The sequence below is a fragment of the Granulicella cerasi genome (assembly GCF_025685575.1).
Classification (GTDB): Bacteria; Acidobacteriota; Terriglobia; order Terriglobales; family Acidobacteriaceae; genus Granulicella; species Granulicella cerasi.
On sequence record NZ_JAGSYD010000001.1, the window covers coordinates 980,418 to 1,095,760 of the forward strand.

The 115,343-nt window shown below is 61.4% G+C and carries 97 protein-coding genes and 2 tRNA genes (2 of these 99 cut by a window edge); 58 read left to right on the forward strand and 41 right to left on the reverse strand.

The window, feature by feature from the left end; translation table 11 throughout:
* On the reverse strand, window positions 1–56 hold the beginning of the coding sequence (locus tag OHL11_RS03985; protein WP_263370179.1) for a tetratricopeptide repeat protein. Its footprint begins 2,317 nt before the window's first position; the window shows 56 of its 2,373 coding nt (coding positions 1–56); the start codon lies at window positions 54–56; its stop codon lies off the left edge, out of view.
* 218 nt (window positions 57–274) lie between these two features.
* Here OHL11_RS03985 and OHL11_RS03990 point away from each other — a divergent pair, with 218 nt between their 5' ends.
* From OHL11_RS03990 to OHL11_RS04005, 4 genes are all read left to right on the forward strand, one after another.
* On the forward strand, window positions 275–3,970 hold the full coding sequence (locus tag OHL11_RS03990; protein ID WP_263370180.1) for an FG-GAP-like repeat-containing protein: 3,696 nt from the start codon (window positions 275–277) through the stop codon (window positions 3,968–3,970).
* Between the two features lie 223 nt (window positions 3,971–4,193).
* Complete coding sequence (locus OHL11_RS03995) at window positions 4,194–7,676, forward strand: Ig-like domain repeat protein (protein ID WP_263370181.1); 3,483 nt, start codon at window positions 4,194–4,196, stop codon at window positions 7,674–7,676.
* Between the two features lie 431 nt (window positions 7,677–8,107).
* Window positions 8,108–9,403 carry an NAD(P)/FAD-dependent oxidoreductase gene (locus tag OHL11_RS04000; protein ID WP_263370182.1) on the forward strand — a complete coding sequence of 432 codons (1,296 nt, stop codon included), beginning with the start codon at window positions 8,108–8,110 and terminating at the stop codon, window positions 9,401–9,403.
* A 107-nt stretch (window positions 9,404–9,510) separates the two neighbouring features.
* Window positions 9,511–10,452, forward strand: coding sequence for a 3-hydroxyacyl-CoA dehydrogenase NAD-binding domain-containing protein (locus tag OHL11_RS04005; RefSeq protein ID WP_263370183.1), 942 nt, complete (start codon window positions 9,511–9,513; stop codon window positions 10,450–10,452).
* 52 nt (window positions 10,453–10,504) lie between these two features.
* On the opposite strand, the gene OHL11_RS04010 is transcribed toward OHL11_RS04005, so the two are convergent.
* From OHL11_RS04010 to OHL11_RS04030, 5 genes are all read right to left on the reverse strand, one after another.
* Window positions 10,505–12,514 carry an FUSC family protein gene (locus OHL11_RS04010; RefSeq protein ID WP_263370184.1) on the reverse strand — a complete coding sequence of 670 codons (2,010 nt, stop codon included), beginning with the start codon at window positions 12,512–12,514 and terminating at the stop codon, window positions 10,505–10,507.
* A gap of 59 nt (window positions 12,515–12,573) precedes the next feature.
* The gene (locus tag OHL11_RS04015) at window positions 12,574–13,800 is read right to left on the reverse strand and encodes an efflux RND transporter periplasmic adaptor subunit (protein WP_263370185.1); all 1,227 of its coding nucleotides are present in this window, start codon (window positions 13,798–13,800) and stop codon (window positions 12,574–12,576) included.
* Window positions 13,779–13,934: a YtcA family lipoprotein gene (locus OHL11_RS04020; protein ID WP_263370477.1), complete on the reverse strand. Its 156-nt coding sequence runs from the start codon at window positions 13,932–13,934 to the stop codon at window positions 13,779–13,781. The genes OHL11_RS04015 and OHL11_RS04020 overlap by 22 nt, the downstream gene beginning before the upstream one ends.
* Window positions 13,935–14,044: 110 nt before the next feature.
* A complete protein-coding gene (locus OHL11_RS04025; RefSeq protein WP_263370186.1) occupies window positions 14,045–15,466 on the reverse strand; it encodes a TolC family protein in 1,422 nt (473 codons plus the stop codon).
* A gap of 182 nt (window positions 15,467–15,648) precedes the next feature.
* Window positions 15,649–16,542: a DUF5050 domain-containing protein gene (locus OHL11_RS04030; protein ID WP_263370187.1), complete on the reverse strand. Its 894-nt coding sequence runs from the start codon at window positions 16,540–16,542 to the stop codon at window positions 15,649–15,651.
* A gap of 375 nt (window positions 16,543–16,917) precedes the next feature.
* On the opposite strand from OHL11_RS04030, the gene OHL11_RS04035 reads away from it, so the two are divergent.
* The gene (locus OHL11_RS04035) at window positions 16,918–17,565 is read left to right on the forward strand and encodes an HD domain-containing protein (protein ID WP_263370188.1); all 648 of its coding nucleotides are present in this window, start codon (window positions 16,918–16,920) and stop codon (window positions 17,563–17,565) included.
* 111 nt (window positions 17,566–17,676) lie between these two features.
* Window positions 17,677–18,678: a quinone oxidoreductase family protein gene (locus OHL11_RS04040; RefSeq protein WP_263370189.1), complete on the forward strand. Its 1,002-nt coding sequence runs from the start codon at window positions 17,677–17,679 to the stop codon at window positions 18,676–18,678.
* Between the two features lie 168 nt (window positions 18,679–18,846).
* On the opposite strand, the gene OHL11_RS04045 is transcribed toward OHL11_RS04040, so the two are convergent.
* Both OHL11_RS04045 and OHL11_RS04050 read right to left on the reverse strand, forming a co-directional pair.
* Window positions 18,847–19,677, reverse strand: coding sequence for an enoyl-CoA hydratase/isomerase family protein (locus tag OHL11_RS04045; RefSeq protein WP_263370190.1), 831 nt, complete (start codon window positions 19,675–19,677; stop codon window positions 18,847–18,849).
* Window positions 19,678–19,982: 305 nt separating this feature from the next.
* Window positions 19,983–20,069 (reverse strand) — tRNA-Leu (locus OHL11_RS04050).
* Window positions 20,070–20,295: 226 nt separating this feature from the next.
* Here OHL11_RS04050 and OHL11_RS04055 point away from each other — a divergent pair.
* Window positions 20,296–20,532, forward strand: a complete 237-nt coding sequence (locus OHL11_RS04055; RefSeq protein WP_263370191.1) for a hypothetical protein — start codon at window positions 20,296–20,298, stop codon at window positions 20,530–20,532.
* Window positions 20,533–20,609: 77 nt separating this feature from the next.
* Here the strand turns inward: OHL11_RS04055 and OHL11_RS04060 are convergent, their stop codons facing one another.
* A complete protein-coding gene (locus tag OHL11_RS04060; RefSeq protein WP_263370192.1) occupies window positions 20,610–22,211 on the reverse strand; it encodes a D-alanyl-D-alanine carboxypeptidase/D-alanyl-D-alanine-endopeptidase in 1,602 nt (533 codons plus the stop codon).
* Between the two features lie 210 nt (window positions 22,212–22,421).
* On the opposite strand from OHL11_RS04060, the gene folP reads away from it, so the two are divergent.
* Window positions 22,422–23,288 (forward strand): dihydropteroate synthase, encoded by an 867-nt coding sequence (gene folP / locus OHL11_RS04065; RefSeq protein ID WP_263370193.1) that lies wholly within the window; start codon window positions 22,422–22,424, stop codon window positions 23,286–23,288.
* A gap of 57 nt (window positions 23,289–23,345) precedes the next feature.
* On the opposite strand, the gene frr is transcribed toward folP, so the two are convergent.
* The gene (gene frr, locus OHL11_RS04070; protein WP_263370194.1) at window positions 23,346–23,930 is read right to left on the reverse strand and encodes a ribosome recycling factor; all 585 of its coding nucleotides are present in this window, start codon (window positions 23,928–23,930) and stop codon (window positions 23,346–23,348) included.
* Window positions 23,931–24,279: 349 nt separating this feature from the next.
* Here frr and OHL11_RS04075 point away from each other — a divergent pair, with 349 nt between their 5' ends.
* The 3 genes from OHL11_RS04075 to bamA all read left to right on the forward strand — a co-directional run bounded on the left by OHL11_RS04075 (window position 24,280) and on the right by bamA (window position 29,215).
* A complete protein-coding gene (locus OHL11_RS04075) occupies window positions 24,280–24,471 on the forward strand; it encodes a PExPT-CTERM protein (protein ID WP_263370195.1) in 192 nt (63 codons plus the stop codon).
* Window positions 24,472–24,598: 127 nt separating this feature from the next.
* Window positions 24,599–26,134 (forward strand): exosortase J, encoded by a 1,536-nt coding sequence (gene xrtJ / locus OHL11_RS04080; RefSeq protein WP_263370196.1) that lies wholly within the window; start codon window positions 24,599–24,601, stop codon window positions 26,132–26,134.
* Window positions 26,135–26,254: 120 nt separating this feature from the next.
* Window positions 26,255–29,215: an outer membrane protein assembly factor BamA gene (gene bamA / locus OHL11_RS04085; RefSeq protein WP_263370197.1), complete on the forward strand. Its 2,961-nt coding sequence runs from the start codon at window positions 26,255–26,257 to the stop codon at window positions 29,213–29,215.
* 62 nt (window positions 29,216–29,277) lie between these two features.
* On the opposite strand, the gene OHL11_RS04090 is transcribed toward bamA, so the two are convergent.
* Window positions 29,278–30,201, reverse strand: coding sequence for a hypothetical protein (locus OHL11_RS04090; protein ID WP_263370198.1), 924 nt, complete (start codon window positions 30,199–30,201; stop codon window positions 29,278–29,280).
* A 260-nt stretch (window positions 30,202–30,461) separates the two neighbouring features.
* Here OHL11_RS04090 and OHL11_RS04095 point away from each other — a divergent pair, with 260 nt between their 5' ends.
* The 4 genes from OHL11_RS04095 (at window position 30,462) to rplT (ending at window position 32,406) form a co-directional block, all read left to right on the forward strand.
* On the forward strand, window positions 30,462–30,776 hold the full coding sequence (locus OHL11_RS04095; RefSeq protein WP_263370199.1) for a hypothetical protein: 315 nt from the start codon (window positions 30,462–30,464) through the stop codon (window positions 30,774–30,776).
* The gene (locus OHL11_RS04100) at window positions 30,773–31,579 is read left to right on the forward strand and encodes a septal ring lytic transglycosylase RlpA family protein (RefSeq protein WP_263370200.1); all 807 of its coding nucleotides are present in this window, start codon (window positions 30,773–30,775) and stop codon (window positions 31,577–31,579) included. Before OHL11_RS04095 ends, OHL11_RS04100 begins: the two co-directional genes overlap by 4 nt.
* 92 nt (window positions 31,580–31,671) lie before the next feature.
* Complete coding sequence (rpmI, locus tag OHL11_RS04105; RefSeq protein WP_263370201.1) at window positions 31,672–31,869, forward strand: 50S ribosomal protein L35; 198 nt, start codon at window positions 31,672–31,674, stop codon at window positions 31,867–31,869.
* A gap of 168 nt (window positions 31,870–32,037) precedes the next feature.
* Window positions 32,038–32,406 carry a 50S ribosomal protein L20 gene (gene rplT / locus OHL11_RS04110; RefSeq protein ID WP_263370202.1) on the forward strand — a complete coding sequence of 123 codons (369 nt, stop codon included), beginning with the start codon at window positions 32,038–32,040 and terminating at the stop codon, window positions 32,404–32,406.
* 284 nt (window positions 32,407–32,690) lie between these two features.
* Here rplT and OHL11_RS04115 read toward each other — a convergent pair whose 3' ends face one another.
* Complete coding sequence (locus OHL11_RS04115; RefSeq protein ID WP_263370203.1) at window positions 32,691–34,520, reverse strand: GGDEF domain-containing protein; 1,830 nt, start codon at window positions 34,518–34,520, stop codon at window positions 32,691–32,693.
* A 227-nt stretch (window positions 34,521–34,747) separates the two neighbouring features.
* On the opposite strand from OHL11_RS04115, the gene OHL11_RS04120 reads away from it, so the two are divergent.
* From OHL11_RS04120 to OHL11_RS04140, 5 genes are all read left to right on the forward strand, one after another.
* Entirely contained in the window at window positions 34,748–35,728 is a 981-nt protein-coding gene (locus OHL11_RS04120; RefSeq protein ID WP_263370204.1) for a polysaccharide deacetylase family protein, read from the forward strand.
* Between the two features lie 149 nt (window positions 35,729–35,877).
* Window positions 35,878–36,822: a polysaccharide deacetylase family protein gene (locus tag OHL11_RS04125; protein ID WP_263370205.1), complete on the forward strand. Its 945-nt coding sequence runs from the start codon at window positions 35,878–35,880 to the stop codon at window positions 36,820–36,822.
* A 111-nt stretch (window positions 36,823–36,933) separates the two neighbouring features.
* Window positions 36,934–38,313 (forward strand): FAD-binding oxidoreductase, encoded by a 1,380-nt coding sequence (locus OHL11_RS04130; RefSeq protein ID WP_263370206.1) that lies wholly within the window; start codon window positions 36,934–36,936, stop codon window positions 38,311–38,313.
* Window positions 38,310–39,146, forward strand: a complete 837-nt coding sequence (locus OHL11_RS04135) for an SDR family oxidoreductase (RefSeq protein WP_317890618.1) — start codon at window positions 38,310–38,312, stop codon at window positions 39,144–39,146. The genes OHL11_RS04130 and OHL11_RS04135 overlap by 4 nt, the downstream gene beginning before the upstream one ends.
* A gap of 309 nt (window positions 39,147–39,455) precedes the next feature.
* On the forward strand, window positions 39,456–42,956 hold the full coding sequence (locus OHL11_RS04140) for a TonB-dependent receptor (protein ID WP_263370207.1): 3,501 nt from the start codon (window positions 39,456–39,458) through the stop codon (window positions 42,954–42,956).
* Window positions 42,957–43,051: 95 nt separating this feature from the next.
* Here OHL11_RS04140 and OHL11_RS04145 read toward each other — a convergent pair whose 3' ends face one another.
* From OHL11_RS04145 to OHL11_RS04165, 5 genes are all read right to left on the reverse strand, one after another.
* On the reverse strand, window positions 43,052–44,083 hold the full coding sequence (locus tag OHL11_RS04145; RefSeq protein ID WP_317890619.1) for a transglutaminase family protein: 1,032 nt from the start codon (window positions 44,081–44,083) through the stop codon (window positions 43,052–43,054).
* A 62-nt stretch (window positions 44,084–44,145) separates the two neighbouring features.
* Window positions 44,146–45,132, reverse strand: a complete 987-nt coding sequence (locus OHL11_RS04150; RefSeq protein ID WP_263370208.1) for an alpha-E domain-containing protein — start codon at window positions 45,130–45,132, stop codon at window positions 44,146–44,148.
* Window positions 45,133–45,272: 140 nt separating this feature from the next.
* On the reverse strand, window positions 45,273–46,277 hold the full coding sequence (locus OHL11_RS04155) for a nucleoside hydrolase (RefSeq protein WP_263370209.1): 1,005 nt from the start codon (window positions 46,275–46,277) through the stop codon (window positions 45,273–45,275).
* 400 nt (window positions 46,278–46,677) lie between these two features.
* A complete protein-coding gene (locus OHL11_RS04160) occupies window positions 46,678–48,180 on the reverse strand; it encodes a hypothetical protein (RefSeq protein WP_263370210.1) in 1,503 nt (500 codons plus the stop codon).
* A gap of 205 nt (window positions 48,181–48,385) precedes the next feature.
* The gene (locus OHL11_RS04165) at window positions 48,386–49,861 is read right to left on the reverse strand and encodes a circularly permuted type 2 ATP-grasp protein (RefSeq protein ID WP_263370211.1); all 1,476 of its coding nucleotides are present in this window, start codon (window positions 49,859–49,861) and stop codon (window positions 48,386–48,388) included.
* Window positions 49,862–50,006: 145 nt separating this feature from the next.
* Between OHL11_RS04165 and OHL11_RS04170 the strand changes: the two genes are divergently transcribed.
* The 7 genes from OHL11_RS04170 to ahcY all read left to right on the forward strand — a co-directional run bounded on the left by OHL11_RS04170 (window position 50,007) and on the right by ahcY (window position 59,726).
* Window positions 50,007–51,149: an acyltransferase family protein gene (locus OHL11_RS04170; RefSeq protein WP_263370212.1), complete on the forward strand. Its 1,143-nt coding sequence runs from the start codon at window positions 50,007–50,009 to the stop codon at window positions 51,147–51,149.
* Between the two features lie 184 nt (window positions 51,150–51,333).
* Window positions 51,334–53,157, forward strand: coding sequence for a translational GTPase TypA (gene typA, locus OHL11_RS04175; RefSeq protein WP_263370213.1), 1,824 nt, complete (start codon window positions 51,334–51,336; stop codon window positions 53,155–53,157).
* 190 nt (window positions 53,158–53,347) lie between these two features.
* Window positions 53,348–55,822 (forward strand): TonB-dependent receptor, encoded by a 2,475-nt coding sequence (locus OHL11_RS04180; RefSeq protein ID WP_263370480.1) that lies wholly within the window; start codon window positions 53,348–53,350, stop codon window positions 55,820–55,822.
* A gap of 48 nt (window positions 55,823–55,870) precedes the next feature.
* A complete protein-coding gene (locus tag OHL11_RS04185; RefSeq protein WP_263370214.1) occupies window positions 55,871–57,307 on the forward strand; it encodes a sodium:solute symporter family protein in 1,437 nt (478 codons plus the stop codon).
* A 161-nt stretch (window positions 57,308–57,468) separates the two neighbouring features.
* Window positions 57,469–57,843 (forward strand): hypothetical protein, encoded by a 375-nt coding sequence (locus OHL11_RS04190; protein WP_263370215.1) that lies wholly within the window; start codon window positions 57,469–57,471, stop codon window positions 57,841–57,843.
* Entirely contained in the window at window positions 57,844–58,245 is a 402-nt protein-coding gene (locus OHL11_RS04195) for a DUF1440 domain-containing protein (RefSeq protein ID WP_263370216.1), read from the forward strand.
* 53 nt (window positions 58,246–58,298) lie between these two features.
* A complete protein-coding gene (ahcY, locus tag OHL11_RS04200; protein ID WP_263370217.1) occupies window positions 58,299–59,726 on the forward strand; it encodes an adenosylhomocysteinase in 1,428 nt (475 codons plus the stop codon).
* A 226-nt stretch (window positions 59,727–59,952) separates the two neighbouring features.
* On the opposite strand, the gene OHL11_RS04205 is transcribed toward ahcY, so the two are convergent.
* The 4 genes from OHL11_RS04205 to OHL11_RS04220 form a co-directional block, all read right to left on the reverse strand.
* Window positions 59,953–60,693: a DUF4397 domain-containing protein gene (locus tag OHL11_RS04205; protein ID WP_263370218.1), complete on the reverse strand. Its 741-nt coding sequence runs from the start codon at window positions 60,691–60,693 to the stop codon at window positions 59,953–59,955.
* A 426-nt stretch (window positions 60,694–61,119) separates the two neighbouring features.
* Window positions 61,120–61,392, reverse strand: coding sequence for a ComEA family DNA-binding protein (locus OHL11_RS04210; protein WP_263370219.1), 273 nt, complete (start codon window positions 61,390–61,392; stop codon window positions 61,120–61,122).
* Between the two features lie 5 nt (window positions 61,393–61,397).
* Entirely contained in the window at window positions 61,398–62,108 is a 711-nt protein-coding gene (locus tag OHL11_RS04215; protein WP_263370220.1) for an ABC transporter ATP-binding protein, read from the reverse strand.
* Window positions 62,109–62,295: 187 nt separating this feature from the next.
* The gene (locus tag OHL11_RS04220) at window positions 62,296–62,718 is read right to left on the reverse strand and encodes a hypothetical protein (RefSeq protein WP_263370221.1); all 423 of its coding nucleotides are present in this window, start codon (window positions 62,716–62,718) and stop codon (window positions 62,296–62,298) included.
* An 88-nt stretch (window positions 62,719–62,806) separates the two neighbouring features.
* Here OHL11_RS04220 and acpS point away from each other — a divergent pair, with 88 nt between their 5' ends.
* The 3 genes from acpS to OHL11_RS04235 all read left to right on the forward strand — a co-directional run bounded on the left by acpS (window position 62,807) and on the right by OHL11_RS04235 (window position 65,857).
* Entirely contained in the window at window positions 62,807–63,199 is a 393-nt protein-coding gene (acpS, locus tag OHL11_RS04225) for a holo-ACP synthase (RefSeq protein WP_263370222.1), read from the forward strand.
* Window positions 63,200–63,435: 236 nt separating this feature from the next.
* Window positions 63,436–64,521 (forward strand): MlaD family protein, encoded by a 1,086-nt coding sequence (locus OHL11_RS04230; RefSeq protein WP_263370223.1) that lies wholly within the window; start codon window positions 63,436–63,438, stop codon window positions 64,519–64,521.
* 160 nt (window positions 64,522–64,681) lie between these two features.
* Window positions 64,682–65,857, forward strand: coding sequence for a diflavin oxidoreductase (locus OHL11_RS04235; RefSeq protein WP_263370224.1), 1,176 nt, complete (start codon window positions 64,682–64,684; stop codon window positions 65,855–65,857).
* Between the two features lie 519 nt (window positions 65,858–66,376).
* Here OHL11_RS04235 and OHL11_RS04240 read toward each other — a convergent pair.
* Entirely contained in the window at window positions 66,377–66,811 is a 435-nt protein-coding gene (locus tag OHL11_RS04240) for a DUF6526 family protein (RefSeq protein ID WP_263370225.1), read from the reverse strand.
* Window positions 66,812–66,960: 149 nt separating this feature from the next.
* Window positions 66,961–67,476 (reverse strand): hypothetical protein, encoded by a 516-nt coding sequence (locus tag OHL11_RS04245; protein ID WP_263370226.1) that lies wholly within the window; start codon window positions 67,474–67,476, stop codon window positions 66,961–66,963.
* Between the two features lie 174 nt (window positions 67,477–67,650).
* On the opposite strand from OHL11_RS04245, the gene OHL11_RS04250 reads away from it, so the two are divergent.
* The 6 genes from OHL11_RS04250 to OHL11_RS04275 all read left to right on the forward strand — a co-directional run bounded on the left by OHL11_RS04250 (window position 67,651) and on the right by OHL11_RS04275 (window position 75,523).
* Window positions 67,651–68,511: a deoxyribonuclease IV gene (locus OHL11_RS04250; RefSeq protein ID WP_263370227.1), complete on the forward strand. Its 861-nt coding sequence runs from the start codon at window positions 67,651–67,653 to the stop codon at window positions 68,509–68,511.
* 256 nt (window positions 68,512–68,767) lie between these two features.
* Window positions 68,768–70,756 (forward strand): CocE/NonD family hydrolase, encoded by a 1,989-nt coding sequence (locus tag OHL11_RS04255; RefSeq protein WP_263370228.1) that lies wholly within the window; start codon window positions 68,768–68,770, stop codon window positions 70,754–70,756.
* A 126-nt stretch (window positions 70,757–70,882) separates the two neighbouring features.
* Entirely contained in the window at window positions 70,883–71,692 is an 810-nt protein-coding gene (locus OHL11_RS04260) for a hypothetical protein (RefSeq protein ID WP_263370229.1), read from the forward strand.
* Window positions 71,693–71,732: 40 nt separating this feature from the next.
* Complete coding sequence (leuS, locus tag OHL11_RS04265; RefSeq protein ID WP_263370230.1) at window positions 71,733–74,309, forward strand: leucine--tRNA ligase; 2,577 nt, start codon at window positions 71,733–71,735, stop codon at window positions 74,307–74,309.
* Between the two features lie 39 nt (window positions 74,310–74,348).
* Entirely contained in the window at window positions 74,349–75,254 is a 906-nt protein-coding gene (locus tag OHL11_RS04270) for a hypothetical protein (RefSeq protein WP_263370231.1), read from the forward strand.
* Between the two features lie 98 nt (window positions 75,255–75,352).
* Window positions 75,353–75,523 carry a hypothetical protein gene (locus OHL11_RS04275; RefSeq protein WP_263370232.1) on the forward strand — a complete coding sequence of 57 codons (171 nt, stop codon included), beginning with the start codon at window positions 75,353–75,355 and terminating at the stop codon, window positions 75,521–75,523.
* On the opposite strand, the gene OHL11_RS04280 is transcribed toward OHL11_RS04275, so the two are convergent.
* Complete coding sequence (locus OHL11_RS04280; protein WP_263370233.1) at window positions 75,520–76,095, reverse strand: hypothetical protein; 576 nt, start codon at window positions 76,093–76,095, stop codon at window positions 75,520–75,522. The genes OHL11_RS04275 and OHL11_RS04280 overlap by 4 nt on opposite strands.
* A 97-nt stretch (window positions 76,096–76,192) precedes the next feature.
* Between OHL11_RS04280 and guaA the strand changes: the two genes are divergently transcribed.
* Entirely contained in the window at window positions 76,193–77,764 is a 1,572-nt protein-coding gene (guaA, locus tag OHL11_RS04285; RefSeq protein ID WP_263370234.1) for a glutamine-hydrolyzing GMP synthase, read from the forward strand.
* A gap of 179 nt (window positions 77,765–77,943) precedes the next feature.
* Here the strand turns inward: guaA and OHL11_RS04290 are convergent, their stop codons facing one another.
* Entirely contained in the window at window positions 77,944–79,257 is a 1,314-nt protein-coding gene (locus OHL11_RS04290) for a POTRA domain-containing protein (protein ID WP_263370235.1), read from the reverse strand.
* A gap of 267 nt (window positions 79,258–79,524) precedes the next feature.
* Between OHL11_RS04290 and OHL11_RS04295 the strand changes: the two genes are divergently transcribed.
* The 6 genes from OHL11_RS04295 to OHL11_RS04320 all read left to right on the forward strand — a co-directional run bounded on the left by OHL11_RS04295 (window position 79,525) and on the right by OHL11_RS04320 (window position 88,246).
* Window positions 79,525–80,133 carry an anthranilate synthase component II gene (locus OHL11_RS04295; RefSeq protein ID WP_263370236.1) on the forward strand — a complete coding sequence of 203 codons (609 nt, stop codon included), beginning with the start codon at window positions 79,525–79,527 and terminating at the stop codon, window positions 80,131–80,133.
* Between the two features lie 5 nt (window positions 80,134–80,138).
* Complete coding sequence (locus OHL11_RS04300; protein ID WP_263370237.1) at window positions 80,139–81,008, forward strand: nuclease; 870 nt, start codon at window positions 80,139–80,141, stop codon at window positions 81,006–81,008.
* Between the two features lie 303 nt (window positions 81,009–81,311).
* Window positions 81,312–83,312, forward strand: coding sequence for a hypothetical protein (locus OHL11_RS04305; protein ID WP_263370238.1), 2,001 nt, complete (start codon window positions 81,312–81,314; stop codon window positions 83,310–83,312).
* 154 nt (window positions 83,313–83,466) lie between these two features.
* The gene (locus OHL11_RS04310) at window positions 83,467–84,948 is read left to right on the forward strand and encodes a hypothetical protein (RefSeq protein ID WP_263370239.1); all 1,482 of its coding nucleotides are present in this window, start codon (window positions 83,467–83,469) and stop codon (window positions 84,946–84,948) included.
* A gap of 177 nt (window positions 84,949–85,125) precedes the next feature.
* Window positions 85,126–87,075 (forward strand): glutamine--fructose-6-phosphate transaminase (isomerizing), encoded by a 1,950-nt coding sequence (gene glmS, locus OHL11_RS04315; protein ID WP_263370240.1) that lies wholly within the window; start codon window positions 85,126–85,128, stop codon window positions 87,073–87,075.
* Between the two features lie 523 nt (window positions 87,076–87,598).
* Entirely contained in the window at window positions 87,599–88,246 is a 648-nt protein-coding gene (locus OHL11_RS04320; protein ID WP_263370241.1) for a hypothetical protein, read from the forward strand.
* Window positions 88,247–88,435: 189 nt separating this feature from the next.
* On the opposite strand, the gene OHL11_RS04325 is transcribed toward OHL11_RS04320, so the two are convergent.
* Window positions 88,436–88,933, reverse strand: coding sequence for a phage tail protein (locus OHL11_RS04325; RefSeq protein ID WP_263370242.1), 498 nt, complete (start codon window positions 88,931–88,933; stop codon window positions 88,436–88,438).
* Window positions 88,934–89,117: 184 nt separating this feature from the next.
* Between OHL11_RS04325 and OHL11_RS04330 the strand changes: the two genes are divergently transcribed.
* Together OHL11_RS04330 and OHL11_RS04335 are read left to right on the forward strand one after the other, a co-directional pair.
* Window positions 89,118–91,334 (forward strand): hypothetical protein, encoded by a 2,217-nt coding sequence (locus tag OHL11_RS04330; RefSeq protein ID WP_263370243.1) that lies wholly within the window; start codon window positions 89,118–89,120, stop codon window positions 91,332–91,334.
* Window positions 91,335–91,545: 211 nt separating this feature from the next.
* Window positions 91,546–92,499: a putative phage abortive infection protein gene (locus OHL11_RS04335; RefSeq protein ID WP_263370244.1), complete on the forward strand. Its 954-nt coding sequence runs from the start codon at window positions 91,546–91,548 to the stop codon at window positions 92,497–92,499.
* A 371-nt stretch (window positions 92,500–92,870) separates the two neighbouring features.
* Here the strand turns inward: OHL11_RS04335 and OHL11_RS04340 are convergent, their stop codons facing one another.
* Entirely contained in the window at window positions 92,871–94,343 is a 1,473-nt protein-coding gene (locus tag OHL11_RS04340) for a tetratricopeptide repeat protein (protein ID WP_263370245.1), read from the reverse strand.
* A 106-nt stretch (window positions 94,344–94,449) separates the two neighbouring features.
* On the opposite strand from OHL11_RS04340, the gene OHL11_RS04345 reads away from it, so the two are divergent.
* Genes OHL11_RS04345 through OHL11_RS04355 form a run of 3 tightly spaced genes read left to right on the forward strand, consistent with a single transcriptional unit; the run spans window position 94,450 to window position 95,516 of the window.
* Window positions 94,450–94,728, forward strand: coding sequence for a BrnT family toxin (locus tag OHL11_RS04345; RefSeq protein ID WP_263370246.1), 279 nt, complete (start codon window positions 94,450–94,452; stop codon window positions 94,726–94,728).
* Window positions 94,715–94,954: a hypothetical protein gene (locus OHL11_RS04350; protein WP_263370247.1), complete on the forward strand. Its 240-nt coding sequence runs from the start codon at window positions 94,715–94,717 to the stop codon at window positions 94,952–94,954. Before OHL11_RS04345 ends, OHL11_RS04350 begins: the two co-directional genes overlap by 14 nt.
* A 7-nt stretch (window positions 94,955–94,961) precedes the next feature.
* Window positions 94,962–95,516 (forward strand): hypothetical protein, encoded by a 555-nt coding sequence (locus OHL11_RS04355; RefSeq protein WP_263370248.1) that lies wholly within the window; start codon window positions 94,962–94,964, stop codon window positions 95,514–95,516.
* A 29-nt stretch (window positions 95,517–95,545) separates the two neighbouring features.
* Here the strand turns inward: OHL11_RS04355 and OHL11_RS04360 are convergent, their stop codons facing one another.
* Together OHL11_RS04360 and OHL11_RS04365 are read right to left on the reverse strand one after the other, a co-directional pair.
* Window positions 95,546–96,580, reverse strand: coding sequence for a YihY/virulence factor BrkB family protein (locus OHL11_RS04360; protein ID WP_263370249.1), 1,035 nt, complete (start codon window positions 96,578–96,580; stop codon window positions 95,546–95,548).
* A 5-nt stretch (window positions 96,581–96,585) separates the two neighbouring features.
* Window positions 96,586–97,248: a hypothetical protein gene (locus OHL11_RS04365; RefSeq protein WP_263370250.1), complete on the reverse strand. Its 663-nt coding sequence runs from the start codon at window positions 97,246–97,248 to the stop codon at window positions 96,586–96,588.
* 143 nt (window positions 97,249–97,391) lie between these two features.
* Here OHL11_RS04365 and OHL11_RS04370 point away from each other — a divergent pair, with 143 nt between their 5' ends.
* The 4 genes from OHL11_RS04370 (at window position 97,392) to OHL11_RS04385 (ending at window position 101,748) form a co-directional block, all read left to right on the forward strand.
* Entirely contained in the window at window positions 97,392–98,150 is a 759-nt protein-coding gene (locus tag OHL11_RS04370) for a polysaccharide deacetylase family protein (RefSeq protein WP_263370251.1), read from the forward strand.
* 93 nt (window positions 98,151–98,243) lie between these two features.
* A complete protein-coding gene (locus tag OHL11_RS04375; RefSeq protein ID WP_263370252.1) occupies window positions 98,244–99,914 on the forward strand; it encodes a DUF3500 domain-containing protein in 1,671 nt (556 codons plus the stop codon).
* Complete coding sequence (locus OHL11_RS04380; protein WP_263370253.1) at window positions 99,898–100,485, forward strand: hypothetical protein; 588 nt, start codon at window positions 99,898–99,900, stop codon at window positions 100,483–100,485. Before OHL11_RS04375 ends, OHL11_RS04380 begins: the two co-directional genes overlap by 17 nt.
* A 6-nt stretch (window positions 100,486–100,491) precedes the next feature.
* Complete coding sequence (locus OHL11_RS04385; protein WP_263370254.1) at window positions 100,492–101,748, forward strand: HupE/UreJ family protein; 1,257 nt, start codon at window positions 100,492–100,494, stop codon at window positions 101,746–101,748.
* A 66-nt stretch (window positions 101,749–101,814) separates the two neighbouring features.
* On the opposite strand, the gene OHL11_RS04390 is transcribed toward OHL11_RS04385, so the two are convergent.
* Window positions 101,815–101,891: transfer RNA gene (locus tag OHL11_RS04390), tRNA-Arg, on the reverse strand.
* Window positions 101,892–101,980: 89 nt separating this feature from the next.
* Between OHL11_RS04390 and OHL11_RS04395 the strand changes: the two genes are divergently transcribed.
* The gene (locus OHL11_RS04395) at window positions 101,981–102,577 is read left to right on the forward strand and encodes a DUF2911 domain-containing protein (RefSeq protein ID WP_263370255.1); all 597 of its coding nucleotides are present in this window, start codon (window positions 101,981–101,983) and stop codon (window positions 102,575–102,577) included.
* Window positions 102,578–102,649: 72 nt separating this feature from the next.
* Here the strand turns inward: OHL11_RS04395 and gcvPB are convergent, their stop codons facing one another.
* Window positions 102,650–104,194, reverse strand: a complete 1,545-nt coding sequence (gcvPB, locus tag OHL11_RS04400) for an aminomethyl-transferring glycine dehydrogenase subunit GcvPB (protein WP_263370256.1) — start codon at window positions 104,192–104,194, stop codon at window positions 102,650–102,652.
* Window positions 104,195–104,541: 347 nt separating this feature from the next.
* Here gcvPB and OHL11_RS04405 point away from each other — a divergent pair, with 347 nt between their 5' ends.
* Window positions 104,542–105,858 (forward strand): protein kinase family protein, encoded by a 1,317-nt coding sequence (locus tag OHL11_RS04405; protein WP_263370257.1) that lies wholly within the window; start codon window positions 104,542–104,544, stop codon window positions 105,856–105,858.
* A 165-nt stretch (window positions 105,859–106,023) separates the two neighbouring features.
* Here OHL11_RS04405 and OHL11_RS04410 read toward each other — a convergent pair whose 3' ends face one another.
* From OHL11_RS04410 to gcvH, 6 genes are all read right to left on the reverse strand, one after another.
* Window positions 106,024–106,239, reverse strand: a complete 216-nt coding sequence (locus tag OHL11_RS04410) for a hypothetical protein (RefSeq protein WP_263370258.1) — start codon at window positions 106,237–106,239, stop codon at window positions 106,024–106,026.
* Complete coding sequence (locus OHL11_RS04415; protein WP_263370259.1) at window positions 106,236–106,463, reverse strand: hypothetical protein; 228 nt, start codon at window positions 106,461–106,463, stop codon at window positions 106,236–106,238. Before OHL11_RS04415 ends, OHL11_RS04410 begins: the two co-directional genes overlap by 4 nt.
* Window positions 106,464–106,808 (reverse strand): hypothetical protein, encoded by a 345-nt coding sequence (locus OHL11_RS04420; RefSeq protein ID WP_263370260.1) that lies wholly within the window; start codon window positions 106,806–106,808, stop codon window positions 106,464–106,466. It abuts the gene before it with no gap.
* Window positions 106,809–107,315 carry a hypothetical protein gene (locus tag OHL11_RS04425; protein ID WP_263370261.1) on the reverse strand — a complete coding sequence of 169 codons (507 nt, stop codon included), beginning with the start codon at window positions 107,313–107,315 and terminating at the stop codon, window positions 106,809–106,811.
* A 3-nt stretch (window positions 107,316–107,318) separates the two neighbouring features.
* The gene (gene gcvPA / locus OHL11_RS04430) at window positions 107,319–108,674 is read right to left on the reverse strand and encodes an aminomethyl-transferring glycine dehydrogenase subunit GcvPA (RefSeq protein ID WP_263370262.1); all 1,356 of its coding nucleotides are present in this window, start codon (window positions 108,672–108,674) and stop codon (window positions 107,319–107,321) included.
* Between the two features lie 100 nt (window positions 108,675–108,774).
* Window positions 108,775–109,164, reverse strand: a complete 390-nt coding sequence (gcvH, locus tag OHL11_RS04435) for a glycine cleavage system protein GcvH (RefSeq protein ID WP_263370263.1) — start codon at window positions 109,162–109,164, stop codon at window positions 108,775–108,777.
* A gap of 135 nt (window positions 109,165–109,299) precedes the next feature.
* On the opposite strand from gcvH, the gene OHL11_RS04440 reads away from it, so the two are divergent.
* Genes OHL11_RS04440 through OHL11_RS04450 form a run of 3 tightly spaced genes read left to right on the forward strand, consistent with a single transcriptional unit; the run spans window position 109,300 to window position 111,391 of the window.
* Complete coding sequence (locus tag OHL11_RS04440; protein WP_263370264.1) at window positions 109,300–110,271, forward strand: VOC family protein; 972 nt, start codon at window positions 109,300–109,302, stop codon at window positions 110,269–110,271.
* Window positions 110,268–110,903 carry an alpha/beta hydrolase gene (locus OHL11_RS04445; RefSeq protein ID WP_263370265.1) on the forward strand — a complete coding sequence of 212 codons (636 nt, stop codon included), beginning with the start codon at window positions 110,268–110,270 and terminating at the stop codon, window positions 110,901–110,903. Before OHL11_RS04440 ends, OHL11_RS04445 begins: the two co-directional genes overlap by 4 nt.
* A 5-nt stretch (window positions 110,904–110,908) precedes the next feature.
* Entirely contained in the window at window positions 110,909–111,391 is a 483-nt protein-coding gene (locus OHL11_RS04450) for a MarR family winged helix-turn-helix transcriptional regulator (protein WP_263370266.1), read from the forward strand.
* Between the two features lie 356 nt (window positions 111,392–111,747).
* Here OHL11_RS04450 and OHL11_RS04455 read toward each other — a convergent pair whose 3' ends face one another.
* Complete coding sequence (locus OHL11_RS04455; RefSeq protein WP_263370267.1) at window positions 111,748–111,975, reverse strand: Sec-independent protein translocase subunit TatA/TatB; 228 nt, start codon at window positions 111,973–111,975, stop codon at window positions 111,748–111,750.
* Between the two features lie 161 nt (window positions 111,976–112,136).
* Between OHL11_RS04455 and OHL11_RS04460 the strand changes: the two genes are divergently transcribed.
* The gene (locus OHL11_RS04460) at window positions 112,137–112,940 is read left to right on the forward strand and encodes a hypothetical protein (protein WP_263370268.1); all 804 of its coding nucleotides are present in this window, start codon (window positions 112,137–112,139) and stop codon (window positions 112,938–112,940) included.
* 128 nt (window positions 112,941–113,068) lie between these two features.
* On the opposite strand, the gene glgC is transcribed toward OHL11_RS04460, so the two are convergent.
* The 3 genes from glgC to OHL11_RS04475 all read right to left on the reverse strand — a co-directional run.
* Window positions 113,069–114,325, reverse strand: coding sequence for a glucose-1-phosphate adenylyltransferase (gene glgC, locus OHL11_RS04465; RefSeq protein WP_263370269.1), 1,257 nt, complete (start codon window positions 114,323–114,325; stop codon window positions 113,069–113,071).
* A 207-nt stretch (window positions 114,326–114,532) separates the two neighbouring features.
* Window positions 114,533–114,832, reverse strand: a complete 300-nt coding sequence (locus tag OHL11_RS04470) for a hypothetical protein (protein WP_317890620.1) — start codon at window positions 114,830–114,832, stop codon at window positions 114,533–114,535.
* A 227-nt stretch (window positions 114,833–115,059) separates the two neighbouring features.
* Window positions 115,060–115,343, reverse strand: partial view of a DMT family transporter gene (locus tag OHL11_RS04475; RefSeq protein ID WP_263370270.1) — the end only. Its footprint extends 592 nt past the window's final position; the window shows 284 of its 876 coding nt (coding positions 593–876); its start codon lies beyond the right edge, outside the window — the gene reads right to left on this strand; the stop codon is at window positions 115,060–115,062.

A 115,343-nucleotide genomic window follows, 5' to 3' on the forward strand; every position in this document is an offset into this window, starting at 1 on the left:
TCGAACCCGCCGAATGTGTAAACAGCCTCGAATTGTTTGTCAGGCGAGACTTCCATGAGGCTTCTTCCAAGTATATCGAGTTGACGATCGGAGGCCGCTTCGGCCCGACGCGAACCCTGAGCCTTCGAGTCAACTATTGCAAAAGAAGCGCTTATCGACCAAGACAGGCCAACTTAGATCATTTGAGATCTGGTTAGTTGACCGTGAAGAGACGAGCCGTTGAGATGTGGCTAACGCTTTTCAAATTTCCTGTCTTTGTAGATGAAGGAGTCCCATGGGAATCCCGGGGTCGATGTATCTGCGGCGCGCTTTGCTCGCCCTCTTGATGGTGAGGATGGGCCAGTCGGTGTGCGTCGCGCAGGGGCAGAGGTCTGCTCACACTCCTCCCGCGACGTCTCATGCGTCGGAGAATGTCTCCGGAGACCCCTTCGCGCGGGTCATCGGTTCGCACCTGGTGGACTGGATGAAACCGGGCGTCGCAGGGAAATCTCCTGCCGGGACTTTGGGCGTGAGGAAGGAGATTGGCCCGGCCTTGCCGTCCGGCCTGCGGGTGAATGCGCCGTCGTTTGTGGCGGCCCCGTTTGCTTCTCTGCCAGCAACCTCATCCAATGGCACCGCAGGGCTGGTCGCGGCTGATCTCAGAAAGAGCGGGAAGCTCGACGCCGTCGTCGCCCGAGGCGACGGCACGCTGGACATCTTCCTCAACCCCGGTTCGTTCGCTTCGCTGCCGACGCTGGCCAGCACGCAGGACACCAGCGCGTTGCAGTACTCGCCCGCGATTCAGGAGCTCTACGCCGCCGACCTGAACGGAGATTCGTATCCCGACCTCGTCGCTATGGACCTTCAAAACTCGGCTGTGCTCGTCTGGATCGGCAACGGCGACGGCACCTTCAAGAGCGCGGTCAGCTATCCGGTCTCGATGGCCTCGGGTGCGAACTGGCTGAACAGCAACGGCGGCATCTGCATTATCGGCGACTTCAATAAGGATGGCCTGCCGGACCTAGCGCTGATTGCCAAGAATCAGTTGCAGCCCGGTCAGACGACGACCCTGCTCAGCGAGCAGACCTTCATCAACGTCGGCGGCGGCAAGTTCACCCCTGGCAAAGAGGTTGACGTCACCTTCAACGATATTTACCAGCTCCAGTATGGAGGCGGTGATCTCCTCACGACCGACGGCAAGACCGTCAGCGGCATCGTTTTTCCGATCGCGGACTCGGGCGCGTCGAATCCTGCCAAAGCCGGCTCCAGCCTGCTCGTGATGACCAGCAATGGCGACGGAAGTTTTACGGCGCCGATTGAGCCTACAGCCGCGCTCTTCTCGAACGCCGTTCTGGAGATTCTCCACGCGACGAACCTCACCGCCAACTTCAAGAACTTCCCGCTCAAGTACGGCAGCATCCTCGGCACGGGCATGGCGTCGACGGATATTCTTTCGGTTGTCAATGGAGCGCTCTACGACAGCCCGTATACGGCTGGCTCGGGGAGCCCGACCAGCGCCAGGCTACTCGTCGGCGCGTATCAGGGGGCAGGCTTCCAGACTTCGCCGACCGGGCCGAACACGACCTTCCCGATTTCCAACGATACGAACCTGCAGATAGCGGACTTCGACGGCGACGGTTACCTCGATGCCATAGTGACGATGCCGGGCAGCGCCTATGTGTTTCCCAACGGCGGAGCCGCCGCGTTTGCCACGCCGCCGTCGCAGATCGTCACCCCCGGTGGCACTGCTTTTGTCGCGGGAGACTTCGATGGCTCCGGCTATGCGTCGCTGCTCTGGGGCGACAACACGCTGCCGCAGTTGGCGTACTACCAAAACCTTGGTGTGAAGAATGTTGCGCAGGCAGGGGAGTTCTATGCCGCGCCTACGCTGGCGGGTACAGCGCTCAACAACGGTGCTACCTATAACGTCTTTGGTGGAAACATTCACACCTTTGAAGCGGTCGACCTCAACGGCGACGGGCTGCTGGACGTCCTCGCTTCTGACGCTTCCAGCGAATATCTGGTCGGTCCGAACCAGGTTACGCCCATCGTCGTGGGTTTCAACACAGGTGCCGCACCGAGTGTGAGCCAGAAGAGCGGCTTCAAATATGTCACCGCACTTTCGAGCGCGACGCTTTCTTCGCTCTTTGCCAACCAATATGTAGTTCATCCCACGCTGATCAGGAGCGGCAAAAACGTACGCATCGTTTTGAGTGACGGCGCTGCCACCTCCAACGCTATTTATGTGGCAACTCTCGATCCCACCGGCACCGCCGGTTCGCCGATAAAGCTCACCTTTGCCGCTGATCAGCCAGGCTGCAATATGAACTTCGCCGACAGCGGCGACCTGAACGGCGACGGCATTCCCGATATCGTTGTCGCCTACGGCGGCGACTTCGTCTGCGTCAACAACACGCCGGGAAGTGGCGTGCTTCCTGGTGGGTTCTTCACCTTCTTCGGCAACGCTGACGGCACTTTTCAGTCCGGTCAATTCACCGCTCTGGGCACGGAGATCTACAAGATCAAGCTGATGGACCTTACTGGCACCGGCAAGCTCGACGCCGTGGCTATTGACGCGCATTCTGCTAACTCTGCCTTCGGCCATCCCGGAGTCACCACTTACAACGTCTACCTGCTTACGGGTAACGGTGTCGGCGGTTTCACCTCTGCAATCAACATTGCGCCGAACTACATCGCCACCGACGCAATCGCCGGTGACTTTAACGGCGACGGCATCCCCGACCTTACGCTGACGACCGAAGGCTACTACGACGCTGCAGGTGGTGGAGTGATTGCTGGCACTTCGGGGGTGCTGCAGTTCGCTGGTAAAGGCAGCTATAGCTTTGCTCCGCCATTGCTGGTCGACGAAGGCCACTTTCCTGCAACGGCCACCTATGCGGACATGAACGCGGACGGCACCAGGGACCTCGTGGTTTCGGAGTTCACCAGCGGGCCCGGCGGTGCGGTGACCGCTCCGCAATTGGAGATCTATCCCAACGTCGGCGGTGGTGTGCTGGCGCCCGGATACACCGAGGCGATGGTGCCGTTTGATTTTCAGGACACGGGCGCAGCGCAGTTCATCGCCTCGCCTCTCTTCGTGGGCAACTGGGGCAGTGGAGGCAACGCCGATCTGCTTGTCCAGGGCACCTTCACCTCGGCGGTCTTTCTCAATCGAGGCGCGCCCGCGCTATCGCTATCGGCGAGCACCGCGACTGCAAATCAAAACGCGGCAGTGAGCTTTATCGCGACGCTTTCGCAGGGTGGCGCGACGCTCACCTCTGCCACGGGCGTGGTCACATTCTCTGCAGGCGGCACCACGCTTGGCTCCACTACGATCACTGCCGGTGTGGCGACTCTTACGACGAACGCACTGCCAGTCGGTGCGAACGTGGTCACGGCTTCGTACACCGGAGACGCTGACGCTGTTTCTCCGACGGCGTCTACCAACGTCACGGTCAACGCCGTCACACCTGCGTTCACGATGACCGCAGAGACGGGCAGCGTCTCGCTCCCTCAGGGTGCGTCCACCTCCATCGTGCTCACGCTTGTGGCGAACCCCACCTTCAGTGGGCCGATCACGCTGACCTGCTCCGGTGCTCCGGCAGAGTCCACGTGCATGGTGAGTCCGTCCAGCGTGAGCCTCACGCCCGGACAGAGCGCGAGCGCATCGGTCGTCATTGCGACCACTGCAAAGAACAACCACTATCACGCGAGCAATCGAACCAATTGGAAGGATCTCCCCGCTGGCGTGAGCCTTGCGGGCGTTCTTCTTCTCCTGCTGCCACGCAAGCGTAGACGTCGCTCGCTCGGTGTTCTTTGCATGGCCGTCCTGGCTGTCACATCGCTTGTGCTGATCGCAGGCTGCGACAACGGCGGCGATGCGTATCCGGGCACACCGGTGGGCACGACGACGTTGACCATCTCGGCCACATCGGGAAGCCTCACGCAATCGCAGACCATCGCCATGACCGTCACTTCCTCCGGCCAGTAACGAATGCCGCGCCAACGCTCAGGATTCGCGCGTAACGCGCCTCAACGCTCTTTCAACACCAAGGGGATTTTCATGCGAGCTTCATCCATCCTTCGATGTGCGTTCACGCTGTTGTTTGGCGGCTCTTCCGCCCTTGTCGTTGTTTGGCGGCTCTTCCGCCCTTGTCGCGAATGCTCAGGTCGCCCATACTCCCGTCGTTGCTTCGCCGCGAGTGAACGCCAGCATGATTGACGCAAGCAACCGCGCTTCGTTGAAGGGCTCTCTCCATCCGCTGGCGACGCACGCTGCTGATCGCGGCATCGCACCGGACTCTCTTGAGTTGGGTAGAACGATCCTCCTTCTACAACGAAGCGCCGCGCAGCAGAAGGCGCTCGACCAACTGGCACAGGATCAGCAGAACCCGCAGTCGCCGCGTTATCACAAGTGGATTACGCCTGAGCAGTTCGGCGTGCAGTACGGCGTTGCCACGCAGGACATCGATGCAGTCGACAAATGGCTGCAGAGCTTTGGACTTCAAGTGGAGCCCACGATGCCAGGGCATAACATTGTGGCCTTCACCGGTACGCATGCTCAGCTCAAGGCTGCTTTCAACACAGAGCTTCACCGCTATGACGTAAACGGAACGCAGTACTACGCAAACGCCACCAGGCCGAGCATTCCTGCCGCCCTTGCGCCTGTGATCGCCGGGTTCGCATCGCTGAACAACTTCCCCAAGCCGGGGCAACATACCAAGACACAAAGCCTGCATCATGCAGGTGGCGCGTGGTCGCCGCAGGCAGGCACTCATGCTGCGTTCTCGCGCTACCAGCCTAACGACACGACGAGTCTCGGTGGTCAAAACTTTTACGCTCTCGCTCCGTACGACCTCGCCACTATCTATAACCTTCGTCCGCTTTGGGATGCAGGTATCGATGGCACCGGCCAGTCCATTGCGATCATCGGGGACGCTGATATCGACACCGCCGACGTCGACTACTTCCGCAAAGCATTCGGCCTACCCGCTACGAAACTCAACGTTATCCACTATGGCCCTGACCCCGGCGGCGGCGATGGCTCGGGTGTCGAAGAAGCAAGTCTTGATGTTGAATGGGCAGGCGCTGTCGCAAAGAATGCGACGATCGATCTCGTGATCTCGCCGAATACGGCCACCTCCGCCGGTATCGACTCGGCTGCGATCTACGTGATCGAGAACAACCTGACCTCCATCCTGAACGCAAGCTTCGGCGAGTGCGAAATCGGACTCGGCACCGCGGGCAATGAGTTCTATTCCGAGATTTGGGAGCAAGCCGCAGCGCAGGGCATCACTGTAACCGTTGCTGCCGGAGACTCCGGTTCGGCGACCTGCGATCAAGGCAGCTCTGCAGCGTTCAACGGACTTACCGTCAGCGGCATCGCGTCGACTCCGTATAACGTTGCAGTCGGCGGCACCGACCTTTACGGCACATATCTCGACCCCAGCAGATACTGGACGACGAGCAACGATCCCACGACGCTTCAATCCGCGCGATCCTACGTGCCGGAGCTTCCCTGGAACAACAGTTGCGGTAGCCCGCAGGTGCTTGCCTACATGCAGTCGCTGGGAGCTACCGACACCACCACGGAAGCGCTCTGCAACGACTACAACGTGCAGGGAGTGTTGACGACGGCCGGCGGTTCCGGCGGTGTGAGCAGTTGCGCCTCTGCAGATCCCAACACCGGCCAGTGTCTTGGTGGTTATGCAAAACCCGCGTGGCAGAGCCAGCTGCAAGGGGTTCCTGCAGATGGCGCGCGTGACCTGCCCGATATTTCCCTCATGTCCGGGAGCGGTTCCTGGGGCTCGCTCTATCTCTTCTGCGCATCGCTTGGTGGAGGAAGCTGCGATGTGAACAGTAACATCTCGGGTGCTGGCGGCACCTCTTTTGCAAGCCCCATCTTCGCCGGACTGATGGCGCTCGTGCAGCAGAAAACTTCTTCGGCACAAGGCAATCCCAACTACATCCTCTACAAGCTCGCGCAGACGCAGCTCGCTGGCGGCAATGCTTCCGCTTGCGCCACGTCAAACCTCCTCACAGGCAATAGCTGCGTCTTCTATGACATAACGGCTGGAACCAATGCGGTGCCGTGCTTCTCTGGTACGCTCGACTGCACGCTGTCCAACTCTGCAGATCTCTATGGCGTGCTGCCTGGCTATGCCGCGAACGCGGGATATGACCTTGCCACCGGCATTGGCTCTATCAACTTCACCAACATGGTGAACGCCTGGCAGAGCGCAGCTTCATCCTTCACCGCATCTTCAACGGCCCTGACTTCGACCAACACGACGATCAACTATGGCTCGCCGCTGAGCTTGAATGTAGCGGTCGGCGCTGTGAGCCCAGCGACAGGAACGCCGACAGGCGATATCTCTGTCGTAAGCAACAGTAGCGTGCTGAATAGCAACGCCATCGCTGGCGAAACGCTGGTCAATGGTGCGTCGAGCATCACAGCAACGCTGCTGCCCGGTGGTACGTATCAACTCTCCGCACACTACACGGGCGACATGACCTTCGCGCCGAGTGAGTCGGCTCCGCTCACCGTGCACATCATGCCGTATCCCATCACGAACCTCGCGCTCGACGCATCTACTGCGAGCATAGTGCCCAACCAAAACGTCACGCTCTCGATCACCGTTCCCGGCCTTAGTGGCGGCGTCACGCCTACGGGAACCGTAACCTTCACCAACGCGACTTCGAACGCCGTACTCGGCACGGCGACGTTGAGTTCTGTTGCAGGCGCGACGAATGCGACAGGATACCTCACCGTTTCTTCTTCGCAACTGCAACCCGGTGCGAACTCGCTCACGGCCACCTTCTCAGGCGACCTCGACTACAGCCGTGTTACGACGGCTGCTACAACGGTTGTGCTTGGCAATCCGTTTGCGGCTTCCATCAATCCATCTGCGCTCACGCTTTCGGCGAACACTGCCGGTACTGCAACGGTAACGCTCACGCCGCTCGGCTCTCTCGCACTCAACCCTGCAAACATCAGCCTCAAATGCCCTGCAACGCTACCTGCTGGGTTGAACTGCGTCTTCAGCACGCCGGTTGCGGGAGCGAATGGCACGGTGCTCTCTACGTTGTCGTTGCAGACAGCATCCCCACTCATCACCATCCATCCGCTTTCCGCTAAAGCCGTGCCAACCCACAACGCAAATTGGCTTCTCCATGGCTCGGTTCTGAGCATGGCGGGACTCATGTTGTTTGGCGTACGTCGTCGTCGACTTAGCTTGAGTGTTGCAACGGCCATACTGCTGAGCTCTGCGGCATTTCTCGTTGGCTGCAGCAATAACAGCAACTCACAGAACAGTCCGACGGCGCCCTTGTCCGCAACCGTCACTACGCTCTCGGCCTCTTCGGCGACAGCGGCGTTGAAGTCGCCGATCACGTTCACTGCAAGCGTGGCACCTGCTTCCGGTAGCGGGTCACCTTCCGGCGCTGTCACCTTCACGTCAGCGTCTGGCACAGTCGGCACGGCGGCTGTCAACGCGGGCACGGCAAGCCTGACGCTGAGCTCTCTGCCTGCGGGGACGCAGAGCCTCACGGCGACCTATAGCGGTGATGCTGTCTTCGCTTCGTCCACTTCAGCCGCACGCGCGGTTGACATCACGTTCGCCACAACTCTCACGATCACCGCTTCTGATACCTACGGAGATACGACAACCGCGAACCTCGATTTGAATGTGAACTAGTCTCGTTTCTCAGGAATCCCTGCAAGGTAGCTGTCACGAAGAGGCTTCTTGCAGGGATATTTTTTCACGCGCTCTGGCGCGAAGGCGTGCCTAACCCCATGAGGGCGCTTGCCTGAACTCTTGCACGAGTCTTCATTCATGAAGGATGGCTGACCGTAAGGCGGTTCGCAAATTGCGCGCATGTTTGCAAGAAGCAGGAAGGCGAGGCGCCGGACATATCCATAGCGACGATAGCGGCACCAAGGAACTTTACCGTGGACTGCATGGGCAGAACGTTTCCCTGTTCTTCGCTTCGTAGCAAAGAGTCGCGAATCCACAAACACGCTCGGTTCTGCAAAGAGCTCATTCACCTCGCCGGTCTACGCTGATGCAAAGAAGCGACGCCTTTCACGTTCTGCAAAGGCACATCTTGAAGAAGCGGAGCAGCTTCCATGAAGCCAGGCCAGAAGAGTGTTGTGATTGTCGGCGCGGGGTTTGCGGGACTCAACTGTGCGCAGAGACTTGCAGCGAATCCTGAGATCCACATCACGCTGCTGGACCGCAACAACTACCAGCAGTTTCAGCCGTTGCTCTATCAGGTGGCGAGCGGGATGTTGTCTGCGGACAACGCGGCCTTCAACTTGAGGACGGTTCTCGCGGAGCACGATAACGTCGACATCGTGATGGCCGAGGTCAGCTCGGTCGACTTGGCGAATCGTACAGCGTACTCCGCCGAAGGCAAAACTTATACGGGCGACTTCCTCGTGCTGGCTGCGGGCGCAGAGCCCAACTTCTTTGGCATTCCCGGCGTTCAGGAGCATGCCTTCCCGTTGTATTCGCTGCTCGACGCCGAGCGGCTGCGCTCCAGAATTCTTGCATTGCTCGAAGCCGCAGATCGCGAGAGTGCGAAGCGGAATGTGCCACTGGAGTTTGTTGTGATTGGAGGCGGCCCCACGGGTGTTGAGATTGCAGGAGCTATCGGCGATGTTTTCCAGCGCACTTCGAGCCAAGCTTTTAAGCACCTGGATTTGAAGTCTGCCTCCATCACGCTTGTGGACATGGCGAAGACCGTACTGACTCCATTCGGCACTCACTCGAAAGAGTACGCAGAGGAGGCGTTGAAGAGTCGAAGCGTGAAGCTGATGCTTGGTGTCACGGTAAGCGAGGTCACGCGCGAGGGTGTGAAGTTTGCCGATGGAACACATCTTCCTGCGCAGCTCGTTGTCTGGGCTGGCGGCCTCAAGGCATCAGGGCTCTCCACCTCTGTGGGCATCAAGACTGGCCGCGGCGGCCGGATTGATGTGCAGTCCGACCTGAGTGTCGCTGGCTTTCCCGGCGTCTATGCGCTTGGCGACTTCGCCAACTTCAAGTCTGCAGACGGAACGGCCCTCCCTCAACTTGCTTCCGTTGCACAGCAGGCTGGGCGCCACTGCGCAAAGAACATTGCTGCCGTGGTTGGGGGCGACGAGACCCATCCGTTCGAATACTTCGACAAAGGCATCATGGCGATGGTTGGTCGCAATGCTGCCGTGGCAGAGGTTGGCGTGGGCCGTCATGCGATCACCGGCATCCTTGCATTCGCAGCATGGCTTGGAGTCCACGCGGCGTTGCTAACGACAGTTCGTGCTCAGGTTGAGACATTCCTCGAATGGGCGTGGGAGTACTTCGGCGATGTTCACGTGGATGCTCTGCTGGATCGCCCCGGCCTCAATTGGTCGCACGGCAAGACGCCGACGAACTCGAAGTAGCTTTTGCCGACAAGACTCATTGCGTCGCGATAGATCGACGCTCGGTTTGTTGGTTCGCCAAAGAAATGGGCACTTGCCCTCTCACCGAGATCAAACAGGAGAAATCAATGTCAGCGCAAACACCAGTCCGTAGCATCGTGGTTGTGGGTACGGGCGTCATCGGAGCAAGCTGGGCGGCCTTTTATCTCTCGCGCGGATTCGACGTGATCGCAACCGATCCTGCGCCGGGCGCGGAAGATCGCCTGCGTCAGTACGTTGATGAAGCTTGGACGCTGCTCGCGAGTCACGGTACCGCTTCTGATGCCTCGAAGGATCGTCTCTCGTTCAACGCTTCGATGCAGGACGCGGTGAGCAAGGCGGACTTCGTACAGGAGAACGGCCCTGAGCGTCCTGACTTGAAGACGAAGCTCTTCGCCGATATGGACGAGGCTGCGGCACCGCATGTGCTGCTGGCTTCGAGCTCCTCGGGGCTCACGATGGACGTCATCCAATCGCAGTGCAAGCACCCTGAGCGCTGCGTGATCGGGCATCCATTCAATCCGCCACACATCATTCCCCTAGTCGAAGTCGTTGGCGGCGCAAAGACTTCGGAGGAGACGATCCAGCGAGCGCTCGACTTCTATGCTTCGGTTGGCAAGAAGGCTGTTCGTCTCAACAAGGCTTTGCCAGGGCATGTAGCCAATCGCTTCCAGGCCGCACTCTACAAAGAGGTGCTCTACCTTGTACAGGCCGGCGTGCTGAGTGTGGAGGATGCGGATATCGCTATCGCATACGGTCCAGGCTTGCGTTGGGGCGTGATGGGCCCGAGCCTTCAGTGGCACCTCGGCGGTGGCCCTGGTGGTATTCAACACTTCATGGAACATCTGATGCCGCCGCTTACTGGCTTGATGGGCGCGCTCGCTGCGCCGCAGGTGACGGATGAGCTGAAGCAGACCGTGATCAATGGCGTGATGAAGGAGACGAAGGGGCTCACGGTCGACCAACTCACGGGCAAAGAGAATGAAGTGCTGTTGGGGCTTCTTGCTTTGCGTGAGAAGGCTGGATTCTAATCCGTTGCTTTTCAAAGAAGTCGCCTTCCGGCGGCTTCTTTTCTTTTGTCGTCTAGTGGCTTTCCGATTTCAATACAGAGGCCCAATGCTTGACCTCGCTGTATCGTGCCAACGTGTTATGGACGTATTGATTGCTCGGTAGGCCGGCGACTTCCTGCGTTGCCTCTGAGTTGCGTGGCGTGGTCTTACTTCCGGTCAGGACGTTCTCCATCTCGAATGCCAGGTCTAAGAGCTGGTGCGCAATCACACTACGCAACCGCATCGAGGCCGGGTCTTTGCCGAGATCGCTGAGGGCGTCCTCGTGAAGCAGCACAGCCTGGTCCCACAGAAGTCCAATGAGCTCTGTCGCGAAGCTGAGGATCGTGTTTCCGGTGCTTACCATGGCGCGGTGCCCGGGCCCGAACTCGTACAGGGTCGCGTCTTGTAGGCTACGCAGACTGCCGATTTTCACGCGAAGCTGTGTCTGAAGGTTCGTCGATTCGGCTTCGATTGCAGGGGCGTCGCCGGGCGCGTCAACGAGCGTAACGATCTGCGCTGCGTCTCGGAGGATGGAAGCGAGTACCTGCCGCATGACGGTGACGGTTCGTACAGGCCATATCTGGTCCATTACAAACCACATCACGAAGGTTGCGAGGAGGATTCCCGCGAGTCGATCGCGTGCTGGATTCAATTGTGCAGGCGCGACGAATCCGCCCAGAGTTGTGACGTAGAACGCAAATGCTACTTGGAGTCCGATGTAACTGAAGCGCTCTCCAGCGCTACCCCAGGCTGAGATGAAACTGACGAGACCAACGAGGATGACCAGCGACGTGATCGAGTCCGTAAGAGGGAAGAGGAGGATGACCGCTCCCATGCCGAGCAGCAGGCCTCCGATGACTCCGCCGATAAGGCGGAACGTCAGTTTCTGCTTCATCGCCCCTGTTTGGCCGAGGCCCGTGACGATCACCGTGATGACGGCCGTGTTGATCCCCGGCCAGTTGATGGCGTGATACGCAATGAAGCAAAGCGTCGCACATAAGCTGATCTTCATTGCGAAGAAGACGTTCTCTGGTTTCGTTAGTTCTCCGGGGAGAATGAGCGGTGTCTTCGCATTCGGCACTGAAGCTTGCGAGGGCACCTCTCCTTGAACTTCGTTGCTCTGCACAGCACGCAGCAGTGTCTCTACTTCACGCAGATGTTCTATCGGATGACCAAACGTCTCACTCTCGTTGAGGGTTTCGTGCTTCCTGATGGAGAGATCGTTCGCGAATGCTGAGAAGCGATGCGCGAGGCTGCTGCACTGCTCGCGGATCTCGTCGCTCTGTTGCTCGCTGTCGAATGCAAAGGCGGCTGCATGTTCCAGTAGATCGAGAAGCGCCAGTACATGCCGAAGCGGGCTCACGCTGAACTCCGCGCTGGTAGCATGATGCTTGCTCATCTCGCGATAGAGCTCAAGCATCTCTGCGTTACCCTGCGTGGCGAGCAAAGAAACCTGTACCGCTGTCTCCGCTCTGTGTTCTATCGAATCATTCTTTGCGATGGCATCGAAGCAATCCGCCAGTGCTATGTATCGTGTGCGGATCAGTTCACTCAGGCGCTGCGCTGCGGTGCGGCTGGCGAAGATGTACTCCACCGCAATCGATGTTCCGATCGCGATGCCGAATGTGCCGACAAGCCACATCGTGTTCTTCACGAGGCGGTCCGCAGGCACGTGGTTGTCCCAGAAGCTGATGCCGAGAAAGAAGACTTGGCCGATCCCCGAGCCAATTGCCGGAATGCTTGTCGCAACAGAGATCATCGCGGCTACAAAGACCACGACCATCAGGCTCAGCACGCGGACCATCGGATCGTTATCCGTGAGAATGACGGTGAGCAGCACCGAGCCGAGCGTGACGACGATAGCGATCATCAGCGCGAAGCCGATGCGCAGCATCTGCGTCGGGCTCTTGAAGCCCAGCGTCAGAATGACGTACACCGCATAGGAGGCGAATGGCGCCTGCAGCACCATCATGATGACCAGCGCCACAACGGAGGCGAGCGCGACACGCAGAGAGTAGCTCAGTCTTTCCGGACGTGGAAACATGTCCTGCTTCCACGCATCGAACCATGACTTTCTGTGTCCCAGATTGCGGATCATCATCGCTACCTCACAATCGTTACGGCAGTAGCTCCGATGCGAAATAAGCTGGGATCGGGATCCTTCACCAGAACGCGGACGGGGAATCGCGTGGAGAGGTGCACCCAATTCAAAGTTCGTTCAATGTTCGGTAGCCCGTCGGCGACATTGCCGTCTTCAGGGAAGACGCCATAGCCTGCGCTCTCGACAACGCCGTCGAAGTGACGTTCAGGGTGCCCCATGAGGTACACGTCGACCCGGTCACCCGCGTGGATGTACCGCATCTTGCCTTCGCGATAGTTGGCGATCACCCACCAGCGTCGGTCATCGATCAGCGTGAACATCGGTGTACCGGGATGTGCGTAAGCGCCTTCCGAGATGTTCAACTCGGTAACGTAGCCATCGAATGGAGCCACGACGCGGCACCGTTGCAAGTCGAGACGAGCTTTGTCTACTCGCGCGGCCAAGGCCGCTCGCTGCGATTCAAGAATGTCCAACGTGTCAACAACGTGCATAGCCTGCCCGAGTTTGGCTTTCGAGACGATGGTCTCATCGCCAGCCTGTGACTCACGCAGCTCCGCTTGTGTTTCCGTTGCCTGTGCTTCAAGCAACGCGGCTTCGGCTTGATCGTATTGCCCTTGTGCTTCGTGCATCGCAGTCGTTGCCTGATCGACTTGGTCCACAGTCACGTACTGCTTCGCAAGCAACGGTTCGAGCCGATGGAGGTCGCTTATCGAATAAGTCAGCCGTGCCTTCGTTGCATCGGCTGTTGCCCGAGCGCGCGCCACGCCCGCGCGTGCCAGGTCGACACCGCTTCCTGCAGTCTTTACTCCTGTCATGGAGGTGCGAACGGCTGCATGCGCTGCATCCACGGCGTTGTTTTCGGCCGCGATCTTTCTACGTGTATCTATGATCCGCTGCTCAAGATTGTCTTGATCCGCAACGGCCTGTTGCAGCGCGTATGCGTAATCGCGAGGGTCAATCTCGAAGAGCAAATCGCCTTTGTGCACGCGCGCATTGTCGTGCGCAGGCAGAGAGATGACACGCCCTCCTACCTCGGGAGCCATGGCGATGAAGTTAGCGCGCACGCTGGCGTCGTCAGTGCGCGGATGAGTTCCGCTGTCGAAGATGACCACCAGCAATGCAATCGCGGCAAGGCCCATGACTGTATTGCGGATGGTGCGTCCGCCTCTCGCTTTTTGTAGATCGTTATCTATCGTCATGGACGCTCCTAGCGATAAAAAATCAGCCACACTGCGCAGGCCGTAAGAACAACCACGGAGGGATAGAAGAGCCACAAAGGGGCGACATGGTCTTCGAGTTGACGTCGCAGCAGGGACGTTCGTGCAAACGCTGCGGCGAAGATTCCCGCGATGAGGCAGATCATCCAGACAGGGAAGAAGGAGCCCACAATCGAGATGGAAGGGGCGTGGCTGCAGCCAGAGAGCATCAACGCGAGCATCATCGTCGCGGTGGATTGAAGCATCCTGTGTTTCACTATTCCCTCTCCTCGCTCGTTGTCGTTGCAGAAGGTAGAGTTCGCAACAGGTTACCGGTGACCTTTTCGAGATCAACCGCCTCGGTAAAGAGCCGAGACCTCGCCGCCACAGAAGAAAGGCGTGCTTGCGCCAGTTGCTTCTCTGCAGTGACTACATCGACAAGATTCTTCACGCCATTCTGGTAGGCATCGAGCGAGGCCGAGTAGGACATATTCGCTGCCTTGAGCAGAGCCACGGCGGCTTCTTCCTGACGAAGCGCGGTGCGGAAGCCAATGTAGCTGTTCCAAACTTCGCGCCGTATACGGTCTTTTCGTTCTCGAAGTTCATCGAGTGATAAGCGCTTTGCTGACTCGGCTGCCGCGACACGATTCTTGCGCACGCCTCCGTCGAAGATGGTCCACCTTGCCTGAACAGCCGCAGACCATGTCGGCACGCTTGCATGCCCAAGCATGCCGTAGTCGACTGTTGGCCACACGGAGGTCTGGGCACCTTTAGCAGCGAGGCTAATCTCGGGACGATACGCAGATTTCGCAACGCGTAGCTCCGCATCGGCTCGCTTCACCTCGTCCATCTGCGCGATCAGGTCTGGCCGGTCGGCTAAGGAGCGCTGAATCAACTCGTCGATGGAGAGCGCAAGAGCGGAGGGCAACGCTGCCTGCATGTTCGTATCGGTCTTCAGCTCTGGCGAAGGCTCTACACCGATGGCCTCGGAGAGCGTAACGCGCGCAATCTTCGCTGCGCCATCGGCAGCTTCTAAATCGAAGGCTGCCTGGGCGCGTTCTGCGCTGGCGTTCAATAGATCAGGAAGCGTAGCGCGACCATTGTCGAGCCTTGCACGCGCCGCAGCCTCTGTTGTCTGTGCAGTCTTCAACGTCTCCTGCGCAGAGGCGAGGCGTTCGTCTGCGGTCATCACAGCATAGAATCCAGTGGCGACGATGGCGGCTACTTGTTGGTTTGCTTGGATGAAGTGCGCTCCTGCAGAGAGCGCCGCTGCTCGTGCCGCATCTACGCGGCCATGCCGCCCACCGAAGTCGACCAGAAGGTATTGAAGCGAGACAGATGGCTCTACGACTGGAACTTCAACGACAGTGTAGCCACGCGGGGCGAGTGGTTTGGGGAAGGGACTGATAGCGCGTTGATCTGCGAAGAGGGCGACAGCCGCCAGTTGAGGAAAGTACTCCGCCTTCTCGATACCGAGAGCCTTCGCTCGCTGCCGCGCAGCTTCCCACGCGATGCGTGCGCTCGGATTGTTGAGCTCTCCGATATCGATCAACTCGGCGAGCGTATAGGCGTGCGCAGCGTCGAGAGAGGCGATCTTATCGCTGGGGATATGGTTGGCTGCGCAGGTGGATGCCGCTTTGTCGGTGGATGCGATTGCTGCGCATTGTGCATGAGCGTGACCCAATGCTGTGGCGGCCACAATCGCGGCAAGGCATCTCCGCAGTCCTCTCTTGTGTGCGCGCAACGAAGCGACCCCGTCACAACCGCACAGATGCATGACGCCGGAGCTTTTCCCAACGCGCGGTTCGTCGTGAATGGCGCTCATGGGCAGGGTCTCCGTGTCGTGAGCGAGAGTCGATGGTGGGCGGAAGGGCGCAGAGGCTATGCCATCTCCTGAAACGCGATACCGGTGAGTGGTTGCTTCAACTCTGCAATCACCTCAGCGGTGGTGAAGTCCGGTCCATTGAATCGCTTGATGAAGCCGCCAAGGTCGCTCGTGAAAATCGCATTGTGCGAGGCTGCACGGGCAATTCCGATGCCTTCTGCGAGTCCGACTGCCAGCACTTCGTGACCGCCAAGCTGTGGCAAAAGCTTCGCGCGGTTGAGCGAGTTGCCCGTTGGCGGATCGCCGCGGTCGGTCCAGTACAGATACTCGCTGGTGTCGTCGAGTTCGAGGTCAATCGGTTCAGGCAGTTGATCGAAAAGAAGTTCTACATCGCTGCGCTTCGCAGGCTCTTCACCCTGCGGAAGTTCGAGACCTGCTCTGAAGATTCGTCCCTTGCCACCGTTCGGCGGGCCCTTCTGCGTCCAGTAGATGTGCTTCGACTTGGTGTCGATAGCAACGCCGACGCAGTGGCGCGTTTCATCGAGACGATCGGCGTCCGACGAGCCGGTCTTCACAAGGACTTCGATATGGCTGCCATCGAGGTTGGCGCGCATGACGCGCATGCCTTCGCGATCGGACCAATACATTTTGTCGTTCGGAAGATCCAGGACAAGTTGCTTCGGCGTGTAGGTTTGACCTGGCTTGATCAACGTCTCTATGTTCGAGTCGTCCAGACGCATCCGCTGAATGTAGCCATCGTTCTCAGCGAAGTTGGCGCCCATGTTCGTCCAGTAGACAAAGCCATTCTTCGCGTCGACAGCGATGCCGTCGGGTGTGTCGTGTGCATCGGCGAGAAGATCTTGTACATCGCTTCCATCGCTCTGCATCGTGATTAATTTGGGCGGTCTTGCCACGAGGATGAACAGCTTGCCGATACTCTGGGTCTTCATCGAGGGATCCTTTCACTTCTGAAACGATGCGTTTATGTGTCTCGGTTGAGACCAGAATGTATGGAGAGAGTAAGGAGGCGGAAGGCGATGGTTCTTGCCGAAATTGCGCTCAATTTGCGATTCGCGCTCTGTCTTTCCGGCTGAGTCTGCGAGTCTCATCGGCGCCCCGTCGCACTCGGTCAAGGCAGATGCCCGCTCGGCGTTACACCAAGTCGTCATGAAGCCAGGCCATCGTCAGATTTGCGAAAAACTTCGCGTTTCTTCAAGAAGCCACGCTGAGAGACATGCAACCGTTTCATTGCGGAGCAACAGCAGGCTGGGTTGAGACCAGTGCTACTGAGCTCATCGAAGCTGGCAATGAGAACGGAGAGACAAATGAACACGTTGGATCATGTCCTGCAATCAGTAGCCATCCCCGACAGCAAACTGGCGAAAGATATCTCCGAGTACATCCGCGATCAAGAGACCGAGTTGCTTTTCAACCATTCGAGCCGCGTCTACTACTTCGGGGCGTTGGCGGGGGTGCGGCGCGGTCTTCATTTCGACCGCGAACTTCTGTACGCAGGCGCGATGTTTCATGACCTCGGCCTCATGCCGGATCACTGGAGCGATACGGAACGCTTCGAAGTGGATGGCGCAAACGCCGCGCGCGACTTCCTGAAATCCTACGGTGTTGATGAGTCCGATCTGACGAAGGTGTGGACCGCCATCGCGCTTCACACCACGCCGGGGATTCCGCAGCACATGCATCCCGTCGTAGCACTGGTCACGGCGGGAGTCGAGATGGACGTACTCGGCTTAACCTATGCGCAATATCCCGATGCCGAGCGGGATGCCGTAGTTGAGCTCTTCCCACGAACGTCCGCATTCAAGGAGGACATCCTCCAGGCGTTCTATGACGGAATCAAGCATAGGCCGGACACGACCTTCGGCAACGTGAAGGCAGACGTTCTTGCCGATAAGGACGCGACCTTCAAGCGCGGTAATTTCTGTTCTGTAATTCGTAGTTCTCCGTGGCGCTGATTCCGCGGCTTCGTCACAGAGCATATGCACTGCAAGCATGCTGAGCGTTCGGGATTCTCTCGTCCTTATGCAGTTCACTGAACATGTCGGCGCGAAGGAGACGGCACTAAGATGAAAGCGATTCAATATCAGGCGTACGGTGATTACTCCACGAATCAATTCATAGAGATGGACCCTCCTCACTTCGATGGCGAGGGCGTCTTGGTGCGCATGGAGTTTGCTGGTGTCAATCCACTCGACAATACTTTTCGTAGTGGGCATTTTCCCGCATCGACGCCGCAAAACCTTCCGCGCATCGGCGGACAGACGGGAGTTGGTGTGGTCGCCCGATCTTCCTATCCGACGTTTCCAGTGGGCACTAGAGTCTTCGTAATGGGCCTTGGGATGGGAGTGATCGCAGATGGCACATGGCGCGAGTTCCTCGTCGCTGCAGAGAGCAGTCTGATCCCCATTCCGGATCACGTCTCTTCGGAATCCGCTGCGGCATTCCTCGCTGGGGGAGGCTACGTCACCGGCTATCTCGCGCTCATGGAGTTAGCGCGCCTGCGCCCAGGACAAAGTGTTCTGGCTCCAGGAGTCGGTGGGGCTGTCGGCATGGAGACCGTCCAGATTGCGGAGCAACTCGGTGTTTCCATCGCGATCTCGACTGCGAGTACTAAGGAGAAAGCGGAGCTGGCAAGATCTGAGGGGTATCAAAACGTCATCGATCTCTCCTCGCAAAATCTCACCGAAGAGATGTATCGACTGACCGATGGCAAGGGGGTGGATGTCATCGTGGATGGCGTGGCGGGAGACCTCTACCCACAGTTGCTGAAGGGGCTGGCCTTTGGCGGTTCATACATCGTCGTTGGTTACTCCGGCGGCCGTGATGTTCAACAAGCTGTGACCGATGTCATCTGGAAGGCAGCTTCCATTCGAGGCTTCAACCCTCGTGCCATTTCGGCCTCTGCATTCAAGTCCGCGATGTCAGCTTGCATCGAACTTCTCGCCGCAGGGAAGCTGCGTCCTACCGTCTCAAGCATCTTTCCGCTCGAAGAGGCTGCAGATGCCGTCAGGTTCTTGATCGAAGAGCGTCCCTTCGGCCGTGTCCTGCTTAGCATCAGTGGTCAGTAGTCATCCCGCGCAAACACATGGAGCGAGTCACAAAGAAGCGGGCCATCAAGCAGCGCGTGCGCCGCAGTCGGCGTGTTCTGGCAGCGCCAGTTGCGTAGTGATGACGGCGTATGAAGCAAGGAAGCGCGTATAACTTCTGCGCGCTTCCTTGCATGGATCGATCGAAAATCAATCCTCGCCGAGAACCTCACCCAGCCGAAGTTCGGCCGCTCGCGAGCTCCCAAAACCTTTCGCGATGGCCTTCTTGATCACGACCTGAGACTCTGGATCCTTGATCCCGGCTGAGAAGGCATCCGAGTCCTCTCGAAAATTATCGGTGGGACGAAGCGTTAAGTGATTCACTCTTGCCTTGATCTGTCGAAGGCCGTGTGTCGGAAACCTGGCGATGCGGTAGGCCATCTTCGAAACGAAATCAGCAATCTCCGCCTGAGGGATCGCACGATTGATCCACCCGTAAAGCTCGGCGATGTCTGCGTTGTGGTCTTCAGCCGCTAAGAGGACTTCAAGCGCACGCCCTCGCGACATGAGGCTTGTGAGGTATTGGATAGCACCGCCTCCTGGGAGCGCGCCCATGCCGCCCTCATTCTGGTTGAAGATCGCAGTCTCCTTCGCCGCGAATCGCATATCGCAGGACATAACGAACTCACTGCCCGCTCCACGAACGCGACCTTCGATCTGCGCAATCGTTACGGCCTTCGTCTGACTCAGCCGACGGAAGAGCAGTGCAATGGATGCTTCTCCGGTCAGCGCCGCTGCCGCCTGGCGATACTCCGTGACCTTATCGAGATCAACATGCGAGATGAAGAACTCCGGATCAGCGCTCGAGAAGACCACGACCTTATGAGGCGTGCCGGTATCGAGTGTCTGGATGAGTTCTACGAGGTCGCTGACCAGTTCGGGGCCTAGTTGGTTCAGAGGCGGAGCGCTGATCTTTACAAAAAGCACTCCGTCGTCCGCGCTCAGTGTCAGCGTTCCGTGTGTCGAAGTCGTCGTATTCATGATGCCTCCAAGAGATAGCTGCACGCCGTGCGAGGGGCATGGAGAAGATGTGCTCGGCGTACTCGCTAGGAGGTTAGCGAAATCGCCTCGAACGGTATTGGCAATTCCGATCAAGTTTCTCGATTTCTCGTTCTAATCCGATGGCCCGTAGACAGCATCGAGAATCGTGACGTCTGCACCTCGGTGGACGGCGCGGAGGTACTTGCCTGTGCCTGCTGAGGGCGGACGGATTTGTAGAGGGAGACTTAACACAAAATGGGGGACTCCTCGTAGGAGACCCCCATTTTGCATTTGCTTCTAAAAGTTGGTGCCGAAGAAAGGACTCGAACCTTCACACCCTTGCGAGTACATGGACCTGAACCATGCGCGTCTGCCAATTCCGCCACTTCGGCTCACTACTCAGCCGGCGCGGGCGCCACTGCTCTCGTGAGTTCTTAGTGTCTCAAGCATTACGTCCTCTGTCAATTTTCCGCGCGGCGTAAGACTGCCAGGAGTACACTCCTCTTGCATCCGTTCGCACTTGGGCCCTCCCCCGCTGTCTCCGCTCAGGCTCGTGTCTGTCCGGGCGTCATCTCACGTCGTCTGCATTCGTGTGTCTGCAAGGAGTAAGTTTCCACCGTGACCAGTTCCCCCACGCCTCAAATTCCTGAAGAGCTTGCGCTCGAAATCCGTCGCCTCGCGCATGAACTTTCGAACGCGCTCGAGATCATCGTGCAAACCGGCTACCTGCTCGGTATGGCTGAGTTGAAGCCGCCGGCTGACGAGTGGCTTCGCATGTTGGAGAGCGGCACCAACAAGGCGCTCGACACCAATCTTCAGCTCCGCGAATACATCAAGCGCAACACCCCTCACTAGAACGCGCGCGCAGTCCGGATGCCCATATCTGCACTGTTGCAGATTGGGCACCCGGACGCCGAAGTCTCCCCGGCTTCCTACTGCGCCGCGATCGCCTCGACGATCGCATCCATCACCTCGCGGTCGCCCGAGCTTCCCGGTGTGTGATCTTCGGTAAAGATCGCAAACGCCAGCGGATCCTTTCCCGGCATCTCGATATACCCTGCCAGCCCACGCGACTCGCCCAGCGTTCCTGTCTTCGCAAAGACGTGTCCCTTCGCCGCAGAGCTCTTGAAGCGCGAGCCGAGTGTGCCGTCGAAGCCCGCGATCGGCAGCGCCATCTTCCACTGCGGGAACCATGCTTGCTGCCGCGCAAACAGCAGCAGCGCGACCGTCGAGCGCGGCGTCACCAGGTCTTTGGCGCTCATGCCCGAGCCGTCGTAGAACATGAAGTCATCGCTCTTCAGCCCTGCCGTGTTCACCAGAAAGCTACGCTCGACCTGCAGTGCGCGCTTGAGCGATGGATCGCAGGTCTTCTCAACGCCGGTGTTGCGCAGCATCATCTCGGCGTGCAGGTTCTGCGACTCCTTCAGCGTGTAGACCGCGTCCTCGGCCAGCGTGGGCGAACGAAGCTCCGCGACCATCGTCTGCGGAGTCGGTTGACTCGCCGCAGCAGGAGCGACATGCGGCTCTGCCGGGCATGTCGCGGGGAGTGGAAGCACCTTGCGCACCTCCGCCGAGAAGGACGCCTCCTGTGTCTCGGGCAGCGCTGAAAGTTCCGTTGAGTTCTGCGGTCCAAAGCCGCCCTGCTGCATCGCCTGCCGAAACGCTGACATCGCGTACGCGTTCGGCTGCTCAATCGCGAGATGCTCGTGGTCCATGCCAAGCTTGCCGTTGAGCACCCCGCTCACGCGGAGCTTACCCGGCTGATCGCCGCGCGTCACGAACACCTGATTCGACGGATACGTCGGACCTACGTTCAGCAAGCTCGCATCAACGACGAAGTATGGCACTTGAGGATCGACCGCGACGTCCGCCCTGCGCGGACCAGCATCTCCGGGCGCAGGGTCGGTGATCAGCACGTCCACCATGTTGTCGTGGACGACCAGCGCGCTCGCCGGAGCACCGTAGCCCCAGAGCAGATCGTCCACGGACCAGCCTTCGCCATAGGGCGTGTCTTCAAAGCGCGTGACGTCGAGGCCAATGCTGCCGTCGATGCGCCGGATGCCATGCGACTTCACCTGCGCGACCAGCGTGTCGAAGTCGGCAAGCCCCGGCCCCTTGGTTGGCTTCGCGCCCTTTGGCAGGCTCGACGGCGCTACATAGGGAATCGGCTCACGCCCCGCGAAGTTCGCATCGCCACCGCCGATCAACATCAGCTTGCCATGCAGCGTGCCCTCGGCATCGATCGGGCCATACGCCATGATCTTGGTGCTGAACCGCTTCTCTGGGCCTAGCAGCGCGAACGCCGTCGCCGAGGTGTAGAGCTTCGTCACCGAAGCCGGGCGAAAGTGCTTACCCGCATCGTGCATGTAGACCGGCGTGCCATCGAGCTTCGTTACCGCGACGCCAATGTGCGCGCTCTCTGCGCGAGGATCGTTCAGCAGCGCATCAATCTGCGCTGCGATCGGAGACTGCGCTTTCGCGGCGGCAGTACCTACGGTGAAAGCGAGGAGCGCAAAGGCGGGCAGTCGGCGCATCGAGAACATGCGAACAGGGTACACGCGCACGCGTCGCGGCGGGGCTAGCCCCGAGCGTTCCCTCTCTCGATTCTGAGCCAAGGGTTTGCAGGGTGCCAGGGGAATCACAGCATAGGTTGATTCCAAGGACGCGTCCTGCAAAAGCCCCTCTGCAAAAGCAGATGTGGGACACCCGATCTTCAGCTCGCGCGGCGGATATCATCGAATCCGATGGCCTTCCTTCCGCGCCCGCGCTTTCTCTGGCAAACCCGCACTCGCTCGCTGGAGTTGGGGCAGCGCACGCTCGTCATGGGTATCGTGAACCTGACGCCCGACAGCTTTTCCGGCGACGGTCTCTCGCAGCAGGGAATCGACGAAGCGCTTGCGCACGCCGCCGCACAGCTGGATGCTGGTGCCGACATCCTCGACCTCGGCGCGGAGTCCACGCGCCCCAATGCCGCGGCCATCAGCCCTGAGGAAGAGCAGCAGCGCCTGCTTCCCGCGCTCGAAGCCATCCTCCGCGAACGCGCCGACGCGGTTGTCTCCATCGACACGTATCACGCGTCCACCGCACGCGCGGCCGCGGCGCTCGGTGCAGAGATCATCAACGACGTCAGCGGCCTGAGCTGGGACGAAGCGATGCCAGCCGCCGTCGCCGCTTCCGGCTGTGGGCTCGTGCTGATGCACACGCGCGGCCGGCCGACTGAGTGGGGTTCTCTGCCTCCGCTGTCGTGCGAGCAGGTCCTGCCGCTGGTCGTAGACGGCCTCACCATGCAGCTCGCCATCGCGCGCGCTGCCGGCATCGCGCAGCAGCAGATCGTGCTCGACCCAGGCTTCGGCTTCGGCAAGCGAGGCGCGGAAAACTTCACGCTGCTCGCAGGCCTTCACGAGCTGCAAGGTTTCGATCTGCCGCTGCTGATCGGCCTTTCGCGCAAAGGATTCCTCGGCGGTGCGAATGCTGCCGAACGACTGCCTGCAACGATCGCGGCAAACGTCGCCAGCATCCTCAACGGTGCGCACCTTATCCGCGTGCACGACGTTCGCGAGGCGAGGGAAGCGGCGAACATCGCCGATGCTCTTCTCGCGAAAGGCTCGTAGCCACCGACGAAAACGGCGAGCCCGCAGGCCCGCCGTTTCTTGGAAGCGATGACGAGATCAGATCGTCATGACTTCCTTTTCCTTGGCCTTGAAGTTCTCCTCAAGACGCTTGATCTCCGCGTCCGTCAAAGCCTGAATCTCGTCATTCGCCTTCTTCTCGTCGTCGGACGAGATCAGCTTGTCCTTGGCCGCCTTCTTCACCTGGTCATTGCCATCGCGGCGGATGTTGCGGATCGAGGTCTTGTGGTCCTCGAGGACGCCCGCAAGCTGCTTGACCGCTTCCTTGCGGCGCTCCTCGGTCATCGGAGGAACCGGCACACGCACGATCTTGCCGTCATTCATGGGATTGAAGCCCTGGTTCGATCCGCGGATCGCCTTCTCAATCGCGCCCAGGATGCTCTTGTCCCACGGCTCGACCGTCAGCGAGGTCGCATCGGGGGCCTTCAGGGTGCCCACCTGCGAAAGCGGCACTTCCGAGCCGTACTGCTCTACGCGAATGCTGTCCAGCATGTGCACCGAAGCGCGGCCGGTGCGAACACTCGACAGATGAGTGCGGAAGTCCTCCACAGTCTTGTTCATGCGGGACTTAAGGTTTTCCCCGACGCTCTTCAGCGCTTCGATATTTGCCATCGCCGATGCCATTGCTCGTTCTCTCCTCTGCAGCCAAGAGCTGCCAACGCCTGATTGTACAAAGGAACGGGCCGAGGGCTGAAATCGCGCGGCGAGAAGTTATATTTAGGGGCAGATATCGAGGGACGATGTAGTTTCCTACTCCCTTTGTAACTATTACTTTCGTCCTCATGAACAGGAAGTGGCGGTATGCCCCGGTTTTTCGTGGACTTACGGCCGGAATACCCCTAGCATAGGAACTGCATCAAACGTAGTATTGCTCCCTGCGGTAGCCCGATAGATAGTTATTCATGTAAGACATGGGTTCGCAGCTCGCAAAATCCACTCCTGGCCACACGGTTTAGGCCCCGAAGGATTTCATATGAAGAAGGCAATTCTTTACACCTCCACTCTGATCGCTCTTGTCGCGCTGGCACACCCGGCGTTGGCGCAGTCTGGTTGTTCAGACTCGCCTGAAAATCCAACGCTGATCCTTGCCGGTCTGGCAGGCGGCGTTTATGGGTTGAACACCCTGCGTATGCGCATCCGCGCACGTCGCGCCCCGAAGAACTAAGTACGTAAGGACACGATCGCCTGCTTCGGTCGAGCTTATTGACGGACGTATAGTGACCCCATCAGAAGGCGTGTCCAGCAGTTTCTTAAAGCCCCGTACCGCGGTTGCATTGGCTTGCCTTTGCTCCGTGGCGGGGCTTTTTACGATTTACCCCACGGCCCGCCAACTGCTGCTGCTTTGGGGAAATGACGATCTGAAGAGCATGGGCGCTGTCGTGCCCCTGATTTCGATGGCGCTCATTCTTCGCGTCTGGCGCCGGCTCGGTTGGGAAACGGAAGGCTCCTGGTGGGGCTTTGCGATGCTCGCCGTCACGGTCGCGCTGGTCTATATCCAGTCGCAGACGCTCTTCGTGGTCATGGTGAACAAGCACTGGCTGGTGCAGTTGCCGCCGTTCCCGGTGGTGGCAATTGCCTATACAGCCAGCATGGTGCTGCTTTTCGGCGGTTGGCGCCTGCTGCGTGAGGCGTGGTTCCCGGTGCTTTTCATGGGGGCCGTGATCCCTATTCCGCAGAGCTTCACGAACCTCGTCGACCTTCCGCTGCAGCATGCGTCCGCCACGGTGGCGCGCGGCTTCGCCCACCTGCTCGGCGAGCAGCTTACGCAGGACCGTCTGCGCCTCATGTTCACGCCGGAGTATGGCATGTTCATCGCGCCGGGCTGCAACGGCATTCGCGGCGCGATCACGCTGGGCATGGCCGCGCTCGTCGTCGGCTATCTGTATCGCTTCCGCTGGTGGGTTTTCGCGCCGGTCGTCGCGGGCGCCGTGCTGCTCGGCTATCTCTTCAACTTCCTGCGACTCTGCCTGCTCGTCGTGTACTACAAGCTGACGCTGCAGCTTCCGTGGTTCCAGGTGCGCGCCAAGCAGGGCGACTACGTCATTGGCGGCGTGCTCTTCGTCTGCGCGCTCCTTATCTTCTTCGCTCTGGCGAACAAGCTGCGCCGCGATCCCGCCGATACGCTGCCGCCCATCGCTGATCAGCCGGTTCGGCGCCCGACGCATGCTCGCGCGTACCTCGCGCGCGTTGCGGTGGTGCTGGTGCTGGCAGCGATCTTCGCGGGCGACACGGTCCACGTGATCCGCGCCGAGAAACTGAATACCATGCAGGTGGACGCCGCTCCGCTCCCCGACCAGCTCGGCAACTGGCACAAAGTGCGTCAGTGGGACGATCGCCTTGTCACCGGCTGGATCGTTTACACCTGGGCGGAGTACCAATCGCCCGATCTGGCACAAAAAGTTGCGCTCGGTGTTTCGCCGCGTCTCAGCCAGCATGACGCTGAGATTTGCCACCTCGCGCGGGGTGAAGATCCTACCTGGCACGGCCACCGCGACATCCCCACGCCGCAGGGCGTGGTCGCGGTCAGCGAGGCCATGTACAACAACGGCGCGCTGCAGTGGCTGGAGGCCGCCTCGGTCTGCCAGAACGGCCGTTGTGAGCAGTATTCCGGGGAAAATCAGCATGTGACCATGGTGGTGGCGCCCCCCGAAGGGCGGCTCCCGATGCAGTCTTCGCGCGGCCCCGTGCCGGTGCTGCTGCGGGTGGAAACTACCGATAGCATGACGCCTGTCGAGCAGATGCGGCCTCGTCTGGACGCCGCTCTGACGGCCTTTCTGGGCCAGGCGAAGTTGGGTGACACGGCGATGCCGTATGGTCATCGGCAGTAATAACGCAGGTTCAGTTTCCCGCTGTCGCGTCTGGTCGCCTATAATCAAGACTCCACTCGTGGGCAGGTTTTAGCGACTGTTGGCGGCGGGTTTCATCTTGTTTCATCGAGCAGTGAGGGTGTGGTCATCTTTTCCGGAAAGCCTGTGAGCGCGAGCGCTCCGAACCGTACTTCTGAAGCTGTGCGCACGCGCTCCAGCCGCATCCTCTCGACGCTGCTTGCGCCGTGTCTGGCGTTCGCCGTTATGGCAAATGCCCCGGCAGCGTCCGAAGCTCAGGTCCGCGCGACTCCGCAGTTCACCGCGGCCAGCGCACCGCAGATTCTTTGCCCCACGCAGGTCGTGGGCAATCGCCGTATCCCTCGTGAATCCGTGCTTGCGCGTCTATTCTCGCGTCCCGGCGATCAGTACGATCCCGCGATGGTGGAGCGTGACTTCAACTCGCTCTGGAACACCGGCTACTTCGAAGATGTGCGCATCGAGCGCGTAGACGATCCCAACTGCGTGCAGATGATCGTTTACGTCCGCGAAAAGCCCACCATCCGCGAGATCAACTACAAGGGCCTCAACGCCGTCAGCGTTTCCGACGTGCTCGAGCGCTTCAAGAAGGCCAAGGTTGGCCTTTCGGTGGAGAGCCAGTATGACCCTACGCGTGTGAAGCGCGCTGAAGTCGTGCTGAAGGAACTGCTCGGCGAACACGGCCATCAGTTCGCCATCATCCGCACCGAAATCAAGACCATTCCGCCCGCTGCCGTGGCCCTCACCTTCAACGTGAAGGAAGGCCCGACGGTCAAGGTCGGCAAGATCCAGTTCACGGGCAACGATCACGTTCCCGCTCGCGATCTGCGCGCATCGATGCGTAACCTGAAGCCCATCGGTGTACCGCACTCCATCTTCCTCGAAGACATTCTGCCGCGCACGTATGACGCGTCGAAGCTCGACGAAGATGCCGAGCGCGTCCGCCAGGCGTACCGCGATCGCGGCTACGCGAAGGCGACCTACGGCGAGCCGGAAACGAACGTACGCAACGCGGGCGGCATCAACCCGCTCACGCTGCGCCCGTCCACCGGCAAGCGCGTCGATATCCTGATCCCGATCGAAGAAGGCGAGCGTTACCGCCTCGGCGGCATCACCTTCACCGGCAACAAGACGCTGAACAACGCCAAGGCCCTGCGCTCGCAGTTTGCCATCAAGGACGGCGACTGGTTCAACGCGACCGCATTCGGCAAGGGCCTGCAGGCTCTGCAGAAGGCTTACGGTTCCTACGGCTTCATCAACTTCGTCGGTACGCCGACTCCGCGCTTCGATGAAGCCAAGCACCTCGTCTATCTCGACATCGATATCGACGAAGGCAAGCAGTTCTACATCTCGCGCATCGAGTTCTCCGGCAACACGCTGACGCGTGACCGCGTGATCCGTCGCGAACTGATGGTGGAGGAAGGTCAGAAGTACAGCTCGCAGCTTGTCGAGTACTCGCTGCAGCGCCTCAACCAGCTCTCGTACTTCGAAAACCTCAAGGTGGATGAAGACGTCGAAACGCGCCAGAACGCAGACGCGGGCACGGTGGACCTCCTCATCAAGCTGAAGGAGAAGGGCAAGAACTCCATCGGCCTCAACGGTGGTCTCTCGGGCCAGTCTGGTTCGTTCATCGGTCTCAACTACGAGACGAACAACTTCCTCGGCTTCGGCGAAACGCTGTCGGTCAACGCCAACATCGGCGACATGTCGCGCAACCTCTCGTTCGGCTTCACGGAGCCTTACCTGCGCAACAAGCCGGTCTCGCTCGGCGTGCAGGTCTTCACGACCAAGCTCGACTACAACCCGGCGAAGAGCTACGCGATTGCCAACGGCCAGAGCGCGAACCTGACCAATCAGCAGAACTCGCTGCTCACCAACTACAACCAGTCGTCGACCGGTTTCACCATCTCCACCTCGTCGGCACTGCGTCGCTTCCTGCGCCTTTCGGGTGTATCGCGCCTCGGTCTGTCGTACTCGCTCTCGCGCTCCGGCGTGACGGCGTTCAACGACAACACGCGCAATGTGTTCTCGACCCTGGCGTTCCGTTCGGGCGTCGCTGGTCAGAACTCGCTCGACGGTATCGTGAGCTCGATCATCTCGCCGAGCTTCTCGTTCTCGACGCTGGATCGCGGCGTCGGTCCGCACTCGGGTCGTGACTTCAACATGGTCATCCAGTTCGCTGGACTCGGCGGCAACACGAAGTACGTTGCTCCCACGATCTCGTTCCGCCAGTTCTACCCGATGAAGGGGCTGCGCATTAACAAGGAAGGCCACAACGTCCTCGCCATGCGCGCGCAGTACTCCAGCGTGTACGGTTATGGCGGCCAGGTCGCTCCTCCGTTTGCCCGCATCTATGGTGGTGGCGAAAACGACGTCCGCGGCTTCGATATCCGTTCGTCGTCACCTTACACCTTCGTTCCGGTCCGCCAGCTCTATAACCTGACGAACCCCGACGGTTCGCTGGTGCCGCGCGATCCCACGAACCCCTCGCTGGGGAATGTGCAGATCCCGCTGCCGCTCTTCAACCTGTCGTCGGTGGGTGCTGATACCAGCTTCACCGGTAACGTGGAGTACCGCATTCCGATCATGAATCAGGTCACCTTCGCCCTGTTCACGGACTTCGGTATGGCCTTCGATACGTCCAACGCCCAGCTTCGTCAAAGCGTTCTCGGTCTGTCGCAGCTGAACGCTCCGCTCTACGGTTGCCCGCAGGTCGTCAACGGCAACTGCTTCGGCGGCAAGCAGGTGAACTTCCCGCTCGAGCTGCCGGTGGTGCCGGGTACGAACTTCGTTCCGCGTATGTCGAACGGTGCGGAAATTCAGTTCGTGCTGCCGGTCGTCAACGCTCCGCTGCGTATCTACTACGCGTACAACCCGCTCCGTCTCTACAAGGACGTGGCTCCGCAACTGCCGGTTTCCACCTCGGAGTTCCGCAGCTTCTTCCCGTCGAACGGTGCAGGCAACTACACCTACGCGGAGGCGGTACGACTCTACGGCGGACAGAACACCTACCAGTTCCGCGAACCGCGTAAGACCTTCCGCCTGACGGTATCCACCACCTTCTAGTCGGAGTCCAAGCATGAGAAAGCCCGCCAATCGGCGGGCTTTCTTGCGTTATAGGAGGGACGCTAGTTGCGCGGATCGTTATCCTTGAACGGCTCATACGACTTGTGCTTCAAGTGCGCCACCATCAGGATGTCCGGACGGAACTCGTTGAAGATGTTGGTCAGCATCGCGCCACCCAGCGAGGAGCCGAAGCTCGACGCGAAGTTGTCCCAGCCGCGGTTTACCGACGGATAGTAAATCTGTGTCATCGCCGCCGTGCCCAAATAGCCTGCGAGCTCGGCCGTGTTGACGGTCGTGCTCGTCGTGTCGCGTCGCGCTATCAGCACGCGGCTGGCCGCATACAGCGTGCGCTGCACCACGTTGTAGCGCGGTCCCTTCACGTAGTAGCGAAGGTCCTGGTGCAGCAACGGAGCGAAGACCATATCCGTCAGCACGCCCTGCGAGGTGGAGCGCAGCGCGGCGGCGCCCAGGCGCTCGCCGTAGGCACCCTTGTCCGTGCCGTAGTTCGGCGAGCTGTTGATCAGGTGACTCCAGCCGGAAGAGATGAACCAGCCGGCGATGGTGCCCGGTGAGTAAAGATCGCGCGCACCGGTGATTACCTTCTCATGCACCGTCTGCGGGTGCGTCACATAGCCGGCGGGGATGTACTTTTCGTACTGGCTTACTGCAGGACGGCCCGGATGGTTGATCGCGCGACCGGCGGCTGCGGGCACGGCGGGAATGCGCGGGTCCTGCTTCTTCTCCTTCAGGATCTGCGCGGAAGGCGCCTCGGGCAGTTCGGCCTCGGCGGTGTTCTCCGCCACGGTCGACGAGCTGTATGCGGCAAACGGGCTGCTTTCATGCGCCAGTTCCGCAAAGCTCGCGGTGGCGGGCAGTGCGGTTGCGACCAACATCGGCTCGGCTACCGTGTGCAACGCCTGCGCCTTGGTGCAGGCTGCGACTCCGAGCAGCATTCCGGCGACTGCCGCCGGTCGAGAAATCTTCATCCACTTCTTCATTTGAATCCTTGTCCTTTCGCTCCGCGCTCTGCGGTGGGCTGCGCGAGCGAAGTACTTTTTCATGCTGTCTCCAAAGGGACGCAAGAACCGGCGATGCGGTTGTATTTCTTGCAGTTTCATCAACAGCTTTCTCGCGCGGCAGCTTTCCATTTCCGGCTTCAGCGTTACCACTTCGGCAACAGACGCCCGAAAGCCGTTGACCCTGCCGCGCCGCGCCGCGATGCTCAAAGCTGGAGAACCTGCGCGCCATGCCGAACGATCCGTACGCGAAAGACTGGGAAGCACGCCTGCGCGATGCCGCCACGCGCATCGAGGCGGAACTGCGTCAGGCCGCAAACACGATCGACACCGAGGTTGTGCCCGAGGTGCGCCGCCATAGCTCCAACGCGCTGCGTTCACTGGCGGCCAAGCTCGACCAGCTCGCTGCGCATATGGACGACGCCCGTCGCGGCACTCCGTCGACCCCGCCGCGCGCCTCTGAGGCATCGTCATCCGCCCCGCGTCCCGACTCGCCCTATCCGCGCTCGGCCTACGATGATCCCACGGACGGCCGATCCGAATGAGCTTCCGTCTTCACCTTCGAGTGGCGTTGCTCGCACTGCTTTGCGTCGGACTGGCTGGTTGCCACCATCACGCCAAGTACGCCAGCAACCAGGCGCCGGATCGTCCGGACTGGTCTTCGGGCTACCCGCCGAAGCATCGTAAGCCCGCGCCGAGCAGCGGCGATCGTGCCTCCGCGACCCCGCGTCCGACTGCGCCTCGGCCGTCCGCTCCGGCGCCTGACACCTCGAACCTCACCCTCACCGGCAAGCCCATCATGACCGAAACCGGCATGGCGAGCTGGTACGGACCCTCGTTCCACAACCGCAAAGCCGCAGACGGCAGCACCTACGACCAGAATGGCCTCACCGCGGCGCACCGTACGCTGCCGCTGGGCTCGCTGGCCCGCGTGACGAACCTGGCCACCAATGAAAGCGTCATCGTCCGCATTACGGACCGCGGCCCCTTCGTGCGCGGCCGCCTCATGGACCTCTCCGAAGGCGCGGCCAAGCGGATCGACCTCTACCGCATGGGCGTCGCCAAGGTGAAGGTCGAGGCCTACTCGCCTTCGTCCGCGACGGTTGAAAAGCCCGGTCTGTGGGCGGTGCAGGCAGGCGCGTTCTCCACGCAGCGCGACGCGAATGACCTCCGCGACGCGCTCGCCAAGCGCTACGCCACGGCGAGGATTCAGGAGTTCCAGGGGCCGACAGGCTACTGGGTCCGCATCGACCCGCCCGGCCGCGTGAAAGAGCAGGCGCAGGCCATCCGGGAGTGGATCGGCAAGCCTGACGATCAGGCCGATGCGTTCCTCGTGCGCCTGGACTAAGAGAAAATCCACAGTTCTGCTATACTGAATCCTGCAACAAACCCCTCGGTCGCTCTTCAAGCATCACAGAAGGCACCGCAGAAAGCATACCCATGCCAAAGTTGAAGACCCACTCGGGCGCGGCGAAGCGCTTCAAGAAGACTGCATCCGGCAAGTTCAAGCGCGGCCAGTCCAAGATGCGCCACATCCTTACGTCGAAGTCGGTGAAGACGAAGCGTCATCTTCGTCAGATCACCCTCGTCTCCGTAGCGGATACGCCGAAGGTCGCCCGCATGCTTCCTTACGCTTAAAGCGTAAGAAGCAGTAGAGGTTTCTCCATCAAGTCAGCCGAACATGCGTCCATGGCTGCTGGGCTAGCAAATCGCGAACCCCATTGAGATGTGAGGAGAGCAACAAGCGTGTGAAGTGGCCCTCTTGCCACCAGCCGCTCAACCGAAGTACGCAAACAGGAGCACACGATGCCTCGTGTAAAACGCAGTACAAAGCGCGCTGATCGCCGCCGCAAGATTCTTAAGCGCGCCAGCGGCTATTTCCTCACCAAGTCCAAGCTCTATCAGGCCGCTCAGGAAGCCGTCGAGCGCGGTCTCAAGTTCGCCTACATCGGCCGTAAGCAGAAGAAGCGTCAGTACCGCTCGCTGTGGATCGTCCGTATCGGCGCAGCAGCCAAGCTGAACGGCATGAGCTACTCGACCTTCATCAACGGCCTCAAGAAGGCTGGCAACGGCCTCGATCGCAAGATCCTTGCTGACATCGCCGCCAACGACGCAGCAGGCTTCACGGCCCTCGTCGCGCAGGCGAAGGCTGGCCTCGCAGCCGCCAAGAAGTAACCGATTCCGCAACACAGCAAAAGGCGTGGCCCTTGGCCACGCCTTTTGTTGTGTTGCACGGAGTTGGGGAGGCGAGTGCGTAGGGGTGGGGTTTTCGAGCCGAGATGGGTGAGGTCCCGGGTATAGGCTTGAGGTCGGGGGAAACCCGCATCCTTGAGCATCCTGCAAACCCACATCTCAAAAATCGAGATGTGGGGCACCCGTTCGTCGCCAAGCCTAACCCCTACACCCTATCCCTTACACCCTGGGCCCTACACCCTGAGCCCTGGGCCCTCAAACCAGCGTTACCCTGCAGCGGCCATGGCTCGCTCGGCCTTGCGCTGACGCTTCTGTTCGTACATGATCTCGTCGGCCTGTGCGAGCAGGTCTTCGATGCTGCCGCCCTGCTTAGCCGGATCGCAGACCACCGAGCCGAGGCTCAGTGAAAGCTCGAACGGGTAGCGGTGCTTCGCGTTCGTGGCTTCGACTTCGCTGCGAATGCGGTCGCAAAGCTCTGCCGCCAGCTCCGGGCTGCCGTCGAGCGCTACGGCGGCGAACTCGTCGCCACCCATGCGGCCGATCACGTCGCTCTTGCGGAAGCTCGACATCAGCAACTCGCCCACACGCTTCAGGGCCTCGTCGCCCATCTTGTGGCCGTGCGTATCGTTGATCTGCTTGAAGAGATCGAGGTCGATGTAGATCAGCAGCAGCGGCGTGCGCAGCTTCTGTGCCTTCACCCAGTGCGCCTGCGCAAACGCCATGAAGCCGCGGCGGTTGTAGAGTCCCGTTAGCTGATCGGTGAAGACCATCTCGCGCAACGCAGCCTGGCGACGCAGGAACGCGATGATGCCGAAGAGCAGCACTGCCAGCACCGCGAGTACGCCCGCGAGCCAGCTCAGGTGCTCTGCGCTCCACCACGGCGCGCCGTGCACGACGACCACATCCTCCGGCACGCGCATCATTACGACGACTGCCTTCGGCTCGCGCGACTGGTCCACGATCATCATGGCCACGCCAGTGACGCTCAACGTGCTGCCCTTGCTGTACTCGCGGTGCATCGCCGAGTGCGGAATGCGCGCGCTGAAAACAGTGTTGCCATCCTGCAGCAGCAGCACTTCTTCGTTGCCGCGTTCGAACTGCTCGCGCAGCTTGCCGCTCAGCTTCACCAGTTGCGAATCATGCGGAGCGACCTGAAAGCCATCGCGGTTCACGATCATCTCGCTCGCGCGCACTTCCAGCGGACGTAGCGGCGGAGCGCTGCCCAACTCCTGGAAGATCGCGTTCTCCATCTGCGGCGCGTAGGTGCCCTTGCCGGGGTAGCCCACTGCCTCCACACGCGTGCCCAGCGGCACCTTGCGGTCAAGTCCGCTCTGTACGAAGAGGCTTCCGCCCTCGTTGTCTTCCAGGTAAAGGCCTTCGCCGGCGCGTGACCACGTCACCGTGCCGGTGACCTTCACCATGTCCACGCCGTCGCGGCCCTGGCGGAACTGCAGCATCGCGTTCAGCGGACGGTTCGGCAGATCGAACGGCTCCCGCGGGGCCGGGCGCTCGATCGCAATGTCGTCCAGGTCGGTCACGAAGAGTCGAATGCCAATGTACTGGCGGCGGTCGTTGAAGACCGTGCCGCAAACGCCTTTGAGCCGCACCACGGCGGCCGTCAGCGCGTGAACATCCTCAGGCTTGAACGCCTGCACGACCGCAGTCACGAGCAGGCTGTCGCCGATGTCTACGGTGAGGACCAGGCGTGGGTGTCCCCACAGCGTCTGGATCGCCGCGGTGCGCACGATGCCGCGCACGGCAACGCGTTCGCTGTCATGGACTCCGCCCTGCAGGTCGGCCGCAGGCAGCAGCTTCGGCTCGGCCAGCGACTGGTGTCCGGTGACGGTCACATTGTCCGCCACGACAATCGGCGCAAACAGTCCCGGCTCGGTGTGCCCGTGCACCGTCACGCGATCGCCCGCGGCGGTTAGCGGAGCCTGCGTCAGGCGATCAATCGAGATGCCGCCGGTGCTGTCCGCGAGAAAGAAGCTGTTCTTCCAGCCGGAGAGCGCGGTGACGGTGCCCGATAGCTCCACCGGGCGGTGCTCCGAGGCCATCTCCGGCGCCAGTGAGCGGATGGAGGTGACCGTGGTCATGGGTGTCTGCGCAGCAGCAGGCAAAGCGCTCAAAAGCAGCGCAAAAAACAACGATTTGGGGCAGGAGGACATTGTCTTGTTCAGGATACGAACCGGCGCGGGCTTTGGATGCTACCCGAATGCGAAGCAGGGGTGACACATTAGGGTCACGTTACCGTCTTACCGCAATCCGCCGGCGAAAGAATGCCCCTACAAAATGCTTTCAGCGGCAGCGTAGACTGATCGCCATGAATCTCCGCGCTGCCGTTTCCGTCGTCTGCCTGCTCGCCTCCACTGCCTGCCTTGCGCAGCAGCCTACGGTCGCCCCTGCCGCGAAAACCGCGCCTGCACAGGAAAAGAAGCCGGGCCAGCTCGCGATCACCTTCGACGACCTGCCGGAGCACAGCTCGCTGCCGCAGGGCATGACGCGCCTCGAGATCGCGCAGCGCATCCTCAAGGTGATTCAGCAGGAGCACCTGCCGCCGATCACCGGCATGGTCAACGGTTTCTGGCTGGAGCGCGACCCTAAGGGCTCCGCCGGCGTGCTCGAGGCCTGGCGTGACGCAGGCCAGCCCATCGCGAGCCACACCTGGTCGCACATGAACCTCAACGAGAAGCCGCTGGAGCAGTGGACCGCGGACGTCGAAAAGAACGAGCCGCTGCTGCAGAAGATGGCGGCGTACCCGGCCTCGGCACCGCAGAAGCAGTCGTGGAAGTACCTCCGCTATCCGTTCCTCGCCGAGGGCGAGACGCCCGAGAAGAAGGCTGCCGCCGTCGCGTGGCTCACGCAGCACGGCTATATGATCGCCGACGTCACCATGAGCTGGGGCGACTACAACTGGAACTCCGTCTACGCGCGCTGCGTCGCCAAACAGGAGAAGACCGCCATCCAGCGCCTACACGACACCTATCTCGCTGCGGCGCGGCAGAACATGTGGGCCGAGCGCCTGACGAGCCTGCAGGCTTTCCAGCGCGACATCCCGCACGTCGTGCTCATGCACATCGGAGCCTTTGACGCGATGATGTTCCCCGAGCTGATCGCGCAGATGCGTGCGGATGGCTACACCTTCGTCTCGCTGCCGCAAGCGGAGATGGACCCGGCCTACAGCACTCCTCTCTCGAGGCGCGCAGGCGGTGGCTTCCTCGAAGACCAGGTCGCCCACGCAAAGGGCCTGCCCATCCAGCATCGCGATGACTACTCCAAGGAGCTCGAAGCGATGTGCCGCTAACGGCTCGATCTTCCTCTGCGCTCCAACATAACGTTGGGTGTCCCATCCGTGCCGGGTGCCCCACCCGTGCGCCGCTCTTGGCGAACGGGTGGGAGCCACGAACTCTGACGCGCCACCACACCCACCGCACTCTGTGCGAGACTCCCAACATGCACCTCCGCCGTCTCGGCCTCGCGTGGTTGTTCTTCGTTGCGATGGCGGCGGCTGCGCATGCGCAGGGTCCACAGGTGGTCTTCACGTTCGACGACCTTCCCGCACACGGCCCGCTGCCCCCGGGCATGACGCGCCCGATGCCGGTAAAGAGCATTCTTGCCACGCTGAAAGCTGAGAAGATGCCGCCGGTCTACGGCTTCGCGAACGGCTATCGCGTCGCGCAGTACCCCTACCAGATCGAGATCCTCGACGCGTGGCGCGCGGCCGGTGAACCCATCGGCAGCCACACCTGGTCGCACCCCGAGCTCGACCTGATGACGGCGCAGGGCTACATCGACGACATCAAGCAGAATGAGCCGCTGCTCAAGCGCGTGCATCCTGTCGGCGACTGGCACTGGTTCCGCTACCCGTTCCTCGAAGAAGGCAACACGCTCGCCAAGCGGGACGCCGTGCGCTCGTGGCTCTTCAGGAACGGCTATCACGTCGCCGAAATCTCGCTCGACTTCCAGGATTACAACTGGAACGACGCTTACGCGCGCTGCGCGCTGAAGCATGATGAGCGCGCGATCAAAGACCTGCACGACACCTATCTGCAAGCCGCGTCGGAAGCTTCGAAGGCTTTCCGTCAGCTCTCGCACACGCTCTATGGCCGCGACATCCCGTACATCCTGCTGATGCATGTCGGCGCCTTCGACGCGAAGATGCTGCCCGAACTCATTCAGCAATTCCGCAGCGAAGGCTACAGCTTCATCAAGCTGGAACAGGCCGAAGCCGATGATGCCTACCAGTTCGATCCGCACGTCACCACCAAGGGCGGCTCGACCTTCATGGAGCAGGTCGCCGCCGCACGCAAGGTGACCGTCCCCGAGCTGCCTGACTTCACTGACGAGCTCAATAAAGCCTGCCGCGAATCAAAAGAATCGGGAAAGGTGAAGGAGTAGGCAAGAACGGGTGCCCCACATCGTGCTTTTTGAGATGTGGGTTTGCAGGACTCAACCGCTCGAGATCCGTACCGCCATCCATTCCCACCGCATCCGCTATCCTAGAGACCTATGCCCGACACCCCCACGCAAGAGCCTCTGCTGCACACGCGCACGGCCCCCGATGAACCCTTCACCGGCACGCCTCCGTTCGAGTCATGGGGGCGCTATCCACGCTTCAACGCGACCGTGAAGGAACTGCACTGGCAGAGCGACTTTCCGCGCATCATCGACGGCGTGCATGAAGGCGCGCTCGCCGTGGGCATGGGGCGCAGCTACGGCGACGTAGGTCTGCTCAAAGACGGCACGCTGGTTCACACCACCAGCATGAACCGCTTGCTGCACTGGGACCCTGAGACCGGCGTGCTTACCGCAGAAGCTGGCATCACGCTGGCGCAGATCCTTGACTTCGCCGTGCCGCGCGGCTTCTTCCTGCCCGTTACGCCCGGCACGAAGTTCGTGACGCTCGGCGGCGCGATCGCCAACGACGTACACGGCAAGAACCACGAGGCCGCAGGCTCCTTCGGCAATCACGTCCCACGCTTTGAACTCGTACGCTCCGACGGCACGCGCTTGTTGTGCTCAGCCACCGAGAACCCCGACCTGTTTGCGGCCACCATCGGCGGTATGGGGCTCACAGGTGTCATTGTCTGGGCGCAGCTTCGCCTGAAGCCCATCGTCAGCCGCATGATCGACTACGAGGGCATCCAGTTCCACGGCATCGACGAGTTCCTCGACATCAAGAAGGCGTACCCCAACGTGGAGTACACCGTGTCATGGCTCGACTGTGTTTCGCAGGGCAAGAACTTCGCGCGCGGTATCTACATGCTCGGCGACCACTCGAAGGACCCCGGCGAACTCAAGCCCTCCGGCAAGCCCAAGCTCACGTTCCCCATCGAAGCCCCGGGCTTCATGCTGAACAAGCTCTCGATCTCCGCGTTCAACACGGTCTTCTTCCATAAGCAGATGAAGAAGCACGTCATCACCAAGCAGGACTACGAGCCGTTCTTCTACCCGCTCGACGCCGTGCACAAGTGGAACCGCATGTACGGTAAGCGTGGCCTTGTGCAGTTCCAGTTCGCCTTGCCGTGGGAGACCAGCAAGGAAGGCACCATCGCCATGCTGCAGGAGATCACCAAGTCCGGCCTCGCCAGCTTCCTCGCTGTGCTCAAGACCTTCGGCGACGTGCCTTCGCTCGGCATGATGAGCTTCCCGATGCCCGGCTTCATGTTCGCGCTCGACTTCCCCATCAAGGACATCACCTTCCCGCTCATGCAGCGCCTCGGCGACATGACGAAGGACTACGGCGGCCGCCTCTACCCGGCCAAGGACGCCTGCATGACGCCCGAACAGTTCCGCGCCTACTACCCGCAGTTCGAGCGCTTCGCGCGCTACAAGGACCCCGCCATCACGTCGAGCTTCTGGGAGCGCGTCGCAGGAGGTTCGCGATGAGCAACATGCCTGCCACTACTACTCCAAACGCTACAGGCTCCAACGCTGCCGTCATTGCTGCCACAAAGAAGGGAAGCACCGAGCCTTACACGCCGAAGCGCATCTTGATCCTCGGCGCGACCAGCGGCATGGCGGAAGAGACCGCGCGCCTGTGGGCCGAGCGCGGCGATAGCCTCTTCCTCGTCGCACGCGACAGCAACAAGCTCGCCGCCGTTGCTGCGGACCTCAAGATTCGCGGCGCATCGTACGTGGACTCCGCTGTGGCCGACCTCGACGACACCGCGCGCCACCCAGAGCTGCTCGCGCACGCAATCAACTCGCTCGGCGGTCTTGATGTGGCCTTCGTCGTCATGGGACTGCTCGGCGATCAGACCGCGTCGGAGAAGAACTTCACGGACGCACACCGTGTGCTGCACACGAACTACACCGCCCCGGCGAGCCTGCTCACCTGGCTCGGCAACTACTGCGCGCAGCGTCACTCGGGCACGCTTGCCGTCGTGAGTTCGGTGGCGGGCGAGCGCGGCCGCAAGTCGAACTACGTGTACGGCTCAGCAAAATCTGGCCTCACGGCGTTCACGGACGGCCTTCGCAATCGTATTGATCGCGACGGCGTTCGCGTGATGACGATCAAGCCCGGCCCGGTGAAGACCGCGATGACCGAGTCGATGACGAACCCGCCTCCGGGTATGATCTCAGTCGAGTCCGCCGCACAGATCCTCGTTCGCGGCATCGACAAGGGCACGGACATCCTCTACGTCCCCGGCAAGTTTCGCCTGATCATGGCAATCATCCGCGCCATCCCTGAAAGCATCTTCAAGAAGCTCAATCTCTAACAACCAAACAGCTTTGCCCCAGCGCCTCTCTCCGGAGAGGCGTTTTGCGATGCGTTCGATAGCTCTTCGCAACTATCTTTCGATGTCGCCTCGCGACGGGTTATGGAAATACGATGCGTTTCCATTCTGTGCGTATGACGCGCCATCATGCATCGTTCTGCGATGCCGCAGAAGTTGCAGCAATATGAAGATTTCGAGGCAACCAAATCTTTGGCACGCTAATTGCTTCTTGGCAGACTGACGCCTTCACCAGACTTCAAAGCTCCTCCCCATAAGGTGTCGCTTCATTCCATCCGAGGTAACAACTGCATGTTCGATCCCTCTAATTTTCGCGTAGCCAAGGCCGTCCGTCGTGGACTTCTCGTCCTTGCCTGCGTTGCTGCTGTGACCGCCGGTCATGCGCAGTCCGCTCGTGGCGTCATCACCGGTACGGTGCAGGATCCCAGCGGCGCCACTGTGCCCAACGCCAATGTGACACTGCGTTCGCCCTCGCAGGGCACCACTACCGGTGTGCACACGAACTCGGCCGGCATCTATCGCTTTGAAGGTGTGAACCCCGGCGACTACGTTGTCACCGTCGCGGCTCCTGGCTTCTCGAAGTCGGAAGTTCCTGCAACGGTTCACGTCGGCGACACGGTCGGTCGCGACTTCAAGATGGCCGTGGGCGCAGCCTCGGACACCGTCGAAGTCAGCACCAGCAATCTGGAACTGCAGACCGAAGATGCTGTTCGTGGAAGCACGATCACCTCGAAGGAACTGGCGGAGCTTCCGCTCGCCAGCCTGAACTCGCTGAACCTGATTACGACCAACCCGGGCGTGGTTCGCTCCAACCAGGGTGGTTCGCTCGATAGCGGTATCGGCGGCGTCAATGGCGCGCGCGCCCGCTCGAACAACTTCCTGATTGACGGTTTGAACAACAACGACATCTCCGTCGCTGGCCCTCAGGCGACCATCACGAATAACGATGAGTTGTCGGAAGTGAACTTCCAGACTTCGAACTTCTCACCCGAGTTTGGTCGCGCTGGCGGTGCTGTTGTTTCGCAGATCACCAAGTCGGGCACCAACAAGTGGCACGGCACGATCGCCACGGAATATCGTAGCCAGTACTTCAACGCCAGCACGCAGACACAGCGCAACGCCTATACCAGCGCTTTGGCGACCTACAACACAGCTGTTCTGACCAATCCGAACTACCCTGTTCCGATGCTCAAGAACAAGTTCCACGATATCTACCCGGCGATCACGATCGGCGGACCGCTGGTGATTCCGCACTTGTACGACGGGCATGATCGCACCTTCATCTTCGGTGGCGGCCAGCTGGACCGTTACGTCGCGAACTCACTGGCGACGTTCTCGAACGTGCCTACGGATGCCGGTATCGCCACGCTGCAAACGCTGGCTTCCTCCTGCCCGAACGTTGCTTTCTACCTGAACCTGCTGCAGCAGGCGGGGAACCCCCGCGGCTCCGCGTCCGGCGTGGGTACCGGCACCGTCGACATTTCGGCTCCGACTTCGGCCGCTGCGCCGACGTGCAACGGTGTTGCACGCACCGGTTCGGTCTCCTACGGCCAGTTCTATCGTTATGCCCGCGACGTCTACCAGGATGACAATTTCCTTGTCCGCGTGGATCACAAGGCTTCCAGCAAGCAGGACATGATGTTCCGTTTCCTGTTTGACGACAACAACGAAACTCTTGGCGGTGCAGAAGGCCTCGGCCCGCAGTTTGACGTACCGGGTCGCTATCGCAACATGGGCGCTGCGTTCACCGACGTCTATCAGATCCGCAACAATCTCGTGAACGAGTTCCGCTTCGGATTCGTGCGCAACAACCTGCGCTACGACATTCCGAGCGACCATACTTTGGCTCAGACTCTTCCTGCGTATGGCTTCTCGGGCACGGGTACCCTGGCAATTCCTTCGGTCAGCTCGTCCTTTAACCAGGGCCGTATCTCGAACAACTTCGAGTATGAAGACGTCGTAACCTACATCAAGGGTCATCACGCCTTCAAGTTCGGCGTCGAAATTCAGCGCCAGCTCGCTATCCAGCAGGCACCGTTCAACGGACGCGGTACGGTTACTTACACGGCCTGCACCACGACGAGCTGCTCGCCGGGCGGTATCTCCACCACGATCTCCGCGTTCTCGAACTTCATCGACAACTACGCTGGTGTCACCACCAGCCCGGTTGCGAAGGTGTTCGATACGGTGTATCCGAATCAGCCGGGCAAGTACCGTCCGAACCTGTTCTCTTACTCGTTCTTCGTGCAGGACACGTACAAGATGACGCCGAACCTCAGCATCGTCTACGGCGTGCGCTATGAGAACTTCGGCCAGCCCGCAAACGGAGCGCTGAGCCATCCCGCCTTCAATGGCTACGGCACGAACGACTTCGCCGGCATCTCGAAGGTGAACGTAGACAACAACAATATTGGACCCACCATCGGCTTCTCCTACCAGCCGCATACGGGTTCCGGTCTCTTCAACGGCCGCACCGTGATCCGCGGTGGCTACCAGTTGACCTACGACACGTTCTTCAACAATCTGCTGTCGAACGCCAAGGCTGCATCGCCGAACTCGCCGTCGAACCTGCCGGTTCCTAGCACCTCGACGACGACGACACCTCGTGGTCTCAGCAATCCGGCTGCTCTTCTTGCCTCGGCGGTTCCGACGCTGACGCCGTACACCACGGAAATGTCGGACCTCAAGAAGGACCTCCGCAACCCTTACTATCACCACTTCTCGCTCGGCATCCAGGAAGAACTGCCTGGCCACATCCTGCTCGACATCGCTTACGTTGGAACGCAGGGTCGTCAGCTCTTCTTCACCGATCCCCTGAACCCGGCGCTGCCGAACGCTACCTTCACGGGCACGGCGACGCAGACCACTTCGCTCTACGGCTCGCAGACTCTGCGCCTGTATGCGAACCGCGGCACGATCCAGATTCGTGACGGCGGTGCGACGTCCAACTACAACTCGGTGCAGGTGCAGGTTCGCCACTCCGGTCTCAAGACCGTAGCCGGCCGCCTCTACTTCACCAGCTCGTACACCTATGGCAAGAGCCTCGACGTCATCTCGGAGACCTTCGCCACCAACTCTTCGGCTCAGAACCCTTCGCGTTCGCCCGCAGTGGCTGATATTCGTTCGCTCGATTACGGTCCCTCGGACAATGATCGCCGTCACGTATCCTCCACCGTCGTCAACTTCCAGGTTCGTGGACCGGAAAGCGGCGTTCTGGCACGCGTACTCGGTGGCTGGTCCATCGCTCCGATCCTCACGGTTCAGAGCGGTACTCCGTACACCGTCCTGAACGGTGTTGACCGCGATCTCGATGGTTCATCCATCGGCGACCGCGCAGACATCGGCAACAAGAATGCTCCGTTTGATTCGCGTGGCATGGTCACCACGGCCTGCGCAAGTGGTCTGTATGACGGCGGCAAGTACGCTGCTGCTGTGGCTGCCGGTGTGGCTACGGCCACGGCCATCTCCACCAACTGCACCACGCGTGACCAGGTCCGCTTTGTACAGGTCACCAACTACAACGTGAACCAGACGCAGGGCCGTAACTCGCAGTACACGACGCGCTACCTCAACCTCGACACGAACGTTCTGAAGAAGATCAAGATCACCGGCCGCGTGAATGCCGAAGTGGGCGCGACCTTCCTCAACGTGACGAACAACCAGAACTTCGATACTCCGTCTGCCTACATCACCTCGCTGTCGACGTACGGCAACACTTCGAACTTCCTCAACTACTCGATCCCCTCCGGCGGATCGCGCACCATGCGTCTCCGCGCGAAGATCCTGTTCTAACGGAACGCAGTCAAACAAGAAGGGCCGCCTCTCGAGGGCGGCCCTTCTTGTTGTCCTACTCCTTGTTTCTTCCTGCTCGTCGCTCTTTGCGGGTGCTACTGCTGTTGCTGCGCCTGCTGTAGTTGCTTCAGGCTGGGCAGTGGCTGCTCCGGTAGGGCCTGCGCCTTCTCGACGAGGATCACCCAGTCTTCTGGCACCGGAAGCTCGCGGTCCAGCGACGGTGTGCCTTCGCTCGGCTCCACGCGCACCGCGACCGAAAGCTCGCTCTTCGTGCGGCCGCGGTAGATGCCGTGCGTCGGCGGTACGTCCGAATAGTCGCGGCCAATCGCTGTGCGGATGTGGCGATCGCCGGCGACGAGGTTGTTCGTCGGGTCGAAGCCTACCCAGCCCAGCTCCGGCAGCAGGCACTCTACCCAGGCGTGCGTGGCCTGGTCGTCGGAGCGGTCCTTGAACTGCGCGCCGTGATACAGATAGCCCGACACATAGCGGCAGGGCATCTTCAGATAAGTGCGCACCAGCGTGATCATGATGTGCGAGAAGTCCTGGCAGACGCCGCCGCGTGTCTCCAACGCGAGGTCGATCGGCGAGTCCGCACGCGTCGTGCGCGGCTGGTAGTCGAAAGCACGATAGAGCTGTTCGTTCAGGCGATGCAGCGTCGTCAGCGGATCATCTGTGCGGTCAAGCTTCAACTCTGCGGCCAGCTTCTCCAGCTGCTCGGTCGGCGTGCAGAAGTTGCTGGCCAGCAGCATCTCCCAGTAGTCGCCTTCCCGCACCATGCGGTCGATCTCTTCCCACGAGCCCGGCGGCAGCGATGCCGGAATCTCCGGGTGCTGCGTCATTTCCACCAGCGCCTCGGCCACGATGACGAGTTGCGAGTGCTGCCCGGGGATATCGAAGTGATGGATATGGTTGTTCAAGTGGTCACGATAGCTGAACACGCGACAGCGCGGCGACACGGAGAGATGAAACGTCAGACATCGCTGCTCAGCGTCGGAGCGCGGATGCATACGCGTCTCCATGATGCTTTCACTCACAGGCGATTCATACGCAAACTTGGTCAAGTGGCGAATCGAGTAGTACATCGGTCCCTCGGGGAGTGACAGAAATGGCGATAAAGGGTCTTTCATCTGCTTTGATGCACTTTCACTTGTGGCAAAAACGGTGGAACGGTAGAACTCGCGCGTGAAGCTCAGCCAGCGAGCGCGGCTTGAACGGAGTAGTCGACGTAGAGGTGGTAGATGGCTTCGTGCATGTCCTGGCAACGCGCCTGGATGTTGCGCAGATACGCGACCACATCGCCTTGGAGGATCTCGTCGACGCTGGCGTAGGCCAGCGCAGAGGCGGCACGGCCCGCAAGCTTACGCAGCGGCTCGGCACGTGTGCCGCCCGCATCGTCCTGAATGCGATCAAGCGCCTGACGAATGCTTTCGATCGAGAAACGAATCGAATGCGGAAACTCTTCATCGAGCAGCAGGAACTCGAGGATCTTCTCGGGTGTGAGGTCGGCGGTGTAGACCTTGCAGTACGCTTCAAACGCCGTGGCCGAACGCAGCAGACCCATCCATTCCAGGTACTCGTTGCTCTCGACGCGCTTGTCGTTTTCGGCCCAAAGCTCGGTGTGATACGCCTCCAGCAGCAGCGCGGTTGCGGTCGCGCGCTCGAGGAATCGGCCCACCTGAATGAAGTGCCAGCCTTCGCCGTGCGACATCGTGGAGTCGGTCACACCCTGGAACTGATGCACGGCTTCCATCACCTGCTGCAGAAACGCCGTCGGCGCATCGCTCGAGGGCTGCGCGGCTTCAGAAGCCATCAGCGTACGTAGCTCTGGTCGCGTCACGTCGAGGTACAGCGAGTTCAGGCGATGCCACTGCTCGGTGGAGATCTGCTCGCGCACGTGGCGCGCGTTCTCACGCGCCTTCATGATGCAGCTCAGCACGCTGGAGTCCACGGTGACTTCCACGCTCAACGCATGGGTCATCGCATACGGATTGCCCTTCCACTCCACGCGCTTTGGCTTGCCCAGCGAGGCCAGCAGACGTTCCCAGCGGCGGTCCGCAGAGTTTGCGTTCTCGTCCAGCATCAGGTTCAGATTCACATCCAGCAGGCGCGCCGTGTGTTCGGCGCGTTCCAGATAACGTGACATCCAGTACAGCGAGTCAGCGACGCGAGAAAGCATCCGTGGAGAGGACCCCTTTACAGCAAAGTTACGGGACGATTGCATTTACTCTACAGCACCTTTTCTCGTGAATCGCACACGCGTGACAACTTCTTCCGCCGAGTATCGCGCGAGAGTCTTGAATTCATCCTCAACGCGCCTCACTTCTGTGGCGGAGCCTTCATCAGCTCCACAAACATTCGATCAAATCGCGCGCTGTCGAGCTCTTCCTGAACATGCACCAGCTGCACATCGCGCTCGGGCTTCGTCTTCGCGCTCCACGAAAGCGTGTTGCCGTAGTTCGGCCCGCGCGTCAGGTCCACGTCGATGTACAGCTCGCGTTCCTTCGTGATGATCTTCGGATCGATCCACGCTGCGGCCTCAAGCTCGTCCCACAGGTAGTGATACTCGGTGGTCCACTTCGCCACATACTGCGCCGCAGGCGTATGCGCGGCGGCGATCTGCTGCATCATCTCTTTCGTGAAGAGCGTCTTTACGCTGATGTCGACGGTCGTCAGGTCAATGCGCGGCCAGTGCGCGCGCAGCACGATATGGGCGGCTTCAGGATCGAACCAGAAGTTGAACTCATGGCGCGGGTCCGTTGCAAACTCCGGATCGTCCGTGCGCGGCTCCAGGCTTCCGCCCATGATGACGATGCCCCTGGTCCACTCCGCAAACTGCGGATCCAGCTTCAGCGCGAGTGCGATGTTCGTGAGCGGCCCGGCGGCGTAGATCGTCACCTCATGCGGATGCGCATGCACCTGGCGCACCATGAAGTGCGCAGCGTCTTCGTCCGCGGGCTTCGTCGTCGGCATGCCTTCGGCCAGCGGAGGCACCACCATCGGTGCGTGATACGGCTGCCCGCTGTTGTGTTCGGCGGAGTCGCCCCATGCGCCGTACCAGACGGACTTGCCGTACTGCTTGCGGTCCTCGCGCGCTTCGGCCTCGTCATGCACCAGCGGGAAGACCGCTCCCGGAACCACCGGCACGTCGGTGCGATGAATCAGTTCCAACATGCGCAGCGTGTGTGCGGTCTCTTCCGGCTCCCACGCATTGCCACTCACCATCGTGAGCCCCAGCACGCGCACGGCAGGCGACTGCAGCAAGACCATCATCGCCATCTGGTTCGATCCACCCGGCCCCGAGCCATCCTGGTCGACGATCACGAGCCGTTGTTGTGCAAACAGAGAGCAGGGAAGAGCAACGGCCGCAGCCAAAAGCGTTCGTAGAAGAGTTGAGCGCATACCTCGATGATACGAGAGCCCCCGCGCGCAACGGTCACCCACGTCGCGTTACCCCTGGGTGCCGACGGAATTGTCTCCATCGGTTGCCGTAGCAAGTTTTCTGCGAGGCAGTTCTCGGGTGCGCCACATCTGCGCTTCTGCAGATGTGGGTTCGCAGGATGCTCGTCGGAGCCACTCATCCCGCACGCTCTCAATGGGCGAGACACGCAGCCTGCATTCGTGGAGAGCAGGAACCGCCCTCCACCGCCCACAAAAATCCCCACTCATGACGGGCATGAGTGGGGTCTCCTGAGTTACAACCTTGTACGAAAACTTGATGGGACTAGAAGCGTACCATCAGAGCGCTCGCTGCCGGCACGTCGAAGGTGGCGGAAGACGCCTTTTTGCCTTCAGCGTTGTTGCGCGAGAAATCGCGGCCACCGGTCCACTTCGGCGTCTTCGATAGCAGCGAATCCGCCGTCAGCGTTGCCACCGCGGCATCCTTCGCCCCGGGAATATTCACGCTTACCGCCTGCTTCTCGTCCTTGTTGATGATCGCGACCAGCATCTTGCCATTCGCCAGCTTCGCCGCATAGGCGGTCGCGTTCGCGCCGGGAGCAAAGTCCAGCCCGATCATCTGCGCGCCTGCAAACTGCTGTCCGAAGAGCAGGCCGAAGAACGTCGGCTCCGGCACATACTGGCCGTCCACATACGCAATCGGCGTGTAGAACGGGCGCGCGTGCGGCTCCTTCGGGTCCTTCATCAGCGCTTCGCCGGGCAGCGTGCCGCCGAGCGAGGCTGCGACCTGATCGCCACCGCCGCCGTGCAGGTTCACGCCCGCGTAGCCGTCCTTCGCCAGCGTCAGCGCATAATCTGCCGCCCACAGCGAAGCCGCAAACACATCGGACACGCCCGGCTTGCCGCCGCGATAGCAGGTGTTGCCTTCGGTCATGCGATACGGCACGTTGATGCGCGCGGCCGCTGCGGTGATGTTCTTGGCCAGCGTGTCCACCTTCTCGCTGTGCTTCAGCAGGCGATCGATGTTGACGTCGGGGTTCGCGGGCGGTCCGCCAAAGTAGTAGTGGTGGCTCAGCGCGGCGAGCTTCGGGCGCTCCGCAGGAGGCAGTGCCAGCCAGCGGTCGACGACCTTCGCGTACCACTCGGGGTTGCCGGAGGTATCGGGAATCGCGAACTGCGCGCTCGGCACGACCTTCATGATGGCCTGCGCAACAGCCAGCCATTCGTCAAAGAACTTGTCCGCCGACCACGTCTTCGGATCACGCATGTGCTCCTTGAAGAGGTCCGGCTCATTGCCCACCTGGAAGTACTGCAGCTTTGCACCGAGCGTCTTCGCGACAAAGGCGGATTCTTCAGCCGCGCGCGCCGGCGTATTGGTGCCGAGATTGATGCCGTAAAGGCAGCTCCAGCCGGTCGCGTCGAGGAAGCCGCGCAGGTTGCGAATCGCCTCCGGCGTAATCGCAAACGCCTGCTTGCCCGAAGGCTCACCGACGGCTTCGCGGAAGAGGTGCACCTCTGGCTGCTTGGACTCAGGCGTCGCCTTCCACCAGCCGACGTCTGACGTGTTGCCACCAATCCGCAGTACGCCATGCGGCGCGAGTTTCTCCATGGTGGCGATCAGCCCGGTGTTCTTCGTCGAGAAGAAGTTCGGGTCCGAGAGCTGCTGCGTCTCGTACGAAAGGCCGATGAAGTTCGACGGCACCTTGGCACCCAACTGCTCAGGATGCAGCGTCAACACAACAGGCGACGTAGTCTGCGCGAGAGCACGGACAGAAACGGCAGCGGCGGCCGTGGCGAAGACAAACTGGCGGCGGTTCAAATGCGACATGGCAGACAGACTAAGCCTCTCGATAGGTCGAAGTAAACCGATTGAATGAAAATTTTTGAAGGCGCGGAGAAGAAAAAATGCGAGGGAGTCGGAAGTAGGCGGGAGTCGATGTCGGAACTCGCACGAACGTATGCCCCAAGTCTCGAATCCTGAGACGTGGGGCACCCGTTCGTGCCTGCTTCCTCACATTTCCTACGCCCTGGCTCTAACTCAGCACCCAGGTGTCCTTCGAGCCGCCGCCCTGCGAGCTGTTCACCACCAGCGAGCCGCGCTTGAGCGCGACGCGCGTCAGTCCGCCCGGGACGATCGTCACCTTGTCGCCGTACAGCACGTACGGACGCAGATCGACGTGGCGCGGCTCCAGCTCATCGCCGATGAGGCACGGAGCGCGCGAGAACGAGATCGTCGGCTGCGCAATGTAGTTGTTCGGGTTGGCGCGAATCTTCTCCGCAAACTGCGCGCGCTCGGTCGGCGTCGCATGCGGGCCGATCAACATGCCGTAGCCGCCCGACTCACCTACCGCCTTCACCACCAGCTTGTCGAGGTTCGCCAGCACGTGCTCGCGCTCCTTATCGATGCGGCAGAGGAAGGTCTTTACGTTGTTCAGGATGGGGTCTTCGCCGAGGTAGTACTTGATGATCGACGGTACGTACGCATAGAGCGCCTTATCGTCGGCCACGCCGGTGCCGAAGGCGTTCGCCAGCGTCACGTTGCCGGCGCGATACGCGTTGAAGATGCCAGCCACGCCCAGGATGGTGTCCGGTCGGAACGAGAGCGGATCCATGAAGTCGTCGTCCACGCGGCGGTAGATCACGTCCACGCGACGCAGGCCGCTGGTCGTGCGCATGTAGCAAATGTTGTCGTGCACGACGAGGTCGCGGCCTTCGACGAGCTCGATGCCCATCTGGCGCGCAAGGTACGCGTGCTCGAAGTACGCCGAGTTGAAAACGCCCGGCGAGAGCAGCACAATGTTCGGCTCGGGGCGGCCTTCCGGCGCCAGCGAGCGCAGCGTGCCCAGCAGCACCTGCGTGTAGTGCTCGATCGGCTTCACGTTGTAGTTGCGGAAGAGCTGCGGGAAGATGCGCTTCATCACGCGGCGGTTCGTCAGCATGTAGCTCACGCCGCTCGGCACGCGCAGGTTGTCTTCGAGAACGACGAACTCGCCGTTCTGCATACGGATCAGGTCCGTTCCGCAGATGGCGACGTACACATTGCGCGGCACCTGCATGCCCACCATGTGGCGACGATACTGCGGGCACGAGTACACCAGCTCGCGCGGCACGATGCCGTCCTTCAGGATGCGGCCTTCGTTATAGATGTCCTTCAGGAACATGTTCAGCGCGGTGATGCGCTGCGTCAGTCCGCGCTCCACGCGCGCCCACTCGGCGCTAGTGATGATGCGCGGCAGCAGGTCATACGGAAAGATCTTCTCGGTGCCTTCGTCGCGGCCATAGACCGTGAACGTGATGCCCTGATTGAGGAAGCTGAGATCGGCGGCCTGTTTGCGGCGCTGCACTTCGTCCGGCGGGAGCTCGGCGAAGTGCTCCAGCAGAGGACCGTAGTTCTCGCGCAACTGGCCTTGGCCAGCAAACATCTCGTCGTACGCTTCGTCAAGCTGATAATTTCGCAGCGCCTCGAGGTCCGGCGCGTCGATCACGTTCTCGGGGGAGAGATTGTCCATGGGTGTGCCGTCAGTATAGGCGAAGTCGCGCGCAAAGCCAGCAGCGGGCTCCTATAGAATCCTCGCAGAGCGCAGCGGCAGATTTTTGCCAGAGCTCTTCTATTCCCCTGAATATCACCCTAGCCGCTTTCCACAAGGAGCTGTCTTGTCACAGGCCGCCGCAGTGCCGACCAGCGTACAGGTCGCGAAAAAACACTCCTCGCACATCGCGGGACTCGATGGCATTCGCGCGATTGCGGTACTGCTGGTCATGCTGTCGCACACGGCTCCAGGCCGTCTGGGACTTTTCATCCCCGCGGGGCTGGGTGTGACTATCTTCTTCTTCCTTAGCGGATTTCTCATTACGACATTGCTGCGCCGTGAGTGGAGCAAGACCGGCGACGTCAGTCTTCGTAACTTCTACGGGCGCCGTGCGCTGCGCATCTTGCCGCCGCTCTATCTTTGTTATGCCGTGGCGGAGATCTTCGATCGCGTCATCCTGCACACGCCGGTGAGTACCAAGGAAGGCTTCTTCAGCCTCCTCTTCTACTACTTCAACTACGGCTATGCGCTCGATGCTTACGTGCATCTCCACACGTTCCTGCCGCATGGGCTTAGCGTTGCCTGGTCTCTATGCGTGGAAGAGCATTTTTATCTGATCTTCCCGCTGGTCTTCCTGTGGCTGGGGCGGTCGTCGTGGCCTCGTCGTAAGCAGGCGGGTGTTTTGCTGGGCTTCTGCGTCCTGGAGTTGGCCTGGCGTGCCACGATGGTGCTCACGCATATGCGCGGAGCCGATGGTTGGAGCTACTACGCGACGGATGCACGCCTGGATTCGATCCTTTGGGGCGCGTGGCTGGCTCTCTTCGCGAACCCGCTGTTTCAGGACCGCCCTTTGCTGCCGGCGCGGCTCCTCACGCCTGCCTTCTGGTTCGCCGTAGTCGCACTCATCGCTTCGAGCGCTTTACGAGGGCAGCTCTACCGCGACGCAATCCGTTACTCACTGCATGGTGTGCTGCTGTTGGCGATCTTCAGCTTCGTCGCAGCCAGGCAGCAGCACTGGGTGGTGCGCGCGCTGGAGACACCCGCGCTGCGCTACATCGGCTGGATCTCCTACACGCTTTACCTCAGCCACTACATCTTTCTTGAGGCCTTCGAGGCTTGGTGGCCACAGTCGCCAGTGGCGCGTATGGCCGCGACGTTGCTTGCGGCATTCGTGTTCAGCGCCCTCATGCGTTTTGCCGTGGAAACCCCGCTGCTGCGCTGGCGAAACCGCCTCCATCGCGAACCACACACCCCTGAGGCTGCGTAAACTGCTGAGCATTCTCGGAAACTTCACGCGTCTTCCAGTAAAATAAAAGGGAATCGGCGTTCTCGCGAGAATCACTCACTCTTGAGCAGAGGTTGACAACGGCACATGCCGTTCCCCGGCACTGCGCGCGTCCTGCCCCGTTTCAACCAAAAGAAGAACGACCAAAGGAAACCTTCCGCAAGTTATGTCTCAGACGATCCGCAATATCGCCATCATCGCGCACGTTGACCACGGCAAGACCACCCTCGTAGACGCCATGCTCCGCCAGTCCGGTACCTTCCGCTCCAACGAGGCCGTTACCGACCGCGTCATGGACTCGAATGACCTGGAAAAAGAGCGCGGCATCACGATTCTTGCTAAGAACACCGCGATCCACTACAAGAACGACAAGATCAACATCGTCGACACCCCGGGCCACGCCGACTTCGGCGGCGAAGTCGAGCGCGCCCTCAAGATGGTTGACGGCGTCGTTCTGCTCGTGGACGCTTCGGAAGGTCCGCTGCCGCAGACCCGCTACGTGCTCTCGAAGGCCCTCGAAGCCAAGCTCACCCCGATCCTCGTGATCAACAAGATCGACCGTCCGGACGCGCGTGTTTCGGAAGTGCTGAACGAGGTGTATGACCTCTTCATCGACCTCGATGCCGATGAGTCGGTCCTCGAGTTCCCGGTGATCTACACGAACGGCAAGGCCGGTACCGCGACCATGGACATGGCCAACCCCGGCACCGATCTGCAGCCGCTCTTCGAGCTCATCACGGCGACGATTCCTCCCGCACCGGGCTCGGCCGACGGCGACCTCCAGGTCCTCGTCACCAACCTCGACTACTCGGACTATTTGGGCCGCTTGGCGATTGGCCGTGTTTTCAACGGCACGCTGAAGACCGGTCAGGAAGTGAACGTTTCGCGCGCTGACGGTTCGCTGGCGCCCGTGAAGATCACCAAGCTCTTCACCTACGACGGCCTCAAGCGCGTCGACACCACCGAGACCACCGTGGGTGACATCGTTGCCGTTGCCGGCATCGAGAACATCACCATCGGCGACAGCCTCTGCGCGATCGAGAACCCCAAGCCGCTCCCCGGCATCAAGATCGATGACCCCACCATCGCGATGGTCTTCACCGTCAACAACGGCCCCTTCGCGGGTAAGGAAGGCAAGCTCGTCACCTCGCGCAACATCAAGGAGCGCCTTGATCGCGAGCTGCTGACGAACGTGTCGATCCGCGTGGAAGACACCGGCTCCCCTGACTCGTTCAAGGTGATGGGCCGTGGCGAGCTGCAGCTCTCGGTGCTCATCGAAACGATGCGCCGCGAAGGCTTCGAGCTCATGGTTTCGCGTCCGACGATCGTCACCAAGCGCATCGACGGCGCGCTGTTTGAGCCCAGCGAAGTTCTCTCGGTCGACGTGCCGGAAGAGTTCTCGGGCACGGTGATCCAGAAGCTTGGACCGCGCAAGGGCGAAATGACCAAGATGTCGAACCACGGCTCGGGCCGCGTTCGCATGGAGTTCAACGTTCCGTCGCGTGGCCTCATCGGTCTCCGCAACGAAATGCTGACGGAAACCCGCGGCACGATCATCATGAACTCGATCGCTGGCGAGTACATCCCGTACACCGGTGAGATCCCGCAGCGTCCCACGGGCGCTCTGATCTCCGATCGTCAGGGTTCGACGACCATCTATGCACTCGATGGCCTGCAGGACCGCGGCATTCTCTTCGTTCCGGATGGCATCGAAGTGTACGAAGGCATGATCGTCGGCGAGCACTCGCGCGACAACGATCTCGACGTGAACTGCGTTCGCGAAAAGAAGCTGACGAACATGCGTGCATCGGGTTCGGACGACGCTCTCCGCCTCGTGCCTTACAAGCAGCTCACGCTCGAGCAGACGATCGAATTCCTCGCTGACGACGAACTCGTCGAGGTCACCCCGAAGTCGCTCCGCATGCGCAAGAAGATCCTGCAGGCGAACAAGCGCCCGAAGGGCACGCGCGGCGGCTCCACCCTCGAGTAAGCCACAGCACAAGCAGTACCGAACGCCGGCTCCTTACGTGAGGAGCCGGCGTTCTTTTGTGCGCCCAAGCTGAAAATCTCTCTCTACGACTAAAATCGTATAAAGACACATATGGCCGGAGCCTCGTATCGCTCAATGCAGAGAGAACGAAGGCCGTGCCGCAATGGTTGAGGAGAGCTTCTTGTTTTCTGTGATGCGACGTGGCGTTTTCGGTAGTGCGGTGTTGTTGGCCGCGCCTGTTCTGGTGGTAACTGCAGCTCATGCGCAAAGCGCGGGCAGCGTCAGGGGAATCGTGCGCGACGCCGCGCAGCTTCCCGTAGCCAACGCGCAGGTCTCGCTCGATGGCGATGACGTGCACCTGCGCTTTACGACGGACGCGAACGGGACGTACACGCTGACGAACGTGCCGCCCGGCAATTACACACTGACCGCGCAGCGCGCCGATTTCCAGCCGGTCTCGCTGCAGCTCCGCGTCGTCAGCGGTCCGGCTTTCGCGCAGGACCTGATCTTCACGCGCGCCCGCAGCGATGCGAGTGTCACCGTGACTGCACCCACAACCGGCACCACGGCGCAGGGCTACTACATCGACCGCGTCGACCGCGGCGTGCTCGGTGAAACGCCTATCGTCGACCAGCCCGCCGTCATCACCACCGCGTCGGCCGACCTGCTGCAGAACCTGCAGGTGAAGAGCTTCCGCGACGCCATGCACTACATGCCGCTCGTGCAGTTCACCGAGCAGCAGGGCCCCGAAGTTCTGCGCCCCGCCACGCGCGGTATGCAGGGTTCCATCGCGCAGAACACCCGCATGGACGGCATGGCGATGGCGATCACCGGCGCCAACCCGATGGAGCAATACCAGGAGTTGCAGGTGCAGAACGGCCTCGGCGCCGCGATGTACGGCCCTGCGAACCCGTCGGGCATGTTCGACTTCGTGCTGAAGCGCCCCACTGACGCGCCGACGCGCAACATCTACCTCGAGCAGGACTCGTCCTCCGTCGGCACCATCTACGGCGACTTCTCCGACCGTCTCGGCAAGCACAAGTGGTTCGGCTACCGCACGAACCTGCTCTTCGGCGACGGCACGCAGTTCGTCGAAGCCAGCCGTCTGCGCCGCCGCCTCGGCATGTTCGCGTTCGACGCGCGCATCACGCCGACGACCACGATCGACGCCCACTATAGCGCCTATGACCTCGTGCAGCGTGGCTACCCCGGCTGGTTCACCTACGGACCCAACACCGCTGCCGGCGGCACCACGCAGAACCCCGCACCGAGCTTCGTGCTGCCCGCTGCTCCTGACCCACGCGTGCGCGGCTTCGGCCAGGCGTATGCCGGTGTCAACCTCACCACACAGAGCACCAGCGCGCGCATTCTGCATGACTTCTCGCCGAACTGGCACGCCGCCGCCGGCGGCCTTGCGCAACGCCTTGACCGCTTCATCGACACGCCGGTGAACGTGATCACCTCCAACAACGGCGACTATCGCCAGTCGCTGGCGACCGGCTTTGCCCCGCGCTTCGGCGTGGAAAGCGACCTCGGCTACATCACCGGCATCCTCCGCAAATGGGGCCTGCAGCAGGATGTCGTCGTTGCCAGCGAAGGCTACCGCTTCAACCAGTACGCCTATACCGCACCTGCGGCTGCAAGCGTTCTGCTGGGCACCGCGAACGTGGCGCATCCGGTCATCTTCGCGCCGCCGGCGGCGGGCCTGCCGAAGAACACCGACCTTCGCCAGAGCGCGGTCGTGCACCAGCAGGGCTTCAACCTCGGTGACTTCATTCACTTCCCACACGGCCTCGGCATCCGCGTCGCCGCGAGCCAGGACTGGATCGGCGCGGATAACTACACCTGGACCGCTGCCACCCGCACCAACGCGCGTACCAGTGGTTCGAACAAGCAGGGCATCAGCCCTTCGGCCAGCGTGCTCTACAAGTTCGGCTCGACGCTCACCGCGTACGGCACCTTCGCCAGCAGCCTGCAGCAGGGCGATCTCGCGCCGACCTCAGCCGCGCTCGTCAACAGCGGGCAGTCGCTTGCGCCTTACCGCAGCAAGCAGTGGGAGATGGGCGTGAAGTCTGATCCGCGCCCCATCGCCTTCACCGCCGCGCTCTTCCGCCTGGAGCGTCCGTTCGCCAACACGGTCGCGTACAACGGCAGCGCGACGCAAACGATCTTCAAGATCGTCGGCCAGCAGGTGAACTTCGGCGCAGAGTTGCAGGCGCAGGGCACGCTCTTCAACCGTCTGCTGATTGACGGCGGCTTCACCGCGTTGAACTCCCGCCTGAACGGCACGCAGATCGCCGCCACGGACGGCAAGCGCTTCGTCGGTATCCCCGGCTACCGCGCTGGTCTCTACAGTGAATACCGCGTACCCGGCGTGCAGCGTCTCAGTCTCACGGGCTCATGGCAGTTCATCGGGCAGCGTCCGCAGGACGACGAAAACCTGCACACCACACCCGGATCGAGCACCTTCGACTTCGGTTTCCGCTACGCGCGCACCGTGCACAAGATGCTCGCGACGCTGCGCTTCAACTGCCAGAACATCACCGACACGCGCTACTACTCGACGATCGCTGCGGGAGACATTACCGGCACCAACGCCAGCAGTAACGTCGCCCACATCGGCACGCCGCGCACCATCTCCAGCGGTCTGCAGCTCGGCTTCTAACTCTACGGCCACCGCGTAGAGGCTCACGCTAGTATCATTCGCACAAGCATGAACCTCTACGCGATCGTCCTCGGCATCATCGTCATCACGCTGCTCAGCGTCTCGCTGGCGCGGCTCGGCAAGGTCAAAACCAAGGCCGACTACCTGGTCGCCGGGCGCTCGCTGCCTGCGTTCGTGCTCGTCTTCACGCTGCTCTCCAGCTGGATCGGCTCGGGGTCGCTGCTCGGCGGTGCCGAGAACGCCTACCGCCACGGTTTCGGTGCGCTGTGGCAGGCCGCAGGCGGATGGGCGGGGCTGCTGCTCATCTACTTCATCGCACCGCGCGCGCGAAAGTTCGCGCAGTTCACCATCCCTGATCTGCTGGAGTCGCGCTACAACCAGACCGCGCGCCTGCTCGGCGTCATCGCCGTGTTGTTCACGTACACCGCGATCACGAGTTACCAGTTCATCGGCGGCGGCGACATCATCCACCTCATCTTCCCGGGCATCTCGTCCACGCACGGCGCGTACATTCTCGCGGGCTTCGTCATCGTCTTCACGGCGATCGCAGGTATGGGCTCGGTCGCTTACATGGACGTCGTGATCGGCATGTTGGCAACGATCACGCTCATCGTGGCTCTGCCGGTGTTGATCCACCTCGCTGGCGGCTGGTCGGGCGTGCACGCAGCGTTGCCTGCCTCGCACTTCACGGCCTTCGGCGAGATCAAACCCATCGCCGCGCTCGAGCTCTTCCTGCCGACGTGCCTGCTCATGCTCGGCAATCAGAGCATGTACCAGAAGTTCTTCTCGGCGAAGACCGAGCGCGACGCGACCGTCGCCGTCGGCGGCTGGATGATCGGCACGATCATCCTCGAAACCGTGATCGTTGGTGTTGCCGTCGTGGGTTCGGCGCTCTTCCGCACCGGTGAGGTCGCCGACCATCCGCGCGAAATTCTCGCATACACCGCGACGCATGCTTTTGGCGGCTCACCGCTGCTCAGCATCCTCGGTGCGCTGCTCGTCGGAGCGATCTTCGCGAAGGTCGTCTCGACTGCGAACAACTACCTCTTCTCGCCCGCGACGAATCTCGTCAACGACGTCTTCGTGCGCTACATCCGCCCCGAGGCAGGCAACGGCGAAATCCTCGGCGTCTCGCGCCTCATGGTGGTCGCGCTGGGTTGCTGGGCGCTGCTGCAGGCGCTGCGCATCAAGAGCGTGCTGGCGATGAGCCTCTATGCATACACGATCTACTCGGCTGCGCTGACGCCGGTGATCCTCGCGGCGTTCTTCTGGCGTCGCGCGACCGCCGCAGGCGCGGTGGCTTCGATCGCCGCGGGAACCGCAGTCACGGTGAGCTGGCAGTATGTCGCGCCGCACCTCCCCGCAGTGCTTGCGCAGCGTGACGCGATCCTCCCGGCGCTCATCCTCTCGCTCATCGGCCTCGTTTGCGTAAGCCTCGCCACACCCGCACCGAGCGAAGCGAAGTTGCGGCCCTTCGAAGGCTAGTCGCAACGCCACAAAACACCAGGTCCCGATTCTGAGACCTGGGCTCACAGGAGGCAAGCGAAGATCGGCGAACGCGTCCGAGTCTTCCTCTCCAGATCACCACGGCTCCTCAACCTGCATCCAATCCACCACGGCGCGCGAAACGCCCTTGGAGGACTGCCATGTTTGCTGCTACGAACGATCCCATCGACCCCATCAAGCAGATCGGCGATGACGCCACCGCAACCTTCGAGAACGATCCGAAGTTCATCGAGCCCACGCCCGGCTCCGAAGGCTCCAGCGACAATGTCGAAGAGCAGCAGGCTCTGCATGCGCGCGACACGGACGACAGTGCAGACTCCGACGCCGAGCTCGAGAACGACGGCGAACTTGACGACGATGCCGACGATATCGACCTCGGCGCAGACGAGGATGCGCTCTACCGCGAGAAGGAAGACGACATCGACACCGACCGCCTCGTCGCCTCGGCGATGCACGTCTTCTCACACCACGCAGCGGCCATGACGGACCAACTTTTGCACGGAGCTTCACGCTAGATGACGAAGTCGCAGGAACGTTCTCTCTGGAAGGGGCTCCTAGCCGGAGCCATCGCCGGCCTCGTTGCCACGGCCGCGAAGACTGCAGCCGAGCGTTTCGGCCCGCAGCATCGTGAACGCGCCGACAGCGCCTCGGCCGAAATGCATTGGGGCGTGGGCATCGCAGCCGGGGCAGCCTACGGTGCGGTCGCAGAGTTCTTCCCCGCAGCGACGGCGAAGGAAGGCGCAGCCTTCGGTCTTACCCTCATGTCCGTAACGCAGCGCGGTGTGCTGCCTGCGCTCGGCATGGCCCCTGCGGCAGAGGACGAGACGCTCGGCGAAGAAACCGCCGAAGCCGCGACGCATATCGTCTATGGCGTTGTCGCGGAGAAGGTGCGCGGCATCGTTCGCCCCCTGCTCTAACACCCCTGATATCCTTGCAAGCGAACGCAATAACGCAAGGAGCACTACGACACATGCCTACTGCCGAACTCACGCAGACCCTGCCGTACAAGGTCGCCGACATCTCTCTCGCCGACTGGGGCCGCAAGGAACTGACCATCGCCGAGCACGAAATGCCGGGCCTCATGGCCATCCGCCGCAAGTACGCACCGTCGCAGCCGCTCGCTGGCGTGCGCATCACCGGCTCGCTGCACATGACCATCCAGACCGGCGTGCTCATCGAGACGCTCGTCGCGCTCGGCGCCACGGTCCGCTGGGCATCGTGCAACATCTTCTCCACGCAGGACCACGCTGCTGCTGCCATCGCTGCCGCTGGCGTTCCCGTCTTCGCCTGGAAGGGCGAGACGCTCGAAGAGTACTGGTGGTGCACCGATCAGGCTCTGCGTCACGAAGGTGGCCTCGGGCCGCAGCTCGTCGTCGATGACGGCGGCGACGTCACCCTGCTCATCCACAAGGGCTACGAGCTCGAGAACGGTGAGAAGGAGTGGGTCGACGCAGAAGCTCACTCGACCGAAGAGGCTGTCATCAAGAAGCTCCTGAAGGCCGTGCACGCAGAAGATCCGCAGCGCTGGAACAAGACCGTGAAGGAGTGGCGCGGCGTTTCCGAAGAGACGACCACCGGCGTCCACCGCCTCTACAAGATGATGGAAGAGGGCAAGCTCCTCATCCCCGCCATCAACGTCAACGACTCGGTCACGAAGTCGAAGTTTGACAACCTCTACGGCTGCCGCGAGTCGCTCGTGGACGGCATCAAGCGCGCCACCGACGTCATGGTCGCCGGTAAGGTCGCCGTTGTTTGCGGCTACGGCGACGTGGGCAAGGGAAGCGCGGCTTCGCTGCGTGGCCTTGGCGCTCGCGTCATCGTCACCGAGATCGACCCGATCAATGCACTGCAGGCTGCGATGGAAGGCTACGAAGTCACGACGATCGAGGACACGCTCGGCCGCGGCGACATCTACGTCACCTGCACCGGCAACCTCGACATCATCACGCTCGAGCACATGCGCAAGATGAAGGACCAGGCCATCGTCTGCAACATCGGCCACTTCGACAACGAGATCCAGATGGCCGAGCTCGAAGGCTCCGACGCCGTGCGCTTGAACATCAAGCCGCAGGTCGATCAGTACACCTTCCCGGGCGGCCCGTCGATCTTCATCCTTGCGGAAGGCCGCCTGGTGAACCTCGGTTGCGCCACCGGTCACCCCTCGTTCGTCATGTCGAACAGCTTCGCGAACCAGACGCTCGCGCAGCTCGACCTCTGGAAGAACAAGGACACCTACAAGGTCGGCGTCTACGTACTCCCCAAGCACCTCGACGAAGAAGTAGCCCGCCTCCACCTCGAGAAGATCGGCGTGAAGCTCACGACGCTCTCGAAGAAGCAGGCCGACTACCTCGGCGTCTCGCCGGACGGCCCGTACAAGGCTGACCACTACCGCTACTAAGGCGAGGGTCAGGGCTTAGGGCCCAGGGTCCAGGAAACACGAAGGCCGCCAGCAATGGCGGCCTTTCTGTTTTTGTCAGCAGGATTGGGTGCACTCCGTCTCGACGTGTACGAACGGGTGCCCCAGGTCTCGATTTTGAGACCTGGGTTTGCAGGATTCCCCCTCGGTCACAAAAGCAAAAGGCCTGCGATCATCGCAGGCCAAACAAAACACCGGTCCAAAGATTCTAGTTGTAGTCCGCCAGCGTGATCGCCTGCAGTACAGGGTTCGTCACCAGTTTGTTGTCGTCTATCAGAATCGTGCGCACCGCGCCAGACGCAAACGTCGTCTGCGAGCCGGTGTAGTACGTCACGGTCGTGGTGGTCACCACCGTGCCGTTCGCGACGATCTCCAGCTGATACGTTCCCGCCGGCACCGTGATGTAGCCCGTCGTGCCCGAGAACGTCAGCCCGGTGTAGAGCGGGTTCGTCGTCACGATCGTGCTACCCGTCGGAATCAGGTAGATATCCAACGCGCCTGTGGCGGTCGAAAGGTCCACCAGACGAATGCTGAACTGGCCGCTCGGCGCCGGGCCGTACTGGTCGGTCAGAGCGATCAGCTGCATGCTCGCCTGCACATTCGCGGCGATCGCCGTGTAGTGCTTCGCCGTCTGGATCGTCAGGCTCGTGGAGGCCAGGGAGGTCGTGTCGGCGCCATACTGCGCTGCCGCCACGGTGTAGGTGCCCGGCGAAACATACAGATAGTTCGGCGTGTAGGAGTTGTAGCCGAGGTTATAGGTCTGCACGTTCTTATTCAGCAGGAAGTCGAGGCCGGGTGCGTCGGGCGAAGCCGCCACGAAGCGGATGCCTGCGGTCGTGGAGCTGGTGCCCTGCACGCTCTGGCAACCGGAAAGGCCGACGGCAGCGACCGCCGCCGCTGCGAGGCGCAGCGCACACTTCCGAAATGTCAGCACGTCAAACACCGGCATCCATGGTTCCATTCAGGCTGTCAGGCTCAACGCCGGAAGCTTCTGACAGCTTACCCGATTTCGGTGCATTCGCGGAACGCTTTGTGCTCGCCTGACTCGGAAGCGAAGTCGAGCGCGAGCTTTGTTTGTCATCGCCGCAGGGGATCTATGTCTCGCTCGCAAAGCCACGAAAGCCGGTTGCCCACATCTCGATCCTGCGATGTGGGAGACCACAGAAGCCTGGCCCGCCGCAATCCGGCAAGCCCACAGAAGCGTTGAGGGGCGGCACTCGGCTCGTTGGCTCTTAGCTGCCTCAACAGGCGGCCACCAAAAAATCAGCCCTGTGGTCGGCGAGACATTGTCTCAGCTCACACCACAGGGCTAGCTCTTGTTTGCTGCGACGGAGATAATACACGCCGCAGTACACAATTGGCATCCGAGCGGAAATTATTTTTCCACAGGCTGCTTGGGCCTGTGGGCGACGACCAGATCTGCGATCCGCAGATACTCCTGCTGGGGCAGCACGCCGCGCGTAACCAACTGATTTTTCGCTGTATACGGCCTCCCGGCGATCACCCGCCGCACGTACTCCTTGCCCATGCCGGGCAGGCCCGCAAGTTGTTGCGGAGAAGCCGTATTCAGGTCGAGTTTGCCGTCAGAAAGCTGCGCGGACGCCATCGCGGCGCCCAGTAGCAGCACGGAAACCCAGCGCGCGCGCATCGGCCTTAGAGGCTTCCACGCGCCGCTTCAATCCCCGTCACCTGGCCGTCGCGCATCGTGATGATGCGGTCGGCGATCTGTGCGGCTTCGGGGTTATGCGTAATCATCAACACCGTCTGGTTGAACTCGCGGCTTGCCTTGCGCAGCATCTCGAGCACGGCGATCGAGTTTTCGGTGTCGAGGTTGCCGGTCGGCTCGTCGGCCAGCACAATCGCCGGACGCGTGATCAGCGCGCGCGCGATCGCCACACGCTGTTGCTGTCCGCCGGAAAGCTCATTGGGGCGATGCTGCAGGCGGCCCTCGAGTCCCAGCAGGCCGCTCAGCTCGGTCAGCAGAGCCTTGTCGAACGGCTTGCCGGTGTCGGCGATCTGGTGCGCGAGCTCGATGTTGTCATACGCCGAGATCGTCGGCAGCAGGTTGAAGCGCTGGAAGACGAAGCCGATGTGCGCACGGCGGAGCTTGGTGCGCTCCGCGTCCGAAAGCCGCGAGAAATCCTGTCCCTGAATGCGCAGTGAACCGGCGGTCGGCGAGGTCAGCCCGCCCAGAATGTAAAACAGCGTCGACTTACCCGAGCCCGAAGGCCCGACGATGGCGACAAACTCACCGCGATTGATCGAGAAGCTGGCGTTCTTGAGCGCCTGCACCTCCAACTTGCCGGTGCGGTAGGTCTTACCCAGTTGCGACGCTTCAATGATCGGTGCGGGAGAAAGGCTCATGACGCTTCTTAGTGTAGCTGGTTGCAGCGCGTGGGGAGGGGATCGGGTTTCGGGGATAGGCGCACCTGCGGGCTTGCCGCGATGTCGTGGGTTCACTCACACCCAGGGCCGCATACCTACGTAGCGCGATGCCGTGGTCTACACCCATCCCCTACAACCTACCCCCTAAACCCTATCCCCTCGCTTCTCAAGCGGCTCCCGCACGCGGCATCAGTTCCGCTGCCAGATTTACCTCGTCCAGAAAGCTGATCGCCAACCCCAGCGTCACCACACGATGTTCGGCCGCGCGCTGCCGATACTTCCGCAGCGTGCACAGCGCGTGGAGGCTCAGGTGACTGTCGCGCGTCAGCTCCAAACCGCTGGCGATCAGCGCTGCGTAGACCTCCAGCGCCTCCCGCACCGCCAGCTCGAACCGCAGTTGTACTTCGGTGGCGGAGAGGTTGCGCCGTCCCAGCACCCAGCATCCGCTGCGTTCCAGCGCGTCCACGGCGTCGGCGAGCACCTTGCGGCGGTCTTCATAGGTAAACGCCGTCAGCAACAGCAGCGGTTCGGCGAGCGGTTCATCGGTACGGCTCCTGAGGCCGTCCAGATTTTCGAGAGGAAGAGACATAAGGGGTCCGGGTAACGCGTCCTGCCTCCTCTTCATCGGACACCCTGCCGCGCCCGCGACCGGTGGCCGCAACCGCTACACTGGCCACATGATCATCGGCATCGGCACAGACCTCATCGAGATCGCGCGCATTGAGCACTCACTGGCTCGCTTCGGCCCGGCCTTCCTTGGCCGCGTCTACACCGAAGGCGAAATCGCCTACTGCCAGCGCAAGGTGAAGACCTCCGCCGAAAGCTTCGCCGCCCGCTTCGCCGCGAAGGAAGCCGGAGCCAAGGCACTCGGCACCGGCATCAGCCGCGGCGTGAACTGGAAGGAGTTCGAGGTGACGCGCAAACCCGGCCAGCGCCCGGAGCTCGTCCTCCACGGCCGCGCCCGCGAAATCGCCGATCGCCTCGGCATTCATCGCCTGAACCTCAGCCTCACCCACTCCCGCACCGAGGCCATGGCGATCGTCATCGCGGAGGGCGATGAAAGAAAGTAGGTGAAGCGGGCAAGTCGGGCAAGACCGGGAGCCGGCTCTCGATTCTGAGCCCTGGGTTTGCAGGATGCTGGAGAAATCCGTGGATCCCCACCCGTCCGCCTGAGGCCGTATGGCAGACCTGCTTCCTGCTCCCTCGCCTTTCCTACTCCTCGCCTCTCCTGTACTTTGAAAGAAAAGCAGCCAAAACCACCGAGCTGCGCTCTAACAGATATCAAACCGCCGCAAGAGAGAGGTCTATGCCCAGTCAGCAGGAATTGAAGTGGTCGCAGCTTAAGGTTGGTGTGCTGACGTTGGCATCGCTTGCCCTGTTGTGCATCCTGCTCTTCCTCATGACCTCGGCTTCGGGCATGAGCCTCTTCACGAAGAAGATCATCGTGGACTCCTACTTCTCCTCCTCCAACGGCCTGAAGAAGGGCGGAGAGGTGCAGCTGGAAGGCGTCACCATCGGCGAAGTGACGCACGTGCAGATCTCCCACGACCCCGCGCGCAAGCAGCGGCCGGTGCACGTCATCATGAAGCTGAGCCCGAAGTACCAGACGGACATTCACGCTGACTCGATCGCTTCGCTGGGCAAGGTTGGCCTCGTCGGCGACACCGTCGTCAACCTCGACAGCCGCACCGCCGTTGGTCCGGAGATCCAGACGGGCATGACGCTGCCGGTGGATGAAGGCGGCGGCCTCGACGCCGTGATGTCGCAGTCCAAAGACACGCTCGCCACGCTGAACACGACGCTCACCAAGCTCAACGCCGTCGTCGACGGCATCCAGCAGGGGCAGGGCACTGTCGGCCAGCTCATCAAGAACCGCGAGCTCTTCGACAACCTCAACGGCACCATCCGCGACCTGCACCTGATGGTGGCGAACATCAACGCCGGCCGCGGCTCCGCCGGCAAGTTGCTGCATGACGACGCGTTCTACAACCACCTGAATGACACCGCGGCGAAGCTCGACTCGGTGGCCACGAATCTGCAGCAGGGCAAGGGCTCGGCAGGCAAGCTGCTCACGGACGACTCGCTCTACAACAACCTGAACCAGTCGGTTGGCCACTTGAACTCGCTGCTGGCTGAGGCCGATGCCGGCAAGGGCGCGCTCGGCCTGCTCTCCAAGGACCCCGCGTTTGCCAGGAAGCTCGACCACACGGTCACCAACCTCGACGACCTGCTCTCGGGCGTGAATCAAGGCAAGGGAACGCTCGGCAAGTTCGCCACTGACCCCGCAGCCTACAACCACCTCGATGACCTGTTGAAGAATTCCAACGAGCTCGTCACCATGTTCCGCCAGGACCCGAAGAAGTACCTGACCATCCACATGAAGGTGTTCTAGGCGTCGTCTACGAAGGGATGCGTGAGTGCAACGGCCTGCAGATGCGGGCCGTTTGCTTGTCTGCGGTTTCGCACAGGGGGCGGGCATCGGTCCCGACCGGTTGCAGATTACGGACTCTAATGCTCCTATATCGTCTTCCGCACGATAAAATGGACGCACCATGAGTGAAACCGCCACCGCGCCCGCGGCCGCAAAGGCCCACAGCAAGTACACCCGCAACCAGCCCTATACCTCGCGCGTTCTCGTGAACCGCCGCATGACCGGGCCGGAGTCGGAAAAGGAAACGATCCACATCGAGCTGGAGCTCGAAGAGGGCATGACCTACACGCCCGGCGACGCGGTCGGCATCAACCCCACCAACCGCGAAGAGCAGGTGGCGGAGAACCTCGCAGCCCTCGGCTTCAACGGTACGGAGCGCGTGCTCGATCACTACAAGGTCGAGATTTCGCTGCACGAAGCGCTCACCACGCGCCTCGGCATCGGCAAACTCGCCCGCGGTGCGGTCAACCAGTACGCCAAGCTCTTCGGCGAGAACGTTCCCGCTGACCTGAAGGCGCTGCTCGGCCAGGAAAACAAGCTCCTGGCTGAGGAGTACGTCTGGGGCCGCGAGTTCGTCGATCTCGTCAAGCAGTTCCCCGGCGCGGTGCAGAACCCGCAGGAGCTCTTCAACGTGCTGCAGCGCCTGACGCCGCGCATGTACTCGATTGCGTCCTCGCAGGCTGCGCACCCGGACCAGGTTCACACCACGGTGCGCGTGATCCGCTACCACGCGCACGGCGCCGATCGCCAGGGCGTCTGCTCCGGCCACCTCGGCGAGCGCGCTCCCGAAGGCGCGACCATGCCGATCTTCCTGCATGAGAACAACGCCTTCCGCCTGCCCGAAGACACCAACGCGCCGGTGATCATGATCGGCCCGGGCACCGGCATCGCGCCGTTCCGCGCCTTCCTCGAGCATCGCCAGACGCTCGGCCAGAAGGGCAAGAACTGGCTCATCTTCGGCGAACAGCGCCGCGTTTCGGACTTCCTCTACGAAGACCAGTGGAACGGTATGCTGGCCGACGGCACGCTGACCAAGCTCGACACCGCGTTCTCGCGCGACCAGGGCAAGAAGGTCTACGTGCAGGACCGCATGAGCGAGAACGCTGCGGAGCTCTACAAGTGGCTGCAGGAAGGCGCGTACTTCTATGTCTGCGGCGATGCTTCGCGTATGGCGAAGGACGTCGAAACGGCCCTGCTCGACGCGATCGCGAACGGCTCCGGCCAGACGCCCGAGCACGCGCAGGAGTACCTCAACGACATGAAGAAGGCCAAGCGCTACCAGCGCGACGTCTACTAGACCTCAGTCGCAACGAACGTAAAACGGCCCACTCGTCCGAGTGGGCCGTTTTCACGTTTGCAACGAACGGGTGCCCCAGGTCTCGATTTTGAGACCTGGGTTTGCAGGATGCCCGTGGACGCCAGCACGTCTCTCCAAGCTCACCTCAGGGGCTAAAGCCCCGATCTGCGCGCAACGAAAATGGCACGGCTGAAGCCGTGCCCTACCGTTCTTGCCTCACTGCGATGTTGGTTGAGTATCGAGATGTCGGTTGAGAATTTCGACCTGAGTTGATCATGCGGTCGAACATGCCGGGTGCCCCATATCTCGATTTTGAGATGTGGGAGACCACAAAATCTGGACTCGCCGGGTGCTCCATCCGTACGCGGCATCATGCGGACTGGGGGCTGCCGCGAATCTGATCACTCCAGAAACATCCTGCAAACCCATGTCTCAAAATCGAGACATGGGGCACCCTTTCGTGCTGGGAGAGATAAGCACCCGTTCGTGCTCGGGGACATAAGCACCGGTTCGTGCTGCCTACACGCGCTGATGGTCCGCGCGCCAGCTCTTGATGGCTTCCTTGATCGCCTTCGGCTCCATCTTCTCGCGCACCGCGCGACGGGCCAGTTCCGGCAACTCCGCATTCGACGCAAAGCGCAGCGCGACAAGCTGCTTCACCGTCAACGACTCCAACTCGACCATCTCGCTCGGCGTGCAAAGCTGCGTCAAGCGCAACTGCTCTTCCAGCCGGATCACGCGGTCCTGCACGGTCAGCGTATAGGTCCGCACCTTCATCACCAGTACGAGCAACGCCACGGCAACCACAATCGCCCACGGCCCGCTGTGCGCATGCTGCCAGCGATGATGCCAGTACCAGACCGACACCGCGCCGATGTTCAGCAGAAAGATCAAGGCCGCAGCCATGAAGGGAATGTCCCGCCGTACGTGATTGCTGTAATTCTGCTGCTCCATCAAGTTCTCCGCGGTCAGTGGACCGTTCCTCCGTGATCTTACCGGTTACGTTCCCACCAGCGATCACGCCGGGTGAGCGGCGAGGACAGCGCGAACCTTTTGCAAACCCAGGTCTAAAAGGCGAGACCTGAGGTATCCGGCTGTCGCGGCTACACCAGCGGATCATGCGCCCACTGCAGCAAACCTTGGCGTTGCTTCAGACGCTTCTGCGCGTTGGGATGGTCGGGGTTTCCATGCGCCGGCGCGTGCTTGCGCACCTGCGCGGAGTGCCGCGCGCCGAAGCTCTTCCAACGCGCAATCTGCTTGGCATCATGCTCACCGCGCCGCCCCATGTAGAAGCGGCAATACCACTCGAACCACCCACGCGGGTCTTCCTTGAAGATCCATCCGCTCGATCGCCAATCCGCCAGCGAGCGCCGCGACTTCACGCCGAAGTAGTTGTTCGCTACATCGCTTTCGGGTTTGAGGAGCTTGCGCCATGACTCGGGGAACTCCGCGCTCTTCGGGTCAAGATACCGTCCCTCGAAGACGCCCATGCGCAGCATCTGCAGCGGCGTGTAGTACGGCGTGAACTCGGGATGGTCCTTCATATCGCCCGCGCGCCGCGTGCGGTAGTAGGTGTAGCCCTTCTGCATGGAGTCGTGGACGGTGACTTTTTCTTTCATAGGAGAGATCAGAAATCAGAGATAAGAGATCAGTGGAGTCAGATGGCAACATCGATTCTTATGGATGCTACACGCCGTCGAATTTGCTGGAGCGATGGTGCTCGCCGTGCCGCCGTGGCCATCTCTTCTCTCTGATTTCTTATCTCTCAGCTCGCTGCGATACCCTAAACGCCTATGTCTAAGAAGCGAATCGGCGCACACTTCTCCACGCAAGGCGGCCCCTGGATGGCCGTCGAACGCGCCCACGCAGCGGGTGCAAACGCTCTGCAAATCTTCTCCTCCAGCCCGCGCACGTGGAAGAAATCCGCCGTGAAGCCGGAGGACGCCGACAAGCTGAAGAAGCTGCGTGCACACTACGACATCGGCCCGCTGACGATCCACGCCAGCTTCCTCATCAACCTCTGCTCGCAGACCGAGAGCGTGCGCGCGTCGTCCGTCGAGGCGCTGCGTGCCGAGGTGCAGCAGGGCCTCGCGCTCGGTGCCGAGTACCTCGTGCTGCATCCCGGCTCGTGGAAGGGGCTGACGCGCGATGAAGGTCTACGCTTCGCCGCCGAAGGCGTGGAGAAGGCTGTCGAGGGACTCGACCTCGCTGGTGCGGGCTTCGAACTGCTCGTGGAGAACATGGCCGGTGCCGAGTTCTCGCTCGGCAGCACCTTCGAGCAGGTCGGCGAACTTGTCGACATTCTGCGCCCGCACATGCCCGTCAACGTCTGCCTCGACACCTGCCACACGCACGTCGCGGGCTATGACATCGTCACCGCCGAAGGCTACGAAGAGACGATGCGCCAGATCGCGCAGACGATCGGCTTCGAGGCCGTGAAGGTCTGGCACTCCAACGACGCGAAGGCCGCGATGGGCAGCAAGCTCGACCGCCATGAACACATCGGCGAAGGCACCATCGGCGCCGAGGCATTCCGCCGTCTGCTGCACGACTCGCGCTTCGAGCACACTGCCTTCATCGCCGAGACGCCGGACGACGAAGAAGGTGACAACGAGCGCAACGTCATGACGCTCCGCGTCCTCAGCGCAGGCTAGGCCATTCCACAACGGGTGCCCCGGGTCTCGATTTTGAGGCCTGGGTTTGCAGGATGTTCTGGTATCCGTGGCCGCCCACCCGTCCGCAGAAAGTCGCGTACGGATGGGGCACCTAACCTTCATCACCCGGTCGTCATCACCCGCCTGAGCTTTTGTTTGTCGTTCCCTGCGTGGATGACGAACAAGGGTGTGAGATCGTTTCTCATCCATTCAGGTTTCCACCGCAGTATCATCACCCAAAACGGAGGCAGCAAATATGCGCTTCACTCGCACCGCAGCCCTGGCCCTGGCCATCGGCCTTTCGGCATTCGCCGCCCACGCGCAGACGCCCATCGGCTACGACACGCTGCCCAAGAGCTTCACGCAGCCTGCATCGCCGGCAAAGGACTACGACCGCCGCGTCGTCATGATGCCCATGCATGACGGCGTGAAGCTCTACACGGTGATCTACGTGCCGCACGGTGCGAAGAACATGCCGATCATCTTCACGCGCACGCCGTACGACGCCGAGCATCATCGCCGCAGCAAGGGCGATGACCACGCCCAGCACCTTATCGACGAGCTTTCGCTCGCCGATGAAGACTTCGTCCGCGCCGGATACATCCGCGTCTACCAGGATGTGCGCGGCAAGTGGGGCTCCGAGGGCGCGTATCTGATGACGCCGCCGCCCGTCGACTCCGGCTTCAACAAGACCGGTGCTGACGACACCACCGACGCTTACGACGCCATCGACTGGCTCGTGAAGAACGTCCCCGAAACCAACGGTCGCGTCGGCATGATCGGCTCGTCGTACGAAGGTTTCACCGTGGTGATGGCGCTGCTGAAGCCGCACCCCGCGCTGCGCGCCGCCGTTCCGGAAAGCCCCATGGTTGACGGCTGGATGGGCGATGACTGGTACCACTACGGCGCCTTCCGCCAGCCCAACATCGACTACTTCATCGGCCAGACCGGCGGCCGTGTGCCGGTACCGGTTCACACGCTGCCCGGCGACCAGTACGCGAACGATCTCGCCATCGGTTCGGCGGGAGATCTCGCCCGCTCCAAGGGCGCCGACCAGCTCGATGCCTGGAAGATCATGAAGGAGCATCCGGCCTATGACGCCTTCTGGAAGGCGCAGGCGCTCGATCACCTCATCGAAAAGATGCCGCTGACCGTACCCACGCTGTGGGAGCAGGGACTCTACGACCAGGAAGACATGTGGGGCGCCATCCACTCCTACCGCGCGTGGGAGCCGAAGGACAAGGCCAACAACATGAACTTCATCACCATGGGTCCGTGGTTCCATTCGCAGGTCAACCGCCCGGGCTTCGGCCTCGGCCCCATGACCTGGTCCGGTGACACTACCGCCGAGTGGCGCCGCGACATCGTCACCCCGTTCTTCAACGAGCACCTGCAGAACGACGGCAAGCCCGCGCACACGCCGCCGGTCTTCATCTACGACACCGGCGCCAATCACTGGGACCGCCTCGAGAGCTTCCCCACCAGCTGCGAGCAGGGCTGCGCGATCGCGTCGAAGCCTGTGTACCTGGCGGCTGGCGGGAAGCTGAGCTTCAACGCTCCGGCAAAGGCCGCTGGCGAGATGCGCTTCACCGAGTACGTCTCCGACCCGGCCAAGCCCGTACCGTACCGTGAGCGTCCTGTGCTCGACCGCGAAAACCAGGACGGCATCGGCTGGCGCGAGTGGCTGGTCGGCGACCAGCGCTTTGTGGATAGCCGCACGGATGTCGTCAGCTTTGTCAGCGAGCCGCTGACCGAGCCGATGAAGCTCTCCGGCGAGCCCGTCGTCCACCTCGTCGCTTCGACCAGCGGTACGGACTCCGATTGGGTGGTGAAGGTCATCGATGTCTATCCCGACACCGATGTCGAACCCGCAAGCGGTGAGGGCGCGTACCCCGGCGTGGTGCCGCACCCGTACAACATGAGCGGCTACGAGCTGCCGATGGCGACCGACATCTTCCGCGGCCGTTACCGCACCAGCTTCGAGAAGCCCGAAGCGCTGAAGCCGAACGCGCCGCTGGCCTACACCTTCGGCCTGCCGATGATCGAGCGCACGATCCCCGCTGGCCACCGCATCATGGTGCAGGTGCAGTCGTCGCTCTACCCGCTCTACGACCGCAACCCGCAGAGCTTCGTGCCGAACATCTTCAACGCGAAGCCCGCGGATTACACCAAGGCCACGCAGCGCATCTGGCACACCTCCGGCGATGCCAGCTACGTCACGCTGCCCATCGTCCCGGTACAGTAAACGCACTTCTATTCAGGAGTCCCGCATCTCAAGGCCGAGGTGTGGGACGCCTTTTCAGTTGCTATCCAGACAAAATCCCTCGCCACGCGAAGGGTTCGGGCGCAGAATGTTTCGCAGAGGGAATTCATGGCTTTCCGTGACGCTATTCTGGCCTTCACCTTCGCTGCGCCGCTCATCGCGCAAGCGCCTGCCAACACGCCGACGCCAAGCCGCCACCTCTTCCGTAACGATCCACTCGTCGGTGCATCGCTGGAGAACATGAGGATCGACAAGAACCGTCCCTTCTCTGTCACCGAAAACGAAACCTCGACGACCACCGGCACCGACGGCAGGAAACGCACCACGACTACTGTCATCCACTTCAGCCGCGACTCCGAGGGAAGGGTGCGTCAGGAATCTCAGCACACTCCGCAACAGGGCGAACCGTATACCTTCATCACCATATTCGATCCCATTGCGCTTCTTTATCTGCGTATCAATGCTCAGTCTCACACCGTTTATTACTCGCATCTCAAGCCAGCAACAGCGCATCCTCAAAATGCTTCGTCTCCGATGGACGCTTTCTGGCAAAAGTGGGAGGCAAATCAACTTGCGTTAGCCACAGGCACCCCCACGCAGAGCGCAGATGGCTCTGCCACCGAGCCGCTCGGCACACGCAAGATCGCTGGCGTTGAGGTGATTGGTATTCGTTACATTCGTAAGCCGTCCCATCCCACGGCATCAACCACGGCTGACGCTCGCTCCACTGACGAGCAGTGGCTGTCACAAGACCTCCACATGATCCTGGAGCGCCGCATCGATCATCCGGCATCCAGTTCGACCACTTTGATCACGTCCGATCTCAGTGTCACGGAGCCCGCACCGGCGCTCTTCCGTGCCCCCGAGGGTTACAGGATGGTCGAAGAGTTTGGCGCGGCTTCTGCCGCCGCTCAGTAATCGCACCACCCCTTGCCAACCTCCGTACAATAGAACTTGTATGAGTTCTGCTGAAAACACCGCGCCGACGCGCCCCGACGAAGTCCGTTACAACCCCGCCGAGATCGAACCCCGCTGGCAGCAGCGCTGGGACGCCGACCCGGCCCTTTATCGCGCCGCCGACCACACCTCCGGCAAGCCGAAGTTCTACTGCCTTGAAATGCTGCCGTACCCCTCCGGCCAGCTCCACATGGGCCACGTGCGCAACTACTCCATCGGCGATGCGCTTGCCCGCTTCATGCGCATGCGCGGCTTCAACGTGCTGCACCCCATGGGCTGGGACGCCTTCGGCCTGCCCGCAGAAAACGCCGCGCTGAAGAACAACACGCCGCCGCGCCAGTGGACGCTCGCCAACATTGAGCAGATGAAGGTGCAGATGCGCCGCCTCGGCCTCGGCTACGACTGGGAAGGCACCGAGATCGCCACCTGCCTGCCCGAGTACTACCGCTGGAACCAGTGGATCTTCCTGAAGATGTACGAGAAGGGCCTGGCGTACAAGAAGACCTCCAAGCTGAACTGGTGCCCGAAGTGCGCGACCGTTTTGGCGAACGAGCAGGTCGTCGGCGGTTGCTGCTGGCGCCATGAGGACACGCTCGTCGAGCAGCGCGAAATGGAGCAGTGGTTCCTGCGCATCACTGCGTACGCGGACGAGTTGCTGACCGGCCTTGACCAGCTGCCCGGCTGGCCCGAGAAGGTGCGCACCATGCAGCGCAACTGGATCGGCAAGAGCGAAGGCACGGAAGTGACCTTCGCCATCGACCAGTGCACGGACAACATGACCGTGACGGTCTTCACTACGCGCGTCGATACGATCTACGGCGCCACCTCGATCCAGCTCGCGCCCGAGCATCCGATCGTGAAGCACTGGGCCTCGTTTGATGAAGCGCTCGCGCCGCAGGTCGAGCAGATGATCGCGCAGCAGCAGGCCGCGAAGGAAGCGGGCGACATCGGCAACATCGAGAAGCATGGCGTCTTCACCGGCCGCCACGCGGTCAACCCGTTCACGGGCGAGAAGCTCCCCGTCTGGGTCGCGAACTACATCCTCGCCGACTACGGCACGGGCGCGATCATGAGCGTGCCTGCGCACGACGAGCGCGATTTTGAGTTCGCCACGAAGTACGGCCTGCCGATCAAGCGCGTCCTCGCGCCGGCGCTCTCTGGCGGTGCGGACGACAACACCGGCGACCTCGAACTGCCGTACACGGCTGAAGAAGAAGCCGTGCTCATCAACTCCGGTGAGTTCACCGGCGAGCCCGCGCTTGAAGCGCAGGAGAAGATGGGCAAGCACGCCGAGGCGAAGGGCTTCGGCAAGCGCACCACGACCTTCCGCCTGAAGGACTGGGGCGTCTCGCGTCAGCGTTACTGGGGCACGCCGATCCCCGTCATCTACTGCGAAGAGCACGGCGCTGTCGCTGTGCCGGAGTCGCAACTCCCCGTGCTGTTGCCGGAGAACATCGAGATCACGCAGCAGGGCGGCTCGCCGCTCGCGAAGGTGCCTGAGTTCGTCAACGTGCCTTGCCCGACCTGCGGCAAGCCTGCGCGTCGCGAGACCGACACGATGGACACCTTCGTCGACTCAAGCTGGTACTTCTATCGCTACACGGACGCGCACAATAGCAGCGCGCCGTTCGACTCCGCGAAGGCCAACTACTGGTTCCCCATCGACCAGTACATCGGCGGCGTCGAGCACGCGATTCTGCACCTCATCTACTCGCGCTTCTGGACGAAGGTGATGCGCGACCTCGAGCTGATCAAGAATGACGAGCCCGCCACGCGTCTCTTCACGCAGGGCATGGTCATCAAAGACGGCGCGAAGATGTCGAAGTCCAAGGGCAACGTCGTCTCTCCCGATGAGATGATCGGCCGCTACGGCGCGGATGCGACGCGTATGTACGCGCTCTTCGCCGCACCGCCGGACCGCGATCTCGAGTGGCAGGAAGAAGGCGTCGCTGGCGTCGCTCGTTTCCTTGCGCGCGTCTATCGCCTCGCCGTGAAGTACACGCCAATCATCAAGTCGGCCCAGCACGCGCACGGTGATGAGATCGCTCCGTCGGCCTTTGCCGCGCAAAGCGAAGCAGGCACCAAGCTGCTGCGCACGCTGCACCAGACGATCGCGAAGATCACCGAAGACTTCTCCGGGCGCTGGCACTTCAACACCTGCATCGCGGCGATCATGATCCTCGTCAACGAGATCAGCGGTGCGGAGCAGGCCATCGACGCAGGCGAAGTCGCCCCGGCAACGCTGGCTGAACTCTTCCACACGCTCACGCTGATCATCGCTCCGTTTGCTGCGTTTCTCGCTGCAGAACTCTGGGAGATGCTCGGCGGCAAGGGCTTGATCCTCGACGCACCGTGGCCCATTGCGAACGCCGAACTCGCCAAGGAGAGCGAGCTTGAGATCCCCGTGCAGGCGAACGGCAAGCTCATCGTCGTCATCAAGGTCGCAGCGGACGCCGACGAGGAAACCATCAAGGCCACCGCACTCGCCGACGAGAAAGTGCAGCAGCGCCTCGAAGGTAAGCAGCTCGTGAAGACGCTCGTCATCAAGGGCAAGCTCGTCAACCTCGTCCTGAAGTAAACGCACGCGCACCACGCCGCAAAGCTCGAAAGGGAAGTAGTGAGTCAGAAGCCTAAGGGACGCTCCACGCAAACGTTCGTCAACATGATGGCGCAGACGTGGAAGCGTCCCACGCTCACACTCGTCGAGCTCGGCTGGCGTTGGCTCGCAGGCATTCCGCTCATCCTCTGGGCGCTGAAGTGGGCACAACCCCACCTGCCGGAGCTCGAAGCCATCTGGGCGCAGCTCGGCACGATGACCTTCTTCCATCCCGCAGAGATGGCCGCGACCATCGGCGTCTCATCACGTCAACTGCTCGCGATCGCGCGTCCACTCCTGCCCGTCTTCATCCCCGTCGCGGTTCTCTGGTGGGTTGCTGTAGGTACGTTCGGACAGGTGCTCTACGCACGCCGCACGCTCGGTGCGGAGTCCCGTGCGAGCCTCGGCGTCTTCTTCGTTTTGCGCCTCGTGCGCTCGCTCGGCGTGATGCTCTGCTGGACGATTTGGCTGAACATCCTGCTCGCTGTCGCGCACCGCGAACTCCACACCACGGCCACGCTTGGCGCTGAGCCGGACGTGCTCGTCTTCGCCGCGCTGAGCATCGTGGCTACGCTTGCACTCTTCGTCGGCTGGGCGGGCATCAGCTGGCCGCTCACGCTCGCCATGAACTGGAACGCCGTCCACGGCGATAGCCTCTTCGCCAGCCTGCGCAGCGCGGTGACACAACGCGCGGTCCGCGCAGAGGTCATGGAGATCGCGCTCGTCATGTGCATCGTGAAGCTTGCGCTGCTGGTGCTCGCGCTCACGTTCTCGGCCACGCCGCTACCGTTCTCCGCAGTGGCCACGCCGGAGTTCCTGCGCAACTGGTGGATCGGCCTGATCATCCTCTACAGCTTCATGAGCGACTACTTCCACGGCGTCCGCTTCCGCTACTACAGCGTGGTCTGCCGCGACCTCGCCGAGTAAGTCGTCGGCGGTCCACATCCATTCCTGCACCGCGCGACCACACTTTACCGCGAATCTGCATCACATCACTCCGTAGCCGCAAAATCCACGGAGGCGTTATGTCATTCGGCCTTTATACAATCGGCACCATCATTTTGATCGCGGGCGTGATCTACGTCTGCCACCTCGCGCATATGCCATCACACTGGGTTGCGGCGATCGCCATCGTGCTGCTCGGCGCGGGCATCATGGGCGCGGTCAACAACACTCGCCAGAAGGACCCCAATTAGGGGGTGATCACGACGCTCTTCATGACCGCATCCAGGTGATACTGCAGCGCGCGGGTTTCGTTAGTGGTCAACGCGCGCTTGCCGTCGCCCGCACCGTTGCACTCGGTGTTGAAGTCCCGCTCGAAGAGCAGGCACGCGCCGTTGCTATACGTCACGTCGAGCGTCGCGGTCTGCGCGTGACACATGCCCGCGTTGGTTCCCGTCAGCTCGCGAAAGCTACGGCCGTTGTAGGTCGCTGTGCTCGCCGTGCTGCCGTTCGCGGGTACGCTGGCGAAACACGCAGCTTCGTCTTTGGCAGGTCGCGCCGCGTAGCTGAACACCAGGCCCTGCAACAGCGTTTTCTCGTAGAGATTGCCTTGCGGTGAAAACGCAAACGATGCGCGCGGCTTGTACTCCGCCGGCATGTTCGGCCCCAGATACATGGGTGCCTTCTCGCTCGGTAGCCACACATCGGGATACTCAAAACTCACCCCGGTCGCCGCGTCGCGATACGTCGCCAGGTGCTTCGTCATCGGCACGGATGCACTCGCCTTCGTCTGCACCGCAGGCTTCGCTGCTGTCGGCGCATCCACCTTGCCCCTGGACGAGCACCCAGCGACAAATATCAGCAAAATCAGGCCCGAAACTCGCATAGTTATCTTGGATGCGCCAAGCGGCTACACTGGACAGGTGAGCACGCCGACCACTTCCACCATCGTTATCCTCGATTTTGGCTCGCAGTACACGCAGTTGATCGCCCGCCGCATCCGCGAATTCAACGTTTTCAGCGTCGTTCTGCCTTGCACCACGCCGCTTGAAAAAGTTCTCGAGCTGCAGCCCAAGGGCATCATTCTCTCGGGCGGTCCGTCCAGCGTCTATGACGATGCCGCGCCCAAGGCCGACCCCGCTGTCCTCGCGACCGGCCTGCCGCTGCTCGGCATCTGCTACGGCCTGCAGTTCATGACGCACCACCTCGGCGGCAACGTCGTCCCCGCACCTGCGCGTGAGTACGGCCACGCTGAAGTCGAAGTGCTGCAGCAAAGCGCTCTCTTCCACGGCCTGCCGCAGACCATCGACGTCTGGATGTCGCACGGCGATCACGCCGAAACTCTCGCACCGGGATTCCAGATCATCGCGCAGACGAAGAACGCTATCGCCGCGCTTGCCAACGAGGATCGTCGCATGTGGGCCGTGCAGTTCCACCCCGAGGTCGCGCACACGCGCCAAGGCATGGAGCTGCTGAAGAACTTCGTCGTCAACATCTGCGGCGCCGAGCAGAACTGGACGCCCGCACACTTCATCGAAACCACCGTTGCACGCATCCGCGAGCAGGTCGGCCCCGCCGGCCACGCCATCTGCGCGCTGAGCGGCGGCGTTGATTCGTCGGTCGCTGCGGTGCTCGTCTCGAAGGCGATCGGCGATCGCCTCACCTGCGTCTTCGTCAACAACGGCGTGCTGCGTAAGGATGAGTTTGAGAAGGTGCAGCGCACTATGCGCGAAGACCTTCACCTGAACCTCATCGCCGTTGACTCGTCGGAGCGCTTCCTCTCGAAGCTCGCCGGCGTCACCGACCCTGAGAAGAAACGCAAGATCATCGGCAACGAATTTATCGCGGTCTTCGATGACGAGTCGAAGAAGATCTTTGAAGCGGAGAAGTCCGCAGGCGAAGAGATTGCCTGGCTCGTGCAGGGCACGCTCTACCCCGATGTCATCGAATCGGCCAGTGTTCATGGGCCTTCGCACGTCATCAAGTCGCACCACAACGTCGGCGGCTTGCCCGAGGACATGAAGCTCAAGCTCATCGAGCCGCTGCGCGATCTGTTCAAGGACGAGGTGCGCCGCATCGGTCGCGACCTCGACATGCCTGCCGAAATCCTCGAGCGCCAGCCGTTCCCCGGCCCCGGTCTCGCGGTGCGCATCCTCGGCGAGGTCTCGTCCGACCGCGTGGCGATTCTGCAGGAGGCCGACGCGATCTGCACGGAAGAGATCAAGAAGGCTGGGCTCTATCGCCAGCTTTGGCAGAGCTTTGCGGTGCTGCTGCCGGTGAAGACCGTCGGCGTGATGGGCGACCAGCGCACGTACGCGTACACCTGCGCGATCCGCGCCGTGGAGAGTGAAGACGGCATGACCGCCGACTGGGCTCCACTGCCGTACGAGGTGCTACGCAGCATCTCCAGCCGCATCGTCAGCGAAGTGCACGGCATCAACCGCGTGGTGTACGACATCACCTCGAAGCCGCCGGGAACGATTGAGTGGGAGTAAAGACAGTCGTAAGTGTGAAGTGATACGTCATAAGTAGTTCGTGAAACGCTTGAATGCAGAGGTCGCCAGCGATGGCGGCCTCTCTTCTTTCGTTTGTCATTTCCGCAAGGCCAGGCGTCTCGAAGTGTCGCCCATTCGCAAGGTCGCTTACGACTTAAGACTTCACACTTACGACTGCCTTACCGCACCGTAATCGTCTGCACTTTGCGCCCGCTCTGGAAGAACGAAAGATACACGTCCACCGTATGCGTCGCGGGATACGCGATCGTCTTCCACGTTCCGGTGTAAGGCGCGAGGGAAGCGATGGCCGTATTGTTCTTGATGAATCCGCTGACGTACACCGAGTCGAACGCATCACCCTGCTTCACCTTGAAATACTTGTCGAAGTCAGCCTGCGCCTTCGGGTCGAGCCCGTCGGTGTTCGCCTTATTGAGTTTGTACACTTCGCCCGGTGTCACCGCGACCGCGTAGCTCACCGTCTTCGCGGCTTCATCGAATGTAGGCGTCGCGACGATCACGACATCCATGTATCCCTTGCTGCGATACGCGTCATCGAGTGGCTTGAGCGATTCACGCAGCAGCTTCTCGCTCGCAACATCACCTGCGTGGAGCTTCACGCCCTTGGCGAAATCCTCGCTAGACATCAGGGGCGTGCCCGCAAAGTTCACCGCGCCGATCTTGTACACATCGCCCGCAGCCAGGGTCGCGTGCAGGACCACACCCATGTGGTTGCCCACCGCCGTCGGCGGCTCCAGAGACACGTCACTCAGCGACGCCTTCGCATAGCCTGCATCTCGCAGCGGCAGCAGAATGACTTCGCTCGTTACATCACCGCCTAAACCTGCGTTGTACGGCTTATGCGCCGTCGCGTTCACGGACTTCTGCAGCAGCGGTACAAGCGCCGTCGTCACGCCGCCGAGCTTCACGTTCTCCACCGTCAGCTGCGGCTTACTCACGCGATACTCCACCACGCGTACTGGATGCACGAGCGTCGGCTCGGCGGTGTCGTGCACCACCTTTGCCTGCACGCCCTTCGCGGCGAGCGCGGCCACCAATGCGACATCCACATCATCAAGCTGCGTACTGCCTTCCATCAGGCGACCGTTGTAGAGCGGCAGCTTCGCGCGAATCGCTGCTTGCACCTCTTCCGGCGTGAGCCACACGAGGTTCTCAAACCCCAGCGGCAGATACTGCGACACATCCGTCGGCTTCAGCACAAACTCCGCGCCGCGATTGGTGGGCGTACCGGTCACGCCTGCGGTCACGTTGTCGAAAAAGCCTGTGTCGGCGAGCTTCTGCGCGGCGTCGGTCAACGACTGCACGGTGAAGCTCATGCCGGGATGCAGCCCTGCGGCGGCCTCCAGTTGCGCTTGCGAAAACGTTCCGGGATTCTTGAACTCCACGCGCTTACAAACCCACGTCTGCGCAAACGCAGGAGCAACAACAAAGCAGGCCGAAAGACTCAGCAGGGACAGCTTCTTTTGGAGGGACATTGTCCCGCGAGTCTAGCACGCGTTCGAGAATCCGCAGTCATTCGTGAAAGTACGGACGGGTGCCCCAGGTCTCGCTTCTGAGACCTGGGTTTCCAGAATGCGTGCGGAGAGCGTGAATCCGATTTGGCGTTCAATCCTCCGTGAAGTTCTTCTCCACCGCAAAACACCCACGTCTCAAAGTCGAGACGTGGGGCACCGGTCTTCGCGCAGCTTTGATCGTGCCTCGCCCTCACGGGTCTTCCCTTCGCGGCATACAATCAAAGCAGCATGGTCTTCGTTCTCGACAACTACGACAGCTTCACCTACAACCTCGTGCAGTACATCGGCGAGCTTGCCCCCGGCGAAGAAATCGTCGTGCGTCGCAACGACGAGCTGACGCCTGACGAGATCATCGCCCTGCGCCCGGACCGCATTCTGCTCTCGCCCGGCCCGTGCACGCCGCAGGAGGCAGGGCAGTTGATCCCGCTCATCCAGCGCCTCGCGGAGCTGCCGAAGAGCGAGCAGATCCCCACGCTCGGCGTCTGCCTCGGGCATCAAGCCATCGGTGCGGCGTTTGGCGGCGAAGTCGTCCGCGCGCCGAACCTCATGCACGGCAAGACCTCGGCCATCGCGCACAACAACGCAGGTGTCTTCGCTGGCATTCCCGAGCCGATGACCTGCACGCGCTACCACTCGCTCATCGTGCGCGAGGAGTCGCTGCCGGACACGCTCGAGATCACCGCGCGCGTGGCTGACGATGGCACAGCGCCGGACCCCGGCACGATCATGGCGCTGCGCCACAAGACACTGCCCATCGAGGGCGTGCAGTTTCACCCGGAGTCCGTGCTCACCGACCACGGCAAGCAGTTGATGGCGAATTTCCTCAAGCAGAAGTAGGCTCCATGCGCGATCGCGAATACCTCATCCTCGTGGCTCTCGCGCTCGTCTCGCTGCCCCTTCGCGCCCAGCAGCCGATGGCTTCCATGAACCTCGCCGATGCGAAGCTCACGGGCACCATGGATGTTCATTCGCCGCGCACGACGCTCATGGGCAACGCCAGCATTGTCGCGCTCGACCACACCGCGCCCCTCGATCTCGCGCGCGGCGGCGTAGCACTCGTCTGCTCCACCTCTGAGCTGCGCCTGATGCACTCCGGACCTGGGGACGGCTTGCTCTTCGGCCTCAACCGAGGAGCGATGGAACTCCACGGCGGCGCCTCGATCGCCGACGTCGTTCTCACGCCGGACATCCGCTTCAGCATGGCGACCCCCGGCCACTACGATCTCCGCATCCGCGTCACGCGCTCCGGCGATACCTGCGTCGAAAACCGAGGCAAGGAAGCGCCCGTGCTCATGCTCTCTTCGGCCTTCGGTGACGCCACCTACCGCATCCTGCCCGACCAGCATGTGCTCTTTGAGCACGGCAATCTGCGCGAGGTCGTCGACAAGGAGCGCAGCTCCTGCGGCTGCCCGAACTCCGCGCCGCCGCAACAACTCGCGGCCAATGCGACCCCGGCGCAACGTGCCGCCGCGGCGCACCCGTTTCCAGAGGCCGAAAGCCAGGGGCTGACCGCTGCCTCGGATCAGCCTGCGGTCGTCGCCGACCAGACCGCGACGATCAGCTACAACGCCAACGGCGGCACCATCCAGACAAATCCCGTTCCGCCGCCCATCGAGAAGCCCGCAGGCTCTGCGGCGCCGAGGAAGCCCGGCTTCTTCGGCGCAATCGGCCACTTCTTCGCTCGCCTCTTCTCCAGCGACGACGCGAAGTAACGCGAGGCTCGAGTCGGGAGCACGACTTCAGTCGTGCCGTGGTCGCCGAGCGAAGGCGTCCCCGCCCGTCAAAATGCACAAGAAAATCGCAATGATTTTCACAGTTCGCGATCATCGCGGAAGTGGCTCAAAAAGCGTCAGCTAAAGCCGCTTGACAAGGCAAATTTCCATCGTATGCCGATCTGGATGTCACTTTTATGTCATTCCGAAAGTTACGTGGACTTGTTACTAACGTGGTATCGCCTCTTTTTGAGCCACGCCGGTGCTTCCGCCGTCGTGCGCCGGGCTAAGGATACCGTTTCGATGAGAAAGTCTCTGTTTCACCTTGCTGTTCTTGCGGCATCGGCTGCATCCACTCTTGCTCTCACCGGCTGCTCGGCCATGAATGTGACCGCCTCCAGCCCACTACAGTCAGCCGGTGTCGCCCTCAAGGGCAACGTCCACGGCGGCAGCCAGCCGGTCTCCGGTGCGAACATCTATCTCCTCGCCGCGAACCAGAACGGCTACTCGACCTCGAACACCAACACCTCCGTCAGCCTGCTGACCTCGGCCACGGGCAGCCGCTATGGTGCGCTCGGTTACTACACGACCACGGACGCGAACGGTAACTTCTCCATCAGCGGCGACTACACCTGCACCGCCGGCCAGCAGGTCTATCTCGTTGCCGTCGGCGGCGACCCCGGCACGGGCGTCACCAACAACCAGGCAATCCTCGAAGCCACGATCCTCGGCGCCTGCCCCTCCAGCGGCAACTTCGCCAGCGCCACGCCGTACCTTTCGGTCAACGAGGTCACCACGGTGGCTGCGGCTTATTCGCTGGCAGGCTACGCGGTTGACGGGTACCACGTCGGCGCTCCCGCCAGCACCGCGCTCGCGGCGGCGCATCCTACCTCGGCCGCCGGCCTCGCCAACGCCTTCGGCACCTTCCCGCTGCTCGTGAACGTCGGCACCGGCGTGGCGAACACCAACACCGGCGCCACCGCAGGCAAGGGCGTCGTGCCGCAGGCGGAGATCAACACGCTCGCCAACATTCTCTCGTCGTGCGTGAACTCGACGAACTCCAACTCGAGCGCTTCCGCCAACTGCACTACGCTTTTTGCCAACGCCACCAGCGACGGCACAAGCAATGGCACGGTCCCCACGGAGATCTTCTCCGCTGCGCTGAACATTGCGCACAATCCTGCCGCGAACATCAATGCTCTCTGCAGTCTGCAGTCCGGCACCGGAGCACCGTTCCAGCCCTCGCTGCCATGCACGACGAACAACCTGCCCAACGATTTCACCATCAGCATCCAGTACCCCGAATCCAACGGCTCCTCCTTGAACGACCTGGCCGTCGACAATGCGGGCAATATCGTGGTGGCCGGTTCGGGCGGTGTTATCGCCGTCTACTCTGCGGCCTCTGGCTACAAGGAGTCGTCTCTGCCCCTTGGCACGTCGCGCAACTTCACGAAGGTGGCCGTCAGCAACAACCGCATCGTGGCCTCCGCCACCTCCACCGCCGGCGTTTCCTCCGACGGTCTGGCGGTCTTGTCCACCGACTTCAATTCCTTTAAGTGGCTACCGAGCAACAACCCGAATAACACTGCGGTCGCACCGGGCGGTGCCTCCTTCTCGCCGGATCAGTCCACCTTCTATGTGGCTGATAGCACCTCCGGCGCTGGCGGCATCCTCCGCTATGGCATCACCTTCGGCGATTCCGCCGGCTCCGACACGTACACCCTGCTCGGCGAATCCACCACCAACTTCAACCAGCCGGTTCGCACCGCAGTAGACTTTTCCGGCAACGTGTACGCCAACAACCTGAGCAACTACATCGTCGCAGAGGTCGATGCCGCTGGTGCGACCGTTGGCACCCGTTCGCTGGCATACTCCAATGGCTCGTCCGGCCTGGCCGTGGACCAGCTCGGTCGCATCTGGGTCACCTCGGTTTCCGGCGGCGCAGCCGGCTGGATCAGCTCCAGCTCATCCGCCTATAGCGGTGCCAACTCCGGTCAGTACTACGCTACCGGCGTTGCGATCGACGGCGCCAACCACGCCTGGCTTTCCAACACCGTGAAGAGTGGTGTGCAGTCCATCTCCGAGTCCGCTGCGGATGCCAGCGGCCTCTCGGGAGCGAACGGCTTCCGTCCCACCACCAGCGACGCCACGACCTTCAGCAGCATCGCTGTCGACGGCTCGGGCAACGTATGGGTCACCAGTGCCTCGCATCTGTACGAGTTCGTCGGCGCAGCTACCCCGGTGGTCACGCCGATCGTCGCCAGCCTGGCTTCGCCGTACACCACGGCTGCCTCCAAGCCGTAAACCGCCTCACACCGCGACGGCCGGAGCTCAGAAGCTCCGGCCGTTCGTTTTCCCGGCAGGGGAGCGCTGGTCCCGGAAGGCTCGCGAGAGGACCCGCAAACATAGACTCCCGCGCGCGGAGATCACTCCGCGATACCCTAACCCCATGCAGCCTATGGACCGTCGCCGTTTCCTGCTCGCCTCCGCCGCAGCCGCCGCTCTGCCCGCCTTCGCGCAGTCCGAGCCGACCGTCGCCACGATCGCCCTGCACCTCGAGAAGCCCGGTGCGAAGATTCCCGCCAACTTCATCGGCCTGAGCTATGAAACCGAGCAGCTCTCTGACCCGGCGTACTTCGCACCGACCAACACCGGCCTCATCGAGCAGTTCCGAGCGCTGGCGCCGCACGGCGTGCTGCGCATCGGCGGCAGCACCTCAGACGTCGCCTGGTGGAAGCCCACGCCCTCCAGCCAGCAGCCACCGCTGCCTCCCACGGTTACGCCGCAGCCTCCAAGCCCCGGCGCAAAGCCTTTCCAGGAGCTTGCCTACGCGGTCACGCCGCAGGCTGTCGTGAACCTCCGCGCCTTCCTCGACGCCACCGGCTGGACGTGCCTCTACGGCATCAACCTCGCGACAAACACCCCGACGCTCGCCGCCGAGCAAGCGGCTTTCGTCGCGAAGACCCTCGGCCCACACCTCGAATACTTTCAGCTTGGCAACGAGCCCGACGGCTTCTGGCGCCGTTTCAAGGTCAAAGACCAGTGGACCGCCGACGCCTACTTCGACGAATGGTTCGCGGCGGTGCAAGCGATTCTCACCCGCGTACCCCACGCCAGGTTCGGCCTGCCGGACACCGCGTCGCAACCCGAGTGGACGTCCCGTGTTGCCGACCGACTCACCGCGTTGCCGGATCATTCCTTTGTCGCCGCGCTCTCGCACCATCACTACTTCACAGGGCCACCCTCCAACCCCAAGGCCAACCCGCACGACATGCTGCAGCCTGACCCCACCGTGCTGGCGACAGCAGCCGTCACCCGCGCCGCCGCAGAAAAGCTCAACACGCTTTACCGCATGACCGAGGGCAACACCTGCTACCTCGGCGGCAAACCCGGCCTCTCCGACGTCTTCGCCTCCACGCTGTGGGCGGCGGACTACGCGCTGCTGCTCGCGCAACTCGGCTACGCCGGGCTGAACCTCCACGGCGGCAGCGGCCAGGCCGTCGCCAACTCGCTCGGCGGCCACCTCCCCGGCGAACTCCTCATGGCCGATCCGCACGCGCCGCACCCGCGCCCGTTCTATACGCCGATCGCGGAGATCGACGGCAAATACATTGCGGAGCCCGTCTTCTACGGCCTACTCTTCGCCCAGCGCTTCGCCGGAGCCACCATGGTCCCGCTCACCTTCGACCCCGGCGCGGTGAATGCAACGGCCTACGCCGCGAAGACCCCGGACGGCAAGCTGCTGCTCGCGATCATCAACAAAGACGAAAACCGCGACCTGCGCATCGACCTTCCCGGCGGAGCCTTCACGGAAACCCTCCGCCTCACCGCTCCATCGCTCACCTCAAACGACCTCCGCACCACCACAGCAAACACCCGCGGCAAGGCCTGGACCATCCCGCGCGCCTCGATCCTTCTCCTCGCCCAACAGCCTCGCTGACGTACTGAACCCTGACTCACCGACAAACTGGAAGGCCCTTCACGCGCTGGACTTCTGGATCACTCGACCTCTGGCAATCTGTTGTGCACTCGGCCTGTTGTGCGACCGCGCCGCGCAACATCCTCACAACACTTGCATCTACACTCAAGAGCGAAAGCGAAGGAGTCCTCGAAGCTTATGTGTGGAATCGTCGGTTACATCGGTCCGAAGCCCTGCGTCCCCGTCATCATGGAAGGCCTTGCGCGCCTCGAATACCGCGGCTATGACTCCGCGGGCATCGCCGTCGCTGGCGGCGGCCATCCGCTCCAGCTCCGCCGCGCTCCGGGCAAGCTCCGCAACCTCGACGCCATCCTCGCCAAGGACCCGGTCGAAGGCACCTACGGCATCGGCCACACTCGCTGGGCCACCCACGGCCGCCCCACCGAGGAGAACGCCCACCCGCACCGCGACGGCACCGGCACCCTCGTCGTCGTGCACAACGGCATCGTCGAAAACTACCTCAAGCTCAAGAACGACCTCATCGCCAAGGGCCACAAGTTCTCGTCCGAAACCGACACCGAGATCATCGCGCACGTCATTCAGGACGAGCTTGAAATCGCCGCAGGCATGCCCGAGCGCCTGACCAACACCGACGCCGCCGACTCCAACACCTCGCAGGCCGTCATCATGGGCGCGCTGCCGCAGAGCCTGCCGCTCGAAGAAGCCGTGCGCCGCGCCGTCAAGCGCCTCACCGGAGCCTTCGCCATCGGCGTGCTTTCGGCGGCTGAGCCGGACAAGATGGTCGCCGCGCGCATGGGGCCGCCCGCCGTGCTCGGCCTCGGCGACGGCGAGTTCTTCCTCGCCTCCGACGTCCCCGGCATCCTCCACCACACTCGCGACATTTACTTCCTGCAGGACGGCGAAGTCGCCGTGCTCACCAAGCAGGGCATCACCCTCACCGACTTCGACGCGCAGCCCAAAACGCTCACCCCGCAGCGCATCACCTGGGACCCCATCCAGGCCGAAAAGGCTGGCTACAAGCACTTCATGCTCAAGGAGATCGACGAGCAGCCGCGCGCCGTCCGCGACACCACCCTCGGCCGCGTCTCGCTCGACACCGGCAAGGTCTTCCTGCCGGACATGAAGATCACGGACGACGAATTCCGCGCGGCGACAGGCATCACCATCGCCGCCTGCGGCACCTCTTGGCACGCCGGCCTTGCGGGCAAGTTCATGATCGAGCGCCTCGCCCGCCTACCGGTGGACGTCGACTACGCCAGCGAATACCGCTACCGCGACCCCATCCCGAACCCCTCCGAGCTCGGCCTGCTCATCACGCAGTCGGGCGAAACCGCCGACACCATCGCCGCGCAGCAGGAGCTCATCGCCAAAGGCTCGAAGACCCTCGCCATCTGCAACGTCGTCGGCTCAGCCGTCACGCGTCTGGCCGCAGGCGTCATCACCACCAACGCCGGCCCCGAGATCGGCGTAGCTTCCACCAAGGCCTTCACCGCGCAGCTTACCGCGCTCTTCACGTTGGCGCTGCACCTCGCGCAGGTCCGCAGCACGGTCACGCCGGAGCAGTCGCTCCACCTCGTCACCGAACTAGCCGCGGTCCCCGGCAAGATCGAAACCATCCTCCGCTCGGTGGACGACCAGTGCTGCGACCTGGCGAAGATCTACGGCAACGCCCGCGACTTCCTCTTCCTCGGCCGCGGCATCCACTACCCCATCGCGCTCGAAGGCGCGCTCAAGCTCAAGGAAATCAGCTACATCCACGCTGAAGGCTACCCCGCCGGCGAGATGAAGCACGGCCCCAACGCCCTCATCGACGAGTCCTTGCCTGTCGTCTGCATTGCGACGCAGGACCCCACCGACCCCAGCTCCGTCCTCAAGTACGAGAAGACCCTCTCGAACATCCAGGAGGTCACGGCCCGCAGCGGCCGCGTCATCGCCATCGCCATCGAGGGTGACGAGCACATCGGCCAGCTCGTCGAGCACGTCATCTACATCCCACAGAGCCACGAACTCCTCCTCCCCATCCTGGAAGTCGTCCCCCTGCAACTGCTGGCGTATCACATCGCCGTCCGCCGCGGCTGCGACGTCGACCAGCCGAGAAACCTTGCTAAGAGCGTGACGGTGGAATAAGAGCAAGCTCCGTATCTGATCAGAATGGCACAACGCCGCCCACCATAATGGGCGGCGTTGTGCCGTTTACACGTTTGGAGTCAGTTGAGGATTATTCGCTCTTTATTCGATTGAGGTAACCCTCTGTTTATTATTTAGTAACTCTCGAACCTAGCAAGTCATTCATAATGAGGAAGATGTAAATATGAGTCACGGCTGCTCATATTTGCAAAAATCCTCTTGACGATTAGCACTCTTCCGTGGAGACTGCCAGTAGGCGTTCAAATCTTAGGTTGTGAGGCTGAGCAAATGAGTAAGGGATTGGACAATCGGCATCGTGATTCAGATGGTCGCATCAGCGAGAAGCACGGAAACACTCAAGTGGGAACTTTGCGTGAAACCTACGGTGCAAATTTCTTGGCTGGCAGGCGTGCAGACACGCATCTTGAAACCGTTCGAGCTGAAACAGGTAAAAGTTTGAGCCAGCTTGTGCGAGAGCACCAGAGCGATAAATAGATTTAGTCCGTGAATGTCGGAGGCAGGTATGGCAGCAGAATCGATTCAAATCTCGATGCGTGGCCTTGCAGAAGTCTCGGCCACTGCGCCTAAGCGAAAGCAAACAGTGCTCAGGCGGTTCAAATTCAAAAAGTCCGATGAAAGTGTCGGGCGTTCGAATTACTACGTAAAAGCGCTCAGCGCGATAAAGCGGCACCATAAAGGCGATCATGTAGGAGTTCAGAGCATTCTGAAGGATCTATTGACCGCTGGATTGCTGGAGACAGATACGAAGAAGCGTGCAAAACTGCTGAACAACCATCGTGCGATTACGGACTATTTGAAGAATTTTGGTAATCGCGACCTCACGATATGTCCTGGAAAGCGGCTCTACTTTGTGAGTGAGGATGTTGTTGTAAGCGCGCAGCCAGATATGGTTGTAGAAGAAAATGGTCAAATGAAGCTATTCAAGCTAAATATGGGCAAAGATGACTATGTCGGTGGTGTTGGTGCGCTTATGTTGCATACGATGCATGAAGCGGCAGCAGCTTGCGGCCTAGGGCTTGAATCAAATTACGTCGAATGCTTGGAGGTTTCGAGCGGTAATCGTGTAGTTGGGCCGCAATCGGGCTTCCCACCAAAGAAAGTCATTGAAGATGCTTGTAAAGAGCTTTCAGACCTATGGAACGCTGCATGATATTTGAGACGCCCCAGCTTGTCGGGGGCGTCTTTTCTCGGGATGCTCAGCTCCTGAACCTACTGCCACCTTTATATGCCAGCGAGTAGCCGTTGTACGTGTCTAGGCGGGAGGCTACCCGTAACGTTGGGTATCTCATCTATAAGCGGCAGTCGTGAACAGGGACGTGAGAATCTATTGTGCGCCAGGCTAGCCCGCCGCTGCTGTATAAAGCTTCCACCCCTCGTTCTGCAGCACCAACCTCTGAATCACCACAGCGTTCGCCATTCCATCTAACTCTGGCAGCGCCGTGAACTCCGACGGCCAGCAGTGGAAGAGGTCGTAGGCGAGCACCTTCTGCCCGGCTTCGTTGTAGACCTCCAGCACGAGGTCTTTGCGGAACTCCGCCAGTGAAGTCGCTTGCCCGGCGGCGGACGTATTCTTGTAATCCCACACCTTGTTCGCCCACTGCGCGAACTCCGCATCGTGAGTCACGCCGCGCTCCAGCGCGATCGTCGCGTAAGAACTCTGTCCTGTCGCTAGCTTCACCGTACCTGCGGCGTGAGGCTCCACCTCGGTCTCGCGCGTGAGGCCGCTGACGCGCGAGACGCCTGCCACGTAGCGACCCTCGCACTGCAGCAGGAACTTGAAGTTGCGATACGGATTGTAGGGTAGCGGCGTGGTGGGGAACTCAGGGTTCGTCGGCATCTCGCCATCGTACGCGTGAAACTCGCGGCAATTTGCGGGAAATTCATCGTCCTGTCGCTGTATGTCTATGCGGTAAATGGAGACTGACTCCGAACACTACATAGCCTGAGCGCAACGAGCGTCCGACTCCTCCCTAGAGCCTCTGAGACGACGCCACTGCCTCTGTCTCGGAGAAGAAGTCCCCATGTCTGTGATGAAGATGACGCGCGGCCCGCTTGCCCTCGGCGCCGCATCGCTCGCACTCCTGCTCAGCGGTTGCGGAGCCACCACTACTACCTCCACTGCGAACCCCTTCGTCACGACCGCGACGCTCTCCGGCAAGCTGCATGGCGGCAACCAGCCCGTCGTCGGCGCGACTGTTTCGCTCTACGCTGTCGGCACGACCGGCTATGGCTCGGCGGCCACGCTCTACGCGCAGACGACCACCGTTGCTTACGGCAGCTTCAGCTTCAACCAGACAGCGATCACCGGCGCGACCGGCGCACCGTCGTCGATCACCAGCAGCTACGCCTGCCCCACTGGCTCCACCACGAACCCCGACCCGCAGATGTATCTGATCGCCAAGGGTGGCGAGACGCAGGGGACTGGCAACGGCAATAACTCGGCTGCGGCGTTCATCATTGCGATCGGCAAGTGCTCCACCGCCGCCTCGGCGAACGTGGACATGAACGAGGTCACCAGCGTTGCGACCATGGCTGCGCTGCAGCAGTACTTCAACCCGGTCACCGAGTCGCTCGGCTACGCCAGCAGCACGCAGTCGCAGCAGGGATACGTCAATGGACTCGCGGCGATCACGAACCTCGCCGACGTGACGGCTGGCACCGCGAAGACGAGCGTTACGCTCAGCGCCACGCCCACCGGTTCGACCAACGCCGTCACCGTGACGGCAACGCCTGAGTTCAACCAGGTGAACCTGCTCGCAAACATTCTCGCGGCCTGCGTGAACACCACGAGCAACACTTCCACCAACTGCGGCACGCTCTTCACCAACGCGGTGGCACCGTCGGCTTCGGTCACCAGCCAGCCCTCGGCGGACTACAGCTCGATCAACGCGACCAATGAAGATGTGGTGCAAGCGCTCTACTTCATGCTGACGAACCCCGCCGCCGGCGGCTCGGCCAGCTCGATGAACGCGCTCTACGCACTGGTCAACGCGCAGGCTCCGTTCCAGCCGTACTACACGACCGCGCCCACTGACTGGACCGTCGCCATCAGCTACGCGAGCGCAAGCACCTGCACCGTATCCAGCGGCACCACCAGCACGCAGAAGTTCCTCACCGGCGTAAATGCTCCTGCCATCGACGCGCAGGGCAACGTCTGGGCAGCTTCGGTCGGCACCGGCGGCGGACTCTTCGAGATCTCGCCCAACGGCACACCGCTCACCTGCGCCCTCGGTGCCACGGTGAAGGGAACCTCTCCCGCGGCTATCGACATCAACGGCAATGTCTGGGTTGGCTCCACCGTGGCGGCGAACTCCAGCTACAACCTCTACAAGTGGAACAGCATGAACAGCGCGCTGGAGTCCACGTGGCCGATCGGCTCGACGGCTGTGCCGTCCACGCTGGCCACCGATGGCAATGGCAACGTCTTCTACGCCACCACCGGCGGCGTCGTGGGCGAGCTCGTATCTGCTGCGACATCCGGCGCTCCCGTCACCGCGGCCCAGACCCTCGCGTCGCTCGGCAGCTCGCGCACCTTCTACTTCATGCAGGCGGATGCCTCCGGCAATCTCTGGATTCCGGACGTCACGGCCAGCAACCCCTCCTCGATCTTTGAGCTCTTCTCGAGCACGAACACCAGCGGATCCACCTACGAGAACGGCTACGAGACCAGCACGATCTCCTCGTCGAACCTCTACTTCCCCTACGGCATCGCCGTTGGCCAGAACATGGTCTACAGCAGCAACGGTGCAGGCTCAGGATCGCCGGGCGTCAGCTACCGCTGGTCGTTCATCACGCCCGATAGCAGCACGCACACCGCGTCCGTCACTACGAGCTCCGTAGAGCTGGGCGGAAACTACTCCGTGCGCGGCGTCGCCGTCGACGGTGCCAACAACGTCTGGCAGGCGAACAACAACCCAGGGACCGGCAACTGGGTCACGGGCACCTCCACAGGCATCGGCTACGGTTTGGCTGAGATCAGCGCCGCGGGTAACGCTATCTCGGCGACCTCCGCTTCTGGCACCGGCGCCTACGGCACCAACACCGGCGGCTTCCAGAAGCCCTCGCCGTTCTTCTCGATCGGTGCCCGCGGCCCGGCCATCGACTCCACCGGCAACGTCTGGGTTGGCCAGAACAGTGCATCCGCAGCCAACATCACGGAGTACATCGGCGCAGCGGTTCCCGTCATGACGCCGCTCGCCGCAGCCGCACAGAGCAACCTCCTCGGCCAGAAGCCCTAACCTCACTCCAAGGCTCCCCCATCCGTGCGCGGCTTCAAGCGGACGGGTGGGAATGCAATATCAGGAGCCCACCAACCTCAGAATGGCCTCGTCCTCGTCGCTTCCAGCGCACACCGGCGAGGCCTTCTGCATTTCGGCGAACCACGCAAGGCGCACCCGGGGAACTAGCCGACGCCGTCGCCCGCACGCTCCACTAGAATCGCCGCATAGCATGTGGGGCAAGTCAAAATCGTCCGGCGAGCGACATAGCTTTTCGCTCTCCAACCTCGAGCCTGTGGTGGAGGCGCTGCTGCTCGTCATCGGCGCCGGAGCCGTCTTCGGCGTCTTCTTCGTCCCCGCCGTCCGCCACTGGATCCCACTCGCGCCCGACTTCGCCGCCAAACTCGGCGAGTTCTCCTCCGGCTTCTTCGGCCCCATCTTCTCGCTCATCAGCATCGTGCTGCTGGTCTACACGCTGCGCCAACAGCGCGCCTCCGTCGTGCAGCAGGGCTTCGCCAACAAGTACTTTGTGATGCTGGAGATTCACCGCGAAAACGCCAACCAGATCATCTGGCACGGCAACCGCGGCCGCCGTGTCTTCGTGCTCATGGTGCGCGAGCTCCGCAGCGCCATCCCGTACATCCAGCTGATCGCCCGCGACCAGGGCCGGTCGCTCACCCAGCGGCAGATCATCCACATCGCGTATTACTGCTTCTTCTACGGAGTCGGCCCCAGCTCCTCGCGCACGCTCACCATGGCGCTCAAGCAGCACTTCGACCTCGCCCTCATCGAAGAGATCGAGCACACCCTCGGCGACCCGGCCATCAAGCAGGAGATCCGCCGCCAGCGCGAGTTCGACTTCGAACCCTTCCGCGGCCACCAGTCGCGCCTCGGCCACTACTACCGGCACCTGTACCAACTGGTGAACTTCGTCGACGAGCAGGACGCGAGCGTGGACAAGTACGACTACGTCCGCACGGTGCGCGCGCAGTTCTCCACGCACGAGCAGGCCCTGCTGCTGTTGAACAGCATGTGCCCATTAGGCGCCACCTGGTGGAAGCGCCGCTTCATCACCCGCTACAAACTCGTCCGCAACCTGCCCATGAACTTCTTCGACAAAGACACCGAACTCAACGTCGAAGCGATGTTCGACAAGGATTACTTCGAGTGGCAGGACAAGGATTAAGGGCGGCGAATCTGCATGCTTAAACGAGGCAGCCGCAGATGTTGCACATCCCGCCAATTTCCTGTTCAGGCTGAAGACAGGATGGGCAGGCTCGTCTCGATGTCGATTTCTGCTGCATGTGTTGTGCATGTATAGAGGCAGGCTGCATTTGTGGCGCATATGCGCTCTCTAGCCGAGTAGACGCTTGTGCTTTGACGCGATGTCCACGCGAGGCAACAGCGCAAACCAGAGAGATGATTAAGGGCAGAATTCCGACGCCGCCAAATGGGAAGAGGACAAGCCCAACGAGGGCAATCCAGATAGCAGCATTGCGGAATTTCTTCGCTTGGCGTACGTGGTATTCGGTATTCATCGAGTAAAAATCCTTCGGGTTAAACTTGTGGTCCTAGTTCAGGAACGAAGTCGTAATAAATACGGCATAGCTGGAGTGCTGATGCGGCGCGCGCGTCGCCTAAGTCGGAAGCACGTTGGAAGAACGGCAGGGCTTCACTAAGATCACCTCGGTCTGCAACGACAGCGCCGATCTTCAGCATCGGAGAGCACGACGTCGAGTCTAATGCGATCGCTTCTTGCCAGTGCTTGAGCGCTACGTCGTATTGTCTTTGCAGGATCGCTTGATCGCCGAGCTTCTCCGCGTTCTCCGCCTCGATCTTTCGCTCTAATGCCGCGCGAAGATCGGCAGTTTTCCTCCACCCGCTCCAAGATTTATCCGCTTCGTCTAATTGTTGGCGTGCGCCATCATAGTCTCTGGCTGCAATGCGCGATTTTGCTTCGTTTGCTTGGAGTACCCACGGGACCGGCAGTTCAGTATTTAGCTCGAAAGCTTTGTTCCACGCTTCTCGTGCCGCTGCTAGCTCGTTCTTGGATTTATATGTGTTTCCAAGCAATAAAAAAGCTCGACCGTTTTCAGGCTCAAACTTTGTCGCCGTAATGAACAAGCTGATTGCTTCGTCAGTTTTTGACTCTCGCACAGACAATATGCCGAGCTGAAGGATCGGATCAACCCATAAGGGTTTAAATGATCTTGCTCGGTTGTATAGCGCGCGAGCGTCATCTCCCCGTCCCTCCTCCATAGCCCGCGTTGCATTTGAGAACGCAGTTTCCCATGGCCGAGGCATGGTTCCATCGATTATTGAAGCACGTTCGTAATGCTCCGTGGCATCTGCCAGCCTATTCTTCGCTTCATAAAAGTAGCCGCGCCTTTGCCAAGCGATAGCGTTGTTGGGATCGTTCTCCGTGATCCAGCGCCACACCTTTTCCTCAAGCTCTGAAAAAGAAGGCTTAGGTAAGCGATCTGCGAGCCCTGCTAGTAGCCACCCTTCTGCCCTTACATGATCGATCGAAGATAGGAGCGCACGTGCTCGTTCATTTTGAGAAAGGGCTAGTGAGAAATAGGCAGTTAGGAGCCGCGCTTCGATATTTGATGGATCTTTTGAATAGGCTGTTTCGGATGCTTTTAGCGCTCCATTTGCCTGACCGTTTGCAAATCGCGCTCGCGCCAATCGGCAGAGAATTACTAAGTTGTCGGGGTTGCGCTCAGAGGCTCTCTCTAGAAATCGCAATCCTAGCTCTCGGCGTCGTGCAGCATTACGCTCATTTTGCTCCGTAACTTGATCGCGTGCATCCATCCCTGAGCGTAGGGAATTTGATGCAGCACGACCTCCTATAGAAATGCTGCGCCCTAGAGTCGATAACGATGATGGTGCGTACAGAGCTGCTACCGCAGTGGCGGCAACTGCCAGTGCGGCACCAGTGATGCCGGCAGCCGTTTGAGCTGCCGCTGATTTATCCGAGGGTGGCATCATCTCCGGGTCGTGGTCAGTGACAATATCCCAAAAGCTCATGACTGAGATTATGACATTCTGAAGCCGATGAATTAGGAGCGAATCACACAAGAGAGGAATGGTCTTTGCCTGGCACTAGATCCAGCGCTAGTATGTACCCAACTCCATGCGTCTATCTTTTGAGTTTGACCCACGGAAGGCTGCAAGTAATCTCGTGAAGCATGGTGTTAGCTTCAGTGAGGCGATGACCGTCTTTCATGATCCTCTTGCAGTCACGTTCGCCGATGAAGTCCACTCGGAAGAGGAAGACCGCTGGATCACGATTGGACTATCATCCAGACAGCGACTCCTCTTCATCTCGCATCTGGAGTCCGATGGCAACATCCGGCTCATCGGCGCACGCTTGGCCGAGAAGCCCGAACGAGACGCCTATGAACAGCCATAACGACGCTCCTGAACCCGATGTGGTGGAAGCTGATCCGCTGGAGCCGCGCAAGCTCGATCCTGCAAGGGGTGTTCGCGGCAAGTACTTCAGCCGCGCGCAGGAAGGCACGAACGTTGTGCTGATCGCGCCCGATCTGCTCGAGACCTTTCCTGACTCGGAGTCAGTGAATCGGGCCCTGCGAACGCTGAAAGAGATTGCTGATCGAACTGCTCGTCGCGCATCCTAACTAGCAGATGAACCCATTTGTGGATTGGCAGAACTTCTACGTCATCGTTGGCGGCGCGGCGGGTGCGCTGACGGGGTTGCAGTTTGTCGTCATGGCGCTCATTGCGGACATGCCCGTTGAGGCGCATGAGATTGAGACCGCCAATGCCTTTGCCACGCCGACCATCGTGCACTTCAGCGCGGCGCTGCTCTTTGCGGCCAGCTTTGCCATGCCGTGGGGCGGGCATATGCTGGCGGCGCGCGGGCTGTGGGTGCTGGGTGGAGTGGCTGGGTTGGGGTATGTCGGGCACGTAACGCAGAGGATGCGTCGGCAGGCAGGCTACAAGCCGGTCTTCGAGGACTGGTGCTTTCACTCGCTGCTGCCAGGGGCGGGCTACGCGGCGATCATGGTGTCGGCGGCGGGTCTGAGTGACAAGGCGCGCGAAACGCCGCTGTTCGCGATGGCGTTTGCGCTGCTGTTGCTGCTTGTCGTGGGCATCCACAACGCGTGGGACAACGTGACCTACCTCGTTCTCCTGCGCCATCAGCGCGCGGACGCGCAGAAGGCGCGGCAAGCCGAGTAGTTCGGACTCAGGTATACCGTGGCTCGACGCTAAGCCGCGTCGCTCGAAGACTTTGCGACAGCCTCGGCGGGGGAGGGGGCCATCTCCTCACGGAGCAGCCGTTCCACCACCGCAGCCTGCACCTCGGAGTTCACCTCGGCGCCGAGCAGCAGCGTCAGTCCGGTGACGTAGAACCACGTCAGCAGGATGATCACCGCACCCAGCGAGCCGTAGGTGACCGTGTAGGTGTTGAAGTAGTGCAGGTAGACCCTGAGTCCGATCGAGGCCACGATCCACGTGAGGATCCCGATCGCCGAGCCCGGGGTCAGCCAGTGCCAGCGCTTCGCTTTCAGGTCAGGGGCGAAGTAGTAGATCGTGCTGAACAGCAGGATCAGCAGGGAGATTGTCACCACCCACGTCGTGATGTGGATGAGCCCGAAGAGCAGGTATCCGACCCAGCGATGGACGCTGAAGTGATGCAACGACGCCTTGCCGCCGATGTCGGCGCCGAGGAGCACGGCGAGCATCAGCGTTACCAGTAGGCTGAGCAGCAGTGTGACCAGCATTGCCGAGCCGCGAGCCTTCCAATAGGGCCGCGTCTCCTTCACCTTGTAGACCGTGTTCATGCCGTCCTGAATGGCGGAGAACCCTACCGAAGCCGACCACAGCGCAGCGACGATGCCCAGCACCACCTTGCCCCCGGTGGAGGCAGCCGTTGTCTGCTTGAAGGTGTCGATGACCATCTCGTAGGCGGAGGGAGGCACGATCAGAGCTAGATAATTCAGCAACTGCACGTAAATCTGCGAGGCGTGTTGCGCTGCCAGCCCGAGGATGGAGCTGGCGCTGATGAGCGTTGGAAACAGAGCGAAGAGGAAGTAGTAGCCAAGCTCGGCGGCGCGCGAGAGCAGGTTGTCGTTCAGGAACGACTTGCCGGTGCGCGTAAAGACGTCCTTCAGGGAAAGCCCTTCGAGGTCCCACAGATTGCGCAGCGGTGAGTGAGACACGGTCTCCCAGACCTTCGCCGCCCAGGCGTCGTCAGGCCGATGGTCATGCTGGTTGCGGAAGGTGATGTTGGTGGAATCCATGAGGTCTAGTGCTGCTCCGTCGGCGCGCCGTAGGTCGGCTGTCCACTGTTGCTCTTCGGTCCGGTTGCAGGCTGCGATCCCACGGCCACGCCATCGACGCTGCCCGGCGTGACGCCGTTAGCGCTCGGTTTTTCGTTCGCCGCAACCGCTGTACCTGCCGTGCGGAAGGTCAGTTCCGCGCCTGCAGGCATACCTGCGTTGGTGCCCAGCGCAGGATTCGCATCGCCCACCTCGCGGGAACCGGGTTTGCCACGGAAGGTCTTCGTCTCCGTCACGACATCGGTCTTGCCGACGCGAACGACGGTCAGCGAGAGCTCACCCACTGCATTGATCTTGCCCGCCGGAACGGTTCCCACAACGTTCAGCATCACGGGTGTTCCCGCGGCGAGCGCCGTGCCGTTCTTTGCACGCACCATCATCGATAGCTTGGCCGGAACATCCTGGCCGTTCTTCAGGCTTCCTGAGTCGACAGGCTTCAGCAGCTTTACGTGGAAGCTCGTTCCTGCGGGGAAGCTCATGCCGTTGCCGAGGGAGGGCATCGCACCCAGAGCCGGACTTGCGGGGGCGCTGGCGTCCGTGGCTGCAGGAAGCACCTTCGGCGCAGTGGTGGGACTCGCCTGGGCCGCCGAATCCGTCGCCGACGCGTTACTGTATTGCTGCGCGAGCATGCACGGTGCCACCGTGCTAAAAGTGATAAGAAAAACAGAAGCCAATCGCAGTCGCATAGTCCGCCTCGTTGTTGCCTGTTCGTTCTGATGGCTTTGCAGTCTTTCGCCGTTGCTCCCGCGCGATGTTTCATACTAGGAGTTGCATGATTTCTGCTCTCGCCAGTTCCGCATCCGGCACCTTCGCGTCGGCCACCATTGCTGGTGCGGCCGTGTTGGGCACGGCTTACATTCTCGCGGACGCCACCTTGCGTCCGGAGTCGCAGCTCTTCGGTCGTACGGTCGTTGCTGGTTATGATCCCGCTGAAGTTGCGCTGACTTTTGATGATGGCCCCAACACCGCGATGACACCTGCACTGCTCGATCTGCTGGCGGAGCATCGTGTGCGTGCGACCTTCTTCATGATCGGTCGCTTCGCGCGTGAGGAGAAGATGCTGGCCCGGCGCGTCCACGATGCTGGCCATCTTGTCGGCAATCACACGGTGACGCATCCGTGGCTTGCCTGGCAGAGCTCCGCGCGTGTCCGTGAGGAGCTGCGCGGCTGCAACGCGATGTTGGAGGATGCGATCGGTGCTCCGATTACGGTGTTCCGTCCGCCACATGGCGCTCGTCGTCCGGTGGTTCTGCGCACTGCACAGGAGCTCGGCATGGCGACGGTGCAGTGGAACGCGATGGGGCAGGACTGGCTGCATATCAGCAGCGAGCAAATCGTGAAGAACCTGGGCCGCGGTATGCGTCGCGCGGAGAAGCATCGTCGCGGCAGCAACCTGTTGCTGCACGATGGCTACGACGTGCAGCAGGCGGCGGACCGCTCAGCAACACTTGCTGCGGTACGGATGTTGCTGGAGACCTTGCCAGCGCAGGGCAAACGCTTCGTCGGTGTCGATGAGTGGGTAAGTTCCTGATCCAAAGATAGGCGGTGAGGCGTAACCTCGCTGCAAACGCGCCGCGTCCAAAGAAACGTAAAAAACGTTTACTACGTTGCATTTGGAGCAGCCATGTATCCTTCCACGAGCCGTCGATCCCGTGCGTCTGTACTCAGCCTTTTGATCGCCACCATTGTTGCCTGGGTGGGCATCGTCGGCTGTGGTTCGGGTGGAAGTGGAAGCACCGCCAGCACGAGTGGCACGACCACCACGACGCTCACGTCGTCCGCCACAGCAGCGAGCTATGGCACGGCGATCACGCTGACAGCAACCGTCGCGCCGAGTGGCGCTACGGGTAGCATCATCTTCTACGACGGCTCGACCTCGCTGGGTTCTGTAGCAGTGAGTTCCGGAGCGGCGAGCCTGTCTACCAGTACGCTCGCGGTCGGCACGCATTCGTTGACGGCAATCTACGGTGGAAGCTCGGCTTACTCTGGCAGCACGTCGAGTACGGTCTCGGTGACGATCACCTCCGCGGCTACGACGGCGACCACCACGACGCTGAGTGCAACAACGACTTCGGCTACGTACGGCACGGCGATCACGTTTACGGCTGCGGTATCTCCCAGCGCAGCGACGGGTACCGTCACGTTCTACGATGGCACCACCTCGCTTGGCTCGTCGACATTGAGCTCAGGCAGCACGACGTTGAGCACTTCGGCGCTGGCGGCGGGCACCCATAGCATCACCGCGACCTATGCGGGCGATACGACGTACGCTTCAAGCACATCGAGTGCGCTCTCCGTGACGATCAGCTCCAGCACTTCGACGAGCTGCTCCAGCTATACGGGCACGCCGCTCATCGTATGTCTGGCGCAGGCGTTCTACGCCACGTTGAGCACGACACAGCAGTCGAGCGTGGTGCTTTCTTACACGCTTGCGAATGCAGAGGTGTGGTCGAACCTGCCGACGAGCAACATATCGCGCAATGGTCTGAAGTTCAGCACGCTTTCTTCCACGCAACTGAGCGCGGCGCTTGCACTGGCACAAGCGGTCTTGTCGTCCGACGGCTACACGCAGTTCCTCAACGTGCGCATTGCGGATGATTACCTTGCGTCGAACGGTGGCGGCACGAGCTCTTATGGTTCAGGGCTGTACTACATCGCGTTCCTCGGCACACCGTCTACGACTTCTGCATGGCAGTTGCAGATCGGTGGTCATCACTACGCGCTGAATGCGACCTACAACGGTAACTACCTCAGCGCGACGCCCTTCTTCCTGGGCGTGGAGCCGCCGTCCTTTACCGTGAGCGGCGTGACGTACAAAGTCCTGGAGACGCAGCGCGCTGCAGCGTACAACCTCGGGCAAACGTTGACGAGCAACAGCTCTGCGAAGCTTTCAGGCACCTTCGATGACGTTGTGATGGGCGTGAACAGCAGCACCGGGCATGACACCAACTATCCGCAGACATATCCCACGAGCGGTCGAGGAGTTTTGTACTCCTCGCTGAGCACGGCACAGCAGGCCTTGGTGAAAACCTTTATCGAAGCCTGGGTGAATGATCAGAACAGCACAACTGCTTCCACGCTGCTCGCGTTGTACGAGAGCGACTCTGCGCTCGCGCAAACGTACGTGGGCTATTCGGGCACAGGAGCGTTCACGACGCAGGGCGATTACATCCGCGTCGATGGACCTCGGGTGTGGGTTGAGTTTGTGGTGCAGAACGGCATCGTCTTCCAGAACGCGATCCACTATCACTCACTCTGGCGCGATAAGACTGCGGACTATGGCGGCGACTTCTAACGCGATGTTGGCCGCTGTTCGACGTGCGTTGATGCGTGTGCCGCGATGGTGCTTGTCCGTGCTCTGTATCGCATTGCTGCTGCTCTATGCTGCGGTCGCCGGAGCGCACTCGATGTATCAGACAGCGGTGCTGCTGGACTTTGACGGCAATCGCGTGGGGGCCGAGCTGCAACTGCCTGTAGACAGGCTTTCAATCTCGTTCAAGCAGACGGTGGACGCATCACACTTCGCTGTAGAGAGCGATGCGCTGCGCAATTATGTGTTGGCACATGTGCATCCAGTCACAGAGGATGGTCGGCCCTTCACCGTACAGTTTCTGGACCAGTCGATTCAGACCGTGGAGGGCGCGCCGTACCTGGTGGTGCACTTGATGTTCCTGCCACCGAAGGGTGCAAGCGTTGATCATTTCAAGCTGAACTACGACGTCATCGCGCACGAGATCGTGACGCACGTCGTGCTGATTTCTATCCGCAGCGACAAGCAGCATCCGATCGCGGCGACGGATCCTGTGCTGCTCGGCATGATCCGCTACACCAAGCTTTCGCAGGACGTAGACAGGATGAAGCGGTAACCGCGGATGCAACGAAGCATCACCATTCTCGGCCTGCTGCTCTGCATCATGATGATGCCTGCGCGTGTATTGGCGCACTCGATGTATCAGTCATCGGTGTTGCTCGACGTGCAGGGCCGAGAGGTGCACATCGAGCTTCAACTGCCGCCGAGCCGTCTGGGAGAGGCGCTTGGCTTGCAGCTCAGCGCCGAAAATCTGCAGGCGCACGCCGCGGAGATTCAACGCTACTGCGTGATGAACATCATGCTGCGCGATGAGCGGGGCCGGCTCTGGACACTGGGTGCCCCTTCGACGCCGGAATGGCAGAGCGTGGATGGCGCGCCGTACGTAGTCATGCACATGACGTCGTACGCTGCGGCTGATCAAAGCTCGCGGCGCTTCCAGATCGAAGACCACATCATTACGGACAAGCTGCCATCACACGCCATCCTCGTCACGGTGCGATCGGATTGGCAAGGAAGTACGTTTGCGAGCGATCCGAATCTCGTGAGCATTCTGAATGGCCGCGAGCCGCGAGCGGACGTGGACCTCGGCACGGGCAGTTGGATGAAAGGCTTCACCAGCGTCTTTCGTCTGGGCACACGACACATCGCTGAGGGAACGGACCATCTGCTGTTTCTGATGGTGTTGTTGTTGCCCGCACCGCTGGCGTTTGCTGGGCGAAGATGGAGCGGCCCTGTTGCTTCCTCGCGCAGTGTATGGCGCATCGTCGCCATCGCAACGGCCTTTACGGTAGGACACTCATGCACGCTCGCGCTTGCCACATTCAACGTGCTGCATGTTCCCGAGCGGCCGATCGAAGCGCTGATTGCGTTGAGCATTTTCGTCTCAGCGATTCACGCCCTGCGCCCATTGTTCCCAGGGCGTGAGGCCTTCATCGCCGCGGGCTTCGGATGGATACACGGCCTCGCTTTTGCAACGACCCTTGCAGATCTCGGGTTGCGCGGATGGGACCGTGGGCTGGCGCTGTTGGCGTTCAACCTCGGCATTGAAGCGATGCAGATTCTCGTGATCCTCTGCATCCTTCCTTCGCTTGTGCTTTTAAGCCGGACTCGCTTCTACACCGCGTTCCGCTGTGCAGGCGCGGCGTTTGCATTGCTGGTGTCCGTCGGATGGATGATCGAACGCGTCAGCCTTCGCACTCTCGGCGTAGATCGCGTGGTGAACGCGCTTGCGCAGGAGGCGCCATGGTTTGCATTGTCGCTGTTTGGTGCTTCGGTGCTCCTCTACGGCACACGTCGCCTTCCTCTCACCCGGAGTTAGATTTTGAACGAGCACAACGGCTCTCCGTTCAAGCAGTCGAAGGATGTCTGTAGGAAAAGGTGAGGATGGTGCGCCCGAGAAGATTCGAACTTCTGACCTACAGCTTCGGAGGCTGCCGCTCTATCCAGCTGAGCTACGGGCGCACGATGATCGATCGAAGAGCCTGGCATTTGCAAGAATCCAATGCCACGCGTCTTGCCTTTAGCGTAGCATGTCCCTCACAGGAGTCTGCATGAACGTCCGTTTCTCTCGTCTCGCTATCGCCTTTATCTCCTCTGCGCTCGCCGTTACGACGGCCGTCCATGCGCAGGACGCTAAGCCCTGTCCTAACGCGCTGGTGCCGGACCACGGCAAGTCGATGGCCGGTAAGCCGCTGGCTTCGCCTGCTGCTACGGCTGAGGTCACGCTCGGCGGCAAGAAGGTCAGCATCACGTATAACGCGCCCAGCGTTCGTTGCCGCACGGTTATGGGCGGCCTGGTGCCTTATGGCAAGGTGTGGCGCTTCGGTGCGAATGCTGCGACCACGCTCACCACGGATAGCGAACTGAAGATCGGCGATCTGACGGTTCCGGCCGGAACCTATACGCTTTACGCGTTGCCGGCAGCTGCAGGTACGCCCTGGCAGCTCATCGTGAACAAGCAGACGAAGCAGTGGGGAACGGTGTACGACGAAAAGCAGGACTTTGGCCGCACGCCGATGATGTTTACCGCGCTGCCGAAGCTGCAGGAGACCATGACGCTCAGCTTTGAGCACAGCAAGGGTAAGAAGGCCGAACTGCACATGCGTTGGGAAAACACCGACGTCTACGTGCCGGTCGTTGCGAAGTAAGCTTTCGCTACAGACGTAAAAAGAGCGGAGGGCCCAGGCCCTCCGCTCTTTTTGTTGCGATGCGATCGTGGACTACCACTCCTTCGCGGCGCTATCCGGGGTGAGCGGCGTTGCCGCGGCGGGAGCCTTCCAGCGCAGCACGGGCTTGCGGGCGGCGGTGGTTTCGTCCAGACGCTGCAGGCGCGTGGTGTGCGGAGCCGTCTTCACGATCTCCGGGTTCTCGTCCGCTTCCCTGGCGATCTGCTCCAGCGCATCGACGAGCAGGTCGAGCTCCTCCTTCGACTCCGACTCGGTCGGCTCGATCATCATCGCGCCCGGGACGACGAGCGGGAAGCTTACCGTGTAGGCGTGGAAGCCGTAGTCGATGAGACGCTTGCCCATGTCGCCGGTCTTCACGCCGTTCTTCGTCTGGCGCTTGTCGCTGAAGACGACTTCGTGCATCGAGGGCGCGTCGAAGGGCAGATCGAAGAGGTGCTTGAGCTTGGCGCGAAGGTAGTTCGCGTTGAGCACAGCATCTTCGGTGGTCTGGCGCAGGCCGTCCGGCCCGTTGGCGAGGATGTACGCCAGCGCGCGGATGAACATGCCGAAGTTGCCGTACCACGCACGCACGCGGCCGACGGTCTGCGGGCGGTTGTACTCGAGGCCAAGCAGGCCATTCTCGCGCTCGACCACCACCGGCGTCGGCAGGAACGGCTCAAGGATCTTCTTGCAGGCGACAGGACCCGAGCCCGGGCCACCACCACCGTGCGGGGTAGAGAAGGTCTTGTGCAGGTTCAGGTGCATCACGTCGGCGCCGAAGTCGCCAGGACGCGTCTTGCCGCAGAGCGCGTTCATGTTCGCGCCGTCCATGTAGAGCAGCGCGCCCTTCGCGTGCAGAATGTCGGCGATCTTGTGGATGTCGGACTCGAAGACGCCGATGGTCGACGGGTTTGTGAGCATCAGCGCGGCGACGTCTTCATCAACGGCTTTCTCGAGCTCGGCCAGATCGACCATGCCCTTGGCGTTCGACTTCAGATTGGCAACCTGGTAGCCGCAAACCGCAGCGGTCGCAGGGTTGGTGCCATGAGCCGAGTCGGGGATGAGGATCTTCTTGCGCGGGTTGCCGTTCGCGGTGTGGAAGGCCTTGGCCAACAGGATGCCGGTGAACTCACCGTGCGCGCCGGCTGCGGGCTGCAGCGTGATCGCGTCCATGCCGGTGATCTCGATGAGGCACTCGGAGAGCAGCTTCATGATGCCGAGCGCGCCCTGCGAGAGCGACTCCGGCTGATACGGATGCGCTTCGGCCAAGCCTTCAAGACGCGAGACCAGCTCGTTGATGCGCGGGTTGTACTTCATCGTGCAGGAGCCGAGCGGGTACATGCCGAGGTCGATCGCGTAGTTCCACGTGGAGAGGCGCGTGAAGTGGCGGATGATCTCGATCTCGCTCAACTCCGGCATCACGCCGAGGTCTTTGCGTGTGTGCTCGCCGAGCAGGGAGGCCGCATCGACGGCGGGAACGTCGAGCTCGGCGAGGCGATACGCCTTCTTGCCGGGGGACGACTTCTCGAAGATCAGGTCTTCGTTCTGATTGACGTGCGTGGACACCTTGCGCGGTGTGCCGACGAATTTCTCCGACATGCAGAAAGCTCCTTGCGATGCGCACAGGCCGTGCCTCAACTACGCAGACGCTACTCTCAGCTTCTCATATCTGGCAGCGGTTTTTACGCAGTCGCGGAGCGGGAAGCGGAAGGCTTGTGCGAACACCGCTCTTCAATTCGTTTTCACGCGATCATGGGAATTTTGCGTGTGCCTGAGTAACGATCCTTGTTCACCTGCGGATTTCCACGGAGCCTTCACAAGATTTTCGCCACACGAGGTAATTCACTGGTTCAGGCAACCGTCTGCCTCCGCCGAAGTGACTGCGCCGTGCGTGCTCCCTCTCGGGCGTCTCTTCGTTAACCCATTTCAATTTGGAGCTTACCCCCATGCATCTATGGACGGACTTTGAAGGCAAGGTCGTCAACGGCGACTACACGCTCGGCAAGCTGCTGCGCTCGGAAGGCCGCAACGGCTTCTTCTCGGCAGCGGACAGCAAAGGCCAGCAGGCGGTGATGCGTCTGACTGAAGCGCACTTCGATGAGGAGGAGCAGCTTGGCCGCTGGCAGAAGGTGGCGACGCTCAAGCAGGAGCACTTGATCGGTATCGAGCGCACGGGCAAGACGGCGTTCGATGGGGTCTCGCTGACCTATGCGCTGATGGAGTCTGACGACGCGAACCTTGAGGACGTGCTGAAGGAGCGTCCGCTGACGGCAGCGGAGGGCTTGCAGGTGGCGCGGGCGGTGACCGAGGCCCTGCGCGCGCTGCATGGAAGCGGCATGGTGCATGAGCATATCGAGCCGGCGAATGTGTATGCCGTGGGTGAGGTCGTGAAGCTGCGCAGCGACTGCGTTCGCGAGTGCGTGGCCGACCAGGAGTTTTTGACCGCGGAAGGTTGCGCGGAGAAGCGTCGCAAGGATGTGCATGATCTCGGCAAGTTACTGCTGCGCTGCATGACGCTGGAGTCGGAGTGGCATCCGCTGGTGCGCTTGCCAGAGCCGCTGTATCGCGTGGTGCCGGGAGCGATCGAAGGCACGCTGACGCTGGACCAGATCGACACGATGCTGGGGCGCGAAGAGGCTCCAAAGCCGGTTGCGGCTGCGCCGACGGAGGCGACGGCGAAGCCTCCCGTGACCACCCCACCCGTAGCGGCAGCGCCGGTGCAGACGCCTGTGGCTGCGGCTGCTGTAGCCGAAGAGAAGCCGCAGGAGCAGGCGCGGAACTTCCGCCCTCGCAACGATCTGTCGTCGCGCCGCAACGCGGAGGCGAAGCAGGATCAGAGCAAACGTCTGTTGATGATCGCCGGCTGTGCTGTGGTGTTCCTGTTGGCAATCATCGCGGTGTGGCGCATGGTTTCGAGCAAGCCGAAGCCTGAGGCAGAAGCTGCGGCACCGGTGGCGGCGGCTCCTGTGGTCGCGCAGCGTGCGGCTCCGCAGCCGATGGCCGCGCCAGTTGCGCCAAAGGTGGTGGCGCATGGCTGGCATGTGGTGGCGTTCACCTACAACCACGCCGGGCAGGCTCAGGCGAAGGCCGATAGCCTTGCTGCGAAGCACGCGGGTTTGTCGCCGCAGGTCTTCAGCCCCAGCGGACATGCACCGTACTACGTGGCTCTGGGCGGAGTGATGAGCGAGCCGGAGGCGAAGGCTCTGCTGCAGCGCGCACGTCGCTCCGGCATGCCGCGCGATACCTTCATGCGCAACTTCTAGGCAGTCTGCACGAACGGGTGCCCCAGGTCTCGATCTTGAGACCTGGGTTTCCAGAGAAGTTGGCGGAGACCGAGGGTTTGAGGCGGGTATGCACCTGCGGCTCCCACCCGTCCGCGTCACGCCGCGTACGGATGGGGCGTGACGCGGCATCGAAACCCTGCGTCCCTAAAGCGTCTTGTCCTGCTGCCGTTCGCGTGCTTTGCGGCGGCGGTAGGTCTGCACTGCGGCAAGAAACATGATGGCGGCGCAGATGCCTTCGCAGGCGCGCTGCCACGGATTCCCGTGTGGCAGATACATCGATGCGACCCAGATGGAAAAGACCGCTCCGCTCAGAAAGAGCAGGCCATAAAGGCGTAGCGTGGCTTTGATCACGGGAGTCATCGCTTGGCTCGCTGCTGCTTCGCGTACGCGCGGCGTATTTGCAGATTGAACACCAGGGCCGTGCAGGGAATCAGCACGAGCGCGCTGATGGCGAAGACCTTCTCCGGCACGGACTTCACCAGCACCATCAGCACGATGACGAGTCCGCCGAAGACGAGCAGCGCGCTCTTCAGCATGTAGTTGCGGAACTCGCGTGTGACTTTCGGGCGCGGAGCGGAAGGCATCTAGAACTCTTCCGTGGCGTTGTCGGAACCGTCTTCGGAGTAACTTCCCGCTTCGGGGCCGTCGAGGTCTTCTTCGCGGAGGCTGAGCGCGATCACGGTGCCGGACTCGAACTCCACGGTCAGCGCCTCGAACTCTTCGAGCGAAGCCTTCGCGACCATCTCGCCGATCTGCGCGCAGATGCCGTTGCGGTACTCCGGCTCGCCGTAGGCGAGAGAGAAGTCCGACAACAACAGGTGCGGCCACGAGTAGAGCGTGAGCATGGGACCATCGAAGCGCAGACGCAGGTAGTCGCTGACGAATTCAACGGCGGTCAGTTCTTGTCCTTCGAGTGCGCTGATGTCCATTTACTCAAACCTCTTGGAGTTGTAATAGTACGTCCGTTCCGAAGGCTGTGTGGAGTCTTCGCCGGGAGCGACCACGCGGCTCAGCACGCGCGATTGGTTGAATCTAAGTTTAGCGATATAGCTTCCGGCTGCGTCGCCACCAGTGATCGTTAGCAGGTAGTCGCTGCCAGAGCGGCTTAGCGTGAGTTGCCCCATATCGCCAAGGTCTGCATAGGCTGAATATTGCGTCCATACTGGATGACCATTGACCGAAAGCTCAAGCGAGTCGGTGAGAACACAAGGGATTCTGCTCGCCGTGCATGGCGAGTTGCGTTGGAGTTCGTAAAGGTCAGTCCCTTCTGGCGCCTTCGCTTCATGCGTGTGGACTTTGACCATCACTCGATGCGTTGTAGTTCCAAGCAAGAGTATTGTTTCGCCGTTCAGCTTCACTTTAACTGAAGACTTCGCCTGTGCGTGAGCCAGCGCAGAGGTGGCTAGCGCGAGCATCAGCACAGGCGTTTTCATCATTTCTTACAGAGCCTCAGTTACGGCATCCATCTGGGCCTTTGTCGTCAATTCAGTGGCGCACCAGAGCGATGCGCCCTCGCCGAGTTCGGGATACCACTGCGAGAGCGAGAGGCCGCCGATGATCTGGCTGTCGAGCAGCTTCGCGTTCGTGGCTTCCGCGGAGGCAGGGAGCGACACGGCGAACTCGTTGAAGCTCGGGCCGGTGAAGAGCTTCTTCGCTCCGGCCTTCTCGAGTGCAGAGTGCAGGTACGCGGCCTTGGCGAGGTTCTGTTCGGCGAGGTCGCGCAGACCCTGCTTGCCGTAGACCGTGAGGTACACGGTGACCATCAGCGAGACGAGCGCCTGGTTGGTGCAGATGTTCGAGGTCGCCTTCTCGCGGCGGATGTGCTGCTCGCGCGTGGAGAGCGTGAGCACGAAGCCGCGCTTGCCGTTAACGTCCTTCGTCTCACCGCAGAGGCGGCCGGGCATCTGGCGCAGGAACTTTTCCTTGCATGCGAGCACGCCGCAGTACGGTCCGCCGAAGCCGACGGCCACGCCGAAGCTCTGCGCTTCGAGCGAGACGATGTCGGCGTCCACGGGCGGCTGAACGATACCGAGCGAGAGCGCTTCAGCGATCGAAACGATGAGCAGCGCGCCCTTCTTGTGCGCGATCTCGGCGATCGCCTTCACGTCTTCGATGGTGCCGAAGAAGTTCGGGCTCTGGATGAGGACGCAGGCGGTGTCGTCGTTGATCGCTGCGTCGAGTGCAGCGAGATCAACCGCGCCGGACTCGCGCATGTACTCGACTTCGCTCACCGGGATACCCTGGTGCTGCACGGTCGTGCGCAGGACTTCGCGATACTCCGGGTGTACGGTGCGCGCGACGATGGCGCTCGAGCGGCCGGTGATGCGGACGGCCATCATCACAGCCTCAGCGCAGCCGGTCGAGCCGTCGTACATCGACGCGTTGGCGATCTCCATGCCGGTGAGCTCGCAGATCATCGTCTGGAACTCGAAGGTGGCCTGCAGCGTGCCCTGCGCGATCTCGGGCTGGTACGGCGTGTAGCTGGTGAGGAACTCGCCGCGCTGCACGAGCGAGTCGATGACGACCGGGCGATAGTGGCGGTACGCGCCTGCGCCGAGGAAGCTCGCATACTGCTTCGCGGGCTTGGCTTCGGCGATCTCGCCGCTGGCGATGTTCGCCGCGAAGGCCTTGAAGCGGTCGAGCACTTCGCTCTCGGAGTGCTGGCGCGGGATGTTGAGGTCGCGCGTAAGGCGGTACTCCGCGGGCACGCTCTCAAAGAGGCTATCGACGTTCGGCACGCCGATGGCGTCGAGCATTTCAACGCGGTCGGCTGGAGATTTCGGCAAGTAACGCATGGAGTGTTCCAGTTCTTCTTTGAGTCGGTCGTGCGTGAATCGGAGCCTTCAGCACAAAGCGGTGGAAGGACCACCGCTTGTGCTGTGCAGCATTAGAAACTTAGTGGCCGGTCTCTTCGGCGACGAACTTTTCGTAATCCTCGGCGCTGAGCAGCGCGTTGGCTTCGTCGGTGTTGGTGACGGCGAGCTTGATGAGCCAAACGTTGTTCGCGTCGGAGTTGATGGTCTCGGGCGCGTCATTCAGCGCTTCGTTCACCTCGGTGACGGTGCCGCTGACGGGTGCGTACAGATCGCTGACCGCCTTGACGCTCTCGACCGAGCCAAAGGTCGAACCGGCTTCCACCTGCTGACCCACCTTGGGCAGTTCGACGAAGACGATATCGCCGAGCGAGCTCTGCGCGTAGTCGGTGATGCCGACGGTTCCGTTCTCGCCCTCGAGCGAGAGCCATTCGTGCGATTTGGCGAAGCGATAGTTAGCGGGATAGCTCATAGGGCTAATTGTATGCGGACGCATGGGGTGCGGAAAAACCGGCTCGCCGATAAACGATGAATCTTTTACTTCGATATCTAATCATATGAAGTGAAAGTAATTCGGCGAGCCGCCGAAGAGGAAAGGAAAGACACCATGAACCCCATTGTTGGCCTCCACCACGTGACCGCGATCGCTTCGGACCCGCAGCAGAACCTCGACTTCTATACGGAGGTGCTGGGCCTGCGTCTGGTGAAGCGCACGGTGAACTTCGATGACCCCGGCACGTACCACTTCTACTTTGGCGACGACACGGGAACGCCTGGCACGGTGCTCACGTTCTTCCCGTGGCCGCACGCTCGTCGCGGTTCAGCCGGCGCTGGTGAGGTGACGCACACGGCGTTCAGCATTCCTGCAAACGCGGTCGAGTACTGGCACCAGCGCCTGACAGAAAAGGGCGTGCTGGTGGAGCGCAGCGGCAAACGTTTCGACGGCGCGGAAGATGTCCTGACGCTGGCTGACCCCGACGGCATGAAGCTCGAACTCGTCGCGATCGCCGATGCGCCGGAGCTGACCGGCTCGCGCTATGCGGATGTGCCGCAGGAGTATGCGATTCGCGGCTTCTTCGGTGTGACGATGCTGCATCTCGAGCTGGCGCCGAGTGAAGGGGCGTTGAATCTGCTGGGCTTTGTGCGCACGGCGGAGGAGGGCAATCGCTTCCGCTTCCGCTCGCCGGACGGCGCGGTGCTGGGCAATCAGCTCGACATCGTCGTGGACCCGAACGCGGGCTATGGCCGCTCGGGTGCGGGCAGCGTGCACCACATCGCCTTCCGCGCCACGGACGACGCGAGCGAGGTGGCGTGGCAGCAGAAGATCGGCACCGCGCTGAGCGTCACGCCGGTGCTCGACCGTCAGTACTTCCACTCGGTCTACTTCCGCGAGCCGGGCGGCGTGCTGTACGAGCTCGCTACGGACAACCCGGGCTTCCTCTACGACGAGGACGCGGCCACGCTGGGCGAGATGCTGAAGTTGCCGACGTGGATCGAACCGCAGCGTGAGTTGGTGGAAGCGCGTGTGTTGCCGATCACGATGTCGCAAAGCTCGACGACCGCAAAGGAGGCAGAATGAATCCGCACGCAAACACCCCGACGCTCTATGGTGGAGCGCCAATCGATGCGGCCAAGGCTGCGATCGTGCTGTTGCACGGTCGTGGCGGCTCGGCCGAAGACATCCTCACGCTGGGGCCGGTGATCGCGCCCGAAGGCGTGGCGTTTGTGGCGCCCCAGGCGGCGTCGCACACGTGGTATCCGCAATCGTTTCTTGCGCCGCGTCAGGCGAACGAGCCGTATCTATCGTCTGCACTGGCGCGTGTGAAGAGCGAGGTGGAGAAGCTGGTCGAGCAGGGCATTGCTCGCGAGCGAATCTTCGTTGCGGGTTTCTCCCAGGGCGCTTGCTTGTCGAGTGAGTTCGTGGCGTCGAACCCTGCGCGCTATGCGGGCTTGATCGCGTTCACCGGCGGGCTTGTGGGGCCATTGGATAGCGATCTCACGCATGTCGGCTCGCTTGCGGGTATGCCTGCGCTGTTGCTCTCGGGCGATCCTGACCCGCATGTGCCGTGGGCGCGCGTGGAGTCCACCAAGAAGGTACTTGAGGGCATGGGCGCGGTCGTGCAAGCGCATCGTTATCCGGGACGTCCGCACACGGTGACCGGCGAAGAGGTCGCGCTGGCGAAGCAGTTCGTCAAACTGGCGTTAGGATGAAGTCGATGGCTTCCTCGCAACAAAACTCGAAGGCCGCGTCTGCTCAAAGCTCTACGAGCAGCGCGGCCTTGTGGGTGGTGTTGGCGCGCGCGTATCGATCGATGGCGACCTTCGTTGAGCACTCGATTGCGAGCCTCGGCATTGGCTTGAGCGACTTCATGATCCTCGAGGCGCTGCTGCACAAAGGCGCGCTGACGATGAGTGCGTTGTGCGAGGTAGCGCTGCTGAAGAACGCTTCGATGACCGCAGCGGTGGACCGTCTGGAGAGCCGCAGCCTGGTACTGCGCGTGCCTCATGCGACGGACCGCCGTGTGCATCTGGTGGAGCTGACCAGGGAAGGCCGCTCGCTCATCACGAAGCTCTACACGCAGCATGAGAAGGACATCGACGCAGTCATGGCGGGCGTGGCGATCAGTGATCGCGCAGCTGTGCGTGAGGCGTTGAAGACGATTGGATTGGCGGCACAAGAACGCGCAAGCGTGAAGTAGACGCTTCCACGTCTTGCACCCGAAGCGGGCGCCCCAGGTCTCGCTTCTGAAACCTGGGTTTGCAGGATGCTTCCGGACGTCTAGGAGATCTATGGCCGCCCACCCGTCCGCATGCAGCCGCGTACGGATGGGGCAGTCGGCGATTGTGCTGGGGCGTCAGGCGAGCATTCTCGCTCTCCCACGTCTCAAAAATCGAGACGTGGGGCACCCGACTTGATGGGGTAGCGAGATATCGAGCACCCGATCCTGTCGGCGAAGAGGGCAGCAAAAAGACCAGAGTTGATGGAGGTGAAGCGGCGAACCGCAGCACTCCAACAATCTCTGATCTCTGATTTCTTGTCTCTTGAACGAATCGCTTACGCGGTGGGCTTGGTGGTTTCGTCAGCCTTGGGCGTTACGGTGTGAGCGGTTTCGCCGGGCTTGGCGTCCTTCGCTTCGTCGGTGACGCCCTTGACGCCTTCCTTGAAGCCGCGAAGACCTTCGCCGAGACCCTTACCCAGTTCGGGCAGCTTCTTGCCGCCGAAGAGCACGATGGCCACGATGGCCAGAACAATGAGATGTGTGGGCGTAAAGAGTTCACCCATAGGACTTCCTCCTGCACGGAGCGCGGGAACGCGCTCCTGCCTGCAACGCCTCCATTGTCGCACGTTCTCGTGCCGGAATGCTCGCGTGAGCCGCTTTGCCGGTATATCCTGATAGGTAGATAAGCGGGCCGTTCTGCTAGAGCGTGCGCGCACCGAGGACGATGGGTTTCACACGTTTTGCGCTTCAATCTACGGCCCGCGCAGCCGTTGCCTTCTTTGCCTTGACCGCTGCTGCCGCTTCGACGGCGCACGCACAGGTGGCCGCGCCGGGTTCGCGCGCGATGTCCACGGAGACCGTCAAGCCGCTCACCGCTTACACCGGACCTAAGTATGACAACCGCTGGGAAGTCTACGGCGGGCTGCAGTTCTCCAACGGTCAGGCCGGCCAGAACCTACCCCGCAAGTATTCGATGGGCGGCGGCGAGGTCATGGGCACGTACTGGCTCGGATCTGCTCCGGTGAAGAAGTTCGGCGTCATCGCGGACTATCGCTTCGGGGCGGGTACGTCGCAGACCGGTCTGATCGGCGCGAAGTACGGCCTGAACCGTATTCTCGTCATGCAGAACATCGTTTCCGGCGGCATGCAGTGGCGCGGACCGCGTAATCGCTACGCGGCGATCGATCTTCATGCACTCGTGGGTGGCGCGTTTGGCGACTTCAACTATGCGCTGACGCATTACCCCGGCTACCCCGCCAGCATCCCTGTGACGGACTGCCCGGCGCACATTTCGGCGAACCAGCCGGTGTCGCTCGGCATGTACTGCAACAGCTCGACGCCGTGGGGCGCGATCGGCGGTTCGATCGACTTCAATCAGAGCCAGAAGGTGGCTATTCGCCTTTCGCCGGATATGAACTTCGAGCACTATGGCACGGAGACGCGTGAGTTCTTCTCGATCTCCGCGGGTATCCTCTATCGCTTCGGCGATACCGGTACGCCGAAGCATAAGGTGATCAAGAACAAGTAAGCGAGGGTGTAGGGGATAGGGTGTAGGGCGTAGAAAATCTATCCTCTGTCCGCCGAAACTCGTAACAAAGGCCACCTCCTCGGAGGTGGCCTTTGTCGTTTTCTATGCCTTGAACTCTATTGCTCTCCTCAGAAGTTCTGTGAGAGGAACTCGGGGCTGACGGGGTTTTCATAGACCGAGTAGTCACGCGTGACGACGGTGAGGCCGCTTTCGGTGACGAAGTAATTCTTGCGGTCTTCGGCCGGATCGTAGCCGATCACCGTGCCGTCCGGGATATGCACGTCGCGATCGATGATCGCGTGGCGAATGCGGCAGTGGCGGCCGATGTTCACGTGCGAGAAGATCACCGAGCTGTCGACGTCGGCATAGCTGTTCACGCGCACATCGTGCGAAAGCACGGAGTCGCGCACTACAGCGCCTGAGATGATCGAGCCCGAGCTGACGATGGAGTTGATGCCCATGCCCGTGCGGCCCGGTTCACCGAAGACGAACTTCGCAGGAGGGTACTGGTAGGCGCGCGTGCGCATCGGCCAGGCCTTGTCATAGAGGTTGAAGGTCGGTGCGACGGCGGCGACGTCCATGTTGGCTTCGTAGTAGGCGTCGAGCGTACCTACATCGCGCCAGTAGAGCGCATGCTGCTTGTTCTCGTCGACGAAGTTGTAGGCGTTGACGCGGAAGCGGCCGAGCAGCTTCGGCAGAATGTTGTGGCCGAAGTCATGCTTTGAGTTGGGATCTTCGGCGTCCTTCATCAGCTCGGGCAGCAGGACGTCTGTGTTGAAGATGTAAATGCCCATCGACGCGTCGACCATGTCGGGGTTGAAGGGCGAGCGGATCTTGGTTTCCTTCGGCTTCTCAATGAAGCCGGTGACCTCGCCGTTCTTCGCGACTTCCACGACACCGAACTGCGACACCTCTTCGGGCTCAATCGGCAGCGTTGCGATGGTCACATCCGCGCCGCTCTGCTGATGCTGCTCGAGCATCAGCGCGTAGTTCATCTTGTAGATGTGGTCGCCCGAGAGGATGAGCACGTACTTCGGCTCTTCCGAGCCGATCGAGTAGATGTTCTGGAAGACGGCGTCGGCCGTGCCCTGATACCAGCTCTTGGAAACGCGCTGCATCGGCGGGATGATTTCGATGAACTCGCCGAGTTCCGAGGCGACGACCGAACCCCAGCCTTCGCGGATGTGGCGGTTCAGGCTGAGGGCCTTGTACTGCGTCAGGATGTAGACGTGGCGCAGGTCAGAGTTGATGCAGTTCGACAGCGTGATGTCGATGATGCGGTACTGCCCGGCGAAGGGAACAGCCGGCTTGGCGCGATCGCGCGTCAACGGAAACAGTCGCTCGCCGGCTCCACCCGCCAGCAGTACTCCAAGGGTATCTCTCATGTTTGCCACAGACCTCTAATTTCCCAACCGTCTTCGCGTCGTTCCGCTGGATTGAAAGTGCTTTTGATAGGACGCAGAATACGACAACCTTGATGCCTCATCCTGTCGAGCGTAAGCAACTTTCTTACGCGGCGCGCGGCATGGTCAAGGGAGGCGCAGACGACAACGCCTCCGCGAGGAACGGAGGCGTTGTGAAAACACTGGCTGCTATTCGCTTTTCTCTTCATCCGGCTTAGCGGAGTCACCACTGTCTTCGGTGGTGATGCGAAGACTCTTGAGGAAGCTGAGGTCGTTCTTGGTGAACGGTCCGCCTTCGCTGCCTTCTTCAAGCTGCTCGGTTTCGGACTCTTCGTTCTCGTCCACTTCGTTCAGACCGATCGTGGCTTCGAGCATCAGGAGTACATCGAAACCTTGCTCGCGAATCTCGCGCACAACGCCTGCGATGTCGTCGCTTTCGGCCACCGACTCGTGAATGGCCTCGCCAAGCTTCTGAATGAGATCTTTCACCTGCTGTTTCAATCGCACCTCCCGCGTGAAGAACCTGCGCTCTCAGGAACCGCGGGTGGGTCTTCTCTCCCGGCCCAGCCTGGACACGAAGGAAGAGAACGGCAACTGCGGGAACAACCTGATCTTTAGACTACCCCCGCAGGCAAATCGGCTCAAGTGGCCAAACTCTGTTTCCACCTGTGCAAAACAGCGCGGAAATACTGCGTGGAACGAGTGGGAATCTCTCGCTAGAGGCTGACGAGCATCACGGCCGCAAGCGCCACCAGCATCCCAATCCGCTGCACCCGTGTGGGACGTTCGTGCAGCTTCCATGCGGCGAGAAGGATCGTGCCTGCCGGATAGAGCGAGGCCACAACAGCGGCTTCATCGAGGCGGCCGAGGCGCGTGGCGGCTGTATAGCTCACGTTGCCGCCGGTATCGAGGAGGGCGACGAGTGCGGCCCACTTCCACGCCTCGGGCGACATCGGCGGGAGCGCGCTCTCTTCAGGCTGGCTGCGTCGCACCCACAGCC

What these genes read in the sequence shown, in the direction of transcription:
- OHL11_RS04330 (WP_263370243.1), top strand. Translation starts at nt 89,118, where the DNA reads ATGTCTGTGATGAAGATGACGCGCGGCCCGCTTGCCCTCGGCGCCGCA.
- rplT (WP_263370202.1), top strand. Translation starts at nt 32,038, where the DNA reads ATGCCTCGTGTAAAACGCAGTACAAAGCGCGCTGATCGCCGCCGCAAG.
- OHL11_RS04310 (WP_263370239.1), top strand. Translation starts at nt 83,467, where the DNA reads ATGGACCGTCGCCGTTTCCTGCTCGCCTCCGCCGCAGCCGCCGCTCTG.
- OHL11_RS04420 (WP_263370260.1), bottom strand. Translation starts at nt 106,808, where the DNA reads ATGGACATCAGCGCACTCGAAGGACAAGAACTGACCGCCGTTGAATTC.
- OHL11_RS04115 (WP_263370203.1), bottom strand. Translation starts at nt 34,520, where the DNA reads ATGACCACGGTCACCTCCATCCGCTCACTGGCGCCGGAGATGGCCTCG.
- rpmI (WP_263370201.1), top strand. Translation starts at nt 31,672, where the DNA reads ATGCCAAAGTTGAAGACCCACTCGGGCGCGGCGAAGCGCTTCAAGAAG.
- OHL11_RS04135 (WP_317890618.1), top strand. Translation starts at nt 38,310, where the DNA reads ATGAGCAACATGCCTGCCACTACTACTCCAAACGCTACAGGCTCCAAC.
- OHL11_RS04320 (WP_263370241.1), top strand. Translation starts at nt 87,599, where the DNA reads ATGGCAGCAGAATCGATTCAAATCTCGATGCGTGGCCTTGCAGAAGTC.
- ahcY (WP_263370217.1), top strand. Translation starts at nt 58,299, where the DNA reads ATGCCTACTGCCGAACTCACGCAGACCCTGCCGTACAAGGTCGCCGAC.
- OHL11_RS04380 (WP_263370253.1), top strand. Translation starts at nt 99,898, where the DNA reads ATGGCGGCGACTTCTAACGCGATGTTGGCCGCTGTTCGACGTGCGTTG.
- OHL11_RS04275 (WP_263370232.1), top strand. Translation starts at nt 75,353, where the DNA reads ATGTCATTCGGCCTTTATACAATCGGCACCATCATTTTGATCGCGGGC.
- OHL11_RS04125 (WP_263370205.1), top strand. Translation starts at nt 35,878, where the DNA reads ATGCACCTCCGCCGTCTCGGCCTCGCGTGGTTGTTCTTCGTTGCGATG.
- OHL11_RS04405 (WP_263370257.1), top strand. Translation starts at nt 104,542, where the DNA reads ATGCATCTATGGACGGACTTTGAAGGCAAGGTCGTCAACGGCGACTAC.
- OHL11_RS04140 (WP_263370207.1), top strand. Translation starts at nt 39,456, where the DNA reads ATGTTCGATCCCTCTAATTTTCGCGTAGCCAAGGCCGTCCGTCGTGGA.
- OHL11_RS04360 (WP_263370249.1), bottom strand. Translation starts at nt 96,580, where the DNA reads ATGGATTCCACCAACATCACCTTCCGCAACCAGCATGACCATCGGCCT.
- OHL11_RS04290 (WP_263370235.1), bottom strand. Translation starts at nt 79,257, where the DNA reads ATGTCCCTCCAAAAGAAGCTGTCCCTGCTGAGTCTTTCGGCCTGCTTT.
- OHL11_RS04425 (WP_263370261.1), bottom strand. Translation starts at nt 107,315, where the DNA reads ATGATGAAAACGCCTGTGCTGATGCTCGCGCTAGCCACCTCTGCGCTG.
- OHL11_RS04375 (WP_263370252.1), top strand. Translation starts at nt 98,244, where the DNA reads ATGTATCCTTCCACGAGCCGTCGATCCCGTGCGTCTGTACTCAGCCTT.
- typA (WP_263370213.1), top strand. Translation starts at nt 51,334, where the DNA reads ATGTCTCAGACGATCCGCAATATCGCCATCATCGCGCACGTTGACCAC.
- OHL11_RS04455 (WP_263370267.1), bottom strand. Translation starts at nt 111,975, where the DNA reads ATGGGTGAACTCTTTACGCCCACACATCTCATTGTTCTGGCCATCGTG.
- OHL11_RS04365 (WP_263370250.1), bottom strand. Translation starts at nt 97,248, where the DNA reads ATGCTCGCGCAGCAATACAGTAACGCGTCGGCGACGGATTCGGCGGCC.
- OHL11_RS04245 (WP_263370226.1), bottom strand. Translation starts at nt 67,476, where the DNA reads ATGAAAGAAAAAGTCACCGTCCACGACTCCATGCAGAAGGGCTACACC.
- OHL11_RS04325 (WP_263370242.1), bottom strand. Translation starts at nt 88,933, where the DNA reads ATGCCGACGAACCCTGAGTTCCCCACCACGCCGCTACCCTACAATCCG.
- OHL11_RS04350 (WP_263370247.1), top strand. Translation starts at nt 94,715, where the DNA reads ATGAACAGCCATAACGACGCTCCTGAACCCGATGTGGTGGAAGCTGAT.
- OHL11_RS04215 (WP_263370220.1), bottom strand. Translation starts at nt 62,108, where the DNA reads ATGAGCCTTTCTCCCGCACCGATCATTGAAGCGTCGCAACTGGGTAAG.
- OHL11_RS04415 (WP_263370259.1), bottom strand. Translation starts at nt 106,463, where the DNA reads ATGCCTTCCGCTCCGCGCCCGAAAGTCACACGCGAGTTCCGCAACTAC.
- OHL11_RS04120 (WP_263370204.1), top strand. Translation starts at nt 34,748, where the DNA reads ATGAATCTCCGCGCTGCCGTTTCCGTCGTCTGCCTGCTCGCCTCCACT.
- OHL11_RS04300 (WP_263370237.1), top strand. Translation starts at nt 80,139, where the DNA reads ATGCGCGATCGCGAATACCTCATCCTCGTGGCTCTCGCGCTCGTCTCG.
- gcvH (WP_263370263.1), bottom strand. Translation starts at nt 109,164, where the DNA reads ATGAGCTATCCCGCTAACTATCGCTTCGCCAAATCGCACGAATGGCTC.
- OHL11_RS04210 (WP_263370219.1), bottom strand. Translation starts at nt 61,392, where the DNA reads ATGCGCGCGCGCTGGGTTTCCGTGCTGCTACTGGGCGCCGCGATGGCG.
- OHL11_RS04090 (WP_263370198.1), bottom strand. Translation starts at nt 30,201, where the DNA reads ATGAAGATTTCTCGACCGGCGGCAGTCGCCGGAATGCTGCTCGGAGTC.
- OHL11_RS04445 (WP_263370265.1), top strand. Translation starts at nt 110,268, where the DNA reads ATGAATCCGCACGCAAACACCCCGACGCTCTATGGTGGAGCGCCAATC.
- OHL11_RS03990 (WP_263370180.1), top strand. Translation starts at nt 275, where the DNA reads ATGGGAATCCCGGGGTCGATGTATCTGCGGCGCGCTTTGCTCGCCCTC.
- leuS (WP_263370230.1), top strand. Translation starts at nt 71,733, where the DNA reads ATGAGTTCTGCTGAAAACACCGCGCCGACGCGCCCCGACGAAGTCCGT.
- OHL11_RS04145 (WP_317890619.1), bottom strand. Translation starts at nt 44,083, where the DNA reads ATGAAAGACCCTTTATCGCCATTTCTGTCACTCCCCGAGGGACCGATG.
- OHL11_RS04045 (WP_263370190.1), bottom strand. Translation starts at nt 19,677, where the DNA reads ATGAATACGACGACTTCGACACACGGAACGCTGACACTGAGCGCGGAC.
- OHL11_RS04150 (WP_263370208.1), bottom strand. Translation starts at nt 45,132, where the DNA reads ATGCTTTCTCGCGTCGCTGACTCGCTGTACTGGATGTCACGTTATCTG.
- glmS (WP_263370240.1), top strand. Translation starts at nt 85,126, where the DNA reads ATGTGTGGAATCGTCGGTTACATCGGTCCGAAGCCCTGCGTCCCCGTC.
- OHL11_RS04345 (WP_263370246.1), top strand. Translation starts at nt 94,450, where the DNA reads ATGCGTCTATCTTTTGAGTTTGACCCACGGAAGGCTGCAAGTAATCTC.
- OHL11_RS04160 (WP_263370210.1), bottom strand. Translation starts at nt 48,180, where the DNA reads ATGTCGCATTTGAACCGCCGCCAGTTTGTCTTCGCCACGGCCGCCGCT.
- OHL11_RS04235 (WP_263370224.1), top strand. Translation starts at nt 64,682, where the DNA reads ATGAGTGAAACCGCCACCGCGCCCGCGGCCGCAAAGGCCCACAGCAAG.
- OHL11_RS04250 (WP_263370227.1), top strand. Translation starts at nt 67,651, where the DNA reads ATGTCTAAGAAGCGAATCGGCGCACACTTCTCCACGCAAGGCGGCCCC.
- OHL11_RS04075 (WP_263370195.1), top strand. Translation starts at nt 24,280, where the DNA reads ATGAAGAAGGCAATTCTTTACACCTCCACTCTGATCGCTCTTGTCGCG.
- OHL11_RS04340 (WP_263370245.1), bottom strand. Translation starts at nt 94,343, where the DNA reads ATGAGCTTTTGGGATATTGTCACTGACCACGACCCGGAGATGATGCCA.
- OHL11_RS04450 (WP_263370266.1), top strand. Translation starts at nt 110,909, where the DNA reads ATGGCTTCCTCGCAACAAAACTCGAAGGCCGCGTCTGCTCAAAGCTCT.
- frr (WP_263370194.1), bottom strand. Translation starts at nt 23,930, where the DNA reads ATGGCATCGGCGATGGCAAATATCGAAGCGCTGAAGAGCGTCGGGGAA.
- folP (WP_263370193.1), top strand. Translation starts at nt 22,422, where the DNA reads ATGGCCTTCCTTCCGCGCCCGCGCTTTCTCTGGCAAACCCGCACTCGC.
- OHL11_RS04030 (WP_263370187.1), bottom strand. Translation starts at nt 16,542, where the DNA reads ATGAAGACCCAGAGTATCGGCAAGCTGTTCATCCTCGTGGCAAGACCG.
- glgC (WP_263370269.1), bottom strand. Translation starts at nt 114,325, where the DNA reads ATGAGAGATACCCTTGGAGTACTGCTGGCGGGTGGAGCCGGCGAGCGA.
- OHL11_RS04100 (WP_263370200.1), top strand. Translation starts at nt 30,773, where the DNA reads ATGAGCTTCCGTCTTCACCTTCGAGTGGCGTTGCTCGCACTGCTTTGC.
- OHL11_RS04035 (WP_263370188.1), top strand. Translation starts at nt 16,918, where the DNA reads ATGAACACGTTGGATCATGTCCTGCAATCAGTAGCCATCCCCGACAGC.
- OHL11_RS04410 (WP_263370258.1), bottom strand. Translation starts at nt 106,239, where the DNA reads ATGACTCCCGTGATCAAAGCCACGCTACGCCTTTATGGCCTGCTCTTT.
- OHL11_RS04190 (WP_263370215.1), top strand. Translation starts at nt 57,469, where the DNA reads ATGTTTGCTGCTACGAACGATCCCATCGACCCCATCAAGCAGATCGGC.
- OHL11_RS04195 (WP_263370216.1), top strand. Translation starts at nt 57,844, where the DNA reads ATGACGAAGTCGCAGGAACGTTCTCTCTGGAAGGGGCTCCTAGCCGGA.
- OHL11_RS04370 (WP_263370251.1), top strand. Translation starts at nt 97,392, where the DNA reads ATGATTTCTGCTCTCGCCAGTTCCGCATCCGGCACCTTCGCGTCGGCC.
- gcvPA (WP_263370262.1), bottom strand. Translation starts at nt 108,674, where the DNA reads ATGCGTTACTTGCCGAAATCTCCAGCCGACCGCGTTGAAATGCTCGAC.
- OHL11_RS04260 (WP_263370229.1), top strand. Translation starts at nt 70,883, where the DNA reads ATGGCTTTCCGTGACGCTATTCTGGCCTTCACCTTCGCTGCGCCGCTC.
- OHL11_RS04095 (WP_263370199.1), top strand. Translation starts at nt 30,462, where the DNA reads ATGCCGAACGATCCGTACGCGAAAGACTGGGAAGCACGCCTGCGCGAT.
- OHL11_RS03995 (WP_263370181.1), top strand. Translation starts at nt 4,194, where the DNA reads ATGATTGACGCAAGCAACCGCGCTTCGTTGAAGGGCTCTCTCCATCCG.
- OHL11_RS04440 (WP_263370264.1), top strand. Translation starts at nt 109,300, where the DNA reads ATGAACCCCATTGTTGGCCTCCACCACGTGACCGCGATCGCTTCGGAC.
- OHL11_RS04005 (WP_263370183.1), top strand. Translation starts at nt 9,511, where the DNA reads ATGTCAGCGCAAACACCAGTCCGTAGCATCGTGGTTGTGGGTACGGGC.
- OHL11_RS04020 (WP_263370477.1), bottom strand. Translation starts at nt 13,934, where the DNA reads ATGATCTGCCTCATCGCGGGAATCTTCGCCGCAGCGTTTGCACGAACG.
- OHL11_RS04010 (WP_263370184.1), bottom strand. Translation starts at nt 12,514, where the DNA reads ATGTTTCCACGTCCGGAAAGACTGAGCTACTCTCTGCGTGTCGCGCTC.
- OHL11_RS04335 (WP_263370244.1), top strand. Translation starts at nt 91,546, where the DNA reads ATGTGGGGCAAGTCAAAATCGTCCGGCGAGCGACATAGCTTTTCGCTC.
- OHL11_RS04220 (WP_263370221.1), bottom strand. Translation starts at nt 62,718, where the DNA reads ATGTCTCTTCCTCTCGAAAATCTGGACGGCCTCAGGAGCCGTACCGAT.
- OHL11_RS04060 (WP_263370192.1), bottom strand. Translation starts at nt 22,211, where the DNA reads ATGCGCCGACTGCCCGCCTTTGCGCTCCTCGCTTTCACCGTAGGTACT.
- OHL11_RS04230 (WP_263370223.1), top strand. Translation starts at nt 63,436, where the DNA reads ATGCCCAGTCAGCAGGAATTGAAGTGGTCGCAGCTTAAGGTTGGTGTG.
- OHL11_RS04395 (WP_263370255.1), top strand. Translation starts at nt 101,981, where the DNA reads ATGAACGTCCGTTTCTCTCGTCTCGCTATCGCCTTTATCTCCTCTGCG.
- OHL11_RS04185 (WP_263370214.1), top strand. Translation starts at nt 55,871, where the DNA reads ATGAACCTCTACGCGATCGTCCTCGGCATCATCGTCATCACGCTGCTC.
- OHL11_RS04130 (WP_263370206.1), top strand. Translation starts at nt 36,934, where the DNA reads ATGCCCGACACCCCCACGCAAGAGCCTCTGCTGCACACGCGCACGGCC.
- OHL11_RS04205 (WP_263370218.1), bottom strand. Translation starts at nt 60,693, where the DNA reads ATGCCGGTGTTTGACGTGCTGACATTTCGGAAGTGTGCGCTGCGCCTC.
- OHL11_RS04255 (WP_263370228.1), top strand. Translation starts at nt 68,768, where the DNA reads ATGCGCTTCACTCGCACCGCAGCCCTGGCCCTGGCCATCGGCCTTTCG.
- OHL11_RS04385 (WP_263370254.1), top strand. Translation starts at nt 100,492, where the DNA reads ATGCAACGAAGCATCACCATTCTCGGCCTGCTGCTCTGCATCATGATG.
- OHL11_RS04295 (WP_263370236.1), top strand. Translation starts at nt 79,525, where the DNA reads ATGGTCTTCGTTCTCGACAACTACGACAGCTTCACCTACAACCTCGTG.
- OHL11_RS04165 (WP_263370211.1), bottom strand. Translation starts at nt 49,861, where the DNA reads ATGGACAATCTCTCCCCCGAGAACGTGATCGACGCGCCGGACCTCGAG.
- acpS (WP_263370222.1), top strand. Translation starts at nt 62,807, where the DNA reads ATGATCATCGGCATCGGCACAGACCTCATCGAGATCGCGCGCATTGAG.
- OHL11_RS04305 (WP_263370238.1), top strand. Translation starts at nt 81,312, where the DNA reads ATGAGAAAGTCTCTGTTTCACCTTGCTGTTCTTGCGGCATCGGCTGCA.
- OHL11_RS04460 (WP_263370268.1), top strand. Translation starts at nt 112,137, where the DNA reads ATGGGTTTCACACGTTTTGCGCTTCAATCTACGGCCCGCGCAGCCGTT.
- OHL11_RS04040 (WP_263370189.1), top strand. Translation starts at nt 17,677, where the DNA reads ATGAAAGCGATTCAATATCAGGCGTACGGTGATTACTCCACGAATCAA.
- OHL11_RS04240 (WP_263370225.1), bottom strand. Translation starts at nt 66,811, where the DNA reads ATGGAGCAGCAGAATTACAGCAATCACGTACGGCGGGACATTCCCTTC.
- gcvPB (WP_263370256.1), bottom strand. Translation starts at nt 104,194, where the DNA reads ATGTCGGAGAAATTCGTCGGCACACCGCGCAAGGTGTCCACGCACGTC.
- OHL11_RS04000 (WP_263370182.1), top strand. Translation starts at nt 8,108, where the DNA reads ATGAAGCCAGGCCAGAAGAGTGTTGTGATTGTCGGCGCGGGGTTTGCG.
- OHL11_RS04355 (WP_263370248.1), top strand. Translation starts at nt 94,962, where the DNA reads ATGAACCCATTTGTGGATTGGCAGAACTTCTACGTCATCGTTGGCGGC.